Origin of the sequence: Lacisediminihabitans sp., assembly GCF_043726815.1 — a bacterium.
Taxonomy (GTDB): domain Bacteria; phylum Actinomycetota; class Actinomycetes; order Actinomycetales; family Microbacteriaceae; genus Lacisediminihabitans.
This window is the reverse complement of record NZ_JAYSJZ010000058.1, coordinates 1-112,056: the sequence shown is the minus strand read 5'-3', so window position 1 is coordinate 112,056 and position 112,056 is coordinate 1. Positions and strand designations below refer to the sequence as shown.

Sequence of the window (112,056 nt, the reverse complement as noted above, 5' to 3'; positions counted from 1 at the left end):
GGCCGCAGGCCACCGTCGAGGTGGTCGTGCAGCGAAACCTTGGGCAGCGCGGTGATGTTCGCGCCACTGGGCAGGAGGAAGTCTTGGGGGGCAGTGGTCATGCTCCAAATCTACCGGCTGCGGCCGGCCGCTAACCTTGCCGATATGGCGCTCAAGATGATCCTCGACTGCGACCCCGGCCACGACGATGCGATCGCACTCATCCTCGCCCACGGCAACCCGGCGGTGGAGCTGCTGGCGGTCACCACCGTCCACGGCAACCAGACGATCGACAAGGTGACCCGCAACGCGCTGGCGGTCGCCCGGATCGCCGGGATCACGGGCGTGCCGTTCGCTGCCGGCGCCCACCGACCGCTCGTGCGCGTGGCCGAGACCGCGCCGTCCATCCACGGCGAGAGCGGCCTGGACGGGCCCGTCCTGCCGGAGCCGACCCTCGTGCCGGACGCGAGGCACGCCGTCGACCTGATCATCGACACCATCATGGCCAACGAGCCGAACACGGTCACCCTCGTGCCGACCGGCGCCCTCACCAACATCGCCCTCGCCGTGCGCAAGGAGCCGCGGATCGTCGAGCGTGTGAAGGAGGTCGTGCTCATGGGCGGCGGCTACCACGTGGGCAACTGGAGCGCGGCGGCCGAATTCAACATCGTGATCGACCCCGAGGCCGCCCACATCGTCTTCAACGAGAAGTGGAAGCTCACGATGGTGGGGCTGGACGTGACCCACCAGGCGCTCGCCACCCCGGATGTCGTGGCCGCGATCGCGGCGGTCGGCACGGCCCCCGCGCGCTTCGTGGTGGAGCTGCTCGCCTTCTTCGGGCAGACCTACCGGCAGGCGCAGGGCTTCGAGTACCCGCCGGTGCACGACCCGTGCGCCGTGGCGCTCGTGATCGACCCGACGGTGATGACCGTCGTGCGCGTGCCGCTCGACATCGAGCTCACCGGCACGCTCACCCTCGGCATGACGGTCGCCGACTTCCGCTCGCCGGCGCCGGCCGACTGCACGACCCACGCCGCGACCGACCTGGACCACTCCAAGTTCTGGGCGCTCATCGTCGATGCGCTCGAGCGCATCGGCGACCCGGAGTAGCCGCCCGCGAGGGGTCTAGCGTCGCCGAGGACCGCGCACCGCGAGCAGCGCGAGCGAGGCGAGAGTGCCGACGCCCAGGAGCCGCCGATACGGGTTCACTCCGCGCACGATCTCGTCGATTGCCCACCACGCCAGGACCCCGACCGCGAGCTCGGCCGAGGCCGCCCGCGCCGGCCCGCGAGGCACCAGCACGCCCACCGCGGTCGTCGCCGCGAAGATCTTGATCGGCAGGTTCGGCGACTGGCCGAGGGTGATCCGCCCGGTCTCACGGTTGCGGAACCACCAGTCGAACGTCGTGCGCGCGGACATCAGGCCCCGATGCGCTCGGCGATGAGCGGACCGCCCGTGACGATGTCGTCGCCCGCGTCGCCGATCCGGTACGCGCCGTCGAGGGCCTCGATGGCCCGGGCGAACCGCTCCGGCTCGTCGGCGCTGAGGGTGAAGAGCGGCTGCCCCTCGGTCACCGCATCGCCCGGCTTCGCATGCAGGTCGATGCCCGCCGCGTGCTGCACCGGGTCCTGTTTGCGGGCGCGTCCCGCCCCCAGCCGCCAGGCCGCGATTCCGAACGGCAGCGCCAGCTGCTCGACGAGAACTCCCGAGCGCGGCGCGAGCACGACGTGGGTCTCGCGCGCGACCGGAAGCGCGGCATCCGGGTCCCCGCCCTGCGCCGTGATCATCGCCCGCCAGCTGTCCATGGCGCGGCCGTCGTCCAGGGCGGCCTCGACATCGGCATCCGGCAGCCCGGCGTGGGCGAGCATCTCTCGCGCGAGCGCCACCGTGAGGGCACGCACGTCGGACGGTCCCCCGCCGGCGAGCACCTCCACCGACTCCCGCACCTCGTTCGCATTGCCGATAGCCCGGCCGAGCGGAACGTTCATGTTGGTGAGCAGCGCGGAGGTCGCGACCCCGGCATCCAGGCCGAGCTCCACCATGGTGCGCGCGAGCTCTCGCGACTGCTCGATGTCTTTGAGGAACGCGCCGGAGCCGAACTTCACGTCGAGGACGAGCGCCGATGTGCCCTCGGCGATCTTCTTCGACATGATCGAGGACGCGATCAGCGGGATCGCCTCGACGGTGCCAGTGATGTCGCGCAGCGAATAGAGCTTGCCGTCGGCCGGGGCGAGCCCGGAGCCGGCGGCGCAGATGACGGCGCCCACCTCCTCGAGGATCTCGCGCATCCTGGCCGGACCGATGTTGGCCTGCCAGCCGGGAATCGACTCGAGCTTGTCGAGCGTGCCCCCGGTGTGTCCGAGCCCGCGGCCGGAGAGCTGGGGAACGGCCACGCCGAACGACGCGACGAGCGGCGCGAGCGGCAGGGTTATCTTGTCGCCGACACCGCCGGTGGAGTGCTTGTCCGTGGTCTTCTTCGAGAGGCCGGAGAAGTCCATGGTCTCGCCGCTGGCGATCATGGCGAGGGTGAGGTCGCGGATCTCCCGCCGCTCCATGCCGTTGAGGAAGATCGCCATGGTCATGGCCGACATCTGCTCGTCGGCGACGAAGCCGCGCGTGTACGCGTCGATGAGCCAGTTGATCTGCTCGGTGCTGAGCACGCCGCGATCCCGCTTCACGCGGATGAGGTCGACGACGTCGAATGCTTCGATGGCCACGGTCAGACTCCCGAGTTGTCGTATTCTGCGAGCTGGCGCGGCCCGAACGCATCCGGGATCACCTGGTCGATGGTGCGCACGCCCGACACCGTCTCGAGAAGCATTCCTGGTGCGGAATGTTCGTAGAGCAGTTGGCGGCAGCGTCCGCAGGGCATGAGGATGTTGCCGTGGCCGTCCACGCAGGTGAAGGCCACGAGGCGACCTCCGCCGGTCATGTGCAGGCTGGAGACGAGCGCGCACTCCGCACAGAGGGTGAGCCCGTACGAGGCGTTCTCCACGTTGGCGCCGGTGATCACCCGGCCGTCGTCCACGATCGCTGCGACCCCGACCGGAAAGTTCGAATACGGCGCGTAGGCGTGGGTCATCGCCTCATTGGCGAACGCCCGCAGGGCGTCCCAGTCGATCTCGCTCATGACTTCACGTACGGTTTGCCGGCAGCGGCCGGTCCCCGCACCTGCCCGACGAGACCCGCGACGGCCACGATCGTGACGATGTAGGGCAGCATGAGCATGAACTCGCTCGGCACGGGAGAGCCGATGATCGCCAGCACGCTCTGCAGGTTCGTCGCGAACCCGAAGAGCAGCGCCGCGAAGGTGGCCTTGATCGGATCCCAGCGGCCGAAGATCACGGCGGCGAGGGCGATGAAGCCCGCTCCGGCCGTCATCTCCTTGCTGAAGCCTCCGATCGAGCCCAGGGTGAAGTACGCCCCGCCCAGGCCGGCGATCGCTCCAGCGAGCGACACGTTCCAGAACCGCGTGCGGTTGACGTTGATGCCCACGGTGTCCGCGGCCTGCGGGTGCTCGCCCGACGAACGCAGGCGCAGCCCCCACTTCGTGTGGAACAGGCCGTACCAGACGGCGATCACGGCCACGTACATGATGTAGATGATGATCGTCTGCCGGAAGAGAACCGGCCCGATGATCGGGATGCCGCTGAGCACCGGGATCGGAAGGCGGGGAAGGATTCCGGGGTTGTTGAGGGTCTCGTTGGCCGGGCTCAGCACCGTGGAGTAGAGGAAGTTGGTGAGACCGGTCACGAGCACGTTGAGCACGACGCCCACGATCACCTGGTCGACGAGGTACTTGATGGAGAACGCCGCGAGCACCGAAGACACGAGGGCACCGGCCACCATCGCCGCGGCCAGACCGAGGAACGGCTGTTTGGTGGCCGAGGCGACGAGCGCCGACACGAAGGCGCCGGCGAGCAGCTGGCCCTCGATCGCCACGTTGACCACGCCGACCCGCTCGGAGATCACGCCGCCGAGCGCGCCGAAGATCAGCGGCACGCTCAACCCCACCGAGCCCACGAGCAGCCCGGCGACCGGCAGGGTGTGACCGGCGGACGCCCAGGAGAGGAACGCGACCATGAACATCACGGCGAAGATCACGATCAGCCAAAGGCTCACCCGTCGCGCCCGTGAGGCGAGCCAGGTGGCGTAGGCGGCGATCAGCACGAGCACGACGGCGAGAACGATGCCCGTCGCCCTGGTCGGCAGCGCGAGCACCGGAAGCTGCACGAAGTCCGTCTCGGACGACAGCCGGAAGCTGCTCGTCCCTTCCCGTCCGAACACGCCGAAGAGCACGATCGAGAGCAGCGCGAAGATGCCGAGAGCGATGGGGCTCTTCCAGCTCTTCACGACCGCGGTCGCGAGCACGATCTTCGATGCCGGACTCGAGGATGGGGTGGCGATGTTGCCGGACACCGTCGTCACTTGGTCACCACCGCCTTCTTTCCTGAGACCTTCGCCGGTGCGACCCGCGGAGTCGCCGAGGGCGACGGGAGCCTGAACACCGCCCGCACCAGCGGCGGCGCCGCGATGAACAGCACGATGAGGGATTGCACAACCAGCACGATGTCGATCGGCACGTTCTGGGAGGCCTGCATGGTGAATCCGCCCGCCTTGAACGCTCCGAACAGGATGCCGGCCACGAACACACCCCACGGTCTCGAACGGCCGAGCAGGGCGACCGTGATGGCGTCGAATCCGATTCCCGCGTCGATGCCCGACCCGAACCCGGAGGTGATCGACGCCTGCACCTGGTTGGCCCCGGCCAGACCGACGAGACCACCCGAGATGAGCATCGCGTACACGTACATGTTCTTCACGTTGATGCCGGCGGTCAGGGCCGCGTGCGGGTTCTCGCCGATGGCGCGGAACTTGAATCCGAGGCTCGACCGGGAGAGCAGGTACCAGACCCAGATCGTCGCGAGGATCACCAGGATGAAGCCGAGCGTGAGGTTGTACGAGGGCCCGAGGAGATGCGGGAACACCGCCGTCGGTTTCATCGCGGGCGACTTGGGGTTGCTCGAGCCCGGCGCCTGCAGCAGACCCGGGGTGCGGAGCATGTAGGCGATCAGGTAGAACGCCACGTAGTTGAGCATGATCGTGACGATCACCTCGTGGGCTCCGGTGCGCGCCTTGAGCAGGCCCACGATGCCGCCCCAGAGGGCGCCCCCGACGATTCCGGCGACCAGGGCCACGACGAGGTGCACGCCCCAGGGCAGGTCGAACGAGAACCCGACCCAGCCCGCGGCGGCGGCGGCGATGAGCATCTGCCCCCGGCCTCCGATGTTGAACAGGCCGACTCGGAAGGCGAGCGCGACACCGAGGCCCGCCGCGATGAGCGGGGTGGCGAAGGTGAGCGTCTCGGTGAACGGCTTGATTCCGGCGGCGAAGGTCGGGCGGCCGAAGTTGTAGATCGAGCCCTGGAAGAGGGCTGTGTATGCCCCGCTCACGGCCGTCCAGATGGCATTGATCGTGTCGAGGGGGCGGCCGAAGAAGTAGGCGGATGCCGCTCGCACTCCCGGGTCGGTGATGGCGATGAGCACCGCGCCGGCCACGAGGGCGAGCACCACGGCGAGCACCGAGATGAGGGCGTTGCCGGAGGCGATCTCTCGCAGCACTCCCGAAAAACGGGACGGCTGCTCGGCCGCGGGGGCCGGACGCTCCCCCTGGGCCTGGACCGGCGTTGGCACCTGGCCCTGGGTGGGAATCTGCGAGTCGCTCACGCGGCCACCTCCGGGGTTGAGGGCAGTTCGCCGGCCATCATGAGGCCGAGCACGCTGCGCGGGGTCGTTCCGGGGACGATGCCGACGATGCCTCCGCGGTACATGACCGCGATGCGGTCGGCGAGCGCGACCACCTCGTCGAGTTCGGTGGAGACGACCACCACGGGGGTGCCGGCATCCCTGGTGGCGATGATGCGCGTGTGTACGAATTCGATCGAACCGACGTCGAGGCCACGGGTCGGCTGCGCGGCGACGAACAGCCGCAGGCTCCTCGACAGTTCGCGAGCCAGCACCACCTTCTGCTGGTTGCCGCCGGAGAGCTTGCCGGCGTGCGTGCCGATGCCCTGCGCGCGGATATCGAATTCGACGATCGTCTTCTCGGCGAATTCGGCGAGCGCGCCCAACTGCAGGGTGCCCGCCTTCACGAATGGCTCGCCGTCCGCGCGGTCGAGCATGAGGTTCTCGGCGATGGTGAATTCTGCGATCAGGCCGTCTTCCGACCGGTCCTCCGGCACGAAGCCGACACCGGAATCCAGAATCGTGCGCACGCTCTCCTTTCGCAGCTCGTTGCCGTCGAGCATGATCGACCCGGTGACACGCGGCTGGAGGCCCATGATGGCCTCGGTGAGCTCGGTCTGTCCGTTGCCCTGCACGCCCGCGATGGCGAGGATCTCGCCGGCGTGCACCTCGAAGCTCACGTTGTTGACCACGAGCTGGCCGCGGTGGTCGATCACCGAGAGGTTGGTCACGACGAGGTCCGCGTTCCCCGGCTTGGCCGGGTCCTTGTGCACGGTGAGTTCAACGGCGCGACCCACCATGAGGGAGGCGAGTTCGGTGTTCGTCGCGGTGGGGCTGGCCTCGCCGACGACCTTGCCGAGCCGGATCACGGTGATGCGGTCGGCGACCTCGCGCACCTCGCGCAGCTTGTGGGTGATGAACACGATGGAGGTGCCCGCCTCCTTGAGCTGGCGCATGATCACCATGAGCTCGTCCGTCTCCTGCGGCGTGAGCACGGCAGTGGGCTCGTCGAACACGAGAACCTTTGCGTCCCGGGACAGCGCCTTGATGATCTCGACGCGCTGTTGCACCCCCACGGGGAGGTCGTCGACGAGGGCATCCGGATCGATGTCGAAACCGAACCGGCTCGAGATGGCGCGCACCCGCTCGCGCGCGGCGGCGATGTCCAGCCGCCCGCCAGCCTTGGTCTTCTCGTGGCCGAGCATCACGTTCTCCGCGACGGTGAACACTGGGATCAGCATGAAGTGCTGGTGGACCATGCCGATGCCGGCGGCCATCGCGTCGCCGGGGCCCGCAAAGTGCTGGACGACGTCGTCCAGCAGGATCTCGCCGCCGTCGGCCTGGTACAGGCCGTACAGCACGTTCATCAGGGTGGACTTGCCCGCCCCGTTTTCTCCGAGCAGGCAGTGGATTTCGCCGGGTTCCACCGTGAGGTCGATGTGGTCGTTTGCGACCAGGGCACCAAACGTCTTGGTGATGCCCCGCAGTTCGAGCTTCATGTTTCCCAATCTATCCGGCCCGACAGCGCGCCTCGATCTGCAGCGCGTCACCGTGTCCGGTCTCAGAAAATCGGGGGGACCAGCGACGCTGGTCCCCCCGACCGTTGGAACTGTGTGGGCTAGTTGCCGGACAGGTACGACTTGACCGTGATCTTGCCGCTGATGATGTCGGCCTTGATCGTGTCGAGCTCGCCCTTCAGCTTCGGGTCGACCTTCGACGCGAAGTCGTGGAACGGGGCGATTCCCACTCCGTCGTTCTTGAGGTTGCCCACGTAGGCCACGTTGTCGAAGGTGCCCTTGGCCTGCTTGGAGCTGGCCTTCACGACGGCCTCGGTGGCCGGCTTGATGCCCTTGAGCACCGAGGTGAGGTAGAGCTTGTCGTAGGTGGGGAAGGTGTTGAACACGTCGGCGTCAGCACCCAGCAGGGCGATGTCCTTGCCCGAGTCGGTGATGGCCGCGCCCGCGCTCTGGAAGATGGGTCCACCGACCGGGAAGATCACGTCCGCACCCTGGTCGATGAGGTTCTTCGCCGTGCTCTTGGCCGTGTCGTTCGCCGCGAATCCGCCGGTGAACGAACCCTTCTGCGAGGCGACGTCCCAGCCGACGACCTTCACGCTCTTGCTCTTCTGCTTGTTGTAGTAGTCGACGCCGTCGGCGAAGCCGTCCATGAAGATGGTGACGGTGGGGAACTGCATGCCGCCGAAGGTGCCGACGATTCCCGACTTGCTGTAGCTCGCCGAGGCGTAGCCGGCGAGGAAGGCGGCCTGGGCCGTGTCGAAGACGATGGGCTTGATGTTCGGCTCGTCGACCTTGCCGTCGAAGTTGGCGTCCGCCGCGTCGTCGATGATGGCGAACTGGATGTCGGGGTTGGCCTTCGCAGCGGCGAGCGACGCCGCGGAGAGGTTGAAGCCGACGGTGATGATGAGGTTGCAGTTGGCGGCGACGAGGCTGTCGATGTTCGGCGCGTAGTCGGTGTCGGCGTTCGACTCGACGTGCTTCTCCTTGGCGCCGATGGCCTTGGCCCCGGCCTGCAGCCCCTCGAGGCCCAGCTGGTTGAACGACTTGTCGTCGAATCCGCCCGAGTCGGAGACCATGCAGGGGAGGTATTTCGAGGCCGCGGCCGTGGTCTTCGTGGCGTCGGGTGCTGCTGCGCATCCGGCGAGCACTGCTGCGATTCCGGCCATGGCCAGACCGCTCAGCACGGCCTTTCGTGAGGTGATTCTCAAGGTGTCCTCCAAGGTGCTGCCCCGGCACGGTTGCGGGGGCCGTAGTGGTGTACAGGTTACCGAATGTTACGTGCCGCACCGGGGGGTATTTGTACCCGGTTAGCCAATGGTTACAAAGGTGCGATGGTCGCGAAATGTTGCAGAAATAATCACCGGAAACCCCGGCCAAACGGGGGGTATGGGCTAAAGCACGTCGCTGCGGCCGGAGAGCTTGAGCGCATCGACCACTGCCTTCACACGTTGTGCATTTGCACTCGTCGTGACTAGTAGCGCGTCCGGGGTGTCGACGACCACAATGTCGGTGACTCCGATGAGCGAGATGAGGCGCCCGGTCTGGCTGATCACGATGCCGGTGGACGCGTCGGCGAGCACGCGCGCGTTCTCGCCGAGGATCGCCAGATCCGACTTTCGTCCCCCGGAATGCAGTTTCGCGATAGCCGCGAAATCGCCGACGTCGTCCCAGTCGAACTCGCCCGGGATCACGGCGAGCCGCCCGGCCTTCGCCGCCGGCTCGGCCACGGTGTAGTCGATCGCGATCTTGGGCAGGCCCGGCCAGACCCGATCGACGACCGCTCCGCGCCGCGGGGTGTCCCACGCCTCGGCGAGCTCGGTGAGTCCCGCGAGCAGCTCCGGCTCGGTCTCGCCGAGTTGTTTGAGAAGCACGTCGGCGCGGGAGATGAACATGCCGCCGTTCCAGAGGTAGTCGCCGCCGTCGACGTAGCCCTGGGCGGTGGCGAGGTCGGGCTTCTCCACGAACGAGTCCACCATCACGGCGCTCGGCGCCGCCGGGATGTCGAGCCTCGGCCCGCAGTGGATGTAGCCGAAGCCGATCGCCGGCTCGGTGGGCGTGATGCCGATGGTGGCGATGTAGCCGGCATCCGCCGCCGCCACCGCCTCGACGACCGCGCGCCGGAAGCCGCGGATGTCGGCGATGACGTGGTCGGCGGCGAACGACCCGATGATCACATCCGGCTCCCGTCGCACCAGGATCGCCGCGGCGAGCCCGATCGCCGCCGAAGAGTCCTTGGGCTCGCTCTCGAGCACGACGTTGGCATCCGTCAGCTGGGGCAGTTGGCCCTCGACGGCGGCGCGGTGTGCGCGGCCGGTGACGACCATGATGCGGTCGGGGCCGGAGAGCGGGGCGAGACGGTCCCAGGTGGCGCGGAGCAGCGTGCTGCCCGAGCCGGTGAGGTCATGCAGGAACTTGGGAGCATCGGCGCGAGAGAGCGGCCAGAGCCGCGATCCGATTCCGCCGGCCGGGATCACGCTATAGAAACGCTCGAGGAAGTCCTGTTGCTCAGCCATGCGCTCAACCATAGACGCTCCCGGATATCTCGATCTCGAGATATTTAGGCAAGCCTTGGCAGACGACGGTTTCGAGCGGGAATAGACTGGAATCCGTTCGCCTCGCGAACAGTCACCCGCCCCGACGCCGGGGCGGACACCACTCGTCAAGGAGGGTTGCTCGTGCCAGAGAAGTCGGCGGGGGCCCTGGCCGCTTCCAGGCCAGAAAAGAAGTATCCACTACCCAAGATCTCGGCGCCACGCGCTCCCCGGGGAACCCTGTACCGGGGTCGAGAGGGAATGTGGTCGTGGGTGCTGCACCGCATCACCGGTGTCTCGATCTTCTTCTTCCTGCTCGTTCACATCCTCGACACGTCGCTCGTGCGGGTGAGCCCCGAGGCGTACAACGCGGTCATCAACTCGTACAAGACGCCCATCATGGGGCTCGGCGAGACCGCGCTCGTCGTCGCCATCGGATTCCACGCCCTCAACGGGTTGCGCATCATCCTGATCGACTTCTGGAGTGTGGGCGCCAAGCACCAGCGCCTCATGTTCTGGATCGTGGTCGTGGTCTGGGTGCTGCTGCTGATCGGATTCGTGCCCAGACAGTTCATGCACATCTTTGGAGGTGCGTGATCATGAGCGCGACCATCGAAACACCCCGAGCCCCCCAGCCGGTGCGCCGCCAACGCCGCTTCAACCTCGAGAAGTGGGGCTGGATCTACATGCGGGCGAGCGGCGTCGTGCTCGTGGTGCTGATCTTCGGCCACCTCTTCGTCAACCTCTTCGCGGGCGAGGGCGTCAAGGCCATCGACTTCGCCTTCGTGGGAGGCAAGCTCTCCCAGCCGTTCTGGCAGATCTGGGACACCCTGCTGCTCTGGCTCGCACTGATTCACGGCGCGAACGGCATGCGCACCATCGTGAACGACTATGCGAGCAACCGTCTCCTCCGTGTCATTTTCAAGGGCGCGCTCATCGCGTCCGCCGTCGTACTACTCGTGCTGGGAACCCTCGTGATCTACACCTTTGACCCCTGTCCCGCCGGCTCGCCAGCCGACCTCCTGCCGTCCTTCTGCCCGGCCGGCTAGGGCATCGCGCAATGGGTGAAGACGCGGAAGGCACCTCCTCGATCATCGACGGAGTGCACCACCACCAGTTCGACATCGTGATCGTGGGGGCGGGAGGCGCTGGCATGCGCGCCGCCATCGAGGCGGGTCCGCACGCGCGCACCGCGGTGATCTCCAAGCTCTACCCCACCCGGTCGCACACCGGAGCGGCGCAGGGCGGCATGGCCGCCGCGCTCGCGAATGTGGAAGAAGACAACTGGGAGTGGCACACCTACGACACCGTCAAGGGCGGCGACTACCTCGTCGACCAGGACGCGGCCGAGATCCTCGCGAAGGAGGCCATCGACGCGGTCATCGACCTCGAGAACATGGGCCTGCCCTTCAACCGCACGCCCGAGGGCAAGATCGACCAGCGCCGCTTCGGCGGCCACACGCGTGAGCACGGCAAGGCGCCCGTGCGCCGCGCCTGCTACGCGGCAGACCGCACCGGCCACATGATCCTGCAGACGCTGTTCCAGAACTGCGTGCGTCTCGGCATCAACTTCTTCAACGAGTTCTACGTGCTCGACATGGTGATGACCGAGGTAACCGACTCCTTCGGCGTCACCACGGAGCAGCCATCCGGCGTCGTCGCGTACGAGCTCGCCACCGGCGACCTGCACGTGTTCCAGGCGAAGGCCATCATCTTCGCGACCGGTGGATTCGGCAAGATCTTCAAGACCACCTCGAACGCGCACACCCTCACCGGTGACGGCGTCGGCATCATCTGGCGCAAGGGGCTGCCGCTCGAGGACATGGAGTTCTTCCAGTTCCACCCGACCGGACTTGCCGGGCTCGGCATCCTGCTCTCCGAGGCGGCACGCGGCGAGGGCGCCATCCTGCGCAACGCCACGGGCGAGCGCTTCATGGAGCGCTACACGCCGACGCTCAAGGACCTCGCCCCGCGCGACATCGTCGCCCGGTCGATGGCCACCGAGATCCGCGAGGGCAGGGGCGCCGGTCCGGACAAGGGCTACCTCTACCTCGATATCATGCACCTCGAGCCGGCGGTGATCGACGAGAAGCTGCCGGACATCACGGAATTCGCCCGCACCTACCTCGGCGTCGAGCCGTACACCGAACCCGTGCCGGTGCTGCCGACGGCGCACTACGCGATGGGCGGCATCCCGACCACCAACAACGCCGAGGTTCTGCGCAGCAACACCGAGGTTGTTCCCGGCCTCTACGCCGCGGGCGAGTGCGCCTGCGTGAGCGTGCACGGCTCCAACCGGCTCGGCACCAACTCGCTGCTCGACATCAACGTCTTCGGCAAGCGGGCGGGCAAGAACGCGGTCGAGTACGTGAAGACGGCGGACTTCGTTCCGCTGCCGGACGACCCGGCGGCCGGCGTGCGCAAGATCCTCGACATGGTGCGCAGCGGAGACGGCTCCGAGCGGATCGCGGTGATCCGCAAGGAGTTGCAGGACTCGATGGACCGCAACGCGCAGATCTTCCGCACCGACGAATCGCTCAAGGAAGTCACCGAGCTCATCGAGACGCTGCGGGCGCGTTACAAGAACATCGCCCTGCAGGACAAGGGCAAGCGGTTCAACACCGACCTGCTCGAGGCCGTGGAGCTCGGCTTCCTGCTCGACCTCGCCGAGGTGCTGGTGTACTCCGCCAGGGCTCGCAAGGAGAGCCGGGGCGGCCACATGCGGGAGGACTACCCGGAGCGCGACGACAAGAACTTCCTCGTGCACACGATGGCCTACCTCACCGGCGACCCGGAGTCCGCGGACGCCGGGGAACACATCCGCCTCGACTGGAAGCCCGTCGTGATCACGAATTACCCGCCAATGGAGAGAAAGTACTAATGAGCACAGCGGTCCTGGACAACTCCCCGAGCGTCCCCGAGGTCATCCCGACCTTCACGGCGACCCTCATCATCCGCCGGTTCGACCCCGAGGTGGATGACGAGCCGCGCTGGCAGGACTTCGACGTGGAGATGCGCGGCACCGACCGCATCCTCGACGCCCTCCACAAGATCAAGTGGGAGCAGGACGGATCGCTCACCTTCCGTCGCTCCTGCGCGCACGGCGTGTGCGGGTCGGATGCGATGCGCATCAACGGCCGCAACCGCCTCGCCTGCAAGACCCTGATCAAGGACCTCGACATCTCGAAGCCGATCTACGTCGAGGCGATCAAGGGCCTGCCGCTCGAGAAGGACCTGATCGTGAACATGGATCCCTTCTTCGAGAGCTTCAAGGCGGTGCAGCCGTTCCTCATCGCCTCGTCCAAGCCCGACAAGGAGCGCCTGCAGAGCCCGGTGGAGCGTGCCCGCTTCGACGACACCACCAAGTGCATCCTGTGCGCGGCGTGCACCTCGAGCTGCCCGGTCTTCTGGACCGACGGCCAGTACTTCGGGCCGGCCGCGATCGTGAACGCCCACCGGTTCATCTTCGACTCGCGCGACGAGGGATCAGAGGTGCGCCTCGACATCCTCAACGACCAGGAGGGCGTGTGGCGCTGCCGCACCACCTTCAACTGCACCGAGGCCTGCCCCCGCGGCATCCAGGTGACCCAGGCCATCGCCGAGGTTAAGGCGGCGGTGCTGCGCGGCAAGCCGTAGGCACCTCACTGCCTGCTGTTCCCGACTTCTGCGGCCCGTACGGCCCCTGAGCCGGCTCCTGTCTTCCCTGCGGCGTGCATAACTCCTGCAAATCGCGCCGCTCCTCGCAGCAAACCCCGGGGAATATGGGCCATTTCGTGCTGCTCCGGCAAAATTGCCGGAGTTGTGCGCGGAGTCGGTGAGCGTTCCGCGCGTGGGCCGGGCTGCGCATCGAGGCTCGGCGGCTCGGCGCGCGCGGCGCCTTTTCGTCCTCGCCCCGTGCCCGCCCGTCGTCGCCACGTGCCCGCTCGCCCTCGCCCCTGCCCGCCCGTCGTCGCCCCGTGCGCGCCCGTCCTCGCGCCGTGCCCGCCACGTGCATAACTCCTGCAATTCGTGTCGCCACGCCCCGCTGCCACCGACGAAACGGGCGCGATTTCGCCGCTGTGGAAAAACTGCCGGAGTTATGAACACGGCGGGTGAGCCCTGCCTGAGGCGCACGCACACCCCAGAGCAGAGCAGAGCAGAGCAGCGCAGAGACAGAGCGGCGAAAACACCGAGCAGCGCGCCGTGCAGCACAGCGGCCGCGCGGCGGCCGGCAAGAGCCCTGCTCAGGCGGATGCGGCGGCGCGCGCCTCCGCGGCCGTGCGGGCAGCGAGGGCCCTTGTCGCGCGCTCCCCGGCCTCCGCGAGCGTGACCGTGCGGAGCTCCGCCCGCACGTCGGCGAGCGCCGCCGGAGTCATCGAGAGGCTCGTCACGCCCAGGCCCACGAGCACCACGGCGAGCTGCGGGTCCGCCGCCGCCTCGCCGCAGACACCCACCGACTTGCCCGCGGCGGCACCGGCGTCGCCGAGGAGCTTCACCAGGCGCAGCACGGCCGGATGCCACGGGTCCTGGAACTGCGCGACGGAGCCGAGCATCCGGTCGGCGGCAAGGGTGTACTGGGTGAGGTCGTTGGTGCCGATGCTCACGAAGTCCGCGACGGCGAGCACCTGGTCGGCCAGCACCGCGAGGGACGGCACCTCGGCCATCACCCCCACGGTTGTGAGGCCCAGCTCCCGGCAAAGGGACACGAAGTACTCGGTCTCCTCGGAGTCGGACACCATCGGCGCCATCACCCACAGCTCCGCGGCGGTCTCCGCGGCGGCGAGGGCGAGCGCGGTGAGCTGGTCGCGCAGGATCGACTCGCTCGCACGCAGGGCGCGAATGCCCCGCAGGCCCAGGGCTGGGTTCTCCTCGTGGGCGTCGTTGAGGAAGCTCAGCGGCTTGTCGGCCCCGGCGTCGAGGGCGCGGACCACCACCTTCTTGCCCGGGAACTGCGCGAGAAGCAGTTCATACTGCGCGCGCTGCTCGTCGACCGACGGCGCGGTCTTCGCGTCGAGGAAGAGGAACTCGGTGCGGAACAGTCCGACCCCCTCCGCGCCGAGCGCGATCGCGGCCGCGGCATCGTCCGGAGAGCCGAGATTCGCCAGCAACGAGATGGCCGTGCCGTCGGCGAGCGCCCCCGGAGTGATCGGCGCCGCAACCACGGCGGCCCGCTCGGCGATGGTCGCCCGGGCACGCTCGAGGTCCTCCTCGGTCGGAGCCACCCGCACGAGGCCGGCCCCGGCATCCACGATCACCAGGGTGCCGTCGGCCAAGTCGAGCGCCCCGGCCACGCCCACGATTGCCGGGATCGACTTCGCCCTTGCCAAGATGGCCGTGTGACTCGTGGGGCCGCCGTCCCGAGTGACGAGTCCGAGAACCTTGCCGAGGTCGAGCAGGGCGGTGTCGGCCGGGGCGAGGTCGTGGGCGACCAGCACGAACGGCGTGTCCGAGCTGGGGACGCCGGGGGCCGGCACCCCGCGCAGGTGGGCGATGATGCGCCGGGAGACATCGGCGAGGTCGGTGGCGCGCTCCGCCATGAGGCCGCCCATGCCGGTGAGGATGTCCTGGAACGCCCCGAACGCCTCGAATACCGCGCGTTCGCCGGTCTTGCCCGCATCGATGCGGGACTGGATGTCGTCGACGAGCGAGGGATCCTGCGCCATCAGCGCGGCCGCCTCGAGCACGTCCCTGGCCGCACCGCCGGCCTTCTCGCCCCGCGATTGCAGCTCGACGGCGACCGCTGCCAGGGCTTCGGACACCGCCGAGAACTCCGCGCTGGCGTCGCCCGCGCGCGTCAGGTCGGCCGGTTCCGGCAGCGGATCCGGCATCCTCACAATCGGGCCGACCGCGACTCCCCGTCCCACGCCGATGCCGTGCAAATCCATGGGTGTCCTCCCTCGAGTCCGCTGTGTGCGCCACTCTACCGGGCCGCTGGATAGGCTGGAGCGAGTGGAGAGGGGACCCATGGTTGCGGAAGTGAAGCGCCTGTACGCGCGCATTCAGAGCCTCATTGTTCGGGTGCAGCGCCTGCGCGTGGCACGCGTGTTCGTGCACTACTCGGAGAAGAACGGCCCGATTCTCGCGGCCGGGCTGAGCCTCACCGCCCTGTACAGCGTGTTCGCCGGCCTGTACGTGGGATTCACCATCTTCGGCCTCTACATCGAGGCGGACCCGCAGTTGCGGGATGCGGTGGTGAACACCGTTTCGACGTCAGTGCCCGGACTCATCGACACCGGGGACGGCACCGGTGGGGCCATCAACATCAACGACCTCTTCACCTCCAGCACCCTCACCTGGAGCGGAGTCATCGCCCTCGTGGCCCTCCTCTTCACCACCCTCGGCTGGTTCGGCGCCGCCCGGGCCTCGGTGCGCACGGTGTTCGACCTGCCGCCGGACAAGACCTTCTTTCTGCTGCTGAAGCTCCGGGACCTGGGCCTCGTGGTCGGATTCGGCGCCGTCACCGTGCTGTCGGCGGCGATCTCGGTGTTCAGCACGAGTGCGCTCAGCTTTCTGCTCGACCTCATCGGAATCGACGGGCAGTCCGCCTTTGCGGACGCGGTGGCCCGCGTGATCGGTCTGACGGTGGTGCTCGTGATCGACACCGCGGTGCTCGCCACCCTGTTCAGGGTGCTTGCCGGCCAGCGGTTGCCCGCGCGGAGGCTGCTCAGCGGGTCGGTGCTCGGGGCGCTCGCCCTCGGCATCCTCAAGGTGCTCGGGGCCACCATCATCGGCGGCGCCGGGCGCAATCCGCTGCTCGCCTCCTTCGCCGTGATCCTCGGGCTGCTGATCTGGTTCGGCCTCGTCTGCCAGGTTCTTCTCATCTCCGCCACCTGGATCGCCGTCGACATGGCGGACCACGGCGAAGACGCCTCGACGTTCTCCAGACGGGGCGGGGTGCGGGTGCCGCCGCGCCCGCTCCGCGCCCGCCGGGCCCGGGCTGTCGGTCGCGCTCGCTAAACTTTCGGATATGCCTACCCCCCTGAGAATCGCCACGGTCAACGTCAACGGGGTGCGAGCGGCCTACCGCAAGGGCATGGGCGACTGGCTCGACGGCCGCGGCGTCGACATCCTCGCCCTGCAGGAGGTGCGCGCCGCCACCGAAGACCTCGAGGGTCTCCTCGGGCCGGAGTGGAACATCCTGCACGACGCGGCCACCGCCAAGGGTCGCGCCGGAGTGGCGCTGGCCAGCCGCGGCTCGGCCGAGATCCACCGCGTGGACCTCGGGGACGAGAAGTTCGACAGCGCCGGTCGCTGGCTCGAGGCGGACTACCGGGTCGGAGACGCCGTCGTCACCGTGGTGAGCACCTACGTGCACTCCGGCGACGCCGATACCCCGGCGAAGATGATCGAGAAGTACAAGTTCCTCGACGCGATGTCCCGCCGTCTTCCCGAGCTCTCGGCGCACACGCCGTACGCCGTCGTGGTCGGGGACCTCAATGTCGGTCACCGCGAACTGGACATCAAGAACTGGCGGGGCAACCGCAAGAGCGCCGGATTCCTGCTCAAGGAGCGGGCCTACTTCGACAAGTTCTTCGGACCGGCCGGCAAGAACGTGGCCTGCGTCGACGGCAAGACCCGTCGCGGGCTCGGCTGGGTGGATGTCGGCCGCACGTGGGCGGGCGAGGTCGACGGCCCGTACACCTGGTGGTCCCAGCGCGGGCAGGCCTTCGACACCGACACCGGCTGGCGACTGGACTATCAGATGGCCTCCCCCGCGCTCGCGGCGACCGTCACCGACTACTCGGTGGATCGGGCGTCGGCGTGGGACACCCGATGGTCGGACCACGCTCCGGTTGTCGTCGACTATCTCGTGTAGTTTTTCGCCAAGCTACTCGGGGGTCGCGGCGAACGGTTGTGCCGGCTCCGCCCATAGAGGCCCGCCACGCCCCCGCCGCCACAACCGTTCGCCGCGACTTCCGTGCTGCGACTTTGCGACTTCGTCGCTCGTCGGATCCTTCGGCCACTACGGCTTCATCGGGAGCACCTCGTTTCGCGCGTTGCTCCCTCAAACTGAAAGACTGGACCCATGAGTTCTAAGCCCCGCCTGTTCTCCGGCATGCAGCCGTCCGCCGAGTCGCTCCACATCGGCAACTACATCGGCGCGCTGCTGCAGTGGAAGGAACTCCAGAACACCCACGACGCGATCTTCAGCATCGTCGACCTGCACGCGATCACCGTCGCCCAGGACCCGGCCGCCCTGCGCGAGAACACCCGGCGCACCGCGGCGCAGTACATCGCCGCGGGAATCGACCCCGAGGTGTCCACCCTCTTCGTGCAGTCGCACGTGGCCGCGCATCCGCAGCTCGCCTGGATCCTCAACACGATCACCGGCTTCGGCGAGGCCAGCCGCATGACGCAGTTCAAGGACAAGGCCGCGAAGCAGGGGACGGATGCCGCCTCGGTCGGGCTGTTCGCCTACCCCACGCTCATGGCCGCCGACATCCTGCTCTACAACGCCGTCGCCGTGCCGGTCGGCGACGACCAGAAGCAGCACGTGGAGCTCACCCGCGACCTCGCCAACCGTTTCAACACGCGCTTCGGGCCCACCTTCGCGATGCCGGAGCCGCTCATCCTCAAGCAGACCGCGCGCATCTACGACCTACAGAACCCGACGTCCAAGATGAGCAAGTCGGCCGAGTCCCCCGTTGGAGTGGTGTGGCTGCTCGACGAGCCGTCGGTCACCGCGAAGAAGATCAAGTCCGCCGTGACGGATGCCGGTCGCGAGGTCGTCTACGACGTCGCCGAGAAGCCGGGGGTCTCGAACCTGCTGACCGTGTTCTCCGTGCTGTCCGGGCGTCCGATCGAGTCGCTCGAGTCGGAGTACGCCGGTCGCGGCTACGGCGACTTCAAGAAGGACCTCGCCGACGTGGTGGTCGAGACCTTCGCCCCGATCCGCACCCGTGCCCTCGAGCTCCTGGCCGATCCCGCCGAGCTCGACCGGGTGCTGGCCGGCAACGCCGACCGGGCGGCGGAGATCGCCGACGCCACCCTCGCGACGGTGTACGACCGCGTCGGGCTGCTGCCGAGGCGGTGACGGTGCTCACCCCGGTGATCCAATCCGAACGGCTGGTGCTCGACTCCGTGCTGCCGAGCGATGCCGCCGCGGTCTTCGAGTACTGCCAGGACGCCGACCTGCAACGCTTCGTGCCGGTGCCGGCTCCGTACCTCCTCAGCGATGCCGAGGGCTACGTCACTGACTACGCCGGTGCCGCCGCGGCGTCCGACACGGACATCCTCTGGGCGATTCGAGTGGATGGCCTCTTCGCCGGCGTGATCGAGCTGCGGCTCGAACCGGTGCACTCGGCCACCGTCGGCTTCTGGCTCGGCACGCCGTGGCGGGGGCAGGGCATCATGTCCGAGGCGCTGCAGACCGTGTCGGAGTACGGCTTCGAGCCCGACGGACTCGGACTCGAGCGTCTGCACTGGGAGTCCGTGGTGGACAACATAGGGTCGGCCATCGTGGCCTGGCGGGCCGGATTCCACTTCGAGGGCACCATGCGGGGATCCCTCGTGCATCGCGGGGAACGGCTGGACTCCTGGCAGGCGAGCCTCCTGCGCGGCGACTCGCGGATCCCGGTGGACGGCTGGCCTCTGTGACGCTTCCCCCCGTGGTGCTCTTCGACCTCGACGACACGCTCTTCGCCCACCGGCGGGCCGTCGGACTCGGGGTGACGGCGCACCGCCGGGCGATCGGCACTCCTCTCGCCGAGGCCGACGACGACGCCGAACTCGCGCGCTGGCACGACCTCGAGGAGCACCACTACGCGCGCTACCTCGCCGGAGAGCTCGACTTTCTCGAACAGCGCAGGCATCGGGCGCGCGATTTCGTCGAGCCGTACGGCCTCGATCTCGCGAGCGACCACGAGGCCGACCAGTGGTTCGACGACTACCTCGTGCAGTACCAGCTCGCCTGGACGCTGCACGACGACGCGCTTCCCTGCCTCGACGAACTCGATTCGCGGGGCGTCCGCATCGGCATCATCACCAACGGCGACCTGCGCTTCCAGCTGGCGAAGCTCGACCGGATGGGGCTCACGCTCCGGCTCGAACACGTGATCGCCTCCGGCGAGCTCGGGTACGCGAAGCCCGATCCGAGGATCTTCGAGCACGCCTGCGCGTTGTTCGGGGTCCAGCCGTCCGACGCCGCGTATGTCGGGGATCGGCTGGAGACGGATGCGATAGGCGCGGCCTCCGCCGGCCTCGCCGGGGTGTGGATCGACCGCCTGGGGGTGGCCACGGCGGAGGAGCTGGGCGCGGCAGCGGCATCCGGGGTGCGGGTCATCTCGAGTCTCGACGAATTGCACCGCTGACGGCCCTCGCCTCCGCCCTCCGGAGCGGAACCTGTGCGCGCTCGTCCCGCTGGGGCTGACCCTTCGTCGTCCTCCCCCGGTTTCATAACTCCTGCAATTTAGTGCCCGACGGGTCCACAAGGCTGGATTTCGAGGCTCACGCACGGAGTCTGCAGGAGTTATGCACGGTACGGGAGTTGGATTCTGCGTCGCGTCCGGGCTGCCGGACGCAAGCCAGGGATCCAACACTCTCCGTCGCGGGCAGCATCCCGCGCACACAACTCTTCAACGACGGACCGAAGTGGCGAAAACCGGGCATCGGCAGCCGAGCGAGCTGCCCCGAGGGTGACGAGAAACCTAGAGGAGCACCACGCGATGGTGGTTCCACGCCGCGAGCAGATTGAGCACGGCGTCGCGCACGTCAATTGGTGTGAACATTGTTCGGTGGTAGACCGGGCGCAGGCTCATGTAGCCCTGACGGGCGAGTTCCAGATCCCTGTCCCGGTCCCTGACGTGTAGCTCCCAACCATCATGAGCCAGCCGGCTGTCGGCTTCCAGGGCGAGAATCCCCTCGACAATAAGGTCTACCCGCCCCACCCGAGGAACGACCACCTGAAGTTCGCATTGCAGCCCTACGGAATGCATGATCAATCGCAGCACGCTCTCCTGACCGGCCTCGCTTCGTCCGTCGACCTGTCCGCGTAGCGTTTGACAGCGAAGCGGGGCGTTCGCGAATATCTCGGCTAAGTCGGCTTCGTCGATCAAGCGCTCATTCAGCGCATTGTCCAGCGACGCGATCGCGTGCCAGGGATGTTGACAGCGTAGGGACTGGGCGAGCGCATCGTTGAGGCCGATTGCAACCTCGCTTCCGCCCTCTGGTTCGAGAAGCGGACTCCAATGAAGTTCAACCCCATCCCGGTTCTGGTGGGTGAGAGTGGCGAATCGATTGCGCGGCGATCGCAGCCGCGAGGCATCCCGCCCGAGGTGAAGGTGCGCGAACGTGGTGTCGAACGCGAATACGCCGTAGTGGCTCAACGCCGAAACGCAGCCGAGCCGCCCGCCGATTCGGATGGCCTCCTGGATCGGCCGCGCGGTGTCCGGGAGCGCATAGCGATCTCGACGAATCCGCACCAGCCGTCTCGAGTTCACCGCCACCGTCAGATCGTGCCCGGTTGCTCCCGCGCCCATCAGCTCGTGTCGACTCGCCACCGTGAGACCAAGAAGGTCGAAAACCTGCTGCCACTCCATCTACGGCATTCTTGTCCGGACTGCGGACCGACAAGCCACCGAAATGCAATCTGTGGATGACGGCCGGGCTAATGAACGCGCTGCGCCCGTTGCGCCCGCCAGTCTCCCGTTCACAACTCCTGCAGTGCGTGTGCGCCAACGGTCACCGCGCCCGGAAACACGGGGGCAGAGAGTGCCAACGCCAAGAATTGCAGGAGTTATGACATATAGGCGTGGGAATGTCGAGAGCATGAAGTGCTCGCCCGCTAGTCATGCCCGTTGAGCACGTGGCAACGTGCCCAAGTTCACAACTCCTGCAATCGTCGCGGCGGCGATCGCGGTGCCCCGGAATCACACGGGCAGAGGGCGATCGCGCCACAAATTGCAGGAGTTATGCACGGGGCGGGAGGGGGTTGCGGGGCGGGAGCACGCGGGGCGGGAGGGGGTTGCGGGGCGGGAGCACGAGGGGCGGGGCGGGAGCACGCAGGGCGGGAGCACGAGGCGCGGCGGGGTGGAGCGGGATGGCCGAGCCGGACGGGAGCCGGGACGCCGGCGCCCGGCTCGGCGCACCGACCTAGTTGACGAGGGAGGAGTTGGGCGCGAGCTCGATGCCGTGCAGCGTCGACAGGGTGCGCCGAACGTGGGCCACCTCGGCGAGCCGCTCGTCCGCATCCCAGCCGAGCCGGGCGCCGACGACGGCCGCGAGCTCGTCCACAATCTGCGCGGTGACCGTGCCGAGGAACGCGATGTCGGTGCGTCGCAACAGCACGTCGTCGAGGTGCACTACGGACTCGTGGTCCACGAGGTAGTCGATCTCGGCCGTCGAGTACAGCGGGGTGCTGTCGAGGGTGCGGTCGTCCGAGCTCGAGATGGCCTCGATGACCTCGGCGGCACGCGTGCCGTAGCGCTCGAGCAGCTGCAGCACGCGCTCGCGCGGGAGGCCCGCGGCGTTGTCTGCGACCCAGGCGTCGCGGGCGGCATCCGTGGTCGGGAATCCCTTGCCGCCGCCGATCGCGAGCGAGGTTGTGGATGCCGAGCGTCGCTGGCCGAGGATCTCGAGCACCTCGTTGGTCAGGTGTTCGCCGAGGGCGCGGAACGTCGTCCACTTGCCGCCGACGAGACTCAGCAGCGCAGAGCCGCCGAGCGTCGACTTCTCGATGCGGTAGTCCCGCGACACGAAGCCGGGCGTCTCGTCGTCGTGGCGGGGAAGGGGACGGATGCCCGCGAAGCTGAAGACGATCTGCGAGCGGTCGACGGCGATGTCCGGGAACACGTGCGAGACGAGCTTGAAGAAGTAGTCGACGTCGTCCTCGGTGGTGAACATGGGGTCGCGGGGGTCCGCATCCGTGTCGGTGGTGCCGACGAGCACCCGGCCCTTGATCGGGTAGATGAGCACGATGCGGCCGTCCTCGTTCTCGAAGAAGAGCTCGCGGCCCTGGGTCGCCTCGAACAACTGCGGGTTGTCGAGCACGATGTGCGATCCCTTGGTGCTGCCCATGAACGTGGTCGGCTGCCCAAGGGCCTCGTTGGTGAGGTCGGTCCACGGCCCGGAGGTGTTGACCACGACGTCGGCCGTGAGAACGAATTCCTCGCCGCTCAGCCGGTCGCGCACGAGCACCCCGCCGTCGACGGCGCCCACCGCCTCCACGTAGTTGGCGCTGCGGGCGCTGTCCCCCGCCGCGTTGCCGTCGAGCACCACGTCGAGGCCGAGGCGCTCGGGGTTGACCATGGCGGCGTCGTAATAGGTGGCGGTGTACTTGAGGTTCTTGTTGAGCCCGGGCAGGGCTGCGAGGGACTTCGCCCGGCCGAGGAACTGGTGGCGGGGCACGCTGCCGCCGTCACGGGAGAAGGCGTCGTAGAGCACGAGGCCCACCTTGATCAACAGGGCGCCGCGCTCCTTGGGCGTGCCCTGCTTATGGGTGAGGAAGCGCAGCGGGGCGGAGGCGATGCCCGAGAACATGGAGAAGATCGGGATGGTGGTGCGCAGCGGCTTCACGTAGTGGGCGGCGGTCTTGAGCAGCCGGTTGCGCTCCTGCACGCCCTCGCGCACGAGCCGGAACTCGCCGTTCTCGAGGTAGCGGATGCCGCCGTGGATCATGTGGGACGAGGCGGCCGACGCGCCGGAGATGTAGTCCCCGCGCTCGATCAGGGTCACGTCCACGCCCTGCAGCGCGAGCTCCCTGAACGTGGCGACTCCGTTGATGCCTCCGCCGATCACGAGAACCTGCGACCGGGGATGCGCGGCGAGCGCGGCGACATCGCGGCGGGCCGGACGGCTGGCGTTTGGGACGTTTTCACTCATGGCTTCTTCGCTTTCTGCAGTGGGACGCTTCTGCTCTTTACCCATGGTGCAGTGGCGTGCAAGACTGTTCAAGCCAAATGAACGGATGTGCAGATGACGCAGGATGCCGGGCCTTCGCCCGCGAGGACCACCGACCGGGTGGCGGACGCCCTCCGCGCTGCCCACCTCTACTACATCCAGGACCTCACGATGGAGGCCATCGCCGGCGAGCTGCACATCTCGCGCTCCTCGGTGTCCCGCCTGATCAGTTTCGCCCGGGAATCCGGGCTTGTGGAGATCCGCATCCACTCCCCGCTCGACCAGGTGTCCCAGCTGCAGAACCAGCTGCACGATCGATTCGGCCTCACCGCCCACATCGTGCCGACGAGCGATGCGGCAACGGAGGTGGACCGGCTCGAGCGGGTGGCCCTCACGGCTGCACGGATTCTCACCGACTTCGTCGACTCCACCATGACCCTCGGGGTGGCCTGGGGCTCGACCATCGCCTCCGTCAGCCGGCACCTCACGCGCAAGCCCGTGCGTAACGTGCAGGTGGTGCAGCTCAATGGCGCGGGCAACGCGCACACCACAGGACTGGTCTACGCGAGCGAGATCATCGGCCGCTTCGGCGCGGCCTTCGGGGCGATGGTGCAGCAGTTTCCCGTGCCGGCCTTCTTCGACGACCCGGCCACCAAGGAGGCGCTCTGGCGCGAGCGCAGCACCGCTCGCGTGCTCGCCGTGCAGAAGCGGATGGACATCGCGCTGTTCGGCATCGGCTCGCCGAACGCGGACGTGCCGAGCCATGTCTACGCCGGAGGCTACCTCGATCGGGAGGACTACGACGCGCTCTCCCGCTCCGGGGTGGTGGGCGACATCGCCACTGTGTTCTTCCGCGGCGACGGGAGCTTCGACGACATCCCGCTCAACGCCCGCTCGAGCGGGCCGGGCCTGGACTCGCTCCGGGCCACGCCTCGACGCATCGGCGTGGTCTCCGGCCAGGCCAAGCTGCCGGCCATCCGCGGGGCCGTGGCCACCGGCGTGATCACCGACCTGGTGATCGACGAGGTCACCGCCGCCCAGCTCGCCGACATGGCCTGACCGGCCGCCCCGGGCCGACACATTCCGTAGCCCGCCCGGCGGGAATACTGCGCGCCCGGACAGGTTGACTAGACTCGTAACAGTAAGAACGTGCTCCGGGGTCGGTGAAAGTCCGAACCGGCGGTGATAGTCCGCGACCCGCGGTTTCTGGCCTGTGTAAGAGCAGGCGGGAGGCAGCGGTTGATTCGGTGAAACTCCGAGACCGACGGTAATGAGATCGCGAGATCTCTCAGTCCGGATGGAAGGAAGCACGCGCACGGGTTCGAGCCGTCTGTGGGCGGACCGGTGCGGGTCGATGCGTCGACCGCAAATCCCGGGGCCCGTCTCAACGCCACACCAGTGGCAGGGACAGAGGACCGGATGACCGAGGCAGCGATCGAGCAGGCCATGCGCCACGCCGTGTCGCTGTCCGCGCACGGACCGGCCTTCGGCGTGAACCCCCGGGTGGGCTGCGCGATCTACTCCGGCACCGCCGATGGTTCGCTCGGCGAGTTGATCGCCGAGGGCTGGCACCGCGGTGCCGGCACCCCGCACGCGGAGGTCGACGCGCTCTCCAAGCTCTCGGCAGAGCAGTCTCGAGGCGCGACCGCCGTGGTCACGCTCGAACCCTGCAACCATTTCGGCCACACGGGGCCCTGCAGCGAGGCCCTCATCGCGGCGGGGATCGGCCGGGTCGTCTACGCGGTCTCCGACCCCGGGCAGCACTCGGGCGGAGGCGCCGAGCGGCTGCGCCAGGCCGGCGTCACGGTGGAGGCCGGCATCCTCGTGGACGAGGTGGAGGAGGCGATGCGCGTCTGGCTCACCGCCGAGCGCCTGCGCCGTCCATTCGTCACGCTGAAGTGGGCCTCCAGCCTCGACGGCCGATCGGCCGCCGCCGACGGCACCAGCCAGTGGATCACCGGCACCGCTGCCCGCCAGCGGGTGCACGAGCAGCGCGAGCGCTCGGACGCGATCCTGGTCGGCACCGGCACGGTTCTCGCCGACGACCCCTCCCTCACCGCCCGCGGCGACGCCGGCGAGCTGATGCCCCACCAGCCGATCCCGGTCGTGGTGGGAGAGAGGGCGATTCCCGCCGACGCCAGGGTGCTCCGCCATCCGCAACCCGCGATCGTGACCGCGAGCCGCGACCTGCCCGGCATTCTCGCCGACCTCTTCGACCGCGGCATCCGCCATGCCTTCGTCGAGGGCGGCCCCACCCTCGCGAGCGCCTTCGTCGCATCCGGTCTGGTGGACGAGTACCTCGTCTACCTCGCGCCCGTGCTCCTCGGCGGGGACCGGCTCGCGACCGGCGACATCGGGGTCGCCACGATCGGCGAGGCCCGCCGTCTGCGCATCGACTCGGTAGAACGGCTCGGCGACGACCTGCTCGTTGTGGCCCGCCCCGTGACCTCGGCACATCCCCCCACCGGAAAGAAGAAGTGACCATGTTCACTGGAATCATCGAAGAGCTCGGCGAGGTCGTCGACTGGACCCGAACCGGGGATGCGGCGCGCCTCACCGTGCGCGGCCCGCTCGCGGTATCCGACGCCGGCCACGGAGACTCCATCTCGGTGAGCGGGGTCTGCCTCACCGTGGTCGACAAGGGCGACGACTGGTTCACCGCCGATGTGATGTCCGAGACGATCGCCATGAGCACCCTCGCGACGGTGGCCGCCGGTGCCCGGGTCAACCTCGAGCGGGCGGCCAGACTGGGCGACCGGCTCGGCGGCCACATCGTGCAGGGCCACATCGACGGCACCAGCGAACTGCTGGCCATCACCGAGGGCAGCGCCTGGCGGGTGCTGCGCTTCAGCCTCCACCCCGAGCTCGCCGCTCTCGTCGCGCGCAAGGGCTCGATCGCCATCGACGGCGTCTCGCTCACGGTGAGCGACGTCGGCGACGACTGGTTCGAGGTCTCGCTGATCCCGGAGACTCTCACCGCGACGACCCTCGGACTCAAGTCCGTCGGCGACTCCGTCAACATCGAAACCGACATCCTGGCCCGCCAGGTCGAGCGCATGCTCGACGTCACCACCAGCCTCACCAACCGAAGGAGCGGGTCATGAGCCTCGCCACAATCCCCCAGGCCCTCGACGCGTTGCGCGCCGGTCGGCCGGTCATCGTCGTGGACAACGAGAGCCGCGAGAACGAGGGAGACGTCGTGATCGCGGCGGAGCTCGCCAGCCAGGAGTGGATCGCCTGGATGGTGCGCGTCTCGTCCGGCTTCATCTGCGCGCCGATGACCAACGAGATCGCCGACCGCCTCGAGCTGCCGATGATGGTGGTGAACAACGAGGACCCGCGCGGCACCAACTACACGGTGTCGGTGGATGCCGCGGACCGCCTCAGCACCGGCATCAGCGCCGCCGACCGCGCCCACACCCTGCGCGTTCTCGCCAGCCTCGAGTCCACCCCGGCGAGCCTGCACCGGCCCGGCCACATCCTTCCCCTGCGCGCGGTCGACGGCGGCGTGCGTGAGCGAGACGGCCACACCGAGGCATCGGTGGACCTGCTCAAGCTCGCGGGCCTGATGCCCGTCGCGGCGATCTCCGAGATCGTGGCCGACGACGGCGAGATGATGCGCCTGCCGGGGCTCATCCAGCTCGGCGAGCGCGAGGGCGTGCTGGTCGTCACCATCGAGGCTCTCATCGCCCACCTCCAGGAGACGCACTGCGACACGAAGGTGCCCACGGCGGTGCCGATTCCCGAGACGTCGCGGGTGATCTTCGAGGTGGAGACCACCATCCCCACGGCCCAGGGCGAGTTCCGCTTTCGCGCCTACCGCGATCGCATGACCGGGGCCGACCACCTCGCGATCATCGCCGGCAACCCCACGAACGGCACGCTCATCCGGGTGCACTCCGAGTGCCTCACCGGCGAGGTGTTCGGGTCGCTCAAGTGCGAGTGCGGACCCCAGCTGGACTCGGCCCTCGAGCAGATCCAGTCGGAGGGCGGAGTGGTCATCTACATGCGCGGGCACGAGGGCCGCGGCATCGGGCTCATCAACAAGCTCAAGGCCTACCGCCTGCAGGAGGAGGGCCTCGACACCCTCGACGCCAACATCGCCCTGGGCTTCCCGGCAGACGGCCGCGACTACAGCGCGGCGGTGGCGATTCTCGAGGACCTCGGCATCTCCGAGGTGCGCGCGATCACCAACAACCCCGAGAAGCTGCGCCAGTTGCGCGAGCGCGGCATCACCGTGACCGAGCAGGTGCCGCTGGTCGTGGGAGTCGGCAGCTTCAACGAGCAATACCTCGAGGCCAAGCGCGACCGCATGGGCCACATCCTCCCCAACAACACCGAACTCGAGGGCGCGGCGCGAGCCCACAAGCGTCTTCTCGAAACCCCGAAAGGACACATCGCATGAGCGGCGACGGAGCACCAGAGATCAGCACAGACGGCACGGGACTCAAGGTCACGATCGTGGCCGGCCGGTGGCACGAGGTGATCACCGACGGCCTGCTCGCGGGAGCCAGGCGCGTGCTCGCGGCCTCCGGGGCCGAGGTGACCGAGGTGCGGGTGCCCGGCAGCTTCGAGCTGCCGGTGGTGAGCAAGGCGGCCCTCGACAACGGAGCGGATGCCGTGGTCGCCCTCGGCGTGATCATCCGGGGCGGAACACCGCACTTCGAGTACGTGTCTGACGCCGCCACGAGCGGCCTCACCCAGGTGACCGTGCTCACCGGCAAGCCGGTCGGCTTCGGTGTGCTCACCCTCGACGACGAGCAGCAGGGTCTCGACCGGGCCGGCCTCGAGGGGTCGAAGGAAGACAAGGGGGCCGAAGCCGCGGAGGCCGCCCTCGCGACGGCCGCCCTCATCCGCGACCTGAGAGGCTGATCGCTCGGTAGAGTGGCTCCGTGCTCAATCAATTCAAGCTGGCGATCGTCGTGGCCCTCGTGATCGCGATCGCCGCCGCGGTGGGCTTCGTGTACGTCGTCTTCGTGAACCCCAGCGCCATCGAGAGCATCGGGCGCGCGACCCTTGTCGGCACGATCCTTTAAGCTCGGCGACCCGCCCCGCACCGTCGTCTGGATCTCCGCGGTCCTCGCGGTGGGGCTCGCGGTGTTCTTCGCGGTGCAGCTGTTCTCGCGGCCCGTGTCCCTCGCGCCGATCGAGAAGATCGAGTTCAGCCAATATCAGGCCGTGCCGAACTTCTCCGACACCGTTCACGTCGTCTCCGACGAGAAGCGGATCGACGAGTTCCGGGCGCTCGTGCGACAGTACTCGATCGATGTGCGCAACTTCGACGACTCTCTCAACGACGACTGCACCGGTGGTTTGGCCACCAGCATCACCCTGCACTTCACGGATTCCACCTCCCACAAGCTGCAGATCTACGACTGCGGCAAGCCGGTGGCCGGCGGCACCTTCGTCTCGGATGCGACGGCACTCTTCGTCGGCTGGCGTGCCGCCGACAGCGCGCCCTGAGCACCGGCGCGGGGGTCAGGCGTTCCGCTAGAGTCCGGCGGCGGGGATCCCGCTCGTGCGCTGCCGACCTCCAGTTTCCGGCGGCGGGGAAAACGCGTCGCGGCGGGGGACACGCCTCCCTCCTCGGCGCGATTTGCCCGCCGTGACGGGCGGCATCCCCCGCCGTGACGCGAATTCTCCCGCCGGGCGCGACGGGAGGGAGGACGGATGCCGGATCCGCGGCCGATCAACCCCCGCCGCGAGGCATCAACTCCCGCCGGCACTCCCCCCGGCACCGCCGCCCTGCTCCGAGTACCGGCAGCAGTCGAGACCCTGGCCGCGGCACGCCCCCTGAACTGGAGGTTCCGCCCGGCTGCTGCGCACTGTACTCTGACGGCACTCGCTTTACCCGATGGGGCTTCGGCGGGCGGTCTTCGGGGGCTTCGGCACAACCACTCACGACTCCGTCCGCGCGCATCGCCAACAGAGCCTAGGAGCAGTTGCGTGACCGCACCGACCACCCTTCCCGCTGCCTTCACGCCCTTCGCCGAGCCGAAGCGGCTGGTCCCCGGCCGCTGGATCGCCCTCTTCGCCACGGCCTGGCTCGGCATCTGGATGGCGCAGCTCACCCCGATCCAGCTCCTGCTCCCCCAGCAGATCAGCGACCTTCTCGGCAAGACCGGCTGGACCCAGAGCGTGGTGGCCTTCGGCATCATCTCCGGAATCGCCGGGGCGTGCGCCCTCGTCACGTACCCGCTCACCGGTGCCCTCTCCGACCGAACGACCTCCCGGCTGGGGCGACGCAGGCCCTGGATCATCGCCGGCACAATCGTGTTCGCCGTCTCGCTTCTGATCCTCGGGCTGCAGTTGACCCTCGTCGGCGTCGGCGTCTTCTGGTCGCTGGCCCTCGTGGACTTCTGCATGGTGACCGCGGCGATCACCGCGACCATCTCCGACCAGGTTCCGGTCAACCAGCGCGGGTTCGTCTCCGGCTGGGTCTCCGCACCCCAGGCCATCGGCACCGTGCTCGGCCTCGCCCTCGTGCTGGCGCTGAGCCTCAGCCTGCTGGTGGGCTACGCGGTCGTGGCCGCGGTGCTGGTGCTGCTCGTGATCCCGTTCGTGCTCCTCGTGCCAGACGAGGTGCTGCCGCGGGTACTCCGCGCCCCGTTCACGGTGGCGAGCCTGGTCAAGGGCTTCTGGATCAGCCCCGTGCGGTTTCCGGACTTCGGCTGGACGCTGCTCAGCCGCATCCTGGTGAACCTCGGCAACGCGCTCGGCACCACCCTGCTGCTCTACTTCCTCATGTTCGGGCTCGGCCGCCGCGACACCGCCCAGGTCGACCTACTCGTGCTCACCCTGATCTACCTGGTGTTCTTCACGGCCTCGGCACTCGGGTTCGGAAAGCTCAGCGACCGGATCGGCCAGCGCAAGGTCTTCGTCTACATCGCCGCCTACCTCCAGGCCTTCGCCGCGATGCTGCTCGCCCTCGTGCCGGCGCTGCCGGTGGCGATGGCGGCGGCCGGCCTGCTGGGCCTCGGCTACGGATGCTTCATGGCGGTGGACCAGGCCCTCGCCACCCAGGTACTGCCGGACTCGCACACCCGCGGAAAGGACCTCGGCATCATGAACATCGCCACCGCGGTGCCGCAGGCGGTCGCCCCACTGCTCGGGGCGTTCATCGTCGCGTCGCTCGGCGGGTTCCAGGCGCTCTTCATTTCGGCGGCCATCGCGGCTACCGTGGGCGGCCTCGCGATCCTGCCGATCAGGAGCGTGCGCTAGCCGGTGCGCCGCACGGGAGTATGGTCGAGACGGCCGCCACGAGCGGCATCTCTCCCTCGCGTCGTGTCGATGCCCCGTCGCCCACCCCGCGAGACGGTGTCCGCGGCCGAGGCTCGTCACCCAGCACCAACGGAGCACTCCCCCATGTCATCACCCCTCACGAGCGCCGTCTCGTCGAGCACACCGGCCAACCCGCGCTCGCGCGTGATCCTGGCCAGCCTCATCGGCACCTCGATCGAGTTCTACGACTTCTACGTCTACGCGACGGCCGCCGTGCTCGTCTTTCCCACCCTCTTCTTTCCGAGCGAGAGCGCGATCGCCTCGCAGCTCTCCTCGTTCGCCGTGTTCGGCGCGGCGTTCGTCGCCCGCCCGATCGGCTCGATCCTGTTCGGACACTTCGGCGACCGGATCGGCCGCAAGGGCACCCTCGTCGCCTCGCTCATCACCATGGGCGTCGCCACCTTCATCATCGGGATCCTGCCCACCGCCCTCACCCCCGGCTGGGCAGTGCTCGCGCCGTTGCTGCTCGTGATCATGCGCTTCGCCCAGGGCATCGGGCTGGGCGGTGAGTGGAGCGGTGCCGCGCTGCTCGCCACCGAGAACGCCCCGGCCGGAAAGCGCGCCATCTACGGCACGTTCCCGCAGCTGGGCGCCCCCATCGGCTTCATCATCGCCAACGCGCTCTTCCTCATCCTCTCCCTCACGATCGCCCCGGCTTCCTTCCTCGCCTGGGGCTGGCGGGTGCCCTTCCTCGCGAGCGCCGTGCTGGTGATCATCGGGCTGTACGTGCGACTCAAGCTCGTCGAGACGCCCGCGTTCGCGCGGGTCGTCGAGAGCGGCGCCGTGGCGAAGCTGCCGCTCGCGCGCGTGTTCCACACCAGCTGGCGCCCGCTCGTGCTCGGCACGTTCATCATGCTCGCCACCTACGTGCTGTTCTACCTGATGACGGCGTTCACCCTCACCTTCGGAACGACGCCGTCCAACGCGAAGGATGCCGCGGCGGCGGCCAGCGCCGCCGGCAAGCCCTTCAACCCAGACGCCTTCGTTGCCGGGCTCGGCTACTCGCGCAACTCGTTCCTGGTGATGCTCATCGTCGGCTGCGTGTTCTTCGGCATCTTCACCCTCGTGGCCGGCCCGCTCGCGGAGCGGTTCGGGCGGCGCAAGACGCTGTTGGCGACGACCGTCGGCATCATCGTGTTCGGCTTCCTGTTCGTGCCGCTCTTCGGCGCCGGACCGGTCGGAGTCAACGCGCTGCTGATCATCGGCTTCACCCTCATGGGCCTCACCTTCGGGCCGATGGGCGCCGTGCTTCCCGAGCTCTTCCCCACAAACGTGCGGTACACGGGCAGCGCGATCAGCTACAACCTGGCGAGCATCCTCGGTGCTGCGCTCGCCCCGATCATCGCGGTCACGCTCTGGCAGGCCGCCGGGGGCAGCACCTGGCTCGTCGGCATCTACCTGAGCGGCTCGGCGGTCATCACCCTCGTCGCGCTGCTGATCAGCAAGGAGACGCGGGACATCGACTACGAGGCGAACGTCAGCTAGGCCCTCCGGTACCACTCGGCGAGGCGCCCGAGGCCCTCGTCGAGGCTGACGGCGGGCGCCCAGCGCAGGTCGGCGCGGGTGCGGCGCTGGTCGAACCAGTGAGCGGTCGAGAGCTGTTCGGCCAGGAACCGGGTCATCGGCGGCTCGTCCCGGCCGGGCAGCACCCGCCAGACCGCCTCGACGAGCGAGCCCACCCTTCGCGCGACGGCGGCGGGCACGTGCCAGTCGGGGGTGGCGACCCCCGCCGCGGAGCAGATCCCGGCCATCAGCTCGGCGACCGGCCGCGGCTCGCCGTTGGTGATCACATAGGCGTTGCCGTGCACCCGGTCAGCCTGCTCGAGCGCCGCCGCGATACCGGAGGCGGCGTTGTCGATGTAGGTGGAGTCGATCAGCGCGGCCCCGCTGCCGAGCACCGGCAGCCTGCCGCGCCTGGCCCGGTCGACGATGCGAGCCACCAGTTGCGTGTCGCCCGGCCCCCAGACGAGGTGCGGACGCACCGCCACGACGCTGAGGGTCGGCGAGTCCGCCCCCAGGGCGAGCAACTCGGCTAGCGCCTTGGTGCGGGCGTAGTCCCCCCTCGCGTGCCCGGGATCCGCCGGGCGGGCGTCGTCCCCCACGATGGAGGCGCCGGTGTGTGCCACCGACGGCGACGACACGTAGACGAGCCGCGGCATCCCGACACGCACCGCCTCGGCGAGGATGCGGCGGGTGCCTCCCACGTTCACCGCGTCGAATTCCGCCGGGTCCCCCGCGAGCGACACCCTGGCCGCGAGGTGCACGACGGCGTCCATCGCATCGACGGCTCGGGCGACATCGGTGTCGTCGGTCACCGAGCCGAGGATGTCCTCGGCGCCGGACACCCGCGACGGCGACCGCTGGAGGGTGCGGACTCGATGGCCGGCCGCCTGGAGCTCGGCGGCGACGGCCCGTCCGAGCAGCCCGCTCGCGCCGGTGACCAGAACCCTCATGCGAGTCCCGGTTCGCTCACGGTCGGGTCATCCTCGCCCCGGACAGGATGCCGCCCGCCCAGACCGCGAGACGGGAGCGGTCGATCTTGGAGTTGTGGCGCACATCGGTGGGAAGCCGCGGCACGACGAGAATTGCGGCGAGCGGCAGCGGAGCGGCAGCGCGCACCTCCGCCGCGAGTTCGGGCGTCGCCAGCGACACCCGCCGCGAGGGCGGAGAGGTCTCGACCACCGCGACGACCTGCTGCGTGCCGCGGGGGCCGACGCCCACGACCGCGACGCGCCCGACGCCGCCGTGAGACTCGATCGCCTGCTCGACGCCGACCGGAGTGACCACACCGGAGGCGGCGACGATCACGTGCGGCAGCCGGCCCTCCACCCAGAGGCGGCCCTGCGAGTCGAGGTGCCCGACGTCGCCGGTGCGGTGCCAGCGCTCCCCGCCGGTCGCGCCGCGGCGGGAGGCGATGTCGGTGATCCAGAGCCGGTCGTAGCCGTGCTCCACGTGCGGTGCGGACACGACGATCTCGCCGGTCACCCCGGCCTCGTCGGTGAGTTCGCCGGTGGCCGCCCCGGAGTCGTCGAGGGCGCTGATGCGCACCCGCGTGGTCGCGGTCGGCCGGCCGACGCAGACCCCGCCCGGGTCCCCGCCCTCGCCCGAGGCGGCGCGCACCTCGTCGAGGCTGATGTCGGTCATCAGGAGGCCCTCAGTCATGCCGTATGGGGTGTGCGCCGTGGCGTTCGGCATGATCGCCGCGGCCTCGGTGAGCAGCCGTTCGGAGACCGGCGCCCCGGCGGAGAGGAACGTGGTCACGGCCTCGAGCGCGGCGCGGTGCCGCGGGGTGAGGGACGCCGCGGTGGCCACGACGTTGGCGACGGCCGCCGGGGACAGGAACACGACGGAGGCCCGCACGGCGTCCGCGGCATCCGCCACGGCCGCCGCGGTGAGCGTTCGCGGCGAGGTGACCTTCATGTCGGGGGTGACCGAGCGCGCGCCCAGGGCCGGACCCAGCAGCGCGAACGGCGCGAAGCCGGCGACGAGCCCGGTGCCGACGGAGATGCCGTACTGGGCGGAGAGGGCATCGCGCACGGCCTCGAGTTGGGCGTGCGTGTAGACGACCCCCTTGGCCGGCCCGGTCGACCCTGAGGTGAACAGCACGGCGGCGGTGTCTGATGGCTCGGGGGGCGGGGGCAGCAACTCGTCGTCGCCGAGAAGGGCGAGGTCGGCGACGCAGAGGGACACGCCGAGGGCGCGGGCCACGGGCGAGCGCAGCCGCGTGGTGGAGATCCGCTGGCCGGGCCAGCCGAGGGCGCGCGCGGCGGTGAGGCCGGGCAGCGCGCCGATCACGTGGTCCGGCCACGCCCCGCGCACGGCGCGGGTGAGGCCGCGCAGGCCGAGCCCGGCGTCGGCGACCACGACGATCGCGCCGATGCGCAGACAGGCATAGAGCACGGCCGTGAGGTCGGCGCCGGGCGGCACGAGCAGCGACACCCGGTCGCCCCGCTGCACCCCGATGCGATCGAGGCCCGAGGCGATCTGCCGAACCCTGCGGGAGAGCAGGCTCCAGCTGACCACGCGCGGCGCGGCGCCGGTCGGCGGAGCCATCTCCACGAGCGCGGTCTCCTGGCTCTCGGCGAGTTCGTCGAGGGTCGCCCAGAGCCGACGGGACGGGCGGGTCGCCCGCTCCACGAACCCGTCCCGGCTCGGCGTCTCGGGCGACGTCGAGTCGGCAAGCCAGGCGAGCACGGCGGCCGGATAGTCCACGTCCTCGGCGATGAGGTGCCCGGCGCCCTCGAAGCGGTGGACGTCGGCCTGCGGCATCCGCTCGATCAGGTCGTTGAGGTAGCGGTCGCTGAAGATCGGGTCGGCCGGCCCCCAGAGCAGGAGTGCCGGCACGCCGAGGTGACGCACGCCCTCGGCGATCCTGTCCAGCTCGGGCGCGCTCTCGTGCGCCGAGTCCACGGGGATGTCGGCGACGAAGCCGCCGATTCCGCCACGGCGGGACGCTCCGCGGTACGGTGCCCGGTATCCGCGTTTCACCTCGGCGGAGAGCCGCGGGTGGGCGAGGGCGAGCGTCGTCTCGAGGAACCCGGGAGTCGTGACGGTCGCCGCGCCGAGCACCGACCGGCCGAGGGCGAGCCGCAGCGGCGCCGGGATCGGGTACTCCTCCGGCTGGTGGATCGCGGTGTTGAGCAGCATCACCCGGGAGAGGAGGGCCGGATGATCGACCGCCCAACCGAGGGAGACCACACCGCCCCAGTCGTGGCCCAGGGTGACGACCGGGCCGGCCAGGTCGAGCGCGCGCGTCAGGTCGCCGAGGTCGTTGACGCGGGTGGCGAGGGTGCGGATGCTGCCGGTGCGCTCGGAGAAGCCCATCTCGAGCTGGTCGACGGCGATCACCCGCCAAGCCTCCCCGCCGGCCTCGGCCGCCTCCGTCGCGGCGGAGACCAGGCCGCGCCAGAGGTACGACCAGGTGGGGTTGCCGTGCACGCAGAGGATGGTGCCGACGGGGGTCGCCCCGAGTTCGGCGAGGCGAGAGGCGTTGTCGAGCACGTGCCAGACTCGCGTCTGGCCGGTCGCGGTCTCCACGGCGTCCACGAGTCGGGAGAACGACGGGTCGAGGCCGGCGAGGCCGGCCGGGGGCAGGGTCGCCGGGGCCGTGGTCGTTGCCGCGCGCGGCAGCCGCCTGGTCACCAGGCGAGCTCCATCATTGCGGTGTTGAGGCCGGATCCGACCCCCATGATGAGCACGCGATTGCCCTTCTTCAGGGACGGCGCCTCCTGGGCGAGGGTGATCGGAATCGAGGCCGGCCCCACGTTTCCGAGCGTCGGGTAGGTGCGCGGAACACGGGATCCATCGATCCCCGCCGCCTTGATGATCGCGTTGATGTGCACATCGGAGACCTGGTGCATGATGTAGCGGTCCATGGAGCCCCAGCTCCAGTCCCGCTTGGCCTCCCGCCAGGCCGACACGACGAGGTCCATGCCGCCCTTGAGCAGGGCCTTCGCGTCGGTGAACATGCCGTCGACGCTCCCCACGCAGAGATCGTTGAACTGGGTGGCCGCGCGCGTGACCCCGCCGAGGATGCGGTGGCCGTTCGGGTGCGCGTCCGCCGGGCCGAGCACGGCCGCCGCCGCGCCGGAACCGAGGTGAGGCTCGCGAACTCGCTCATGAAGTCCTTGCGGCCGATCGTGCCGTTGCTCAGACGCTCGATGGTGTTGGTCTGGATCTCGTCCGCATCCTCACCGTCGATGATCACGGCGTACTTGATCTGGCCCGAATCGATGAGTTGGGCGGCCAACGTCATCCCGTTGACGAAGCCGAGGCAGGCGTTGGCGATGTCGAAGTTGATGGCCGACGAAGGCAGGCCGAGACCGTGGTGGATGCGCACCGCCACCGACGGCTCGAGGTGTTTGCGCGTCACCGAGGTGTTGATGAGCAGGCCGACCTCGCTCGGGTCGATCCCCGCCTCGGAGAGCGCCCGCTTGCCGGCCGAGACCGCGGCGTCGTCGAAGGTCTGCCCGGCGTCCCAGTTTCGGCGCTCGTACACCCCGGCCACTCGCTGGAGCAGCCCGTCGGGGAGGCGGAGGCGCTTGAGCACCGGCTGAAGCCGTCGATCGATCTCCTCCGAGGTCGTCACGCGGGAAGCCAGAGTCGTGGCGACCGAGAGCAGGGCGACGTTTCGATGTGTCGTCGTTGCGTTTCCGTCCAACGGAGCTTCCTATCAAGTTATGTTCCGGGTAACAAGGCCAACGTCTATTCTCCGCTAGAAACTTGACCCTTTCCCGCATGCCCCCGGGGGCGGCCGCTCAGTCGAGGAACAGCGCGCGCAACCGCCGGGTGGTGAAGACCAGCCCGATGGCGATCATCACGAGGTAATACAGCACGTGCCAGAGCATGGCCACGCTGAGGGCGCCGGTGGTGAGACCGCGCACGAGCTCCACTCCGTGCCAGAGCGGCAGCGCCTGGATTACCCACTGGATCGCCGTGGGGTAGACGCTCAGCGGGTAGAAGGTCGCCGAGAAGAGGAACATCGGCAGCATCACGAAGTTGATCCAGTCCATCTGCTGGAAGGTCTTCAGGTAGCTGGTGATCGCCATGCCGAGGCTCGCGAACCCGAACGCGATGAGCAGCACGGCCGGCAGGGCGAGGATCGCCGTCCAGGCGAGGTTGAGCCCGAGCACCTGCATCACGATCATGAAGCCGCCGGCGTAGAGGGCGCCGCGCAGCAGAGCGAGCAGGATCTCGCCGAGCGCGACGTCCAGCGGGCCGAGCGAGGTGGTCAGCATCCCCTCGTAGAGCTTGGCGTACTGCATCTTGAAGAAGACGTTCCAGGTGGAGTCGTAGATCGCGCCGTTCATCGCCGAGACCGCGAGCAGGGCCGGGGCGATGAACGCCGCGTACGGCACCTGCTGGCCGGTGGTCGTCGCGACGTTGCCCACGAGGGCGCCGAGCCCCAGCCCCATCGAGAGCAGGTAGAACACCGGCTCGAAGAACCCGCTGAGCACGATGAGGTAGTTGGTGCTCGTGGTGGCGAGAAGGCCGCGGCTCACCACCGAGCGCGCGTTGCCGGCGTAGAGCGCGCCGATGCCGCCGGAGCGCGGCTTGGCGAGCGGACGGGTCGGCGCGAGGGCGCGCGTGGAGGTCACTTGTTGAGCCTCCTCGTGACGACCCGCTGGGTGGTGGTCCAGCCCCAGACGCAGAGGGCGGCCGGGTAGAGCACGTGCAGCGCGGTGAGCCAGGCCGGCTCGACGGCACCGTAGCTCAGCACGCGGCCGAGTTGGGTCCCGTGCCAGAGCGGCGAGATCCAGCCGATCCACTGCAGGAAGATCGGCATCTGGCTGAGCGGGAAGAAGGTGCCGGAGAAGAGGAACATCGGCGTGATGCCGAAGCGCATGATCATGGCCATCTGGCCCTTGTCGTCCACGATCCGCGACGTGTACGCGGCGATCACGAGGCCCACGGACAGCCCGGTGAAGGTCGCCACCAGGATGGTGAGGGCACCCCACGGCGACGGCACGGCACCGAAGAGCAGCATGACCAGGAAGTAGATGACGCAGGTGGGGATGATGCGCACTAGCACCGAGATGAACACGCCGTTCACGATCTGGTTGCCCGTGATCGGCGCCGCGTTCATGCCGAAGAAGATCGGGTTCCACTTGAACCCCATCATGATCGGATAGGTGCATTCCTCTGCCGCGACCGTCACGGCCGCGGTCGCGAGAAGGGCCGGTGCGACGAACGCCAGATAGCTCACGCCGTTGAAGCCGTTCGGCCCGAGGTTCTTGTCGATGAGGCTGGCGAGGCCCACGCCCAGGGCGAAGAGGTAGACCAGCGGATTGCCCACGCTCGTCACGACCAGCGTCTTGAGGTACGAACGCATTCCCCGGATGCGGTGCTCGGCCACGTACCACGAGCCGTACCGGCGCGGCTTGACTCCGCCGGCGAGCGCGCGCCCGGCCGTCTCCGCCGCGAAGGGCTCGGTGACCGCGGTCATTCGATCAGGCTCCGTCCGGTGAGGCGGAGGAACACATCCTCGAGGCTCGAGCGGCGCACGAGACTCGTGATCGGCTCGAGCCCCATCTCGGCGATGAGCGCGAGTTCCGCGTCGCCGTCCTCGCTGTAGATCAGGATGCGGTCGGGCAGCACCTCGAGTCGCTCGCCGACCCCGGCGAGACGGCGGGCCACGTCGGCGTTGCGGTCGGAGCCGAAGCGCACCTCCACGACCTCCCGCGTCGAGTACTGCTTGATCAGGTCGGCCGGGGCCCCCTCGGCCATGATTTTGCCCTTGTCCACCACCACGAGCCGGTCGCAGAGTTGCTCGGCCTCGTCCATGTAGTGCGTGGTGAGCACCAGGGTGGTGCCCTGCTCCTTGAGCCGGAACAAGCGATCCCAGAGGATGTGCCTCGCCTGCGGGTCGAGTCCGGTCGTCGGTTCGTCGAGCAGCAGGATGCGGGGGTCGTTCATGAGCGAACGCGCGATGGTCAGGCGCCGCTTCATGCCGCCGGAGAGGTCGTCCACCTTCGCCTTGGCTCGGTCGGAGAGCTGCGCGAACTCGAGCAGCTCATCCGCCTTCCGCCCGCACTGGGCGTGGCTCATGCCGAAGTACCGGCCGTAGACGATGAGGTTGTCGCGCACCCTCAGCTCCATGTCGAGGTTGTCCTGCTGCGGCACGACGCCGAGCTGAGAACGCACCTCCGGCCCGTGCTCGTTGGGGTCGAGCCCGAGGATCGACAGGTCGCCGCTCGTGCGCGTGGACACCGCGCCCACCATGCGCATCGTCGTCGACTTGCCGGCGCCGTTGGGCCCGAGCAGCCCGAACGATTCGCCGGGCGCGACTTCGAAGGAGATGCCGTCGACGGCGGCAAATTCCTTGTACTTCTTCGTGAGCGACTTCGCTGTGATCACTGGAGGGGACATCGCTGTCCACCCTAGCCAATGCCACCGTCACCGCCACCGCCACCCGGGGCTTCACCTCCGGGGACCCCTTCCCGTTTTCGAGTTGTCAACTGAACTTGATGTCAAGTCGAATTGACAGATCGAAGATCGGTGCCCGGTCCCGCGAGTGTCAACCTGCGTTGACAATTCAAGGCGTGTCAACTACGGTTGACGGGGTGTCAGACCTCCTCCTCACCCTCGGCTCCGAAGCCGGGGACGAGAATCCGCTCAAGGCCCTTCATGCCGTGAGCGAAATGCGCATCGAACTGGATCGCCACGAAGCTACGCTCGTGCGCAGGGCCCGCAACCTCGGCATGGGCTGGCAGATGATCGCCACCTCCCTCGGCGTCTCCCGCCAGGCGGTGCACAAGAAGTACGGGCGTCGCTAGGGCGAAGTTACGCCGCTCGGAGTACCGATCCGGCCGCGCGCCACGAAAGACTAAGGAATCATGAGCTCCACGACGCAGACCCGACGATCCCCCTTCGGCCGAGGGAAGAAGGACGACGGGCCGCGCGCCCGCTTCAGCCAGTTGCTCCCCTACCTGCTCGAGCACAAGCGCATCCTCGGCGTCGTGATCGGCCTGAGCGTGCTCAGCGCCGCGGCCTCACTCGCCCAGCCGCTGCTCGTGAGCCAGGTGATCTCGGTCGTGCAGAAGGGGCAGAATCTCGGCACCCTGGTCTGGCTTCTGGTGGGCCTCGTCGTGCTCTCCGGCCTCCTCAGCGGCTTCCAGCATTACCTCCTCCAACGCACGGGCACCAGCGTCGTGCTCTCGGCTCGCCGCCAGCTCGTGCGTCGAATGCTCCGCCTGCCGATCAGCGAATTCGATACCCGCCGCACGGGCGACCTCGTCTCCCGCGTCGGCTCGGACACCACCCTCCTCTACGCCGTGATCACCCAGGGTCTCGTCGACGCCGTCGGCGGCGCGCTCGTCTTCGTGGGCGCCCTCATCGCGATGCTCATCATCGATCCGGTGTTGCTCGGGCTCACGGTGCTGGTGATCGCGGCCTCGGTGGTCACCGTCGTCAGCCTCAGCGGCCGGGTGCGCGTCGCGAGCCGCAAGCAGCAGGAGAAGGTCGGGGACCTTGCCGCCTCGGTGGAGCGCGCCATCAGCGCCGTGCGCACCGTTCGCGCCTCCAACGCCACCGAGCGGGAGATCGCGGCGATCGAGAAGGACGCCGAGGGCGCCTGGCGCATGGGCATCAGCGTCGCGAAGATCTCCGCCCTCGTCGTGCCGATCGCGGGGATCGCGCTGCAGGTGTCGTTCCTCGTCGTGCTCGGCGTCGGCGGGTTCCGGGTGGCGAGCGGCGCGATCACCATCTCGAGCCTCGTGGCGTTCATCCTGTTCCTGTTCATGATGATCATGCCGCTCGGCCAGGCCTTCGGGGCGATCAACTCCGTCAACCAGGCCCTCGGCGCGCTCGGCCGCATCCAGGAGATCATCTCCCTGCCGAGCGAGGACGAGTTCGACGCGGCGATCGAGCCGGCCGCCCCGCTGCACACGGATGCCGCGATCAGCTTCGACGGCGTGCACTTCACCTATCCGGAGGCGGCGCGGCCCGCCCGGGCCGAGGGAGCCGACGAGTCAGAGGGAGCCGACGAGTCGGACCTGCCGGCGGCCCGCAAGGATCTCACCGTGCTGCACGGCATCAGCTTCGAGGCGCCCCGCGGCAAGCGCACCGCCCTCGTCGGCCCGAGCGGCGCCGGCAAGAGCACCATCCTGGCCCTCATCGAGCGCTTCTACGACCCGGCCGCCGGAGTGGTGCGCATCGGCGGGCTCGACGTGCGCGGGCTCGACCGCGAGGCGCTGCGCGCCCAGATCGGCTACGTGGAGCAGGACGCCCCGGTGCTCGCGGGCTCGCTGCGCGACAACCTCACCCTCGGTGCTCCGAATGCGACGGACGCGGAGTGCATCCGGGTGCTGCACGACGTCAACCTCACCGAGGTGCTGGAGCGCAACGAGCTCGGCCTCGACGCCCCGGTCGGCGAGGACGGCATCATGCTCTCCGGCGGCGAACGCCAGCGCCTCGCCATTGCACGCACCCTGCTCGCCGCTCCGCCCATCCTGCTGCTCGACGAGTCCACCTCGAGCCTCGACGGGCTCAACGAGCAACTGCTGCGGGAGACCATCGACGCCGTCGCCGACAACCGCACGCTCATCGTGATCGCCCACCGGCTCTCCACCGTGGTGGACTCCGACCAGATCGTGGTGCTCGACCACGGGCGGGTCGTGGGAGTGGGCACCCACTCCGAGCTGGTCAAGTCGACTCCCCTCTACAAGGACCTGGCCAAGCACCAGCTGCTCGTCTAGCGGTCGGGGCCACCGGCTCAGTCGGCGAGAGCCCACATCGCCACGGCGCTCGCGGCGGCGACATTGAGCGAGTCGATGCCGTGCGCCATCGGGATCGTCACTATGGTGTCCGCCGCCTCGAGCGCCTCAACGGTGAGCCCGTCGCCCTCCGCGCCGAGCACGAAGGCGACCCGCTCCGGCGCGGTCGCGGCGAAGTCCCGCAGGCCGACCGCGCCGGGACCCAGCGCCAGCGCGGCGATGTGGAAACCGGATGCCGAGAGCAGTTCCCGGGTCGACGCCCAGTCCCCGACGCGCGTCCACGGCACCTGCAGCACCGTTCCCATGCTCACCCGGATCGCGCGCCGGTAGAACGGGTCCGAGCAGCGCGGCGTCACGAGCACGGCGTCGGCGCCGATCGCGCCGACCGACCGGAAGATCGCCCCGACGTTGGTGGGGTCAGCCACGTTCTCGAGGATCACGATGCGCCTGGCCGTCGCGAGCAGGGACTCCGGGGCGGGCAGCGCCGGCCGATGCATCGCGGCGATGAGACCGCGGTGCAGGAGGTAACCGGTGAGCTCCTCGAGCAACTCCGACGGACCGGAGAAGACGGGCACGTCACGGTCGCCGAGCAGATCGAGCGCCTCGTGCACCGAACCGCCGAGGGCGAGCACGGACCGCGGCCGGTGCCCCGCCGCGAGGGCGCGTTCGAGCACGAGCGCCGACTCGGCGATGTAGAGCCCGTGCTCGGTGCCGCGTGCCTTCTTGAGGGCGACGTCGGTCTGGTGCGAGTAGTCGCCGAGGCGGGAATCGGCCAGGTCGGTGATCTCGATGACGGGAATCGTGGGGCCTCCAGGGAAGGCTCCAATTCTAGGCGAGGGCCCCCGCCGCGTCGGCCTGAGCGACCTCCCGGTCGCCGTTGTGCACGACCAGCACCGGGCAGTGGGAGTATTCCGCGCACCGGGAACTCACCGAACCCAGCAACAGCCCCACGAAGCCGCCATGGCCTCGGCTGCCCACGATCAGCATCTCGGCGCCCTTGCTCGCGTCGATGAGCACCTGCGCCGTCGACCCCTCGCACACGACCGGCACGAACCAGTCGGGCGGAGTGCCCTGGAACACCTCCTGGGCCGCCTCATCCAGCACCGAGCGGGCGTCAGACTCCGGAGACCACTCCGAGGTGACGTACCCTCCGAATTCGAGCGGGTACTGCCAGACCGTGATGCCCTCGAGCCGCACGCCGAGAGCCTCGGCCATCCTCGCCCCGCGCCGGAGCGCGTCGATCGACGAGTCCGATCCATCGACCCCCACAACGATTCGAGCGGAGTCCTGAGCCTGGTGTGTCGCGTCCATGGTTCATGGTCTGCCCCCTCCCCCGTCGGCGACGGGCCGAAAGTCCCTGCCTGCGTCCCGCTCGGGTGGCAGATTCGACGATGCGGAGGCCGTCGCGCGGCCAGGTCCCGCCCCACCACTCGATCGGGTCCATTGCCGCGCCGACAGGAAGGCACCACCCATGAAGGCAGCAGTCGTCACCGGATTCACTGACGCGCTCACGATCGTCGATCGGGCCATCCCCGAACCCGGCGAGGGCGAGATCCTGGTTCGGCTCGAGGCCTGCGGGTTGTGCCACACCGACATCCACGCAGCTCACGGTGACTGGCCGGTCAAGCCCAGCCTGCCTTTCGTACCCGGTCACGAAGGGGTCGGAATCGTCGAGAAGCTCGGCGTCGGCGTCCGCAACCGCGCCATCGGCGATCGCGTGGCGATTCCGTGGCTCGGTTACGCCTGCGGAGAGTGCCGATACTGCATCGACGGCCGAGAGACGCTCTGCGAGCAGCAGCACAACAGCGGATACTCCGTGGACGGCGCATTCGCGGAGTACACCCTTGCTCACGCAAAATATGTCGTGGCGGTACCGGACGGGATCAGCCCGCTCGACGCGGCACCGCTCACCTGCGCCGGCGTCACCACCTATAAGGCCGTCAAGGTCGCAGGCATCAGCCCGACCGAACGCGTCGCCGTGTTCGGGGTCGGCGCTCTCGGCCACCTCGCCGTTCAATACGCACGCATCGTGGGAGGCTCCGTCATCGGGGTCGACATCGAGGAGGCGAAACTCGACCTCGCCACCGAACTCGGAGCGGAGTTTGTGGTGAACGCGGCGAAGGCCGACCCGGTGAAGGCCATCCAGGAGATCGGCGGCGCGGATGTCGCGATCGTTCTCGCCGCGTCTCCCGTCGTGTTCGAGCAGGCCTTCGCCTCTCTCCGTCGGGGCGGCCGCCTCGTGTGCGTCGCGCTGCCCGCCGAGCTCACCATGAGCATCCCGATCTTCGAGACGGTGCTCAAAGGCATCTCGATCATCGGCTCGATCGTCGGCACCCGCCAGGATCTCGCCGAGGTGTTCGCCCTGCACGCGGCCGGCCACACTCGCGTGATCGCGGAAGCCCGCAGGCTCGATGACGTCAATGCCGCGATGGCCGAAGTCCTCTCGAGCAAGGTGCCCGCCCGACTCGTCTTCGAGTACTGACCGGGGACCTTCGGCCCTGACGCTTCACGGCAGGCGGGGCGACGCTGGGCAGATGACTACTTCAGCGAACGGGCACAGCGACGCGGAGGTGCAGGCCGCCGTGGTGGACGAACTCCACTGGACTCCCGACGTGGAGCCGGCCGACATCGGCGTCTCGGTGCATGACGGGGTCGTCACCCTCTCCGGCGAGGTCGACCCCACCGAGCGTGCGGCCGCCACGCGGGCGGCGCTGCGCGTGCGAGGGGTGTCCACGGTCGTCGACCAGTTGGACGTCCGTGAACCGACCGCGGGGGCGATCACCGACTCGGAGGTGGCGACGGCGGTGAACAATGCGTTGCTCTACACCGCCGACGTTCCTCACGCGACGGTGCAGGCCGAGGTGCGGAACCACGTGGTGACCCTGCGCGGCACCGTCAACTGGAACTACGAACGCGACGCCGCCTACCGCGCGGTGGAGCGGATCGCGGGGGTGTACTTCGTCGACAACCGCATCGCCCTGACGCCCCGGCCGACCGCGCACGACACCGAGGAGAAGATCCGCCGCGCGCTCATCCGCAACGCCGTCGTGGATGCCGACAACATCACCGTGCAGGTGCGGGGCAGCGAGGTGACCCTGACCGGTACCGTGCGGTCGTGGGCGGAGAAGAGGCAGGCGGGGTTCACCGCGTGGGCCTCGCCGACGGTTTCGAGCGTGCACAACCAGATCTCCGTTCGACCGTTCTAGCCGCCCTCTGGTCTGAGGCCGCCCGCCCTCAGAACTCCAGCACGAGCGAGCCGGAGGCGGATCCGCTTCGCAGGTCGTCGAGCGCCTCGGCTGCCCTCCCGAACGGGTACACGGTGGTCTGGGGGCGCAACCGCAGGGCGTGGGCGAGCCGGAGGAAGGCGATTCCGTCGCCGCGGGTGTTGGCGGTCACGCTGCGCAGGTCCCGTTCGTGAAACAGCGTGCTCTCGTATTCCAATGTTGGAATATTGGAGAGGTGGATGCCGGCCACCACCACCGTTCCCCCGGCCGTCGTCGCCCTGAGCGCGAGCGGCACCAGTTCGCCGGCGGGGGCGAAAACGATGGCGGCATCGAGCAGCTGCGGCGGAACCGAGTCCGCCTCGCCGACGAACGCGACGCCCAGGCTGCTCGCGAGTTCACGATTCGCCGCGCCCCGGGTCATCGCGAACACCTCGGCACCGGCCGCCATCGCGAGCTGGGCAGTGATGTGGGCGCTCGACCCGAAGCCGTAGATGCCGAGCCTGCCGCCCGGCGGAAGCTGGGCCCTGGAGAGGGCGCGGAAGCCGATGATGCCGGCGCAGAGCAGCGGCGCGGTCGCGATCGGATCGCTGTCGCCGGGCAGTCGGTAGGCGAAGGCCGCGGGCACGGTGGCGAACTCCGCGAAGCCGCCATCCGCATCCCAGCCGGTGTAGGTCGACCGTGGGCACAGGTTCTCGCGACCCGTGCGGCACCACTCGCACGACCCGCAGGTGCCGCGAAGCCAGGCGATGCCCACGAGGTCACCGATCCGGAGGTCGAGCACGCGATCGCCGATCCCCGCCACCGTTCCCACCACCTGGTGGCCGGGGACCACTCCGGCCCGATGCAAGGGGAGCTCACCGTCCACGACGTGCAGGTCGGTGCGGCACACCCCGCACGCGTTCACCCTCACCAGCACCTCGCCCGGCGCGGGCAGTGGTGTCTCGCGCTCCACCAGTCGGATCGATCGCGTGGTCGAGTCGCTGGTCCAGACCCTCATGGTCGCCGTCCTTTCGCCGCCACCCTCGGGCGCTCTGGCCAGTCAACCCGGGGTGACCCCCGAATCGACGGCCGAAGGTCCCGCATCCGCCGCGGTCGCGTGACGAAAGGCCCTACCCGGCGCTCGGTGCGGGGCTAGCGTCGGAGTCAGGGCGACGGCCCTCTCCGATCGGCCGCCGCGAAGAGAGAGGAAGAGAAAAATGGCAATGTTCTTTGACCCGTTCCGCGAACTGGATCGCATGAGCACGATGTCTGATGGGCGACGCGGCCCACGATTCGTACCGATGGACCTCTATCGCGAGGGCGACCACTACATTCTCAACGCCGACGTGCCCGGGGTTGATCCCGGCTCGATCGACATCGATGTTGACGGTTCGGTGCTCACCATTCGCGCGGTTCGCACGCTGTCCACCGCCGAGAACGCCGAGTGGCTGACCCAGGAACGCCCGAGCGGCTCGTTCGTGCGCCAGTTGAGCCTCGGCGACGGAATCGACGCCGACAGCATCTCGGCGAGCTACCACAACGGGGTGCTGAGCGTGATGATCCCAGTGAGCCAGCGGATGAAGCCCCGCAAGGTGGAGATCACCGCCGGAGCCCCGGAGACGATCGCCGTCACGACGGGCAAGTCGACCGCCAAGAAGTAGCAGCGGCCTCCGCCCGGCCACGGCTGGCCCCGCCTTCCGAACCTCCAACCTTCCGAAATCCAGGCAATCGGCGCCGACGCGCCGCTCAACATCGCCCCGGAACGGCGTGTCGAGCAGGAATGCATGGATTTCGGAAGGGGGAACCCAAAAAGGGGAAACCCAAAAGGGGATGCGGGGAGTGCGACCGGGGTCAGGCGAAGGGGCTGGGGGTGAGCACGTACTTCGTTTCGAGGTACTCGTGGATGCCCTCGGCCCCACCCTCGCGGCCCAGTCCGGACTGCTTCACCCCGCCGAACGGGGCGCTCGCGTTCGAGACGACCCCGGTGTTGAGGCCCATCATGCCGGTCTTGAGACTCTCGATGAGGCGCTGGCCGCGTGCGAGGTCGCGGGTGAAGGCGTAGCTCACCAGTCCGTACTCGGTGTCGTTGGCCTTGGCCACGGCATCCGCCTCGTCGGTGAAGGTCGAGATGGCGAGCACCGGTCCGAAGATCTCCTCGCGCAGGATCTCGCTGCCTGCCAGGACGCCGGAGATCACGGTGGGCTCGTAGAAGGTGCCGTCGCCGTCGATCGCCGACCCGCCGGTGAGCAGGGTCGCCCCGCGCGTCACGGCGTCCCGCACGAGGTCGGAGGCCTTGGCCACGGCCGCCTCGTTGATGAGCGGGCCGATGCCCACGCCGTCCTCGGTGCCGCGTCCCACCCTCAGTTGCTTCACGCGCGCGGTGACCCGGGCGGCGAAGTCCTCGGCCACGGACTCGTGCACGATGAACCGGTTTGCCGCGGTGCAGGCCTGGCCGATGTTGCGGAACTTGGCGATCATCGCGCCGTCGACGGCCTTGTCGATGTCGGCGTCCTCGAAGACGAGGAACGGCGCGTTGCCGCCGAGCTCCATCGAGGTGCGCAGCACGTTGTCCGCCGCCTGCTTGAGCAGGCGCACACCGACGCCGGTGGATCCGGTGAAGCTGAGCTTGCGCAGGCGGGGGTCGGCGATGATCGGGGCCGACACCTCCCCCGAGGTGGACGTGGTGATCACGTTGAGAACACCCTTGGGCAGTCCGGAGTCTTCGAGCAGCCGGGCGAAGTAGAGCGTGGTGAGCGGTGTCAGCTCGGCGGGCTTGACCACGGCGGTGCAGCCGGCGGCGAGCGCCGGGGCGATCTTGCGGGTGGCCATGGCCAGGGGAAAGTTCCAGGGGGTGATGAGAAACGACGGGCCAACGGGCAGGTGCGTCACGATCGTGCGTCCGGTGCCCTCGGGGTTCACACCGTAGCGGCCGCTGATGCGCACCGCCTCCTCGCTGAACCAGCGCAGGAATTCCCCGCCGTAGGCGACCTCGCCGCGCGCCTCCGCGAGCGGCTTGCCCATTTCGATGGTCATCAGCAGGGCGAACTCGTCCGCCCGTTCCTGCAGCAGGTCGAATGCCCCGCGGAGAATCTCTCCGCGCACCCGAGGCGCCGTGGCGGCCCAGGAGTCCTGCGCGGCGGCCGCGGCGTCCATCGCCCGCGCGCCATCCGCCACCGAGGCATCGGCGATGGTCTTGATGACCGCCCCGGTGGCCGGATCATGCACCTGGATGACGCGGCCGGAGGTGGAGTCCACCCAGTCGCCGCCGATGAAAAGCTGATCGGGCACCTTTGCCAACAGCTCGGATTCTGACAGAGCACTCATGCGATCGAGTCTACTGATCGGCGCCGGTCGCCGAGTGCCCGTCAGGACGGGTGGACCTCGGCGCCGGCAGCGACGAGTTCCGCGAGTGCGGCGTCGCTCGAGGGCCCGGCGACCCCGGCCACCAGGTCGGAGAGCACGGCCACGCGTCGCCCAGTGGCGAGCGCGTCGAGCGCCGAGGCCCGCACGCAGTAGTCGGTGGCGATGCCCGCGACGTCGATGTCGTCGATGCCCAGGGTGGTGAGCACCTCGGCGACCGTACGCCCGTCGTTGGTGACGCCCTCGAAGATCGAGTAGGCGGGACGCCCCTGGCCCTTTCGCAGCTGCACGGTGAGGAGGCCGGTGTCCAGGTCCGGGTGGTACTCGGCGCCAGGGGTGCCCGCCACGCAGTGCACCGGCCAGGTGGACACGAAGTCCGGCACCTCGGTGGTGGCGAAGTGGCCGCCGTTGTCGTTGTCGGCGTCGTGCCAGTCCCGGGAGGCGATCACCTGGTCGTAGCGGCCCGGATGGTCGCGAAGGTAGCGGGTGATGCCCGCGGCGACCGCCGCCCCACCGTCGACACCGAGAGCGCCGCCCTCGGTGAAGTCGTTCTGCACGTCGATCACGAAGAGCGCCCGGCTCATCGGCACCCGCTGGTCTCTGCTGTCACGGTCGGCCCGGTCAATTGTTCGAGAGGTTGTTGCCGCAGCTGAACACGGCGGTGGTGATGGTGTCGAGGGCGGGCTGCGTGCGGCTGTTGATGTTGCCGAGGGCGTAGAACGCGAAGCTGAGGGTGGTTCCGTCGGCGGCGTGCACGACGCCGGCGAGGGCGTACTCGGTCTTGATCCAGCCGGTCTTGGCGTTCACAGCGCCGCGGGCTATCGCGTTCGCCCCGGTGAATCGGCTGGCCAGGGTGCCCGTCTTGCCCGCGATCGGCAGAGCGTCGTAGATGATCTTGAGGTTCTGCTCGCCGGCGGCAACCTTGGCCATGAGTTGCGCGACGAAGGTGGCCGGAACGGCGTTGGAGTTGCTTTCGCCGGAACCGTCGATGATCGTCAGGCCGGTGGGCTGCAGCCCGTAGCCGACCAGGGCGGCCGGGATGGCGGTCTTGAGCGAGGCCGACGAGCCGTCGCCGCCGCTCATCTTGGAGGTGACCCGCGCGATCATCTCGGCGAGCGTGTTGTCAGAGACGGGAAGCAGATAGGAGATGAGCGTCTTGAGCGGCTGGGACTTCACCTCGCCGAGGAGCTTGGTTCCGGCGGTCGCCGTGCCGGCCGTGACCGTGGGGGTCGCCGGCAGGCCGAGCGCCGAGACGAAGGCTGCACCGGCGCGGCCCACTGGGTCGTCGCTGCGCGGGCTGTCCTGGGCCTTCGGGTTGGCGCGGTCGCCATCCACCATGAGCGCGGTGATCTCGGGCTGGTACCCCTCGGTCTGCTCGCTCCGCTCCCAGGTGGGGTCCCAGTTGTCTGCCGGGTTCCACATGTTCGCGTCGAGGATCACGCTCGTGATGTCCACCCCGGCGTTCTTGGGGTCTGCCGCCCACTGCGTCTTCACCTGGTACGCCAGGTCGCTCAGTTTCGGCGCGCCCTTGTAGACGCTCTCCTCGGCCGGCCCGAGGGCGCTCAGGGTGGGGTCTCCGCCGCCGACGAGCACGATGCTTCCCGGGGCGCTGCCCTCGTAGACCTTGGTGGAGAACTGGTAGGCCGGCCCGAGCACGGAGAGCCCGGCCGCCGTGGTGAGGGTCTTCATGACGCTCGCGGTGCGCGCCGGGGTCGCCCCGGCCCGGTCGAAGAGCACCTCGCCGGTCGTGGCGTTGATCACGCTGCCCTGGAAGGTGAGCAGGTTGGGATCGGATGCCGCCTTGGCCACCGAGCAGGTGCGCAGGTGGGTGGGGTCGGCGATCGCTGCCGGGGTCGGCCTGGGCGTGGGGGTCGGAGTCGGCGTCTTGCTCGGCCCGACCACCGCGGCGGGCGTCGGGGAGCCGACGGCCGCACCGGCGAAGAGCGCCCCCGTGCCGAGGAGCACGAAGGCGAGCCCCAGGGCAGAGAAGAGCCACGCGTTCGGATGTTTGCGGATGCTCGCGAAGACGCCGCCGAGCGCCGCGCTGGCCGCGGCCTTCACCCCGGAGCGGGGCCGGCCTGTGGAATCCCCAGCGGAACCCGCGTCTGTGCCGCGCGCGCCGGGACCGACTGCCCCTGTGCCGCCCGCCCCGAGGTCGGAACCGCCGGTCGCCGGGAACATCACGGTCTCGACATCGTGAGGGGGCGGCGCGCCCGGGAACGACGGGGGAAGGTAAGGGGTCGACGCGGCCACCGGCAGAAACTTGGTGGCGTCATCGGCCTGAGATGCTGTCGGTGAGATCAGCTCCGTCGCGGGCGGCTGGTCCCCCGCGGACGTCGGGGCGTCTGGTCGGACCTCGTCGGGCCGGGCCGCCTCCACGCGGGCCGCGTCGGCGGCCTCGGCAGCCTCACGAGCGGCGCGCCGGCTCAGGTGCTGCTCGGGGGGTGGCTGTGGGTCCTGGGGGTCACTCACGCCTCCATTCTAAACGGAGGCGGTTGTGAGCCTATTCGCCCGGGTAGACCACGCCGATCTGGCGCCGGATCTCGTCGAGGGTCTCCATGATGCGCACGCTCTCCTCGGGCGGCAGGATCTCGCCGCTCGTGAGACCGGCCCCGATGAGCCGCTCGGCCTCCCAGGCCTGGAACTGCATCCCCCGCGGCTCCACCGCCGTCTCGAATCGCTCGATCACGGTGCCGGCCGAGTCGAAGACGCTGAAGGTGGTCGGCGAGTACCAGACCGTATCGATCTCGATGCGCCCCTCCGTGCCGAGGATCACTGCCCGGTTCGGCCCGGCGGTGTCGAGCGCGCAATGCAGAACGGCCTGCTGTCCGTCGGGGTAGCCGAAGATGATCGCGGTCTGGCGGTCGACTCCCGTCTGTGTCTTGGCGGCGTTCGCCAGGACGGTGGACGGGGAACCGAACAGGTCGAACGCGAACGAGACCGGGTAGATGCCGAGATCGAGCAGGGCGCCGCCCCCGAGCTCCGGGTTGTTGATGCGGTGCCGCGGGTCGGTCGGCAGGCTCTGGTTGTGGTCGGCGATGAGCGTGCGCACGTCGCCGAGCGTGCCGGCCGCGATGATCTCCCGAATCCGCACCATGTGCGGCAGGAATCTCGTCCACATCGCCTCGAGCACGACGAGGCCGGCGTCGGCACCCACTCGAACCACCTCGCGGGCCTCCGCGGCGTTGAGGGTGAACGCCTTCTCGATCAGCACATGCTTGCCGGCGCGCAGGGCGAGGAGGGCATTCTCGGCGTGGAACGGATGCGGAGTCGAGACGTAGACGACGTCCACGTTCGCGTCGGCCACGAGTGCCTCATAGCTGCCGTGGGCCACGGGAATGCCGAACTCGGCCGCGAACGCGTCGGCGGACTCCTGGCTGCGAGACCCGACGGCGGTCACGGAGAATCCGTTGTTCACGAGGTCGGCCGCCTGCAGGTGGGCGATGAATCCGGTGCCGAGGATGCCCCAGCGAATCGTGCCAGCCATGTCTTCCTTCCGCCCGGGCGATCGCGCCCGCACCACAAGGAATCTAGCAGCCACCCCAGCGGGCAGCGGCCCGGGAGAAGCTGTACGGCTCGTTGGGGATTCCGCCGTGGGTCATCGCGAAGTAGATGCAGACGCCGCCCGTGCCGCCGGCGTAGCTCGGCTTGTAGAGGGAGAGCCGATGCGGCGCCGAGTCCCACCACTTCTGGGCCACCGTCGCGCCGCTGTTCCCCGTTCCGCCGGCGAGGTTACCGTCGCAGCCGACGCTCGGCACGCCGTCGCTGCGCACCGAGCCGAGGTGGCCCCAGGCGCTCATCGGGTTGGTGCTCGGGTCTTCCGCCATCCAGAACAGTCGCTGTTCCATGCAGCCGTCGTAGCGGAAGTTGCCGGCCGGAATGGACGGCAGGCAGTTGGCCGCGCGGATGGCGTTGTAGGCCGCGGAGAAGGACTGGATGTCGCCGGAGGTCGTGCCGGCGACGCCTCCGCCGGAGGTGCGGCCGGGCGCGCTTCCGCCGCCGCCCGCACTGCCGGGGCAGCCGGAGCCGGTCGCCGCCGCCGCGGCGCGACGCTCCGCGGTGCCAGAGGCCGCGGACGCGGTCGCGCGATGCCCGCTCGCGGTCCTCGACGCCGGCGGTGCCGGCGGGGCGACGACGACGACGGGCACGGGCACGGGCTTCTGGCCGAGGTGCTCGGTGTCCGTCTTGAGGTAGGCGGCGGTGTTGGCGGCGCGGCTCACGATGGTGTCGATGCCGGGCACCGAGATCTGGACGGTGGCCGTGGCCGCACGGGCGACGGGCGACGCGAAGACGGGCACGCCCGTCTCGGCGGCGTTGGCGGACGAGGCCGCGCCGAGCGCCGGTCCGCCTCCGCCGACGAACGGCAGCACGAGTGTGAGCACGGCCGTCACGAGTGTCGTGAGTAGTGCAAAGCGCTTCATTCCAGATTCCCCCGAACCCCGTGAGGTGCGTACCCCTCAGCAGCACCTCCTCCAACGCTAGGCCCGCCCCCGCCCGGTCACAACCAATTCCGGGCCTCCGGCCAGCCGAACACCCTCGAAGTGGGGGCGTGTCGTTGCCCGGCGAAACCCTCAGTCCGGGGGCAGAACACGCGTTGTGTCCCCCTTAAGGCGGACACGATTTGGGCCGAGAGACCTAGAACCCGAAGCGTTCCCGGGCGAGCCGGTGGGCCTCGAAGGCCGCCCCCTCGAGCGGGGCGTGAGTGCTCACGATCACCTCGGGCGGGTCGAGCGCCAGGCCCGGGATGCGGCCCGCGAGACCGTCGACGAGGCCCGCACTGGCGGTGAGCGGCCCCCCGAGCACGACCGCGCGTGGGTTGAGCAGGATCGTCGCGTTGACGATCGCGGTCGCCAATTCGTCGATGGCGCGCTCGCCCGCCTCGCTCGGCGGTGTGCGGGAGAGAAGCTCGACCGCGGCCTCGACGTCGATGCCGTAGGCGTCCGGCGCGCCCAGTCCGAGCTGGGCGAGGGTCTGGGTGAGGTCTCGGCCCGTCGGGGATCGAAGGTAGCCGATCTCGCCGGCGAGGCCGCGGGAGCCCCGCACGAGCGCTCCGGAGGCGAAGACCCCCGCGCCGATTCCCGCCCCGAGATAGACGTAGACGAAGTCCTCACAGGCGGTCATCGAGCCCAGGTGCCGTTCGGCGATCGTCGCCCAGTTCACGTCGTTGTCGACGACGGCCGTGCCCGCCGGGGCGAGATCGAGTTCGCGCAGGGGGGCGAACTGGCCGGCCGGGAACGGCGAGTTGGGAAGCCGCACGGTGTCGCCCGTCGAGCTGTCGACCGGCACGGCGACGGAGACCGCCGCGGAGATCAGGGGGCTGCCGACGGCGTCCGCGCTCTCATGGATGAGGCGATTGGCGAGCGCGACGACGACATCGGTCGTGGCCCCGGTAGGCAGGGCCTCCGCCACATCGACGAGCGTGCGGCCCGCGAGATCCCTGGCCCGCAGCGAGACGCCGGTCGGCTGCAGCGCGATGGCGAGGGAGTGGCCGTGGCTCCCGTTTATGCGGTAGAGCGTGGCCACTCCGCCGCGACGCCCGCCGCGCACCCCGGCGTCGACGATGAGCCCGGTCTTCTCGAGGCGCGCCGCCGCGTCGGAGATGGCGGGTTTGGAGATTCCGGTCGCGGCGGCGATCTCCGCCCGGGACAGTGGGTCGACCGAGTCGGCGAGCGCGCGCAAGAAGCGCTGGTCAGTGAGGGCGGCGAGCAGGTTGAGGCGGGGCGCGCCGTTATCGTCGTCCGCGTCGTCGTCAGTCATGACCACCCATTTCAGTTCGCAGGCTTTACCAAATGCTATCCGGAGGCGTAGCATCGTCTCAACGCTTCAGTAAGATACCATTACTGAATAACCAGGGAGACATCATGAATGCAATGGAGCAGACGAGCTGGGCCACCCCGCCGGAGGACATTTCGGCGGCGATCGTGGCGGTCAAGAAGAAGCTGCGTGCCCAGATCGGCGATGTGGACGCGCTCTTCGCCCGAATCGAGGCCGCCCTCAAGGCCGAGGTCGCCGACATCGTGGCGACGAGGGAACGCGGCGAAGACGTCTGGCCGGTGATCCAGTTCTCGGACATCGCCGCCGGCACCGTGTCGAAGCAGCAACTCGACCTCATCCACCGCCGCGGCTGCGCCGTCGTTCGGGGGCAGGTGCCGGTGGAGACCGCGACCGCCTGGGACGCTTCGCTCGTCGAGTACGTCGACAGCAACGACTTCGAGAAGAAGTACCGCGGACCGGCCGACGACTTCTTCGGAACGCTCGCCGCATCCACGCCGGAGATCTACCCGATCTACTGGTCGGCCGCGCAGATGGAGGCGCGCCAGCACGCCAACACGGCGACCGTGCAGAGCTTCCTCAACGCGCAGTGGAAGAACGAGTCGCAGGGCACGGTCTGGTTCGACCCCGACCAGGACTCGATGTACCCGGACCGCATCCGCCGGCGCCCGCCGGGGGTCACCTCCAAGGGCCTCGGCGCGCACACCGACTCCGGGTCGGTCGAACGCTGGCTCACGCCCGCGTACCAGGAGGTCTTCTCCTCCCTGTTCCACGGCGACTTCGACAGCTACGACCCGTGGGATGCCGCGCACCGCACCGAGGTGGACGAGTACCCGTCCTCCACCATGTGCAGCGTGTTCCGCAGCTTCCAGGGCTGGCTCGCCCTCTCCGAGATGCAGCACGACCAGGGGGTGCTGCACGTGGTGCCCGCGCCGTCGGCCATGGCCTACCTGCTGATCCGGCCCCTGCTCGACGACGTCCCGGAGGACTCGCTCTGCGGGGCGGCCCAGGGCAAGGCCCTCGGTGTGAACGAGCAGTGGCATCCGCTGCTCATGAAGGCGGTCTCGGGAATCCCCGACGTGCAGCCCGGCGACTCGGTCTGGTGGCACTCGGACCTCATCCACAGCGTCGCACCGGTGACCGACCAGCAGGGCTGGGGCAACGTGATCTACATCCCCGCCGCCCCCATGTGCGAGAAGAACGCGCGCTACGCGGCCAATGTGGCCGAGCGGTTCCGCCTCGGCGAGAGCCCGACCGACTTCCCCCAGGAGGACTACGAGGTGAAGTGGCCCAACCGCTTCGCCGAGGCCCAGCTGAACGAGATCGGCGCTCGAGCGCTCGGCCTCAAGGGTGCCGTCCGCTGAATCCGGGAGCACACCCTCACGGGACGACGAGCACGGAAGTGCCGACGGCGATCTTCGCCATGGCGATGTCGCCGGCGGTGTCGAGACGGATGCACGCGTGACTGACCGCCCCGTCGTGCACCGCCGACCAGTGGATGCCGACGAGTCCCTGGTCGGGCCCGAATGGGTGGTCGGCCACCGCCGAATGTGCCGCGGTGAGGAAGATCGAGTGGCCGACCACCTGCTTCGGGTCGCTGTACCGCGCCTCGAGATAGCTCACTCCGACCGGCGTGGCCGTCGCCGCCTTTCCGATCCCGATCGGGTAGCTGGCGATCACCCCGCCGTCCGCCGTATTGACGATGGACAGGGTTCGCGCGCCGAGACGCACGAGCACGTGCTGCAGCGCCGGGGCGCCCACCACCAGCTGGTCGGTGCGCACCCAGGCCATGGTCTGGGCGGCGGCGACCCCGGTGCTCGACGCGCTCGGCAATTCACGCCTGCTGGGCGTGAGTATCTGGGTCCATTCGCCGTCGTGAACCACCACGGGAGCGACCACCGTACGTGAGCCCAGGAAGTTCAGGAAGGGCAGGGAGGCCACGGGCGGGCCGGTCCGATCGGCACCGTAGAGAGGCGTGAGGTCGGCCTTGAGGGTGAAGGTCTCGGTGCGAATGGGGAGGGCGGCGGCCGGGGCGGCATCGAGAAGGCCGGGGATCACCGCGTCGTAGTTCGCATCGGGCAGGGCGGCAAGTGCCGCGGCGTCGGGCGGCGTGTAGGCCGGGCCCGTCGCGGCAGGAGCGGTCGCCCGCATCGACGGCTGAGCGGCAGGCGGCGTCGCCGGGGCCGAAGGCCTCGCGAGCACGGCGACCCCTATCACCACCGCCACCACACCCGCGGTCGCTGCGGCGATCAGAATCCAGCGACGCGAACCACGACTGACAGACACCGACGCGCGCTCTGCGCCCCGCGAACGGCGGCCGCTAGCCCGAGACGACGGGAAGTCGCGGTGAGCTCGATGCCGCAAGAATCGTGTTCCGGATCGAGACCGTGCAGGTCACAGTGGCGCCGCCGTCCGTGCCCGAGCCGTTGCACTGGTCGACGGTCACGGGGAGCGCCGAGGTGATGGTGGACGGGCCGACGTTGCACTGCACGCGGATCACGCCTCCGCCCCCGGTACCGGAGCCGTTGCACTGGGTGATCGTGGCGTTGGTGGTGTTCGCCGGGAACGGGTCGCAGATCATGGTCGATCCGCCACCGCCTCCGGTGCCCGATCCGACGCACTGTTTCACCGTGGCGCCCGTGGGGGTGACCGTGCCGGTGATGTTGTTGAGGATCGTCACGCTGCAAATCACGTTGGTTCCTCCCCCGTTGCCGGAGCCATCGCACTGGGTCACGGACGTCGTGAGGGTCGGAAAGTTCTGGGTGAGCGTGATGCAGGTGGTCACGGGCGGGGCGCCGGCTGCACCGTGGCAGTCGTTGGTGGTCACGGAGGAACTGACCGCGCCCGTGGCGAGGTTGAGATTATTCGTGATGGTGACATCACAGACCACGGCCTGGCCACCGACATTGTCTGTGCCGTTGCACTGGTTGACCGCGGGAGAGGTGGGAGCGGCATAGCTCGCGAGCGGATGAACGCCGATCAGTGCGGAGACCGCGACGAGAAGCCCGAGAACAAAACCGGACCGCCGCAAATGAGACGTCGTGTTGCTTTTCATATTTATCGCTCCGTATGTTAACTGCACGGTAGCACGGACGTTGTCACGCGGTAGTATGACCGGCTCCGTCAATCTGCGTTCGGTGACTCAGCTGCGGCTGTACACCTCCCCCACGAGCTCCGCGAACAGCTCGTCCTCGTCGCGTTCGAGGCCCCGACGCCTGAACCACTCGCAGACGTTGTGGCAGTCGCGCTGCAACAGCGCCATCCCGCCGGGGTTGCTCACCACGTCCACCAGTTGCGGCAGGTCGATCGCCACGACGCGACCGCGATGCACGAGCAGGTTGTACGGCGAGAGGTCGCCGTGCGCGCTTCCCGCCTCCGCGAACACCCGCATGATCTCCACCACCTGGGCGTAGTAGCCGTCGAGCTCGGCGACCGGGCAGCGCACCTGGGCGAGCCGCGGGGCGGCGATCCGGCCCTCGCCGATGAACTCCATGAGCACCTCGGTGCCGTTCACCTGCACGGGGTAGGGCACCGCCGCACCGCGAGAGTGCATGGTGCTGAGGGCCTCGAACTCGGCATAGGCCCAGCGGGCCGCCGACACGGAGCGCCCGTAGGCGGATCCCCTGGCCACCGCGCGGGAATCGCGAGTGTTGCGCATCCGTCGACCCTCCCGGTATTGGGCCGAGCGGTGGAAGTCGCTGGTCTCGGGAGCGCGGTAGCGCTTCGCGGCGAGGATGGTCGACCGCGCCGGGTCGTCGGGCACGGCGCGTTCGATCAGGAAGACATCCGCCTCCTTGCCGGTCTTGACGATGCCGAGTTCGGTGTCGATGGCGGCCGCCGAGGTGACGACCCAGTCGGGACAGGGACGCGGGCCGCGCTCGCTGGGGGTGATCGCCGGCCAGGTGGACCAGCGCTGGTTCTCGCCTGGCTCGACTGTGGAAAATTCCAGGGAGGAATATGCGAGGAGGGAAGAGCTGAGGGCGACGAGATCGTCGTCGGAAACTGACACGGTGGGTTCTCCAGAGGCTGGAGGCCGCCGGGCGTTAGAGAGTGGCGGCCTCGATGAGTGAGGTGGCGTGGGGGCGCAGCACAAAGACGGTCATCATGGCGTCATCCCCTCTCATCGGCCGCTCGCGGAGCGGTGCCGTGTGGCTTCAGTGTAGCGAGGCCGGGCTTGCTTTCGCGCTCGTGGGCGGGGTGGCCGCCGCGGCCATCCCGGCGAGCGATCGCCGAGCCCTTATTCGGCGTCTGGACCGTCGCCGTCGACGGGCCGGCCTGTCCAGGCTCGCTCGACCGCAGCGTTGACGTCATCGGAGAAGCCACCGTTCCGAAGCGCCGCTCCCGCCTGGGGCGCCGCAACCAACCTTGCGAGGCGATTGACCTCGCTCTTGCTCAGGCCGAGCACCTCGGCGGTCTGCCGCTGGGACAGGCCGCTCAGGGTGCAGCGACGCACCGCCTGGGCCAGCACCAGCTGCATTGTCAGTTCGGCCGTCTCAACCGACCTCTTCGCCCTCGCGACCGCCGCCGCGCACTGCTGGCCGGTGACCGGAAAGTCCGGATACGGCGTGGCCGAGAACTCTTGTCCCATGGTTGGGACAGTACCACCCCGCGCGTCGGCACGGCTCTCGCGCGCGAGCGGGTTGTCGTCCGCCTCACCGCGGCCTATCGTCAGGGGCAACACCACCCACACGACGAGTGAGGAAACCATGAGCGACAACACCTACCGAGTGATCGAAGTCGTCGGAACGTCCCCGGATGGCATCGATGCGGCCATCCGCAACGGCATTGCCCGGGCGTCCGAGACGGTCCGTCATCTCGACTGGTTCGAGGTCATCGGCACCCGAGGCCACATCGAGGACGGCAAGATCGCCCACGTGCAGGTCACGATGAAGGTCGGGTTCAAGCTCGAGTGAGGGCCCCCGCGATCGGGCCGGTCAGACCGCGGCGGGCAGCAGGTCGGCGAGGAGCGCCTGCACCCGCGCCTTGATGTCGTCGCGGATCGGCCGGACCTCCTCGATGGGCTTGCCCTTGGGGTCGGTGAGCTCCCAGTCCTCGTAGCGCTTGCCGGGGAAGATCGGGCACACATCGCCGCACCCCATGGTGATCACCACGTCCGAGTCCTTGACCTGGTCGGTCGTCATCAGCTGCGGCACCGCCTGGGAGATGTCGATGCCCTCCTCGGCCATCGCCTGGATCGCCATCGGATTGATCTGGTCGCCGGGCTCCGACCCACCGGAGCGCACCTCGACGGCCCCGCCCGAGAGCGCGCGCAGGTAGCCGGCGGCCATCTGCGAGCGACCCGCGTTGTGGATGCACACGAACAGAACGGTGGGCTTGTCTGACATGGGTTTCCCTACTCTCGACTACTGCTCAAAGCATAGACCGCTATCTATGGGTTCGCGGCCCGATTCGACCAAAATTCAGGCGGCGTTCACCTGGAGAGACTCGAGAAGAGCCCGCACCCGGGCCTCGATGTCATCGCGAATCTCCCGCACCCGGCCAATCGGCAGGCCAACCGGGTCTGCGATCTCCCAGTCGAGGTATCGCCTCCCCGGGTAGACGGGGCAGGCGTCCCCGCAGCCCATGGTGATGACGACATCCGCCGCACGCACCACCTCGTCAGTCAGCGGTTTCGGAAACTCGCCGCCGATCGAGACGCCGATCTCGTCCAGGGCGGTGATCACCACCGACCGAACGGCGCTGGCGGGCGCCGATCCCGCGGAGCGGACCCGCACTCTGTCGCCGGCCAGGTGGCGCAGGATCCCGGCGGCCATCTGGGACCGGCCGGCATTCTGCACACAGACGAACAGCACCTCGGGCACACGATCCGGGGCGGCGGACTCGCTTCTCGCCAGGGCCGCCAGCCGGTCGGCGGCGAACCGCGAGGTGAGCGAGGGGAGGTAGCGCGTGATCCGCGCGCCCTCGGCCAGGAGGTCGTAGCTCTCCCGCACGTACCGTTCGACGGTCTCCGGGCCGAACACGCCGGAGAACCGCCTCGAGAGATCGGCCGCTATGCGCTCGAGCACACCGTCGGCCATGGCCGTGGCGCGCTGCCCCGTGAGCATCTCCGCCACGCGATCCGCCTGGTCCGGTTGCATCGAGAACCACGCGAGTCGGCCCTCGGGGGTTCGCTCCAGGAGACCCGCGTCGACGAGCGCCTTGAGGTGATGACTCACCGTGGGTTGGCTCAGCCGCAGCTCGGCGGCCAGTTCGCCCACCGAACGCCGCCCGGTCGGGCTGTCCATGATGAGCCCGAGGATGCGCGCCCTCGTCGGATCCGCGAGGAGCCTCAACACCGCGGACGGCGCGGACTCGGTATCCATAGATTGCAGTCTATGGGTCGGCGCGTCACCTACCGATTCGCTCGCCCCAGGAACTCGAGCATCAACGCCGCCACCTCGCTCGCATGGGTCTCCAGAAGGAGGTGCCCACCGTCCAGCAGGTGCACTTCCGCCTCCGGCAGGTCGGTGCGGAACGCCTCCGCGCCGGCCGGCACGAAGATCGGGTCGCCAGCGCCCCACACGACGAGGGCCGGCACCTGGCTCATCCGGAACCACTCGTGCACGGCCGGATACAGCTCAACGTTGGTGTGATAGTCGCGGAACAGGGTGAGTGCCACGTCGACATTCCCCTCCCGTTGCAGATTCGCGAAGTCTGACTGCCACGTGTCCGGGCTCACGAGCGACACGTCAAATGCACCGATGACGTACTGGTCACGGATGCTGTCGGCCGTCAGCCCCGCGCGCAGCGGCGCCTCGTTCTCGGGTGTCGGATGCGCGGTGTGCTCCCACAGTTCCGGCCAGAAGATCTCGCCGAAGCCGTCCGTGTAGGCGTTGCCGTTCTGGCTGATGACGGAGGTGATACGCGTCGGGTCGGCCAACGCCAGCCGCCAGCCCACCGGTGCGCCGTAGTCCTGCACGTAGATCGAGTATGTGCCGAGCTCGAGGAGGTCGGCGAGCGCGCCGACAACCCGAGTGATCGAGTCGAAGGTGTACGAGAATTCGTCGACGAGCGGGGAATCGGAATTGCCGAAGCCGAGGTAGTCGGGAGCCACCACGTGATAGCTCTCCGCGAGCAGGGGGATCAGGTTGCGGAACATGTGTGAGCTCGCCGGCGCCCCGTGGAGAAGCAGGATGTGCGGAGCCGCTGGGTCCCCCGCCTCCCGGTAGAACACCCGCCGTCCCTCGATTTCGACAAAGCGGTGATGGACCTGCACGGTGGTCACCTCAGGCCTGCGATGCCGGGTTGCGAGAGCGGGTGCGACCCCACGCGAACCAGATGACCGGACCGAGGAACGGCACCACGATCACGATGACGGTCCAGGCGCCCAGTTCGAAGGAGGGGATGCCGGGCCGACGAAGGATGCTCGCCAGAGCCGTCGCCCAGAGTGCGACCCACGCCGCGAAGACGACGAAGAGGATTGCGGTGTGCACGATGTTCGCGCTGTCCATTGGTTGCCCTGTCTATTGTTGGGTGGTGAGCGACGAGGCTTCTCGCCGGGCCCACTCGGAAAACGAGGTCGCCGGGCGGCCCAGCACCCGCTCGACGCCGTCGCTGAGGTAGGCGTCTTCGCCGCGGCGAATCCCCCCGAGCATCGCCATGCGCCACGCGATGTAGCCCTCGGGAGTGTTGGCCTCGCGAAGACGCTCCTCGTGCCGAGTGGGGTGCTCGTCCACGAAGGTGAAACCACGGCCCGCGTGCCGGCCCAGCAGGGAGACGGCCTCGTCGAATCCGACCGCACTCGGACCGGAGATGTCGATGGTGTCGCCGGCATAGCCCGGGTCGACCAGCACGGCGGCTGCCACCTCGGCGAGGTCTTCGATATCGATGAAGGGCTCGGCGCCATCCGCGACGGGGGCGAGCACCTCGCCGTTCACGGGCACGAACATCGCCTCGGTGAAGTTCTGGGCGAAGTGGGTCGGTCGAAGGATGGTCCAGTCGAGCGGACCGGCGCGCAGGGCCTCCTCGGCGAGCGCGACGGCTCCGCCCGGGAGGAATTCGACCCCTCGCGCCGAGAGGAACACCGCGCGCTGAACGCCCGCGGCCTTGGCCTCGACGAGGAGCTCGGTCAGGAGACCCGACCAGTCGGTCGCACTGCCGGGGCCGACCAGGAAGACGCCATCGATTCCGGCGAGCGCCGGTCGGTAGGTGGCGGCGTCACGCCAATCGAAGCGCACGTCGCCGCCGGTCCTGCTGGCGATTCGAACGGTGTTGCCGGCGGTGCGCAGGATCTGGGCCAGACGGCCACCGACCTTGCCGGTGCCGCCGATGATGAGATAGCTGTTCATGGTTCTCTTTCGACTTTCGAGTGGTGGGATGTGGGCGGGCGATCAGGAGATGACGAGGCGGTCGATCGTGGTTCCGCCGGCGTTGAGCGTGAGGCGGTACCGCAGCTCGACGATTCCGCCGGGGAAGTTGCCCTCGAGGCGGTTGATCGCCGTGGCCACCCGCCCGTCACGCTCCGCACCGATCAGAGTGCTCGTGTACTCGAACTCGGTGGCGGCGCGCTGGAGAAAGTCCAGTACCTCGGAACGCCCCGCGTAGTGGGTGCCGCCATCGGTGACGGTCGCGGCGGGGGCGAAGAGGGAGGCGGCCGCGCCGGGGTCTGCCCCCTGTGATCGTTCGAGATAGGCGGAGACGACCCCCGGTAGCGCGGCAATGTCGATGTCGGTCATGGTGTCCCGTCTTGAGGTCGGTCAGTTCGATGGAGCGAGGGTCGGGGCTGGATTCTGTGCCGCGGTCGCGATCGCGGCATGGGTCTGTCGGGAGCCGGCGAAGTAGAGCCGAATCGACTTGATGCCGATCGTTGCGATCAACACCGTGATGCCGGCCAGGATGGCGATCGCCAGCCCCTGCCAGCCGAACGGCCGCAGGATCACAAGCCATTCGATCGCGTATCCGCTGACCGCCGCGAAGGGAAAGGTGAACGACCAGAAGCCGAGCGAGAAGCGCAGCGCGCGATAGCGGGGAATCAGGAAGACCTGCATCAGCACCATGACCACGGTCAGGCCCGCGAGAGCGTATTCGACGGGTCCGACCTGCGCCCCGCCGATCGCAAACCAGGCCGTGCCGGCGACGGCCGGCGGGGCCACGATGATGGCGAGCGTGGGAGTCAGCGGAGCGGGCAGCGCCGGCCGAGTCGCGAGCCGAACCATCAGGGCGGCGAAGATCGCGACCCAGAAGAGGATTCCCACGGCGAACGCGCCGATGGCGAGGGCGGTGAGCCCCACCTCGGCGGCCGTCGTCGCCGCGACGAGCCCGGCGGCCACCGTGGGCAGGAAGTATCCCCCGTGCATCGAGTCCGCCTGGAGCGACCCGCTCGTCCAGAAGGTGAGCAACCACCCCGCGAACAGGGCCGCCGCGACTATCGATGCCACGACCAGAACGACGCCAGCCACCGGGATCAGGCGGTACAGGGTGGCCCCCAGCAACATCCCGACGATCGGCACGAGAGCGGCGATCGGACCCTGCGCCGGGTGTCTCAGCTGGCCGGCCAAGGAGTCGGCGCTCCGGGCCCCGCGCACCGAGTGCGCCACTATCAGCCACACCCACGAGATCGCCGCCAGCACCCAGAGGGCATCGGCGATCGCGGCCGGCCAGCCGAGATCGCTGCTCGCCCCGGTCCACACCGCCGCCAGTCCGGAGAGACCGAACGGAATCGCCAGCGTGTTCAGCGGGATGCGGGTGGGTGTCGCGAGTGAGGTCATGGCCCTATCCTAACGCTTTCTTTCTCAATAATCCATTAGTAGGATTTCGCGACTCTCACGGGGCGGGGATGACGACGGGCAGGTCGCTCTGGATGTCCAGCCGAGAGATCGACCAGACGCCGTGGCCCTTGACGAACGTCGCCGCGTAGTAGCCCGACTCGTAGGCGGTGATGGTGCCCGGGGCCCCCGCCGTGCCGGCCGGCCATCCCCCCGCGGGCTCCGCGGCTCCCTGGATGGCGTAGGTGGTGAACTGCATGCTGAGATGGCCGCCGGACTCCGACGCTGTGGAGATCGGGGCCGTGATCACGTGATGTTCGGCGCCCAGCGCGGGAAGGGGCGCCTGGGCGTGAGCCACCGCGTTGGCGATCGCCGGGCGTCCCACGATCGGGGTCGTCACCGCCGAGTACCCGCCGGAGCCATCGGGCGCGAGGATATTCACGGAACCGTGCTCGGTGAACAGCGCCGCGAGGGTGGCCCCGTCACGATGGTCCGTTGCGTGGACGTACTCGGAGAGCACCTCCTGCATCTCGACCGAGGCTGCGGCATCGACCCGCGTCGAGGGGGATCGGGCCGGCACCGTCGCCGCGGCGGCGGCGCCCGCCGCGCCGATCACGAGCACGCCGGCGAATGCAACGCTGCGCCAGGCTGTGCCTGGAATGGTGATGAATGGGTTCTGCACAGTGGTTCTCCTTGCTGGTCGGTGAGGTGCGCCGGGGCGTCAGGCCAACGGCGATCGGGCGGGCGGCTACACGAAGTAGGCGTCCATCATCGGGATGTCGCTGATGTAGGTGTCGATTCGGGATGCCCTGCCGGCCTCCAGGGTCACGGCCGAGACGAGATACTCGTCGAGGATCAGGCCGTTGTGGCTGCCGGTGTTGTGCAGGGTCATTGCCACGCCGTCCGGGCTGACCATCCCGTTCTGGATCTCGATCTGCACCTCGTACCCGGCGAGCTTCTGCAGTCGGCCGAAGATTCCGTCCACCCCGACGGTCTCGCCAGAGACCGCGTTGCTCCCGGGCAGCGCCCACACCACGTCCTCGGTGACGAGTTCCGTCAGTCGCTCCCGGTCCAGGGTCGACAGGGCGGCGCGCAGGTCGTTCACGAATTCGGCACGACTTTCGTAGGTAATCAAGGGGTTCTCCGATGCATTGTTGAGAGTGTTTTGAGACGGATTGTTGGCTTGGAGGCACCATCGCCCTCGGCACGAGTCTGCGCGCCGGGTCCGGTCAGGTCCATGCAGTTTTCTTTCGCCACCACCACAATCAGATTGATGGTGGGCTCACCGCGACGGTGCGTTCGGGCGGAGTGTGCAGTTCAGCCGGCGTAGAGGGATCGTGCCGCAGCGATGAAGTCCTCGACCTCGGGCCGCGGACGGGCGGCAGCGACGGTGGCGAGGGCGACCGTGTATGGCGGGGCGTCGGTCACGGGCCGGTAGACGATGTCCGCGCGCTGGTAGTATCGCGCCGCGGTCTCGGGCAGCAGCGCGATCCCGTGCCCGAGCGCCACCGCCTCCAGCTTCTCCTCCATCGTGCGAACCCCCGGGAAGGCGGCGTCGCGACCGGTGCCGTGAACGGGCGCGGCGTCGTACCGCAGCATGGGCTCGTCGGCCAGGTCGCCCAGAGTCACCGAGGTCATGGCCGCGAGCGGATGGTCAACGGGGAGGGCGATCATCTCCGCGTCGTCGAACAGGTCCACCACCCGCAGACCCGTCCCCTCCACGGGGGTTCTGATCCACGCGACGTCGACCCGGCCGCCGAGCAGGGCGGCTCCCTGCTCGTCCCACTCGATGCGATGGGCGACGACCACGACATCCGGATGGCGCCGGGTGAATCTCTGCACCACCGGGGTGATGATGATCCCCGGGCGGAATCCAATCGACAGGGTGGCCACACTGCCGCCCTCCGCCCGCACCCGACGACGGGCCGCGAGGCTCGCCGTCAACAGGGACGACCCCTCGAGCACGAGGGCGTGACCGGCCTCGGTCAACGAGACCGCGTGCGTTCCCCGAACGAACAGCCGAACGCCCAGGTCGCGCTCCAGGGCCTTCACCGCGCGGCTGAGGGCGGGTTGGGCGACACGCAACTCCTCGGAGGCGCGGCGAAAGTTGAGGTGCGCGGCCACGGCCAGGAAGTACCGCACCTTGCGCAGGTCCAGTTCAGTTCCCTGGTCGAGATACAACGCGGGCGCGGTCATGCCGGAACCGCATCACGGTGGTCGTTTTCGGTCTTGGACACGCACCGGCTCTGTCGCGGATGCTGGAGCAGGCCACCCACACGAGTGGCCGTGCAGCAGTTCACACCTTGGAGAACCCCGTGCCAACAGTACTTTTCGCCATCACCGCGTCGCCGATCTGGACGATGAAGGACGGCTCGACGATTCCGGCGGGCTTCTGGGCCGAAGAGGTCGTCGACCCGTACGACATCCTCACGGCCGCGGGAATCACGGTGAGATTCGCCACTCCGCACGGGGCGCCCGCCCCGCTCCAGTCCTACAGCCTCGACGAATCGATGACCGGTTCCGCCGAGAGGTCTGCCGAGCTTCGGGCGGCCCTCGCCGTGCTGGCCACCGACCTGGCGCACCCGATCGCCCTGGCCGAGGTGGACGTCGACACCATCGACGCCATCTACATCCCGGGAGGAACCGGACCGATGGAGGATCTCTTCCGCGACGCCGATCTCGGACGCCTGCTGGGCCGGCTTCAGGCCCGCAACGCCTTCATCGCCGCAGCCTGCCACGGCACCATCGCCCTGCTGTCGGCTCGCACCGCCTCCGACGCGTGGACCTTCGCGGGCTACGAGCTGACGGGATACACCAACGAGGAGGAAGCCCTGGGTGGGCCAGGAGACGCGGCCCCGTTCACGCTCGAAAACCGGCTTCGAGCCGAGGGAGCCGGGTACGTGTCCGGAGTCCCGTGGACCCCGTTCGTCGTCACCGATCGCAATCTCATCAGCGGGCAGAACCCCGCCTCCGCCGCCGAGGTCGCCCGGCAGCTCGTCGCGTCCCTCGCCTGACCGAGGCCGTGGGGTGGCGGTGCTCACACCGCCACCCGCGCGGCGCACGGAACGACCGGCGGCAGTCCGCATCACGCGGAGATGTAGCTGCCGACGGCGCCCGGCACGGTACCCGCCGACGAGGAGACGTAAGAGCCGTTTCCGTCGGAGCCGACGACCGACACTCCCGTGAAGCTGCCGGATCCGAGAACCGGGACACCGGAGCTGACGTAGTGGCCAATGACACCACGGGAGACCGAGGGCGCCAGGCCGTCGCCGCGAGTCAGGAATTGAGAGGTGCGCGATGGGGCGTGTTGGGACATTGCGTGCGGCTTTCGTCGAGGGGATGGTCATCCCATTCTCTCCTGCCTAATGGTTAAAGTAAAGTTAAACCATTAGTTGCCCGCGGTGCCGCGTCGAGCGGGACGCCCTAGGCGGAGACCGCCGCCCGCGCGTGGCGCGCGACCCGCTCCCGGTTGCCACAACCCTCCGGGGTGCACCACTGGCGCTTCGCGTTCAGCGCGACGAAGAACATGCTGCAGGTGGGTGAGGCGCAGCGCCTCAGCCGATCCGCGCTGCTCCCGGTCAACACCGAGATGGCCGATCGCGCGGCGACCGCCAGCGAGAGCGCGCCGGGGGTCTCCGCCACCCACCGCACGCGGGAGATGGTGGTGGTCCCGGTCGTCGACAGCTCCGGTTGGGCGACCGCGGCGGCCGCCAGCTCGTTCACCAGGCGAAGCGCCTCCTCGTCGAAGGGCGCGCCGTCCACCTTCGCGTCGAACAGCGTGCGGATCGCCGCCCGCAGCCGCTGGGCGCTCACCAGGTCCGGTGCGCCCGAGCCCTCGGGCAGTTGATGCTGTTCGATCCCCCAGAAGGCCTCGTTGCGCCGAGCGTCTCCAATCAGGTCCAGCGGAGGATCGAATGACATCTTGACGGTGTCGGCGAGGTCGACGGCGAGCGGCTCTCCGGCCACGACCAGTCCGGCCTCACGGGCGGCTTCCTTGGAAACGAGTGACGGCGTGCGCATGCCGACAGTATACTCCGCAATAACGGATAACCCGGCAATTGTGCATTAGTTCGTCGACGTCGCGCCGCCAATTCCTAGGCGACGTCACCGCCGAACAGCCCGTCCGGGTCGAACCGGCGCCGCAGGTCGTTCACCCGGGCGGCCGTCGCGTCGTCGAAGGACTTCTGCGGTGCGCCGAGCCTCTCGACAAAGCTCGGCACCGTGTAGTCGGAGGTCCATGGGGCGAGTACCGAGCGGAGGCGGTCGAGTTCCGCCGCCACCTGTTCTTCGGCGTTCGGCCCGGCGATGATCCCGACGGCGAAGAAACCGTACTCGCCACTGACCGAATTCACCGCGCCGCCGGTGGGATCGGCGACGGCGAGAGCCCCGCCCAGTTGGCGCAGTTCGACGACGGCGAGGCTTGCCGCCGACGGCTCTGCCACGGCTTCGGTCAGGGCATTGACGGCGCCCGCCCCGAGCTCAGTCAGCGAGACATGGTCACCGAAGAACGGAACAGGAACGGGGGGATCGGCGTGGGTGGTCGACACGTCGAGCGCGCCGCCGCGGTGCCAGGTGTCCAGGAGGGGGGTCACCCTCGCACGGATCGGGTCGAGCAGTCCGTTGATCACGTCCGTCGCGCTGAGGTCGCCGGCTTCGAGCACGGCACCGTCGATGCAGACCACCGGCCCATCGGTGAGTTCGGCGGGAAGGCCGGGCTGCGGGGGGATGCGCATCACCCGGAACGCGGTGGACGCGCGGTCGCTGGCGGTGCGGCACCAGGCATCCCAGGCCTCCAGGACGGTGGCCATCGCGGACGCCGGCCAGAACGTCGAGCCGGTCACGACGGAGGGGACATCGACGAGACCGACGGTCACCGACGTCACGACCCCGAATCCGCCGCCTCCCCCGCGCAGCGCCCAGAAGAGGTCGCTGCCGCTCTCGGCGTCGACCGTGACCAGGGAGGAATTGGCCAGCACGAGGGTGATCGAGCGAACCGAGTTCGACGCGACTCCATGCCTGCGGCCGTAGAAGCTGATGCCGCCCTGGAGCAGGTAGCCGATGGCGCCGACGGTGGCACTCGACCCGTGAAGCGGGGCGAGACCGAACGGCGCGGATGCCGCGACGACGTCGCCCCAGGTCGCGCCGGCGGGAATCACCGCGGTCTTCTCCGCGGGGTTCACAAAGACTGGGGAGTCCATCTCCGTTCGGATGAGCAGGGCATCACCCATCGGACGGACCGAATTGAACCCGTGCCCGGTCGACTGAACCCGCACCTTCACCGCGCGCTCCCGGGCGAGAGTGACGAGATCCTGCACCTGGCTGCTGGTGGTGGCCACCGCCGCGGCGATCGGCGCGATCGTGGAGCGCAGGTTGTAACTCGCGGTTGCCGCCGCGTAGCCGGCATCGCCGGGGACAGAGAGAGTCGGTGGCGTCGTGACGGGGGAGGTCATGAGTGATCCTTTTCGTACTGTCGGTAATCTAATGTATTTCTTAAGCCTAAAGCATTAGGACGCCGCGACCCTGCGCTTCGGGTGATTCAACCACGGCGGGTCCGCGGGATGCTGATGAACAGGATCACGCCCGCCGCAGACACCGCGGCGGCCACGGCGAAGACCGTGCCGAACGCCCCCATCGTGGGAACGGACACCCCAGACGTCGTGGTGGCGTTCGCCGCCAGGGTGAGACCGACGAACGCGGAAGCGAGGCTGGATCCGAAGGTGCGCATCACGGAATTCAACCCGTTCGCCGCCGCGGTCTCCGACGCCGAAACCGCCCGCATGATCTGGGTGGGCATGGCGGCGTAGGCGAAACCGATACCGAGCCCTGCCACGATGGTGAGGCTCACCACCTGCCAGAGCTCGCCGTGCAGAAACGCCGCGGCGAGGAAGCCGGCCACGAGGATCAGCCCGCCGATCGAGAGGCTTGTGCGCGGACCCCGCGCCGCGGACACGCGCGCGGCAAGGGGTGCAATGAAGAACATCACCAGGCCGAGGGGCATCAGGCAGAGGCTCGACAGGAGAAGGCCCTGACCGAGTCCCACGCCGGAGCCGACCGGCGCCTCGAGGATCACGGGCAGTCCGGCCGACACCGTGAAGAAGGCGAAGCCGATCGTGATCGACCCGAGATTCGTGAACAGGACCGGACGCTGTGCCGCGAGTCGAAGGTCAACGAGCGGGAGCGGGGTGCGCAGCTCGAGGGCTCCCCAGACCAGCAGCACAGCGACCCCTCCCGCCAGCAGGGCCACCGTGGCGGCGCTCCCCCATCCCCAGGTGGAACCCTTGGAGAGGGCGAGCAGGATGCCGACCACGCCGATCGCGAAGCCCACCGCTCCGAGAAAGTCGAAGCTGCCGCCGGCGCGAGGTCCCGCCACCGGGATGAAGACCCACACCAGCACCATGGCGATCAACGCGAGAGCCGCCGAGAACCAGAAGAGCACGTGAAAGTCGAAATTCTCCGCGATCCAGGCCGCCGCCGGCAATCCGATCGCCCCGCCGACCCCGAGGGTGGCGCTGACCAGCGCCACGGCTCGGCCGAGCGCCCGAGAGTGGATGACGTCCCGCAGGATGCTGATGCCCAGGGCCACGACCCCCAGTCCGATGCCCTGAAGCGCTCGACCGACGATCATGGGAGCGAGGCTGTCGGAGAACGCGCAGACCACGGACCCGGCCAGCGTCAGCAGCAGGAGGATGAGGACAATCCTGCGTTTGCCGAACATGTCACCCAGCCGACCCGTGATGGGGGCGGTCACCGCGGCGGCCAGAAGCGTGGCGGTGAGTACCCAGGCGGCGTCCCCGCCGCCGGCGTGAAGCAGCACGGGCAGTCGAGGGATGATGGGCGTCACGACGGTCTGCATGAAGGCCGCGATGAGCCCGGACGCGGCCAGGGCGAAGGTGATGGCACGGTCGTTGTGCCGGCGCCGCGGCGCAGCGGGAACGCCGTCGGAGTCGGTGACTGAAGCGGGAGTGTCGGTCGTCGGGATCATGGCGTGCTCCTCTTGGCGGCGACGGCGGTCACCTCACGTGCGCGGAATGGCACGGGCCCCGGAGACTCCGGGGCCCGTGGTGTGGCATGAGCCGGGCTAGGCGTGCGCGAAATCGGTGGTGTGGGCGATGAGCTTCGAGGCGTCGTAGTCGCCCTGGAGGTCATCGATCTTCACCCCGATCCGGCCCATGGCGTCGGAGCCCAGGATGATGCGGTGGACCGTCGGGTTGTTCGTGAGCTGCTCGTAGATCACGCGCGCGGCACGCCGGGGATCGCCAGGGAACATGATGTCGCTCAGCGACTTGACGTTCTGCATGGCCCGGAAGAAGTTGCCGGACGTGGCGTCGTAGTCCGGCAGAAGTTCGCCGGAGAAGTGCGTGCGCCCGTCGATCCCGGTGAGAAACGAGCCAGGCTCGATGAGGATCGCCTTGAGCCCCGAGGGCTCGATCTCCTGCCAGAGCGACTCGGTGAGGCCCTCCAGCGCGAACTTGCTGGCGGAGTAGAACGCGTTTCCCGGCAGGCTCGCGATGCCGTCCATGGACGACATGTTGACGATCATCCCCGACCTGCGCGCCCGCATCGCCGGCAACGCCAGGCGCAGAAGAGCGACGGCCGCGAAGAAGTTGACCTCGAAGACCTTGCGGTAGTCCTCCTCCCGCTGCTCCTCGATCGCGCCGAGGTAGTCGATTCCTGCGTTGTTGACCAGGTAGTCGATCTTTCCGAACCGCGAGTGGGCCTGGTCGATCAGTTTCTTTCGCTGACCCGGGTCGGCGACGTCCACCGCCACGACGAGGGACTTCGTCGGGTAGCGGGATGCCAGCTCGTGCATCGCGGCCTCGGTGCGCGCGGCCAGCACGACCTCGTCGCCCCGGGAGAGCACGTGCTCGGCCAGGTCGTAGCCCAGCCCGCTGGAGGCGCCGGTGATCAGCCATGTCGATGTGGTGTTCATGATGGTTCTCTTCTCTTGTCGGTGGGTCGTGGATGCGCGCTAGGCGCTGGCGGGAAAGTCGGCGGAGGCGCTCACGCTCGCCCACTTCTCGGTCTCCGCGGCACGGGCATCCGCCGCCGACCGGATCAGGCTCACCGCTCCGGCGCCGAGCACGAGGCGCAGGGGCAGGTCGTGGCCGTTGACCGTCTCGACGATCACCTTCGCCGCCCGCTCCGGATCTCCCGGCTGATTGCTCGCGTTCGCGGCGCGGTAGGCGTTGAGGGCGCCCACGGTCTCCTCGTAGTCCGCTCCGACGGCGTGGAGCTGCATGGATGAGCCCTGCCAGTCGGTTCTGAACGCCCCGGGCTCGACGATCATCACCCTGACTCCGAAGGGTCGCACCTCATTGGCCAGCACCTCGGAGAAGCCCTCGACGGCGAACTTCGCCGTCTGGTACGCCCCCATTCCCGGAGTGCCGCCGACCCGCCCACCCACCGAGGAGAACTGCACGATGGTGCCGGAGCGCTGCGCGCGCGTCACGGGCAGAGCGGCCCTGGTCACGTTGACCGTGCCGAACAGGTTCGCCTCGACCTGGCCGCGGAAGTCTTCGTCCGTCATCTCCTCGATCGGCGCGCTGTTCGCATAGCCGGCGTTGTTCACGACCACGTCGAGGGATCCGAACTCCTCCACGGCGAACCTCACGGCCGCCTTCGCCGAGGCGTCATCGGTCACGTCCAGGGCGAACGTCCGCACGCTCTCGCCGTGGGCCTCCACCAGGTGCGCGAGTTGTTCGGGGCGGCGCGCGGTCGCGACGAGCCGATCGCAGCTGGCGAGCACCGCCCTGCTCAGCTCCGCACCGAACCCTCGCGAACTGCCCGTAATGAGCCATGTCTTCGTCATCGGATGCTTCCAATCGGTAGGTGGTGCGAAACAACTAAACGGTTATTCGGTTGTTGATAACGACCTAACACCCTTCCCGATGTCCTTGTCAACTAAAAAGTTAGTTGTAGGATCGGGAACATGATCCGAGACGCCGAGCGCACGAAGAAACTGCTGCTGAAAGCCGCCACCGACGAATTCGCCGCCTATGGGATCGCCGGCGCCCGAATAGATCGCATTGCGGCCAGCGCCGGCGTGAACAAGGCGATGATCTACAGCTACTTCGAGAGTAAGGACAACCTGTTCGATACCGTCTTCAACGCCATGACGAGTGCGTCGCTCGAGCAGGTTCACTTCGACGTCACCGATCTGCCGGACTACGCCGGTCGCCTGTTCGACTCGTTCGAAGACAACCCGGACACGGTGCGGCTCACCACCTGGTACCAGTTGGAGAGGCCGCATGGGGTTCCCCTGCACGCCGTGGTGGCATCCAACGCCTCCAAGCTCCATGAGTTGCGCGGCGCGATTGCCGCCGGCAGTCTTCCCGACCGCTTCGAACCGGTGGAGATCCTCGCCCTCGTTCGCGCGGTGGTGCTCTCGTGGTCGACCACGGTTCCCGAACTGGGTCCCGCGGTGCCGAAGGACAGGGCTCGGCGGCGTGCTGTCATCGTCGACGCGGTGCGCAGGCTCGTCGCCTTCGACTGACGGACAGGCTCGACGAATGCCGACTACGCGTACTGAGCCTCGTCAGACCCGAAGGACCAATTCGCTCGATGTAATGCTGATCGATGGCGAGGTTGCTGGGTTCATGCTCCGAGAGGATCACGAATCGGTCACCCAACGGCACCGACGCCGTCGCGATTTGGTCGAGGGAGGGGTTCCCCGACCGAGCCTGCGCCGAAACCTGCGGAAACTCCATTTACTTCTTCTTGGCACGAGGCTAATTTCTATTTATGTTGGATATTCGAAAGCTCAACATGCTTGCCGAACTCGACCGGCTGGGCACCATCGCGGCGGTGTCCCGATCGCTTCACCTGACCGCCCCGGGAATCTCGATGCAGCTGGCCGCGCTCGAGCGTGAAATCGGGGTGCAACTCACCGAGAGGCAGGGGCGCCGAATCGTCCTTACGCCCGCCGGGCGCCTGCTCGCCCACCACGGAAGCAGCATCGTCGACATGTTGACCGTCGCGGAGATGGAGGTGGCATCGATCCGAGACGGGGCGGTCGGAACCTACCGGGTCGCCGCCTTCCCCACCGCTGCCGCCGCGATTCTGCCGGCAGCGTGGGAATCGATCAGCGCCGCGGGCGACCGGGGGCTACAGCTTCGCCTGCTCGAGATGGAGCCGAGCGTCTCGATGCCGGCACTCGCCGCGGGAGAGATCGAACTCGCGGTCGTTCACCACTACTCGAACATGCCGCCCCTCACTGGCGCCGGCCTCACCATCACCCCCATCGCCACCGAGACCGTGCGCCTGGCCGTGCCCGAGCGTGAGTGGTCCGGCTCGACCCTTCGCGCCGACCTCAGCGACTTCGCCGTGCACGACTGGATCGTGCCCAACCGGGAGTGGACCTGCTACGACATGGTGCATCGGGCGACCGACCTCGCCGGATTCGAGCCCCGCACCGTGGCGGAGGCCACCGACTTCCGGGTTCAACTCGCCCTCGTGGCCGCGGGCGTGGGGGTCGCGCTGATCCCCCAGCTCGGCGCCCTGGACGTCCCGCCGGGGGTGGTGCTGCTGGAGCTCGAGGAGCCGGTCTTCCGACACATCGTCCTCGCGTCTCGTCGGGCAGCGGCATCCGACCCCGGGCTCAAACGCATCGCGGCGGCGATCACGGCATCCGCGATGGTGGGCCTTCCCGCCGGAGTGATCCCCGAGAAATAGTGCTCCTCGGTCACGGTGCCGCCGGTCGGGAGTACAGCAAGTAGTCGCCTTCCTCCCCCGTGAAGCGATACCCGGCCGCTTCGTAGAGCCCTTGGGCAGGATTGTCGCGGTGCACTCCGAGTCGCAGTTCCGTCGCGCCGTCCCTGGCGGCATCCGCGTGGAATTGCCGCAGCAGTCGGGCGCCGAGACCCCGTCGGCGATGATCGGCCGAGACGTTCATCGTGACGAGGTCGCGACGGGGCCCTCCCGCAGCCACATCTCGTACCCCACCACCGTGCCGTCGTGCTCGAACATCACCGTGCGGTCGAGGTTGTCGATCCAGAGCTGCAGGTTCCTGTCGATGGCGAGTGTCCAGCCCGCCTCGCTTGCCGGCTCCATCTCCCGCAGGTACGCGCGCTCAGCCCTGAGGATGGCCGGAAGATCGCGGACGCCGGCCGCCCGGGGCTCGACAGGGATCGGCACGGTGTGGTGAGACAGGTTGTCCATGAGTGATCCCAGGGTTGTGAGCAGCGGCCGCAGGCACGAGGCCACAAGCACCCTAACCCCGGCCGGCGGCGTCAGGGCCCGACCCGGGAGGTCACGCGCGGGTTATCGAGAGGTAGCCCTGGGTCGTCGCCGGTGAGATCGGAAACGCTCCGCTCCAGAGGTCTTCGATGAAGCGACTCGCGCTCTGGTAGCAGAACGACGACGAGGTGTGGCCGAAAATGCGGGCGGCATCCAGCCACAGGGGCAATTCCGCGCGAAAGTACGAGGTCGCGATGTCGACGCGTTCGCGCATCGGCCTGTCGCCGGACCAACTGTCTGCTGCTCGGATAATCGGTGGTCGGCCGGGTGATCGCCAGGGAGAAGTCCGCGCACGAGTTGAACGTCTCCGTGTCAAGCGCCAGCGAGTCGAGGTAGCGGGGGATCGCACACAGGTCGGACCAGTTCGCGACCCCCGAGCCCGGTCGCCCTCCTCGATGATCGCGCCATCGTCGCGCCGGAACGTGCGCGCGTAGGAGTTCGCGGGAGGGAGCAGCTCGGGAAGAAACGCGATCGTGTCGCCGGCCGCCGCCGTATGGAGGAACGCCTCGAAGCTTCGAGTCCACATCTCGCGGAAGTGCCCGATCGCGAGGTTGTCCGAGTCGTCCGTGACATCCACCTGGATGCATCCGGGAGACCCGATGCGACCGTGCAGGAATCGAACCCGCTCGAAGACCGGGTGAAGCGCATCCAGCTTGGCTTCGAGGTCGCCGTAGACGAGCTCCACGCCGGTGTACCAGTGCGAGAAGTCGCCGTTGAGGAGCAGGCCCGGATGACGAGCGACCAGCTGGAGGGTTCGCCACGGATCCTGGGTGACCGTGGCTCGATGCGTCTCGACGAAGAGCGGAAAGCCGAGGCGCTCTGACACCGACACGATGTCGGCGATCAGCGCATCCGCCTCCGCGTCGCCCTCGAACCCGGTGCCCACGTGAAGCGTGGCGCACCCATAGACCCGGGCGATCCCGTCCGACGCGATGCGGTGGGCGTCGCCGAGACGGTCCACCCGCCCCATCCCGACGCTGCGCAGTCCGGCCCCGGCCGCAAGCACGTCGTCGGCATCCTGCACCAGCACGAAGCCCGCCGCGCGGATCGCGGCGTAACGCTCCTCGGCGCCGAGCGCGGCAAGCTCGGTCGGCGGCAGATCGCGGAGGGTGCCGAGGTTGAGCCCCAGCTCGAGGGCCGGGGGCCCGGCATTGCTCACACCGGGCGACCATTGGGTCGGGTGGCGACGCTGCCCGCGCTGCAATACGAGCCGGGGCTGTGCACGCCGTGCGCGACGCGAAGCTCGTGCTCGTGGTCATCCCCCAGCACCGGCGCCAGGTCGTCGGCCACGGTCCACTCGAACCCCGCGGCCTCGGGGTTCTGACGTCGCCACTCGTGCAGCCCCAGCGACACGAGGCGCAGTCGCTGGTCGATGAACTCACGATCCCAGGGCCCTTCGGCGATGATCTGCTGGGCGGAGCGGAACTCGTAGTAGATGGTTCGTCGAAGCTTGTTCGCCAGGGTCGCCTCCGAGCCATGCACGAGCATGACGTCGTGAACGAGAACGTCTCCCGGGTTCAGCTCGGTCTGCACGACGCCCGGGGCGTCCCAGCCGAATTCCTCCTGCAACTGGCAGACGTCCACGATCTGCCGGTGCGATCCCGGCGCCACTCGAAGCGAGCCCGCGCCCGTGCGGCTCTCGTCCAGGTAGACGTCCACGTTGAAGATCCGGTGAGTGCGCGGGTGCACCGCGTCCTGGTGCCAGTCGATCGGCGCGCCGTCGCCCGTGTTCTTGAACACGAGCGATTCGTAGGTCGGCACGAAGTCGGGTCCGGCGAGTCTCTCGGCGATGCCCAGCATTTCGGGGCTCCCCAGCAGCTGGAGAGAGGCGGCCTCCTTCTTGTTGTGGAGGTAATTGATGCGGAAGAGCACCCGGCCCGATGGCCTGGTGGCGAAGTTGTAGTCCCCGTCGCCGGCCGACTCGTCGGGCAGCGCGTGGCCGTCGGCGATCCATCGCACCGAGGCGTGCTGGAGTTTGCGCAAGAGTTCACCGCCGATGCGATTGCGCAGGATGACGTATCCGTGCTCGTCGAAGTGCGCGATCTCCTCTGCCGAGAGGTGGTAGCCGCGTGGGGTGACCTCGCGCTCCGCGGCGGTGTCGGCGGCCGTGTTCGGTGTCTGGTTCATGAAGAAGTCCTCCTGGTTACCTCGACACTAGGATTAACCTTCTCGTTATAGTTCCGCGTTTTCCCCGCTAGATTCCAGAAAGTCACCATGTTCCCCGAGCCTCGCCAGTGCGGCAATTCCTTCGGGTTCGGCGCCTGGCGCGGCACATCCACGGTCATGGCGGCACCCCACGCGCACAACGACATCGAAATCAACTTCTCCGAGTCGCCGCTCACCTACGACTCGGGGGGCCTCACCTCCACGCCGCCCGCCGGGGTGCCCTTCGCGTTCTGGGGCGCGAAGCCGCACCAGCTCGTCGACATCGATCCGCACCGGCCGCTCGCGTTCGTCACGATTCCGCTGGCCAGGTTCATGGGCTGGGGAATTCCGCTCACGGCCAAGAACCGCCTCTTGCAGGGCGACATCCTGATGGGGTCGCACCTGTCCGTCGACGGCCTGGACGGGCTCTGGGTTCGGTGGGCCGACGAACTCCACCTCGGCGTCGACCAACAGGTTCGGGCATCCGCGTTGGAGATAGAGGCCCTCCTCATGCGGATGGCGCTCGGGGAATGGGCGGCCCCGACCCGGCACTCTGACCGCTCCTCCCTCACCCTGAAGCGGGCGGCCGACATGGCGACCTTCATCTCGGCGAACGCGCATTCCGACCTGAGAACGAGCGAGGTCGCCAGAACTGTGCACCTGCATCCGAATCGCGCCGCGGCCATCTTTCGCGACGTCTTCGGCGTGAGCATCTCCGGCTATGTCGGTCAGTTTCGGGTGGCCGAGGCCCAGCGGCTGCTGCTGACGACCGAGCTCAGCTCAGCGGCGGTCGGCTTCGAAGCCGGATTCCAGTCGGTCAGCTCGTACCACGAGACGTTTTCCGCGGTGTGCGGAATGTCTCCCACGCGGTGGCGGCAGCGCCACCTCGCCGCGTCCTGAGCGCTCGGCACCTCGGGGGGCCCGCCCGCACGTCTCAGTCGCCGCCGTGCCGGGGTGCCGAGGCGGCCCGATCGAGCACCTCGAGAATGTGCTGGTATTCGTGCCCGGTGGCCCGGGTCATGCCTATTTCGCAGGTGCGGTTGCAGGAGACGTAGGCATCGAAGTCGCCCGCCGCGACCTCCTCTGCCTCCCGAGCGGTCGCGCTGGCGGTGAGTTCCGGATGCAGCATGCCCCGGTCGCCCGCGAAGGCGCAGCATCCCCAGTCGTCGGGCACCGTCACCTCGCTCGCGACGGCGGCCGCGAGGGCGGAGAGGTTCGGGTTGGAGCCGGCCCGGGTGCTGGAGCAGGTGGGATGCACGACCACGCTGTTCAGGGTCGGCGTCACGGTGATCTTCGGCAGAATCTGGTCCGCCGCGAAGTCCACCGCGTCGACGAGGCGCATCGAGTGGAATTCGGGATGCTTCTCGATCGCCTTCTCGAGGGCGAGAACGAGCCCCTCGGAGCAGGAGGAGTTGTCGCAGACAATCGGCAGCGCGCCCCCGCCTGACGCCTCCCAGAGGGCGCCGACCGTTCGGTCGACCATGTCCGAGTAGCCGTCGAGCATGCCCTTGGACTTCCACGGCGTGCCGCAGCAGAGGCTGCCGATGCCCTGGGGGCGAATGAGTCCGATGCCCGCCTTGGCGGCCAGGGACTCGAAGGCGAGGGCGATTCCTTCGCCGCCCTCGGCGGGGCCGAACATCGTTCCCACGCAGGCCTGGAAGTACACAACCTGGCCGAGCGCCGGAGTTGTGCGGCCCGCACGCCGCCCGCCACCCTTCGGCAGGTCCCTGCCCCACAGCGGGAGGGTGTCCTTGCCCAACACGACGCGAGCCACGGTGTTCGGAACCGTGATGAGCGGGGCGGGCAGTGCCGCAGCGACGCTGAGCGCGGTCGACGCGACGGCGGTCACGGGTCCCCACGCCCTGCCGGCGGCGCTCCAGATCGCGCTCTCGACGGCCCCCACGGTCTCGGACCGAAGCCTGCGCACCAGGTCACCCGTGTTGATGCGCACCGGGCAGGCCGTCTGGCACATCCCGTCGACGGCGCAGGTGTCGACCACCTCGTACTCCTGCTCGCGCCGCAGTTCCTTCGCCAGGCCGGTGTCCCCGCGCCGCTCGGCCTCCGCGATCGCGCGACGGACGACGATGCGTTGCCGGGGAGTTGTGGTGAGGTCCTTGCTCGGGCAGACCGGTTCGCAGTAGCCGCACTCGACGCAGCGGTCGACCTCCTCCTCGACCGAAGGCGTCGACTTCAGGTGACGCAGGTGCAGGTCGGGGTCGGTGGTGAGGATCGTGTCCGGGTTGAGGATGCCCGCCGGATCGAACGCCCGCTTGATCTCGAGCATGATGCCGTACAGCACCGGCCCGTACTGGCGTTCCACGAACGGGGCCATGATGCGCCCGGTGCCGTGTTCGGCCTTGAGGGTGCCCCCGGCCCCCAGCACCAGCTCGACCATCTCCTCGGTGAATGCGCGATACCGGGCGACGTTCGACTCGAGCTGGAAGTCCTCATTGATGAGGAAGTGGACATTTCCATCCTTGGCATGGCCGAAGATCACCGCGTCGCCGTATCCGTGAACCTGAAACAGTCGGTCGAGGCCGGCGCAGGTCTCGGACAGCCGCGCCACCGGCACCGCGATGTCCTCGAGTAGCGCGGTCGTCCCCGACGGGCGCGCGCCGGCGATGGTCGCGTACAGGCCCTTGCGGATGTGCCAGAGCGAGGCCCCGAGCTTTGCATCCGAGGTGAGCTCCGGCCGCGCCGCGAGAGGCAAGCGATCGAAGAGCTCGACGGCGCCGCGGCTGAGCGCCTCCAGGGCCTCGGGGGTCGCGGACTGGTACTCGACCAGCAGTGCGCAGTGACCGAGGATCGCAAACGGGGGAAGCGCCTCGCGGGACTCCGGGTCGCCGAGCGCGGCTCGCAGGGACGCCGCATCCATGAGTTCCACGGTCGCCGGGTCAGTGGCGATGATGTCGACGAGGGCGTCAGTCGCGTCGCGCAGGGAGTCGAAGACGAGAAGCGCAGTCGCGGCGTGTCCGTGCAGCGGCACGGTGTTGAAGGTTGCCTCGGCGACGAATCCGAGCGTGCCCTCGCTGCCGACCATGAGATGGGCGAGGATCTGCACCGGCTCTTCGTGGTCGAGCAGGGAGTTGAGTCCGTAGCCCATGGTGTTCTTGATCCCGTACTGGCGCACGATCTCCTCGGTGAGGAATGGATCGGCCGTGACCTGCGCGCGCAGGTCGGCCAACGCGCGCCACAGGAGGGGCTCCGCCCGGCGCAGGGTCTCGTCCGCGTCGCCCGCCGCCGTGTCGACGATGGTGCCACTCGGCAGCACGATGATCGCCGCTCGCAGGGTCTGGTAGGTGTTCTGGCTGATCCCGCAGGCCATGCCGCTCGAGTTGTTGGCGACGACACCGCCGATCGTGCAGGCGATCTCGCTCGCCGGATCAGGCCCGAGTTTGCGTCCGTGACGGAGCAGGCGCGCGTTGACCTGGCGCACGGTCGCGCCGGGGCCGACCCGCGCGATCGCGCCGTCGTCGGTGACGGAGATGGAGCGGAAGTGCGTGCGGGTGTCGACGAGGATGTTGCCGGTGGATGCCTGCCCGGAGAGGCTGGTGCCGCCCGATCGGAAGGTGAGTGGTTCGCCTCCGGCGGTCGCGTAGGCGAAGAGCGCCGCCACCTCTTCCGTGTTTTTGGGGGTGACCACGGCCCGCGGGGTGAGGAGGTAGTGCGAGGCGTCGACCGCGGCGATGACCCGGTCGAACGCGCTCGTCGACACCGCGCCCTCCCGGGGCAGTGCCGACCCTATCGCCTCGCCGAGCGCGCGCTCGGATCGGGCCAGGTCCGCTCGGGACGCGGGCTCAATGAGACTCACGGCTCACCTTGTCTCCGCTGGCGCCCACGAGAAAGTCGAGGTCGGCACCGGTGTCGGCCTGCATGACATGGTCGACGTAGAGTTTCGCCCAGCCCCGCGCGGGAGTGGCATAGGCGGCCTCGCTCGCGGCGCTCTGGCTGCGCGACGCGAGTTCCTCGTCGCTCACGTTCATCGAGAGACTGCGGTTCGCGAGGTCGACGGTGATGACGTCCCCCGTTCGCACGAACGCCAGCGGTCCCCCGGCGGCGGCCTCCGGTGCGACGTGCAGGATCACGGTGCCGTAGGCGGTGCCGCTCATGCGGGCGTCGCTGATGCGCACCATGTCGCGCACCCCGGCCTCGAGCAGCTTGCGGGGAAGGGGCATGTTGCCGACCTCGGGCATCCCCGGATAGCCGCGGGGACCGCAGCCGCGGAGCACGAGAACGGAGTCGGCCGTGACATCGAGGTCCGGATCATCGATTCGCGCACGCATGTCTTCGATGCTGTCGAAGACGAGCGCCGGGCCGACATGCTGGAGGAGGGCCGGGGTGGCCGCGGCGGGCTTGACGATCGCGCCGCGCGGGGCGAGGTTGCCGCGAAGCACCGCGATGCCGGCGTCCTCCATGAGCGGGGCGTCACGAGGGAGGATGACCGTGGCGTCGTACACCGGCTGATCGACGAGGTAGTCGACGAGCGGCCGGCCCGTGACCGTGATGGGTTCCGGGTGCAGCAGGTCTTTGACCTGGGAGAGCAGTGCGAGCACCCCGCCCGCACGATAGAGATCGTCCATGAGGAACGCGCCGCTCGGCTGCAGGTTGGCCATCACCGGCACCCCGGCGCCCGCCGCATCGAAGTCGTCGAGGGTGAGGTCGATGCCGAGCCTGCCGGCGATGGCGAGCAGGTGCACGACCGAGTTGGTCGATCCACCGACGGCGGCGACGGCGACTATCGCGTTGAGAAACGAGTCCCGCGTCATGATGTCGCTCGGCCGGCGACCGTGGGCGACCATGTCCACGATGAGCCGCCCGGTGTCGTGCGACAGTGAGAGCAGGCGCGCGTCGGGGGCGGGAGTTCCCGCGAATCCGGGGATGGTCATCCCGAGGGCCTCGGCGACGACGGCCATCGTCGATGCCGTTCCCATGGTGTTGCAGTGCCCCTTGCTGCGGATGGTCGCCTGCTCCGACTCCATGAACTGACCGTTGGTGATGGTGCCGGCCCGCACCTCCTCGCTGAGCCGCCAGACGTCGGTGCCGCAACCGAGTGCCTCCCCGCGGAAGTGTCCGGTGAGCATCGGACCGCCGGGGACGACGACGGCCGGGAGGTTGACCGACGCCGCGGCCATCAGCAACGCCGGGATGGTCTTGTCGCAGCCGCCGAGCAGCACCAGCCCGTCGATGGGGTTGGCCCGGAACATCTCCTCCATGGCCATCGCCGCCATGTTGCGCCAGAGCATCGCGGTGGGCTTCACCTGGGTCTCCCCCAGGGAGACCACCGGGAGGTTGTACGGCACGCCGCCCGCGGCCCAGATGCCCTGCTTCACCGACTCGGCCACCTCGTTGAGGTGCATGTTGCATGGCGTGAGGTCAGATGCCGTGTTGGCGATGGCGATCTGAGGCTTGGTACTGTCCAGAGCATCGTCGGGGAGGCCCCGTCGCATCCAGGCCCGGTGGATATAGGCGTTTCGATCGGCACCCTCGTACCACTCGGCGCTGCGGAGAGTGTTCACCGTTGACCCCTCGTTTTCCATCAGCCTGAACGATAAGCTAACATTTTGAATTATGCCACACGCGGCCGTTTCACCGACGCGGAGGCGCCCTGTCCGAGTATCCCGCTGCCACCGGTCGCCCCGTGGGCCGGAGGCGTTCCCGGGCCGCCACTTCATCACCGTCTTGGTATTTCGCTGAGAAAGAGGAGCACATGAGACTGGTTCGAGTAGGCCCGGCCGGTTCGGAGACCGCGGGAGCGCTGGTCGACGGCGATACCTTCGTCGATCTCTCCGACGTGGTCGGCGACTACAACGAGGCGTTCTTCGGGTCGGGGAGCATCGGCACCCTGGCCGGCATCGTCGCCGAGCGGGTTGCCAGCGGCGCGACCGAGCCCCTCGCGGGCCGTCGCTTCGGCGCCCCCATCGCCCGCCCCCACCAGATCCTGTGCATCGGCCTGAACTACAGCGACCACGCCGCCGAGACCGGCCAGGCCGTGCCCACCGAACCGATCCTGTTCACGAAGTCGCCCAACACGCTGATCGGCCCGGACGATGACGTTCTGATCCCGCGCGGCGCGGAGAAGACCGACTGGGAGGTCGAACTCGGCATCGTCATCGGCTCCCACTCGTCGTACCTCGCCGACGAGGCGGCGGCCGAAGCGGCGATCGCCGGCTACGTGCTGGTGAACGACGTGAGCGAGCGCGCCTGGCAGATGGAACGCAACGGGCAGTGGTCGAAGGGCAAGTCCGCCCCCACGTTCAACCCCGCCGGCCCGTATCTCGTCACGCCCGACGACATCGGGAACGCGCTCGAACTCGACATGTGGCTCGACATCGACGGCATCCGACGCCAGACCGGCTCCACGTCGAGGATGATCTTCAGCCCGGCGTTTATCGTCCACTATCTCAGCCAGTTCCTCGCCCTCGAACCCGGGGACCTGATCAACACCGGAACACCCCCCGGGGTGGGAATGGGCCACTCCCCCCAGATCTTCCTCCACGGCGGCGAGACCATGACTCTCGGCATCAGCCGGCTCGGCACCCAGACCCAGCACGTGATCGGCAACCCGGCCGCGGTGAGCTGATGCGCGCGCTCGTCGTCACCGCACCCCGAACGGCGGAGGTGCAGGAGGTGCCGGACCCGATCGCGGCTGCGGGCGAGCTGCTCGTCGACGTCGAGCGCGTGGGCATCTGTGGCACGGACGTCGAGCTCTACAGCGGCGAGATGGCCTACATCGACCAGGGGAGAACCCACTTTCCACTCCGACTCGGCCACGAGTGGACCGGCCGAGTGGTCGCCGCGGGCTCCGATCACGACGAGAGCTGGGTGGGGTCCCGTGTCACCGGCGACACCATGCTGGGCTGCGGACGGTGCGGGTACTGCCAGCGAGGCCACCATCACGTCTGCCCGACGCGATTCGAAGTCGGAATCCTCGACGGCTGGGCGGGAGCCCTCGCCGAGAAGATGCTCGTTCCCACCCGTTTCGCCTACTCGATTCCCGAGAGTGTGAGCGTCACCGCGGCCGCCCTCGTCGAACCCGCGGGCAACTCGCTCCGGGCGGTGCGGGCCGCCGCAATCGAACCTGGCCACCAAGTCCTCGTCCTCGGATCGGGCACCATCGGACTTCTGGCCGCCCAGTTCGCGCTCGCGGAAGGCGCCGACGTTCACGTTGCCGGCGTGCGCGAAGGATCCCTTGAACTTGCCCGGTCTCTCGGGGTGCGCCACACCGGCACCATCGACGACCTGCGGGGCGACCGCAACCGATTCGACGCGGTGATCGAAGCGACGAGCAACGACGGCGGCCCAGCGCTGGCCGTGGCGCTCACCAAACCGGCGGGTCGCGTCGTCTTCATCGGCCTCTCGTCCACCCCGAGCCTGGTCGACACGCGCGAGATCGCCTTGAAGGACATCACGGCGGTGGGCATCCTGTCGGGCTCACCCGGTCTGTCCGGCGCGATCGAGAGCTTCGCGACGGGAGCCGTGGTGCCAGACTCGCTAGTCAGCGAGGTCATTTCGCTCGAAGACGTGCCCAGCAGACTCGAGGGCCACCGTGGCGAGAGCGCGGGACCCGGCCCCAAGGTGCACGTGGACCCCTGGCTCACGGCTGGAGAATGGGATCCTCATGGTTGATCAGCCCGGAAGCACCGAGCGGCCGGACGCCGACGAACGCGTTGTCGGCGCGGATCGGGTCATCGCGGTGCTCACCGAACTCGCGGAGCACCCGAAGGGCGTCACCCTGGAGGAGCTCTCCGGCATCCTCCTCACCAAGAAGCCGACCCTTCACCGGGCGCTGGCCACCCTGCGCAGGGCCGGCCTGGCGGATCTCGTCGGCCGGGGCGTCTACGTGTTGGGCGATGAGTTCATTCGCCTCGCCCTGCGCAACGTCGAGGGCCGGCCGGACAATGTGCGCATCCAGCCACTGCTCGATGAGCTGGCGCGCAGGTACGGCGAGACTGCCCACTACGCGGTCCTGGCCGGCACCGACATCGTCTACCGCGCCAAGGCGGACCCTCCCGCCGGGGCCGTGAAACTCACCTCGGTGGTCGGTGGCCGCAACCCCGCCCATCGCACCGCCGTCGGCAAGGCCCTGCTGAGCACCAGCGTTCTCAGCCTGTCGGATGTCGAGCAACGTTTCGGGCCGTTCCCCCTGGAACAAAAGACTCCGAACACCCTCACTACCGCCCAGGACCTCTTTCGCGAGTTGACGGCCACCCGCGAGCGCGGGTTCGGCATCGACGACCAGGAGAACGAGGTCGGGGTCAACTGCGTCGCGATACCGATCTTCACCGAAGGGTCCACCGTCCCGGTGGGCGCCGTGAGCCTCAGCGCGGTAACGTTCCGGTGCCCCCTGGACCGGCTTCTGGAGGCCGTTCCCGACATCCGCGCAGACATCGCGCGTCACCTGGGGACGCAGGCACTCGGGTAGGTGGCGTCGCACCCCTGACGCCTTGACCACCAGCTGCTGACCAGCCCAGAGGGATTCATCGTTCGACGACTGAAGAAGGAGAATGACGTGGCCGCTCGGCTCGAAGGGAAGACCGCACTCGTGACTGGGGCGGCGACGGGCATCGGGCGTGGCGTCGCACAGCGATTCGCTGCGGATGGCGCGCGCGTCGTGTTCTCCGACCGCGACGGCGCGGGCGCCGCGAACGCCGCCCAGTCAACGACCGGCGAAACGCGTGCCGTCGAAATGGACATCTCCGATGAGGTCAGCGTCGAAGCCGCCTTCGCCGAGCTCGCCGCCGCCGGGTGGTCGCCCGACGTGGTCGTCGCGAACGCCGGAATCCAGCTGTTCGGTCACGATGCCCCGGTGGCCGACCTCGATCTCGAGGTGTGGCGCCGCACGATCGACGTCAACCTCACCGGCACGTTCCTCACGGTCAAGCACGCGGTGCGCGCGATGCTCCACGGCTCGGGCGGCTCGATCATCCTCACGGGGAGCCCGACCGGCCTCACCGGCGAGGGCGCGAACTTCACGGCCTACAGCGCGTCGAAGGCCGGCATCCACGGCCTCGCCCGCACGGTGGCGGCCGCGTACGCGGCTCACAACATCCGCGTGAACACCGTCGTTCCCGCGTACACCGAGACCACCCTCGTGACGAGCATCTCTGCGGATCCCTCTGCGCGCGCGGCGATCATCGGGCGGATCCCTCTCGGGCGGGCGGGCGCGCCCTCCGACATCGAAGGCATCATGGCCTTCCTCGCGAGTGAAGACGGTGCATTCGCGACAGGTTCACTGTTCGCTGTGGACGGCGGAATGACCGCCTTGTGAGCCGGATATTCCCACCGCCCGGACGGATCGGAGACGGGAATATCGATGAGATGTGAGCAGGATGTGGGCACCTCCATTTTCACCTCGGCGCGAAAATGTGTGACGTCTCAAGACATCGGTAACACTCCTGTCACAGAACGGTGACTGTCACAGACACGGCCGTGGCGGGCAGGGTCGGCCGATGCCGACGTGCTTGGTCTCGCATGGGGGCAGAAGTGCTCGATCGCGAGGATCGGCCAGGGAATCGCCGCGTGATGTGATCCCTCAGGCCCGCTCGAAGACCGCCGCGAGTCCCTGCCCGCCGCCAATGCACATGGTTTCGAGGGCGTAGCGGCCGTCCATCCGCTGCAGCTGGTGGGCGAGGCCGGCGAGGATCCGCACGCCGGTGGCGCCGATCGGATGCCCGAGCGAGATTCCGCCGCCGTTCGGGTTGGTGCGCTCCCAGTCGGTCTCGCTGAAGTTCCACTCGCGGGTGACCGCGATCACCTGGGCGGCGAACGCCTCGTTGAGCTCGATGAGGTCGAGGTCCTTCAGACCGATTCCGGCGCGTTCGAGGGCGAGTTTCGCCGAGGGCACCGGGCCGAGTCCCATCCGGGTCGGGTCGACGCCGGCGCGCGCCCAGGACACGAGGCGCACGAGCGGGGTGAGGCCGAGCTCGGCGGCGCGCTCGGGGGTGGTGACGATGCACGCGGCGGCGGCATCGTTCTGGCCGCTCGAGTTGCCGGCGGTGACGGTGGCGTGCGGATCGCCCTTCGTCACCGGCTTCAGCTGGGCGAGCACCTCCACCGACGTGTCGGCGCGCGGGTGTTCGTCGGTCGTGACGACGACGTCACCCTTCCGGCCCGGCACGGTCACGGGAACGATTTCCGCGTCGAACAGCCCGGCGGTCTGCGCGGCGACGGCCCGGTGGTGCGACCGAGCGGCGAGTTCGTCCTGCTCCTGGCGGCCGATTCCGTAGTCGCGGCGGAGGTTCTCCGCCGTCTCGACCATCCCGCCGGGGGTCGGGTAGAACCTGCCGCCGGCGGTCGAGCGACCGCGGGTGAGCGCATCGTGCAACATGAGGCCGGCGCCCGAGATGCCGCGGCGACCCTCCACCGTGTATAGCGGCGCGTTCGACATCGACTCCACGCCGCCGGCGATCACGAGGTCGCTCGCGCCGGTCTGCACCTGCAGCGCCGCGTCGATCACCGCCTGCAGGCCCGATCCGCACCGCCGGTCCACCTGGTAGCCACCCACGGTGACCGGAAGCCGGGCATCGAGCGCCGCGACCCGGGCGATCGGCGGCGCCTCGGACGTGGGGTAGCCCTGGCCGAAGATCACGTCGTCCACGAGCGCGCCGTCGAGTCCGGTCCTGGCCACCAGCTGTTCGATCACCAGGGTTGCGAGAGACAGGGCGGACACCGTGGCGAACTGGCCGCCGAACCGGCCGACCGGGGTGCGCAGCGGCTCGCAGATCACGACCTGGCGCAGCTCGGTCATGCCGTCACCAGCGCGATCGTCAGCGGGGCGCCGGTGGCGGCCACGACATCCTCGACCGTGACTCCGGGGCCGAGCTCCACCAGCACCAGCCCGTCGGCGGTGATGTCGATCACGGCGAGGTCGGTGATGATCCGGTCGACGCAGCGCACCCCGGTGAGCGGAAGGCTGCAGTGCTCGACGATCTTGTGGCTGCCGTCCTTGGCCACGTGCTCCATGAGCACGATCACCCGGTCCGCGCCGTTCACCAGGTCCATGGCCCCGCCCATGCCCTTGATCAGCCTGCCGGGCACCGCCCAGTTCGCGATGTCCCCGCCGACCGAGACCTGCATCGCGCCGAGCACCGCCGTCGCGATCCGACCGCCCCGGATCATTCCGAAGCTCGCCGCGGAGTCGAAGTACGACGCACCCGGCAACACCGTGACGGTCTCCTTGCCCGCGTTGATGAGCTTCGGATCCTCTTCGCCCTCCCACGGGTACGGACCGACGCCGAGGATGCCGTTCTCGGAATGCAACACCACCGTCACGTGCTCCGGAATGTGGTTCGGAATCAACGTCGGCAACCCGATGCCGAGATTCACATAGGTGCCATCGTGCAGCTCGAGCGCGGCACGCGCCGCCATCTCATCCCTCGTCAAGGCCATCAGTTCGCTCGCTTCCGCACGGTCGTCTTCTCGATCGGCAACTCCGTCGACTCCTCGCGGCTGAGCACGACGACACGGTCGATGTAGATGCCGGGCAGGTGGATCTCGTCCGGGTCCAGCTCGCCCGGCTCCACGATCTCGTCCACCTCGGCGATGGAGATGCGGCCGGACATCGCCGCGAGCGGGTTGAAGTTGCGGGTGGACTTCTCGAACACGAGGTTGCCGTGCCTGTCGCCCCTCGCCGCCCGTACAAACCCGTAGTCGGCACGGATCGCCTGCTCGAAGACGTAATCCCGATCCTCGCCGAGCGAGGATAGCATCCGCGTCTCCTTCGCCGGGGACTGCACGGCGACGCTGCCGTCTGCGGCATACCGCCAGGGCAGTCCACCCTCGGAGACCATCGTGCCGACCCCGGTGGCGGTGAAGAAGCCGGGGATGCCCACCCCTCCCGCGCGCAGCCGCTCGGCGAGGGTGCCCTGCGGGGTGAGCTCCACCTCGACCTCTCCTCCGAGATACTGCCGGGCGAACTCCTTGTTCTCGCCGATGTACGAGGCGATCACCCGGTCGATGCGTCCGGCGGCGAGCAGCTCGCCGAGCCCCCAGCCGTCGACGCCGCAGTTGTTAGACACCACCTCGAGTCCCGAGGTGCCGCGGGCGAGGAGCGCCCGGATCAGCACGATCGGCACTCCGACGAGGCCGAAGCCGCCGACCGCGATCGTGGATCCGTTCGGGATGTCCGCCACGGCATCCGCGGCAGAGAGGGCAGTCTTGTCCATTCAGTCTTCTCCGGAGTCGAGGTCGGCGAAGACCGACCGGGCGATGGCGAAGGCGCCGTTTGCCGCGGGCAGGCCCGCGTAGAGCGCCGTGTGCATGATGACCTTGGCGATCTCCGCCCTGGTCAGTCCGTTGCCGAGGGCGGCCCGAACGTGCATCGCGATCTCGTTCTCGTGCCCGCCGGTGACGAGGCTCGCGAGGGTGGCGATGCTGCGCTCACGTCGACCGAGCCCCGGTCGGCTCCACACGTCGCCCCAGGCGTACCGGGTGAGGAACTCCTGGAAGTCCGCCGTCTCGGGCGTGATCTTGGCGTTCGCCGCGTCCACGTGCGCGTCGCCGAGCACCTCCCGACGCACTCGCATCCCCCGTTCGTAGGCACCGCCGGCAGTCTCGCCGAGCAGGTCGGCAAGAACCTCGGCCACGGGCACCGGCTGCTCGAGCACGGCGAGGTGGGACGCCGGGGCGATTGTCACGGAGCGGGCTCCCGGGATGCGCGCGGCGAGGTTCTGCAGCTCGGCTGCCGTGGTCACCGGGTCGCTCTCGCCGCCGACCGCCACCGTCGGAATGCGGATGCCGCCGACCTCGGCCGTGCGGTCGAACCCGGCGAGCGCCTCGCAGCAGAGGGCGTACGACTGGTCGTCGACCTCCGAGAGTTCGACGAGCGTGCGGGACGCCTCCGCCGGGGACCGTTCCACGAATCCCGGCGCGAACCAGCGGCCGGGAGTCGCCCCGACGAGCGATGGCGTGCCCTGGTGGCGCACCTGCCTGGCCCGATCGGCCCAGCCCTCCGCCGTGCCGATCTTCGAGTCCGAGTTGAGGATCGCCAGCCCGAGGAGCCGGTGCGGATGCCGCAGGGCGAGTTCGATCCCGATGGCCCCGCCGAAGGAGACTCCGGCGTAGACGAAGCGCCCACCGCCGGTCTCGTCGACGAGCCGGACCACCGCATCCGCGAGTTCCGCGAAGTCGAACGGCGCGGTAGCCGCCGGGCTGGCTCCGTGCCCAGGGAGGTCGTAACGCAGCACTCGGACGGCGCGCCCGGCGGGGGTGGCGCGCAGCGCGGCGAGCGCCGGGCCCCAGAGCCCCGTCGTCGTGCCGAGCGAGGGGCCGAGCACCAGCAGCGTGCTCGCCGTGCTCTCGGCGCCAGCGGGGTCGATCGAACAGCGCAGGGTCGGCACGGTCATGAGTCGTCTCGCTTTCTCAGGCGGTCAGCGTGTCTGGCGAGCGCGGCATCCACCACGGTCGCCGAGGCGGCCAGCGTGGTGGCGGTCGAGAGTTCGATCGGCACCGCCTCCGCGAAGGGCGTCTGGCCGTCGATGGCCGAGGCCACGATCGCGGTCGCCTCGGCCCGCCCGCGGTCGCGGGTGAGCCGCGAGAGAACCTCTTCGGAGTAGATCAGCCCGGCCGTGAGATCGAGGTTGGCGCGCATCCTGTCGGCATCCACGACGAGACCGTCGGCGAGGGCGGCGGATGCCTCGGACGCCTCGACGGCGAGCGCGAGAAGCTGCCGAATGGCCTGCCATTCGGAGTGCCACTGCCCGGCGGCCCGTTCGTCGGCCGAGGCCATCGCCGAGAACAGGGTCGAGAGCAGCCCGGGCGATCGCCCGGCGGCCGCGACGATGAGCACCGCCGTGGCCGGATTGCGTTTCTGCGGCATCGCCGACGATGAGCCCGCTCCGCCCTCGGCGACCTCGGCGACCTCGGCGACCTCGGTACGGGCGAGCACGAGCACGTCGGCGGCGATGCGACCGAGGGCCCCGACGGTGATCGCCAGGGCCGCGGCCAGCCCGGTGACCGGGGAGCGTTCGGCCTGCCAGCTGCGACCGGGGTCGGCGAGACCGAGCCGAGCGGCGAACCCGGCCCGCAGCGCGGCAGGGGCGTCCGGCGAGCCGGTCAGATCCACGAATGACGAACCGATGCCGACGGAGCCGGCGAGTTGCACGGGGGTCTCGATGCGCCCGAGAGCCGCGATCGCCGACTCTACGCCGTCGAGCCAGCCGGCGACCTTCGCCCCGAACGTGATGGGGGCGGCGTGCTGGGTGAGGGTGCGCCCCGGCATGAGGCTTTCGCGGTGCTCCTCGGCCAGTCCGGCGAGGCGGGCGCCCAGACTGTCGAGACGATCGGCCACGGCCACGATCGCCCGGGAGGCCACGAGCATCAACGCGGAGTCGAGGATGTCCTGGCTGGTCGCACCCCGGTGGATCCAGTCACCCGCGCCGGGGCGCCGCCGGTCGGTGTAGTCGCGAAGGGCGGCGACGAGCGGGATCACGGGATTGCCGCCGGCGCGGGCTCCCCGGCGGAGGGCATCACGGTCGACCCGGGCGCCCGCGAGCGAGGAGGCGATCTCCTCCAGCCAGGCCGGTGCGAGGCCGGCGTCCGCCCAGGCGCCGGCGAGGGCGGCCTCGACGTCGATCAGAGCGGCGAGCACGGCGTCGTCACCGGTCAGCGCCGACGAGCCGCTGCCGAACGCGAGCGGCTCGAGGAGGCCCCAGTCCGAGGCGCCGTCGCCCGGGGCGTCAGGCACGGCGGGAGAGCGGATAGTCGATGAACACTGTCTCATTCTCGCCCTGCAGGCGGATGTCGAACCGATACTGCGCGGCTCCGTCCTGCTCGGCGACCAGGGTGGCCACCCGGGCCGCGTCCACTCCGGCCAGGAACGGGTCGGCCGCGTTCGCCGCCGGCTCGTCGGAGAAGTAGGCCCGCGTGAACAGGTGGTGCAGAAGCCCCCGCGCGAAGACCGTCACGAGAATGTATGGCGCAGACCCGGCGCGGGCCGGTCCCGGCTTCACCGTGGTGAAGGAGAAGTGGCCGGAGCCGTCCACCGCGGCACGCCCGAAGCCGGTGAAGGTGTAGCCGTCCCGCTGCAGGCTGCCGCGCTCCGCGACGACGGCGCCCGCGGCATCCGGCTGCCAGATCTCGATGAGCGCATCCGGCACCGGTTCGGAATTGCCGTCGAACACCGTGCCGTGGAGACGGATAGTCTCCGGCGCGTGGGCCGGCAGCAACTCGGGCCCGCCCTCGTAGGGCAGGGCGTAGCCGTAGAACGGGCCGACCGTCTGCGACGGGGTCTGGCGCGCCGGCATCGGGTGGGTCGAATCAGGCGTGGTCATCGTGTTCGCCCTCCATCCAGGTCGCCTTCGAACCGGTCAGCACGATGTCCCAGCGGTAGCCGATCGCCCACTCCGGCTCGGTCACCTCGTGGTCGTAGTGCGCGATCAGCCTCTCCCGGGCGCTCGCATCGGTGATCGACTGCAGGATCGGGTCGAGCGGGAAGAGCGGGTCGCCCGGGAAGTACATCTGGGTGACGAGCCGCTGCGTGAATTCGGATCCGAACAGCGAGAAGTGGATGTGAGCCGGCCGCCACGCGTTGCGGTGGTTCTTCCAGGGGTAGGCACCCGGCTTGATCGAGGTGAAGCGGTAGCTGCCGTCGTCTCCGGTGATCAGCCTGCCGGTGCCGGTGAAGTTGGGGTCGAGGGGCGCAGGATGCTGGTCGCGCTTGTGCACGTAGCGTCCGGCCGAGTTGGCCTGCCACACCTCCACCAGCTGGTTGCGCACCGGGCGGCCCTCCCCGTCGAGCACCCGTCCGGTGACGATGATGCGCTCGCCGAGCGGTTCGCCGGAGTGCTGGATGGTGAGGTCGCTCTCCTGGGGCGCCACATCGGTGTGGCCGTAGACGGGTGACACGAGTTCGATCACCTCGGGGTCGGCACGCACGAGATCGTGCAGCGGATGCCGCAGCGTCGCGCTCCGATAGGCCGTGAATCCGCGGTCCGGGTGGTCGGCGCCGGGGGTGGCGGCAGCCTGAAGCCGGGCGATCTCGACGGAGATCTCGGCCTGGCTCGCCAGTTCTTCTCTGGGCGCTTCGGTCATGGTCACAGCCCTTCGATCGGGAGTCCGGTGTACTGCTCGGCGAGCCCGCGCCTGGCGTGCTCCGATCCGGTGACGTAGTCGAGTTGCCCGAGCTGGCTCATGTGGCGGAAGGCCCGGTCGGCGTCGCTCGCACCCGGGCCGCTGGTGTGCAGCATGTCGGTCATCCATTGCGAGAAGTACTGCGTCTTCCACTGTCGGCGCAGGGCCCGGTCGCTGTACTGCGTGAGCGGCGCGCGGTCGCCGGCGAAGAAGGCGGTGAGGGCGGCCCCGAGCATCGCGACGTCGGAGATGGCGGCGTTGAGGCCCTTGGCTCCGGTCGGCGGCACGATGTGGCCGGCGTCGCCGACGAGGTACAGGCTGCCGTGCTCGAGGGTGGAGGCGACGAAGCTGCGCATCGGCGTGATCGACTTTTCCGTCACCTCGCCCTCGTGCAGCGTCCACCCGTCCACTCCGAGGCGGGTGTGCAGCCCGTCCCAGATGCGGGCGTCGCTCCAGTCGTCGATGGACTCGCCGGGGTCCACCTGCAGGTAGAGCCGGGAGACCGACGGGGACCGCATGGAGTGCATCGCGAAGCCGTCCTCGTGCAGCGCGTAGATCAATTCGTCGGTCGAGGGGGCGACGTTGGCCAGGATGCCGAGCCAGGCGAAGGGGAATTCCCGCTCGTACGACGTGATGGCCCCGGCCGGGATGAGCGTGCGGCAGACGCCGTGGAACCCGTCTGCCCCGACGATGAAGTCGGCGTCGACGGTGAAGGCGACCCCGTCGTTGACGAAGTCGACCGAGGGATGCGGGGTGTCGATGCCGCGCGGAAGCACGGCGCTCGACTCGAAGTAGACGGCGGAGCCGAGGGCGTCGTGCGCGAGCATGAGGTCGTTGACGACCTGCTGTTGGCCGTAGACGGTCACGGTGCGGTCGATGAGGGCCTTGAAGTCGATGCGGTGCCGAGTGCCGGCGTACTGCAGGTAGATGCCGTCGTGCACGAGGCCCGCCTCACGCAGCCGGGAGTCCAGTCCGAGCGAGGCGAGAACATCCACCGAGGACTGCTCGAGCACCCCGGCACGCACGCGGGACAGGATGTACTCGCGCGAGCGCTGCTCGACGATGACGAAGTCGATGCCCGATTTCTCGAGCAGATGTCCGAGGAGGAGACCCGCGGGACCGGCGCCGATGATGGCGACCGTGGTTCGAATGTTCACTGCGGACCTTCGCGACGGTGGGAATGGTTGGTCCACTGTCCCGAAACGGCGAACCCGCCGCCACGGTGATTCCATTGAGTGGAAGAACGGACGTCAGGCCCGCCAGCCGAGCGCCCGGGAGATCCCTCGAGCCGCGACGCTCACGGCGAGCGGAAACTGCGGATCCGCACTGCGGTCGGCGTGCGCCACGATGGAGACGGCCGCCACCACCTCGCCGGTGTGATCCCGGATCGGCGCCGCGGCGGAGAAGGAGTCCTCCGTCATCTCGTTCACGGAGACGGCGAGGTCCCTGGCGCGGATGTCGGCGAGCCGCGGTCGCAGCTCGCGGTCTGTGGTCATCGTGTTCGGCAGATACCGGCGCGGACCGGCCTGCACCACCTGCTCGAGCACGTCTGCGGGGGCGAAGGCGAGCAGCACCAGCCCGACGCCGGTGGCATGCAGGGGAAGACGGCTGCCCACCTCCGAGATCACCGGCACGGCGCCCCGCCCCGAAAACCGCTCCAGGTACAGCGCGCCCAGCCCATCCCGCACCGCGAGGTGCACGTTCTCCCTCGTGAGCTCGTAGAGATCCTCGAGGTACGGCCGGGCGACGGTGCGCAGCCGGCGGGCCGTCGGCGCCCGCATGCCGAGCTTCCACAACCGCATCCCCACGCGGTAGCGGCCCTCGTCGGTGCGCACGATTCCGCCCCACTCCACCCACTCGGTGACGAGCCGGTGGGTGGTGGACAACGGCAACCCGCTCCGGCGGGCGATCTCGCCGAGCGTCAGGTCGTCGCTGCCCGGCCCGCCGAATGCGTCGGCAATCGCGAAGACGCGTTCGGCGACCGAGCGCGTGTCGTCGGACGAGCGGTTGCCTGCCATGGCGCAATGGTAGCGGTGCCATCCCACGGTCAATCGCTGATGACCGTTCCCCCGTCCACGATGATGTTCTGGCCCGAGACGAACGAGCCGGCCGGTGACGCCAGCCAGAGGGCGGTCCCGGCGATGTGGAACGGCTCACCGAAACGACGCAGCGGGGTCTTCGCCAGGCGCGCGTCGGCCAGCTCGGAATCCGACGTGATCGCGCGCGCGAAGTCGGTGTCGATGACCCCGGGGGCGATGGAATTGACCCGGATGTTCCGATCGCCCCACTGCACGGCGAGGTTGCGGGCAAGCTGGGCATTCGCCGCCTTCGTGATGCCGTACTGACCGAGAATCCGGTTGCCCCGAACGCCCGCGATGCTCGACATGATGAGGAAGGTCCCCCCTCCACCCCTCGCCATCACGGGCAGGGTGAGGTTGGCCATCGCGATGACGCTGCGGACGTGAACGTCGAACATCGCCTCGAGCTGGTCCTCGGTGCCGCCAGCATGCGGACCGGTGTCGAGCGCGACCCCGGCATTGCAGAACACGACGTCGAGACGGCCGTGGGCCAGGACGACGGAGTCGACCAGGTCCTCCAGCGCGCGATTGTCGGTCACATCGAGCGTCCGGCCCTCGATGGCCCATCCGCGTTCGTGGGCGATTCGTGCGGCGGCGCGCCCTGGATGCTCGTGCTCGAGTCCGGTGAGAACCGTCGTAGCGCCGGCCGAGGCGAAGGCCTCGGCCGTGGCGAGTCCGATGCCGCTGGTCGCTCCCGTCACCACGGCGACCATTCCCTCGAGGGAGAAGAGCTCGGTGACCTCTGATGCCGTCATCCCGTGTCCTCGGTTCGCGCCCGGACTACGCGACGAGAGTGATTCGGGAGGCCTTCGCCGAGGCGAGTGACCCGCCGACGAAGATCTCGAAGTCTCCCGGTTCCACGACGAGCTCGGGTGACGCGCCATCGCCCCAGAACCCGAGATCCTCGGGGCCGAGCACGAACTCGACGGTCGCCGATTGGCCGGGCTCCAGGGTGACCCGTCGAAAGCCTCTCAGCCTTCGCACCGGCTGGGCGATGCTCGCCACCAGGTCATGGATGTACAACTGCACGACCTCGTCACCGAGCACCGCGCCCGTATTCGTCACCGACACCGAGGCACGGACTCCGCGGGTCGAAAGGGTTTCACGATCAAGCGTACGGGGCAGAACCTCCGGGGCCGACATCTCGAAGCTCGTGTAGCTGAGGCCGTGCCCGAACTCGAACTGGGGCCCGAGCTCCAGATCGAGGTACTTGGAGGTGAAGTAGTCGTCGGTGTTGCCGGGACCGACAAGTGCCACATCGATCTCGGAATGCTCCAGCGTTCCCCGGATGCTGGCGGCCCGGCCCGTGCTCTCGTGGTTGTAGTAGATCGGAATCTGGCCGACCGAACGCGGGATGCTCATGGCGAGCTTCCCGCCCGGGCTCACGGCACCCAGCAGCAGGTCGACTATCGCCTCCGGTGCCTCGGTGCCGAGATGCCAGGTCAGCAGCACCGCGCCACTCTTCTCGATCCACTCGCTCATCACGAGCGGACGGCCGGTGACGAGTACCACGGCGAACGGAACGCCGGTGCCCGCTATGGCCAGGATGAGCGCGGCCTGGTCTCCGGTCAGTGTGATGTCGCTGCGCGAGCTCGCCTCACCCGACAGCGAGGATGGTTCGCCCACCGCCACGACGACGAAGTCGTGTTCCAGCGCCGCCCGGGCCGCGTCGACCTGCATCCGCCGATCGGTGTCGAAGAACCCGGCACCGGTCAGGGTCGTGACGCGGGTCGCGGGCAGGGCCTCGCGAAGGCAGTCGGCAATCGACCGGGCGGGAGCGGCGAAGGACTGCGTCCAGGCTCCCAGATGGTCGGTGCTCTCCGCGTACGGCCCGACGATCAGGAGCGAGGGCACCGTCGACGGAATCGGCAGGGCGCCGTCATTCTTGAGCAGCACAGCGCACCGCCCGGCCGCCCGCCGCGCGACTCTGCGGGTGTCATTGTCGGGCTCGCGCACCTCGAGGCCCGGTTGCACGAACGGATAATCGAAGAGGCCCCGCGCGTGTTTCAGGCGGAGCACCCGGCGAACGGCGTCATCGATCCGGCTCGCCGGCACGTCGTCCGCCGAGACCACCGCGTGCCCGGATCGGTCGATGACGTGCCCGCCCATTTCGACATCGAGTCCCGCCCGCAGCGACTGGGCGATCGCTGCGCTCTCGTCTTCGGCGACGCCGTGCTTCACCAGCTCGACCACGCCCTCGGCGTCCCCGACGACGATTCCCTCGTGCCCCCACTCGCGCTTCAGCACGTCGGTCAGCAAGCGCTCGTGCGAGTGCATGGGGCGACCGCCGACCGTGTTGAAGGATGCCATGACGCTCGCCACGTTCGCCTTCACGGCGTCGCGGAACGGCACAAGGTAGGTGTTCCGCAACCGGTTCTCCGACACGTCCACCGTGTTGTAGTCGCGGCCGCCCTCGGCGAGTCCGTACGCCACGAAGTGTTTCGCGCAGGCCAGCAAGGAGGTCGAGGTGCCTCCCTCGACCCCTTGATAGCCCGCGATCTTCGCCGCCCCGAATCTCCCGGCAAGGAACGGGTCCTCGCCGAACCCCTCGACGACGCGACCCCAGCGAGGGTCGGTCGAGACGTCGACCATCGGGGAGAACGTCCAGTTCACACCCCCGCTCGTGGCCTCGATCGCGGAGACCCTCGCGTCGCTCGCCGCCACCTCCGGGTCAAAGCTGCTCGCCTGCGCGAGGGGAGTCGGGAAGATCGTGTACTGGCCGTGAATTACGTCGAGTCCGACGAGCAGCGGAATGCCGTGAGGCGTCTCCTCCCGGGCGATCCGCTGGAGTTCGTTGGTCTTCTCCGCGTTGCCCGGCCAGAAGACGGCTCCGATTCCCGATCGCACCAGTTCGGCCGCGTCGTCGAAGTTCGGGCGATACGCGATCTGTAGCTGGGCGAGCTTGTCGTCCCAGCTCATTTCGCCAAGCACGATCTCGATCTCTCGTTCGCTCTCGGGCGTCGGCCGCGCGATCAGACCGCTCACGCCGGACTCCGCAGAGATACTGTCTCCTGCCATGACCATCCCCTACCGGGTCTTCCCGCACCGACCAGCGAACCCCGGCTTCTGCCGTGACCCGGTCAGCTCTTGAGCCCGCCGCTGAATCCCTGGATGAAGCGCTTCTGCATGATGAGATACAGCACCGTGATCGGGATCAGGGCCACGATCAGCACCGCGAAGATGTTGTTCCAGTTGGTCACGAGCCCCGTGACGTAGCTGTAGACCACGACGGGGAGCGTTGCGGCGCTCGAACCGTTGAGGAAGATCAGCGGAGTGAAGAAATCATTCCACACGATGATCCCGGTCAGGATCGCGATGGTGCCGGTCGCCGGGGCGAGGAGGGGAAAGACCACCTGAACGTAGGCGCGCAGGGGGGACGCCCCATCGAGGGTGGCCGCCTCCTCGTACTCGGTCGGGAGCGCCCGCACGAAACCGCCGTAGAGGAAGACGGCGAGAGGCATGAGCATCGCCGTGTAGATCACCGCCATTCCTACCGGGCTGCCCAGCAGACCGATCGACCGCGCCCCGATGTACAGAGGCACGAGCCCCAACTGCGTCGGAACCACGATTCCCACGAGCACGAGGTAGTAGACGGTCGTGCTCACCCGGGTCAGCCGCCGGGCCAGCACGTAGGCGCAGGCCCCGCCGAAGACGATGAGGCCGATGACCGAGCCGGCGGTGATCACCGCGCTGTTGAACAGGCCGAGCAGGAGAGTGCTCGATCCTCCGCTCTGGAAGATCTCGACGAAGCTGTTCAGCGTCGGCCTCGTCGCGGGTTCGAAGGCCGGGGTTCCGATGGCGTCCGCCGCGGTCTTGAGCGAGGTGTTCACCAGCAGGTAGAACGGCAGCAGCATGAACAGGGCCGCCGCCCACATCACGATCTCCCGCACAAGGGTCCACTTCGTGTAGCGAAACATCGACTACTTCCTTGCATTCCGGTCGCGCGTGACGAACAGCTGGAGTGCTGCCGCCGCGACGACGATGATGGTGAAGACGAGAGACAGGGCGGCGCCGTAGCCGAAGTGCCCGTTGGCGAACGTCTCGCGGTAGATCACGGTGGAGAGCGTGTCCGTGGCGCCGTATGGGCCGCCGCGGGTCATGCCCTGCACCTGGTCGAACACTCGAAGGCCGGTGGTCAGCGCGAGTGTTGTCGAGATCGCGACGGCCGGCTGGATGAGCGGGAGCGTGATGTGGCGGAAGCGACCGAACGGGCCGGCTCCGTCGATGGCGGCGGCCTCCTCGATCTCGATCGGCACGGTGGCGAGTCCAGCGAGATAGATGATCATCGCCATGCCGATGTTCTGCCAGACCATGACCGCGAGGATGGTGAAGATCGCCCAGGTGGGATCCGCGAGCCAGGCCTTCTGCCAGCTCCCCAGACCCACCGCGCCGAGAGCGATGTTGAATGGGCCGTTCACCTGGAAGATGAAGCGGAAGATGTAGGACACCGCGAGCGGGCTGAGCACAACCGGCAGGAAGAGGAGCGTCCGCAGGATGTACCGGCTTCGGATGCCACGATTGAGGGCGAGCGCGAACGCCAGTCCAACCACGTTGGTGATGACGAGGAAGGAGATTGCGAGGAAGAGCGTGTTGCCGATCGACCCGAAGACTTTGGGATCCCCGACGATCTTGGCGAAATTGTCGAACCCGATCCAATTGAAGGATCCGATGCCCTTGAAGTCGGTGAAGGCGTACGCGCCGCCGATGCTCGTGGCCACGTAGTGCACGCCCAGCACCGCCAGCAGCCCCGGCATCGCCCACCACCACGAACCGTGGCGAACGAGCTTGGGGCGGCGACGGGGGCCGGACGGGTGTCCGGCCTCCGCCACCCGGGTGCCGCGAGAATCAATCGAGGGGGTGGTGAGTTGCGTCATTGCTCTGGTCGATTCCTCTGGCTGGAGACTTCAATATCGGCTGTGACCGTGGGCTACCAGGCCGCGTCCATTGCCGTCAGGACATCCTTCACCTTTGCCTGGCCGGTGAACAGTCCCTGCACGCCGGTGCCCAGCGCGTTGTAGACCTCGGCGGAGTCCCAGGCCGAGTTGGGAAGGGCGTAGGTGCGGCCCTTCGTCAGGAGCTCGGCCACACCGCCGTACTGGGGAGGCAGGGCTCCGAAGTCGGCACCCACCACGGGAAGGTTGCCCGAAACCTTGGGGAACACTCCCGAACCGTCCTTGCTCGAGGCGAAGTTGAGGAACTTCTTGGCCGCCGTGGCGGCCGGCGACTTGGCGTTGATCGCGAGAGCGTAGTTGACGCTCGCCGAGACGACATTGTCGGAGGCCTTGACGCCCGGGAAGGGGTTCACCACGAAGTTGGCCTTGGGGTTGGCGCCGCCGAGACCGAACGCAGCGCCGGAGGGAATCACTCCGGCGTAGGAGACCTCACCCACGAGGTTGTTGGTGATGGTGTCGAACGTTCCGGCCTCCGGAGACGCCTGGAAGCATCCCGCGGTCTTCAACTCAGTGAAGCGGTCGAGCGTGGTGTTCCAGCCCTTGTCCTTGGCGAAGGTCACCTTCTTCTTCTGCCGGTCGACGTTCCAGTTCGGATTGGGGCCGTAGACGAGATCGCCGGACATCACCATGGAGAAGAAGCCGGTGTTCGGCACCATCGATCCCGCGATCACGAAGAAGGAGTGCCCATGGTCCTTGGCGACGGCGCAGTCCTTGAGCAGCTCGGAGTACGTGGTGGGGTAGGCGGAGATGCCGTCCTTCTGCATGAGAGCAAGGTTGGCGACGATGGCCGCGACGGTGAAGTCCAGCCCCTGTGCATAGAGCTTGCCTCCGGACTTGAACATTGCCTCGTTGCCGGCCGGGACGGTCGTCTTCGCGTTGGTGTCATCGAGGGGCAACAGGTAGCCGGCCTCGGCGAGACTGAGCACGCTGAAGTTCTGGCCACGTCCGGGGGCGACTTCGAAGACGTCCGCGGCGTTGCCGGCCTGGAGCTTCGTGCTCAGCCCCTGACCGTAGGTGTCACCACCCGCCTCTTCCAGCGTGATCTTGTAGCTGGGGTTGGCCTTCATGAACGCGTCGGCAAGAGCCTTGTATGGCGACCCGCCGGACTCTGCCACCGGCGCATAGAGGGTGAACGCCTTGACCTCGGCCTTGGGGGCGGCGGTGGAGGCGCATCCGGAGAGCACGAGCGCGCTCACGGCGAGGAGGGAAAGAGCAGCGGGCGCAAGAGCGCGTCGCGCGCTCCGAGTTGGCTGTGACATCGAGCGGACCTTTCTTGACGGCATTGTCAAACTCTGCTTATCGCGGAGCAAGTCGCCAACGAGAGGTTGGCAAGATCGAGCCTACCGACTTGCGCACGTCTGAGACATAAGCATTAGCTTTTTGGACATTTGCGGTGTCGATGGGCTCGAAAGGGCGAAATTGACGCAGTCGATCACCCGCATCGAGATCGCCGTCACCAACACCTGGGCGAACCGGTTCACCGCCAACGCGGCGCTCCCGGAGTCTGCGATCACCCCGATCACGATGCCGGTCTACGCCGCGGACGCCCCCGCGAGGCCCTGGGGGCTGCGGGGCGCGGTGGTCCTGCTTCGGCACGAGGTGACGGAGGCCGACTCGGGCTACTAGAACATCGGGTGGTCGTTGGCGACCTCGTCCGGCATGCGCTGCAATACGTCCCAGTGTTCAACGACCTTGCCCCCGTTGAGGCGGTAGATATCCGCGACCGCGGCCACCGGATTGCCCGGAAAGGTCGCCCTAACATGGACGAGCGCAAAGTCACCGTCGATGAGGATCCGCTGGATCTCGAACGCGGCACCAGGAGTGGAGAACTTCGGCGTCAGCATCGCGACCGCGGCGTCGCGGCCATCCGGAATCGTCGGGTTGTGCTGGATGTAGTCCTCGGCCACGAAGCTCGTGAACGCGGTTTCGACGTCGCGCTCCGTGTAGAAGAGGCGCGCAAACTCGGTGACGATCGTGCGGTTGTCGCTCACCGTGACTACCCGAGCTCCGCCGCGAGACGGCGAGCGCCACGCACCGCGAGGGCGACACTCATCAGGGTCGGGTTCATCGAGGTGGCAGTGGGAATCAGAGCGTTTCCTCCCACGATCAGATTCTCGTGCCCCCAGACCCTCGAGTACGGGTCGGCGACCGAGGTGCCGTCGTCGATCTCGCCCATGCGCATGGTTCCCTGATAGTGAAGGCTCGACCCGTTCGGCATGAGCCGCGGGGGCGCCACGAAGGTGCCGAGCGATTCGCCGGCGCGCGTCAGCAGCTCGGTCGCGCGGGCGACGTCGTCGTTCTCGGCATCGGTGAGCTCGTAGCAGATGCTCATGTTCGGGAAGCCGCGGTAATCGAGCTCGTCGTCGTCGAAGGTGACGCCGTCCTCGAAGCGAGGGCGCTTGCGCAGTCCGTAGCCCATATTGACGTACCCCCAGCGGTTGCCCGCCTGCGGATGGGCGGGGTCCAGCTGAAACGGCGGCAGTTCCGCATACATGACCTGGAGGGAGAACGGGTGGTCGGGTTCGGAGTACGGAATGCGGTTCACTGCGGCGACGGGGTCGGCGGGGTTGGTGGAACGCCGCGCGAGTTCGCTCGTGAGGTCGTCCTCGGTCGCGAAACGACCCATCTTGTCCGCGTCCAGCGCGACGGTCGAGATCACGACCGGGTGCTCGGTGAGGTAGTGCCCGAGCGCCCGCGGGCGGATGCCGGATGCCCAGAGCAGCTGCGGGGACCGGAACGCGTCGGCGGCGACGACCACCGCATCCGCGGCGAACTCGTACGTCTCATGGGAACGCAGGTCCTCGACCACGAGCCCGGTGGCCCGACCGCCCTGGAGTTCGACCCGACGCACGAGGGAGAGGTCGCGCAGTTCGAATCTCGAGGCGAGGGGGGAGTCGGGGTCGATCAGGGAGCCGAGCACCATGTCGGTGCCCGTCCAGCGCATCGACCCGTCCGGCTGGGGGTCGCCGGCGACCGGAAGGGTGCTGGGGCGACTGTCTGCCGGAAGCTCGGAGAACTCCTCGGCGAGCAGGGCGCGGATGCCGCCGCCGATCGGAGAATCCGCGAATGCCGCGTTCTGGGCGTGCAGGAGGGACTCAGCGACGGCGATGAGGCCGTCCCACTCGGAGTCGGGGATGAACGACACCTTCTCGCTGCCCGAGGGGCGCGGGATCGCACAGGTCCAGTGCGCGCCCTGGCCACCGACGTTGGTGGCGGTCGCTGCCGCCGGAAACGTCGGGGCATGCGCGGATCCGTCGCCGCCGAAGTCGAAGAGGTGCGTTCCCTGCCGCGCCGTGAACATGCCTTCGACGACGGTTCCGGCGGGGATGCCCAGCGACTCCCGCAACGCGCCGGCCTGCGGGCCCTGCGACAGCTCCCGCGCCCGGGCCTTGGCTGCCGGGTCGACGATGTTCCGCACGCTCTCGCCCGGGATCTCGGTCAGCTGGGGGCCGGCCTCGAACATCACGACTCGGGCGGCGGGGTTGGACTCGAGAATCACTCGAGCGTAGGCGGCACCGATCGGGCCGCTGCCGACAATGGCGACGGTGGGGGTGGTAGACATGGTCTCTCCTTCGAGTGTCACGCGGACTGTGGTTGGGATTCGGGCTGGCTGTCGGATTCCGACTCGGCCGTCTCGTCGGACAGCCGACCGGCGGGGAGCAGAACGGCCGCGATGATCCCCAGGGCGTAGACCAGCGCGAGACCGGCGAACACCGGCCTGAGGACGTCGCCGTACACCCCCGCGATGTGGGCCTGAAGGGATTCACTGAGACCTCGGGCGACCGCTGGGGTGAGGGTGGAGTCATCCAGACCGGCGGGAAGCCCCGCGAGGACGCCGGCGCCGATGACCGCGCCGATGACCGCCGTGCCGACGGTGGCGCCGACCTGCCGAACAAGGGCGGCGGTCGCGGTGACCGACCCGGTCTCGCTGCGGCGCACGGCGCTCTGCACCACGGCGATCACCAGGCTCATGAACGAACCGGTGCCGACGCCGACCAGGGCCATGACGGCCATCGGCACCCACAGCGGGAGCCCGGCGGGGAGCAGGGCCATGATGGCCAGTCCCGCGGTGGCGACGGAGGTGCCGAAGATCGCGAAGACGCGATAGTGGCCGCTGCGGCTGGACAGCCAGCCCGTGACGAGGCTGCTCACGAGCATCCCGAACACCGTGGCGATGGGCACGAGTCCCGACACCGTGGCGGTCGTGCGATAGGCCATCTGGATGAAGGTGGGCATGTACGAGACGACCGAGAACAGCCCTATGCCGATGATCGCGGAGAGCGCGATCCCGGCCGCCACCGTGCGATCTCGGAAGTAACGCAGCGGCACGAACGGGTCATCCACCCTCAGCTCGATGACGAAGAAGGCCACGAGAGATGCGGCGGACAGGGCCAACAGTGCCACCGAGACGCCCGTGAGGCCGGGCTGGGTCACGCCCGAGACGGCCAGTACGAGGGACACGATCGCCGTGGTGAAGGTGACGCCACCGGCCACATCGAAGCGCCCGCGGACATTCCCGTCGATGTGGGGGATCGCCACGACGGCGAAGCCGAGAGCCACGACGCCGAAGGGCACGTTGATCCAGAAGACCCACTGCCAGCCGAAGTGGTCGGTGATGATCCCGCCCAGGACCGGCCCCACGAGGATCGCCACGGGAAAGGCCGCGCCGATGATGCTCAGCAGACGCGGACGCTCCCGCGGCGACGTCACGGTCGCGACGATCGTCTGGGACATCAGCTGGATGCCCGCCGAGCTGAGTCCCTGCGCCACCCGGGCGATGACCAGCTGTGTCATGTCCTGAGCGAGACCGCACGCGACCGAGGCGAGCACGAACAGCGCGAGGGACCCGAGGAAGACCCGGCGCGCGCCGAGCGAGTCCGCGAGCTTGCCCAGCAGCGGCAGAAACACGGTTGCCGCCAGAGTGTAGGCCACGATCACCCAGCTCATCTGCCCGAGGGCGCCCAACTCCCCCGCGATGGTGGCGAGGGAGGTGGAGACGATCGTGTGGTCGAGGGCACCGAGAAACGAGACGGTGAGAAGAGACGCCAGAAGGAGCCGGAGGCGCAGAGGGGAGAGTGTCATCGGAGGTCTGCCCGTACGAACGGGCCGTCGACGAGACCGGTTGTGCCCCACACGCGAACTCGTGGTGGGAACGGGCCCCCGGGGGCCCCAACGTCTCCGCCATTCTATACCGTCTTTTGCCTATTTTCAACATAAGCACTCGCCATATCCACTTATCAGTGGCGCGCTCGCGACCTGCTTCGCGCGGGAGCCACGGGCGGAGCGGCGACGGCGGCGCCGACGGTGCCGGTCAGGGTGCCGATGCCGTCGATGGTCATGCGAACCTCGTCCCCCTCGCGCAGCGGAGGCGGAGTGAGGCCGCCGTTGCGCCCCCACAGTTCGGCGAGGCATCCCCCGTTGCCGACAGTGCCGGAGCCGAGGACGTCTCCCGCGACGACTCTGGAGTTGCGCGAGGCGTAGGCGATGAGCTCCGGAAACGGCCAGCCCATGTTGGAGACGAGGTCCTCGCCGATCGGCACGTCGTTGACGAACACCTCTGCGCGCAGCGCGAGGAATCCGTCGGCATCGAGGCGCGGGGCGAGTTCGTCGGCGGTGACGATCCAGGGACCGAGCGACGTGCCGAAGTCCTTGCCCTTCGCCGGCCCCAGACGCACCTTCATTTCTCGGGCCTGGAGGTCGCGCGCCGACCAGTCGTTCATTATCGTGTAGCCGAAGATGCGGTCCGCCGACTCCTCCCGGGTGAGGTTTCTGCCGTCGGCATCCGGGGCGCCGCCCAGCACGACGGCGAGCTCGAGTTCGAAGTCGAGGCGGTCGCACACCGGGGGCGCCACTGGCTCGTCCGGGCCCAGCACGGTGTGCGGGTTCGTGAAGTAGAACGTCGGCGCCTCGTACCATTCAGGCACAACGCCGCCCGCGCCATCGATGGAGGCGGTCACGCCCTCGACGTGCTCCTCGAAGGCCACGAAGTCCCGGATCGACGCGGGCCAGAGCGGAGCCAGCAGCCGCACAGCGGCCAGGGCTGATCCGCCGGAGACGGCACGCGCGCGCAGGGCGTGAGCCGCGGCGAGCCCCGACTCGAGAACCTCGGCGACGGTCGCTCCGTCGGGGAACGGCACCACGCGATCGTCGATCACGAAACCCTCCCCGACGCGGCCCGCGGGGTCGAGCCAGCGGCCGATCCTCATGCCGTCACGCGGCTCGCGAGGATCGAGTCGGCGTTCTCACCGAGGATGCCACGCAGGACATCCTCGCCGAACCCGGCCTCGCGCACCTCGGCCACGGGATCGTCCAGCCCCATGTCGAAGGGGAAGTCGCTGCCGAGCATCACCTGCGAGGCACCCGCCACTTCGACGAGTGCGCGAAGAGTGCGCACGTCGTGCACCACCGTGTCGAACCAGATGCGCGACAGATAAGAGGAGGGAGCGTGTTCGCAGCCGTGCGCCTCCGGCCTCACCCGCCACGCGCGATCGGACCGGCCGATCACCGTCGGCAGGTAGCCGCCACCGTGGGCCGCGACGATCTTCAGGCCGGGATACCGGTCGAGAACGCCGGCGAAGATGAGGTGCGACAAGGCAACCGCGTTCTCCGTCGGCTGGCCCACGGTGTTCGAGAGGTAGAACCGGTCGAGACGTTCATCGAGACTGCACCCGAAGGGATGCAGGAACACGACGCAGCCCAGTTCCTCGGCGCGTGCCCAGAACGGCTCCAACCGCTCGTCGGAGAGCTCGACATCTCCGGCGAAGGACGAGATCTCGACTCCGACGAGTCCGCGACCGAGCACCGCGTCGTCGAGACACTCCACGATGCGAGTCGGATGCTGCAGCGGCACGAGCCCCAACCCGATCAGTCGATCCGGTGCGCTCGCCACGTGTTCGGCGATGAGACGGTTCGCCTCGATCGCCGTCCACACCGCGAGGCCCTCTGGCACACCGGGATAGAAGTGGTTGGGTGAGGCGCTCACCCACTGGCGGTCGACGCCCTGGGCGTCCATGGCGGCAAGCCGCGCCGCGGGATCCATCAGCTTGGGGATCCGCTCGCCGATCATCCGTCCGGAGGCCGCAATCGAGGCCGCCCCGTTGCGCCTCAGCTCGAGTGCCGCCGCCTCCTGCACGAGGTCGGGGGCGCGGCGCTCGACCTCTGCCTGGAGTGCAGGCATCAACAGGTGCGCGTGAACGTCGGTGATCATGCGGGTTCCGCCATCTTCTTCGCGATTCCGAAGATGAGACCGCCCGCGTCTGCGTCGCGATCCCCGTCGAGTTGCCATTGGCCCAGCTGCACGGAGGCCGAAACGACGGCCCCGGCGCGAGGCAGCCGGCGTGCGTGGAAGGCGTCCCAGACCCCCTGGTCGAGGGTGTCGGCCGCCACGAGCAGCTCGGTCAGCACGAGCGCATCCTCCAGCGCCTGCGCGGCGCCCTGGGCGATCGTGGGAGGGCAGCTGTGCGCGGCATCCCCGATGATGACGACCCGACCGCGGTTCCACGGCGCCTCGACGAGATGCTGGGTGAACCACGTGTAGTTGGCAGGGGCGCCCGCCTCGAGGTCGGCGCGCACCGAGTTCCACGGTCCGTCGTAGGCGCGCGACTCGTCGATCATGATCCGGGTCGCCTCCCCCTCGCTGACCCCGGACCGGTCCTGCGCCTTCTCCACGAGGAAGGCGTACATGCTGTTGTCGCCCGTCGGGGTGTAGCCCGCGATGTACATCCGACCGCCGTAGTAGAGCTCGCTGCGCGGCACGTCGGCCGGCCGGGAGACGAAGGCCCGCCAGATCCCCATCCCGGTGGGCTGGGGCCTGGTCTCGATTCCGATGAGCTCGCGCACCGCGGAGTTGACTCCGTCGGCCCCGACGAGCAGGTCGAACACGCCGACTGGCTCATCATTGACGAGAACCTCAACGCCTTGCTCCGTCTGCCGCAACCCCGTGACCCGGGCGTCGAAGCGAACCCGCGCGCCAGCCGCGACGGCATGGTCGAAGAGGATGCGCGCGAGATCGGCGCGCGGCATCCCCATCGCCGCCGGGTAATCGGGTCCACCCGACTTGACGTCGGGAAGTTCGGCCACGACGGCCGCCCCGGGCCCGGGGGCACGGAGAGTCAGGCCCTCGAAGGGGAACCCCGCCGCGCGGATGTCGTCCCAGGCGCCCAGGGCGTCGAAGACACGGAGGGCGTTGCCCTGCAGGGATATGCCCGATCCGACGGTGCCGAGTTCGGGCTTGGCCTCGAATACCTCCACCTGCACGCCGGCCTTGGCGAGCTGGATTGCCGCGGCGAGGGCTGCGACGCCGCTTCCGGCAATGGCGACTCTCTGTACTGCAGTCATCTGAGAACCTCTCTGTTCTGTTGGTGTACGGCTTAGAAGATCGCGACCGGGTTCACCGGCGACCCGACCGCTCCCGTGATGGGCAGCGGAGGGGCCGACAGCAGGAACTCGTAACGACCCGTCGATGCGCAGTGCGCGCCGAGTTCCTCCAGATCCCACATCTCCCCCACCGTGAGACCGATATTAGGGATGACGACCTGATTCAGGGGCTGGAAGGCGGGCACGTCGAACTCATTCGGCCGAACCTCGAAGCCCCAGGTGTCGGTCGCGATGGCGGCGATCTCGGTGCCGTGCAGCCATCCGGCGGTCGCGAGGGACAGCCCGGGTGCCGGGCCACCCGCGTACTCCCCCCACCCCAGGCGACACACCCGCGCGAGCTGGCCGGTGCGCACGAGCACGATGTCGCCGCGACCCACTGCACTCGACTCGCCCTGGGCACGCGCGCAGGCGTCCAGGTCTGCGGCAGTGATGGCATAGCCGTCGGGCAGCTCGGCGGAGTCCGGGGCCAGGTGACGGCCGAGGTCCAGCAACACTCCCCGGGAGACGATGACGGATGCCGCGTGCTCGATGCCCGTGACGAGGTCGCCGTCGCTCGTGACGACGTCCCCCGCCCGTCGGCCGTTCCACGCCATTCCGTGATCGAAGATGTGACCGAGCCCGTCCCACTGGGTCGAGCACTGAAGCGGCATGGCGATGATGTCGTCCGCACCACCGATTCCGTGCGGGAATCCCTGCGACCCCCGCTCGGCGTCCGTTCCGGTGTCCAGCATTGTGTGGACGGGATTGGTGCGCCGGCGCCAACCATTCTGCGGCCCGTTCATGTCGAAGGACTGGGAGAGCGAGATCACCCGCCCGGTGGTGGCGAGTCGGGCCGCGGCGGCGCGCTTGGTCTCGTCGATGAAGTTCAGAGTGCCGAGAACATCGTCTGCGCCCCACCGCCCCCAGTTGCGGTACGCCTCCGCCCGAAGCGCGATCTCCGCCTCGGGGTTTGAGCGGTCGAGCGCCGTCGGGTCCTCTCCGGGAGTGGTCATCGCGCCGACTCCGCCACGCAACGAACGACCTGGGTGCCCAGGCCTTCGATGCTGCCGGTCATCACATCTCCGTCGCGCAGGAATCGCTTCCAGTGCTGTCCGTTGCCCGCTGGACTCCCGGTCAGCAGCAGGTCGCCGGGAAGCAGGGGCATCGTCTGGGACGCACCAGACACGAGGGCGGGAATGTCGAACAGCAGGTCGTTGGACGAGGCGTCCTGCATGGTCTCACCGTTGAGCTCGAGGTGCAGCCTGACGTCGCTCGGATCGATGAAGGATGCCGGCACGAGAAACGGACCGGTGGGAAGGAAGCCCGGTGCATTCTTGGCGCGATACCAGTCGGTGCCGATCTCCTTCATGTCCTTACGGAAGACCAGGTCACGCGTCGTCACGTCGTTGACGATCGTGTACCCGGCCACATGTTCCATCGCCTCGTCACGCGACACCCGGAATGTCTCACGACCGATTACCACGGCCAGCTCGAGTTCCCAGTCATGCACGTCGCTGTAGCCGGGCAGGGCCAGGGGCACGTCGTCACCCACGACGCAGGCGGGGAGGCCGATGAAGAAGTACGGTTCTCCATTTGCCTTGCGGCGATCCATGAGCTCGGCGGCAAACGCGCGGGCCTCCTCGGGGGTGCGCGTCTGATCCTGGGTGAGCCCGGCCGCCACCAGTTCGATGACGTGCGCGCGGTAGTTCGCCCCGGTCTGCAGCACCTGGCGCGGGGTGACCGGCGCGGTGAGGGTCACGCTCTCGAGCGGGAGCCAGCCATCGTCACGCTGCGCCAGCGCGGCCACTCGCTCCCAACCCGGCGTCCCGAGAGCGAGCAACGCATTGAGACCCTGCACCCCCAGGTCTTCGGGGGTGACCGGACGGATGCGATCGCCGCGCACGACGCCGAGCACGACCTCCTCGCCGTTCCGGTATCGGGCCAGCGCGTACGGAGCGTTGATTGTGTGGTTCACCATGAGATTCGGTCCTCGCTTCGTTGCGATCGTGGTCGATAGGGGGCCGGGACGCCACGTTCCCGGCCCAGTGGGTCAGCCCTGTCCGTGCTTGGCGTACGGGTTGAACAGCGCGTCCTTGATCTCGTCTGGCACGCCCTCCTCGGTCGCCGACGGTCCATCGGCCGCGGGGAAGGACTCCGTCATCGACATCGGCATCGCACTGTTGCGGTAGAAGTTGTTCGACCCGAGACTCGGCTTCCAGGTGTTCGGCTCCCAATCCGGCACGTAGTTGCGGTAGCCGCCCGTGTTGAGCTCGATGCGCAGCGTCGACGGCTCACGGTAGTAGAGGAAGTTCTGTTCGCCGATGCCGTGGATCGACGGGCCGTACTCGATCGGGATGCCGTTCTCCATGAGCACGTCGGCCGCGATGAGCAGCTCCTCGCGGGTGTCGACCCAGAACGCGTAGTGGTTGATGCGGCCCGCGCGCGTCGAGCCGTCGAGGACGACACCGAGGTCGTGGGACTTCTCATTGGTGGTGAGCACCGAGAAGACGGAGATCGGAGCCTCGTCGAGGATCGTCTTGGCCATGATCCTGAAGCCCAGCACCCGGTTGTACCAGGCCGCGAAATCGTCGACACTGCTCGTGGCGATGGTCACGTGGTCGAGCTGACGGGGAGCCCCCGCCACCTTGCTGCGCTTTTCGGGACGGTCCGGGTAGATGGATGCCTCGGCCGGAAGCGCCTGGTGGCGCACGACATCCCAGTGCAGAGTCATGCTGTGGCCCCAGGGGCCGACGAAGCGGTATGCGCGACCGATCGAGGGACCGTCGAACCACTCGCCGTCGACACCCTCGGCTTCGAGCAGGCGGGCGGCCTCTTCGAGCGCCTCGGGGCTCGAGGTTCGCCAGGCCATGGTGGCGAGCGACGGCTCGGTGCCGGGGATCACCACGAGGCTGTACGCGTAGTAGTCGCCCCAGCAGCGCAGGTACACGGCGCCGTCGATGCGGTCGACGACGCTGAGCCCCACCTGCGTGACGTAGAAATCGACTGAGGCCTCCACGTCGGGCGAGGTGACCGCCACATACGACAGATGGGAGAGGAGTTTGATCATCATCGATCCTTTCGTTGAAGCGTGGGGAGGATTCCCC

General features: G+C 68.7%; 110 protein-coding genes and 1 pseudogene (1 of these 111 only partly in view). 35 read left to right on the top strand and 76 right to left on the bottom strand.

Going from position 1 to position 112,056, the window contains the following annotated elements; translation table 11 throughout:
* Positions 1-101, bottom strand: the beginning of a protein-coding gene (locus ACHZD8_RS08065) for an adenosine deaminase (RefSeq protein WP_394769701.1). It extends 1,018 nt beyond the left edge of the window; the window shows 101 of its 1,119 coding nt (coding positions 1-101); its start codon is at positions 99-101; its stop codon lies beyond the left edge, outside the window.
* Positions 102-144: 43 nt separating this feature from the next.
* Here ACHZD8_RS08065 and ACHZD8_RS08060 point away from each other — a divergent pair, with 43 nt between their 5' ends.
* Positions 145-1,089, top strand: coding sequence for a nucleoside hydrolase (locus ACHZD8_RS08060; protein ID WP_394769700.1), 945 nt, complete (start codon positions 145-147; stop codon positions 1,087-1,089).
* A gap of 15 nt (positions 1,090-1,104) precedes the next feature.
* On the opposite strand, the gene ACHZD8_RS08055 is transcribed toward ACHZD8_RS08060, so the two are convergent.
* The 8 genes from ACHZD8_RS08055 to ACHZD8_RS08020 form a co-directional block, all read right to left on the bottom strand.
* Positions 1,105-1,398 (bottom strand): hypothetical protein, encoded by a 294-nt coding sequence (locus ACHZD8_RS08055; RefSeq protein ID WP_394769699.1) that lies wholly within the window; start codon positions 1,396-1,398, stop codon positions 1,105-1,107.
* Positions 1,398-2,696, bottom strand: a complete 1,299-nt coding sequence (locus ACHZD8_RS08050) for a thymidine phosphorylase (protein ID WP_394769698.1) — start codon at positions 2,694-2,696, stop codon at positions 1,398-1,400. The genes ACHZD8_RS08055 and ACHZD8_RS08050 overlap by 1 nt, the downstream gene beginning before the upstream one ends.
* 2 nt (positions 2,697-2,698) lie before the next feature.
* On the bottom strand, positions 2,699-3,109 hold the full coding sequence (locus tag ACHZD8_RS08045) for a cytidine deaminase (RefSeq protein ID WP_394769696.1): 411 nt from the start codon (positions 3,107-3,109) through the stop codon (positions 2,699-2,701).
* On the bottom strand, positions 3,106-4,398 hold the full coding sequence (locus ACHZD8_RS08040; RefSeq protein ID WP_394769720.1) for an ABC transporter permease: 1,293 nt from the start codon (positions 4,396-4,398) through the stop codon (positions 3,106-3,108). The genes ACHZD8_RS08045 and ACHZD8_RS08040 overlap by 4 nt, the downstream gene beginning before the upstream one ends.
* Positions 4,399-4,403: 5 nt before the next feature.
* Positions 4,404-5,705 carry an ABC transporter permease gene (locus tag ACHZD8_RS08035; protein ID WP_394769694.1) on the bottom strand — a complete coding sequence of 434 codons (1,302 nt, stop codon included), beginning with the start codon at positions 5,703-5,705 and terminating at the stop codon, positions 4,404-4,406.
* On the bottom strand, positions 5,702-7,222 hold the full coding sequence (locus ACHZD8_RS08030; RefSeq protein WP_394769693.1) for an ABC transporter ATP-binding protein: 1,521 nt from the start codon (positions 7,220-7,222) through the stop codon (positions 5,702-5,704). The genes ACHZD8_RS08035 and ACHZD8_RS08030 overlap by 4 nt, the downstream gene beginning before the upstream one ends.
* A 119-nt stretch (positions 7,223-7,341) precedes the next feature.
* Positions 7,342-8,448: a BMP family protein gene (locus tag ACHZD8_RS08025; RefSeq protein ID WP_394769692.1), complete on the bottom strand. Its 1,107-nt coding sequence runs from the start codon at positions 8,446-8,448 to the stop codon at positions 7,342-7,344.
* Between the two features lie 183 nt (positions 8,449-8,631).
* Positions 8,632-9,753, bottom strand: coding sequence for a mannose-1-phosphate guanylyltransferase (locus ACHZD8_RS08020; RefSeq protein WP_394769691.1), 1,122 nt, complete (start codon positions 9,751-9,753; stop codon positions 8,632-8,634).
* A gap of 186 nt (positions 9,754-9,939) precedes the next feature.
* On the opposite strand from ACHZD8_RS08020, the gene sdhC reads away from it, so the two are divergent.
* Genes sdhC through ACHZD8_RS08000 form a run of 4 tightly spaced genes read left to right on the top strand, consistent with a single transcriptional unit; the run spans position 9,940 to position 13,407 of the window.
* A complete protein-coding gene (gene sdhC, locus ACHZD8_RS08015; RefSeq protein WP_394769719.1) occupies positions 9,940-10,368 on the top strand; it encodes a succinate dehydrogenase, cytochrome b556 subunit in 429 nt (142 codons plus the stop codon).
* Between the two features lie 2 nt (positions 10,369-10,370).
* Complete coding sequence (gene sdhD / locus ACHZD8_RS08010) at positions 10,371-10,820, top strand: succinate dehydrogenase, hydrophobic membrane anchor protein (protein ID WP_331899523.1); 450 nt, start codon at positions 10,371-10,373, stop codon at positions 10,818-10,820.
* A gap of 11 nt (positions 10,821-10,831) precedes the next feature.
* Positions 10,832-12,652 (top strand): succinate dehydrogenase flavoprotein subunit, encoded by a 1,821-nt coding sequence (sdhA, locus tag ACHZD8_RS08005; RefSeq protein WP_394769690.1) that lies wholly within the window; start codon positions 10,832-10,834, stop codon positions 12,650-12,652.
* Positions 12,652-13,407: a succinate dehydrogenase iron-sulfur subunit gene (locus tag ACHZD8_RS08000; protein WP_147785002.1), complete on the top strand. Its 756-nt coding sequence runs from the start codon at positions 12,652-12,654 to the stop codon at positions 13,405-13,407. Before sdhA ends, ACHZD8_RS08000 begins: the two co-directional genes overlap by 1 nt.
* Positions 13,408-13,994: 587 nt before the next feature.
* Here the strand turns inward: ACHZD8_RS08000 and ptsP are convergent.
* Positions 13,995-15,635, bottom strand: coding sequence for a phosphoenolpyruvate--protein phosphotransferase (gene ptsP / locus ACHZD8_RS07995; protein WP_394769688.1), 1,641 nt, complete (start codon positions 15,633-15,635; stop codon positions 13,995-13,997).
* 79 nt (positions 15,636-15,714) lie between these two features.
* On the opposite strand from ptsP, the gene ACHZD8_RS07990 reads away from it, so the two are divergent.
* The 5 genes from ACHZD8_RS07990 (at position 15,715) to ACHZD8_RS07970 (ending at position 20,060) form a co-directional block, all read left to right on the top strand.
* Positions 15,715-16,707 (top strand): YihY/virulence factor BrkB family protein, encoded by a 993-nt coding sequence (locus ACHZD8_RS07990; RefSeq protein WP_394769686.1) that lies wholly within the window; start codon positions 15,715-15,717, stop codon positions 16,705-16,707.
* A gap of 10 nt (positions 16,708-16,717) precedes the next feature.
* A complete protein-coding gene (locus ACHZD8_RS07985) occupies positions 16,718-17,566 on the top strand; it encodes an exodeoxyribonuclease III (RefSeq protein WP_394769685.1) in 849 nt (282 codons plus the stop codon).
* Positions 17,567-17,776: 210 nt separating this feature from the next.
* Positions 17,777-18,784, top strand: coding sequence for a tryptophan--tRNA ligase (gene trpS / locus ACHZD8_RS07980; RefSeq protein ID WP_394769684.1), 1,008 nt, complete (start codon positions 17,777-17,779; stop codon positions 18,782-18,784).
* Positions 18,781-19,347, top strand: coding sequence for a GNAT family N-acetyltransferase (locus ACHZD8_RS07975; protein WP_394769683.1), 567 nt, complete (start codon positions 18,781-18,783; stop codon positions 19,345-19,347). Before trpS ends, ACHZD8_RS07975 begins: the two co-directional genes overlap by 4 nt.
* Entirely contained in the window at positions 19,344-20,060 is a 717-nt protein-coding gene (locus ACHZD8_RS07970) for an HAD family hydrolase (RefSeq protein ID WP_394769682.1), read from the top strand. Before ACHZD8_RS07975 ends, ACHZD8_RS07970 begins: the two co-directional genes overlap by 4 nt.
* 336 nt (positions 20,061-20,396) lie before the next feature.
* Here ACHZD8_RS07970 and ACHZD8_RS07965 read toward each other — a convergent pair whose 3' ends face one another.
* On the bottom strand, positions 20,397-21,287 hold the full coding sequence (locus tag ACHZD8_RS07965; protein ID WP_394769680.1) for a hypothetical protein: 891 nt from the start codon (positions 21,285-21,287) through the stop codon (positions 20,397-20,399).
* 553 nt (positions 21,288-21,840) lie between these two features.
* The gene (locus tag ACHZD8_RS07960; protein WP_394769679.1) at positions 21,841-23,568 is read right to left on the bottom strand and encodes an FAD-dependent oxidoreductase; all 1,728 of its coding nucleotides are present in this window, start codon (positions 23,566-23,568) and stop codon (positions 21,841-21,843) included.
* A 93-nt stretch (positions 23,569-23,661) separates the two neighbouring features.
* On the opposite strand from ACHZD8_RS07960, the gene ACHZD8_RS07955 reads away from it, so the two are divergent.
* The 9 genes from ACHZD8_RS07955 to ACHZD8_RS07915 all read left to right on the top strand — a co-directional run bounded on the left by ACHZD8_RS07955 (position 23,662) and on the right by ACHZD8_RS07915 (position 32,352).
* Entirely contained in the window at positions 23,662-24,645 is a 984-nt protein-coding gene (locus ACHZD8_RS07955) for a sugar-binding transcriptional regulator (RefSeq protein ID WP_394769678.1), read from the top strand.
* Positions 24,646-25,005: 360 nt separating this feature from the next.
* Positions 25,006-26,067, top strand: coding sequence for a bifunctional diaminohydroxyphosphoribosylaminopyrimidine deaminase/5-amino-6-(5-phosphoribosylamino)uracil reductase RibD (gene ribD / locus ACHZD8_RS07950; RefSeq protein ID WP_394769677.1), 1,062 nt, complete (start codon positions 25,006-25,008; stop codon positions 26,065-26,067).
* A gap of 2 nt (positions 26,068-26,069) precedes the next feature.
* A complete protein-coding gene (locus ACHZD8_RS07945) occupies positions 26,070-26,690 on the top strand; it encodes a riboflavin synthase (protein WP_394769676.1) in 621 nt (206 codons plus the stop codon).
* Entirely contained in the window at positions 26,687-27,991 is a 1,305-nt protein-coding gene (ribA, locus tag ACHZD8_RS07940; protein WP_394769674.1) for a GTP cyclohydrolase II, read from the top strand. The genes ACHZD8_RS07945 and ribA overlap by 4 nt, the downstream gene beginning before the upstream one ends.
* On the top strand, positions 27,988-28,458 hold the full coding sequence (gene ribH, locus ACHZD8_RS07935; protein ID WP_147785014.1) for a 6,7-dimethyl-8-ribityllumazine synthase: 471 nt from the start codon (positions 27,988-27,990) through the stop codon (positions 28,456-28,458). The genes ribA and ribH overlap by 4 nt, the downstream gene beginning before the upstream one ends.
* A 20-nt stretch (positions 28,459-28,478) precedes the next feature.
* Complete coding sequence (locus ACHZD8_RS07930) at positions 28,479-28,622, top strand: hypothetical protein (protein WP_394769673.1); 144 nt, start codon at positions 28,479-28,481, stop codon at positions 28,620-28,622.
* Positions 28,603-29,049: a hypothetical protein gene (locus ACHZD8_RS07925; protein WP_394769671.1), complete on the top strand. Its 447-nt coding sequence runs from the start codon at positions 28,603-28,605 to the stop codon at positions 29,047-29,049. Before ACHZD8_RS07930 ends, ACHZD8_RS07925 begins: the two co-directional genes overlap by 20 nt.
* Positions 29,050-29,532: 483 nt before the next feature.
* Positions 29,533-30,807, top strand: a complete 1,275-nt coding sequence (locus ACHZD8_RS07920) for an MFS transporter (RefSeq protein ID WP_394769670.1) — start codon at positions 29,533-29,535, stop codon at positions 30,805-30,807.
* 144 nt (positions 30,808-30,951) lie between these two features.
* Entirely contained in the window at positions 30,952-32,352 is a 1,401-nt protein-coding gene (locus ACHZD8_RS07915; RefSeq protein WP_394769669.1) for an MFS transporter, read from the top strand.
* Here the strand turns inward: ACHZD8_RS07915 and ACHZD8_RS07910 are convergent.
* The 6 genes and pseudogenes from ACHZD8_RS07910 to ACHZD8_RS07885 form a co-directional block, all read right to left on the bottom strand.
* Positions 32,349-33,320 carry an NAD-dependent epimerase/dehydratase family protein gene (locus ACHZD8_RS07910; protein WP_394769668.1) on the bottom strand — a complete coding sequence of 324 codons (972 nt, stop codon included), beginning with the start codon at positions 33,318-33,320 and terminating at the stop codon, positions 32,349-32,351. The genes ACHZD8_RS07915 and ACHZD8_RS07910 overlap by 4 nt on opposite strands.
* 16 nt (positions 33,321-33,336) lie before the next feature.
* Positions 33,337-36,009: an alpha/beta fold hydrolase gene (locus tag ACHZD8_RS07905; protein ID WP_394769667.1), complete on the bottom strand. Its 2,673-nt coding sequence runs from the start codon at positions 36,007-36,009 to the stop codon at positions 33,337-33,339.
* A pseudogene (locus ACHZD8_RS07900) lies at positions 36,006-37,027 on the bottom strand (3-oxoacyl-ACP synthase III). Before ACHZD8_RS07900 ends, ACHZD8_RS07905 begins: the two are co-directional and overlap by 4 nt.
* A gap of 97 nt (positions 37,028-37,124) precedes the next feature.
* Positions 37,125-37,964 (bottom strand): ABC transporter permease, encoded by an 840-nt coding sequence (locus ACHZD8_RS07895; protein ID WP_394769665.1) that lies wholly within the window; start codon positions 37,962-37,964, stop codon positions 37,125-37,127.
* Positions 37,961-38,812, bottom strand: a complete 852-nt coding sequence (locus tag ACHZD8_RS07890; protein ID WP_394769664.1) for an ABC transporter permease — start codon at positions 38,810-38,812, stop codon at positions 37,961-37,963. Before ACHZD8_RS07890 ends, ACHZD8_RS07895 begins: the two co-directional genes overlap by 4 nt.
* On the bottom strand, positions 38,809-39,735 hold the full coding sequence (locus ACHZD8_RS07885) for an ABC transporter ATP-binding protein (protein WP_394769662.1): 927 nt from the start codon (positions 39,733-39,735) through the stop codon (positions 38,809-38,811). Before ACHZD8_RS07885 ends, ACHZD8_RS07890 begins: the two co-directional genes overlap by 4 nt.
* A 173-nt stretch (positions 39,736-39,908) precedes the next feature.
* Here ACHZD8_RS07885 and ACHZD8_RS07880 point away from each other — a divergent pair, with 173 nt between their 5' ends.
* Together ACHZD8_RS07880 and ACHZD8_RS07875 are read left to right on the top strand one after the other, a co-directional pair.
* Positions 39,909-40,142, top strand: a complete 234-nt coding sequence (locus ACHZD8_RS07880) for a hypothetical protein (RefSeq protein WP_394769661.1) — start codon at positions 39,909-39,911, stop codon at positions 40,140-40,142.
* A gap of 60 nt (positions 40,143-40,202) precedes the next feature.
* The gene (locus tag ACHZD8_RS07875; RefSeq protein ID WP_394769660.1) at positions 40,203-42,062 is read left to right on the top strand and encodes an ABC transporter ATP-binding protein; all 1,860 of its coding nucleotides are present in this window, start codon (positions 40,203-40,205) and stop codon (positions 42,060-42,062) included.
* A 17-nt stretch (positions 42,063-42,079) separates the two neighbouring features.
* Here the strand turns inward: ACHZD8_RS07875 and ACHZD8_RS07870 are convergent, their stop codons facing one another.
* Together ACHZD8_RS07870 and ACHZD8_RS07865 are read right to left on the bottom strand one after the other, a co-directional pair.
* Positions 42,080-42,880, bottom strand: coding sequence for a TrmH family RNA methyltransferase (locus tag ACHZD8_RS07870; RefSeq protein ID WP_394769718.1), 801 nt, complete (start codon positions 42,878-42,880; stop codon positions 42,080-42,082).
* Between the two features lie 28 nt (positions 42,881-42,908).
* Entirely contained in the window at positions 42,909-43,391 is a 483-nt protein-coding gene (locus ACHZD8_RS07865; protein ID WP_394769659.1) for a universal stress protein, read from the bottom strand.
* A gap of 160 nt (positions 43,392-43,551) precedes the next feature.
* Here ACHZD8_RS07865 and adhP point away from each other — a divergent pair, with 160 nt between their 5' ends.
* Positions 43,552-44,562, top strand: a complete 1,011-nt coding sequence (gene adhP / locus ACHZD8_RS07860; protein ID WP_394769657.1) for an alcohol dehydrogenase AdhP — start codon at positions 43,552-43,554, stop codon at positions 44,560-44,562.
* 52 nt (positions 44,563-44,614) lie between these two features.
* Positions 44,615-45,286, top strand: coding sequence for a BON domain-containing protein (locus tag ACHZD8_RS07855; protein ID WP_394769656.1), 672 nt, complete (start codon positions 44,615-44,617; stop codon positions 45,284-45,286).
* A gap of 28 nt (positions 45,287-45,314) precedes the next feature.
* On the opposite strand, the gene ACHZD8_RS07850 is transcribed toward ACHZD8_RS07855, so the two are convergent.
* A complete protein-coding gene (locus tag ACHZD8_RS07850) occupies positions 45,315-46,301 on the bottom strand; it encodes a zinc-dependent alcohol dehydrogenase family protein (RefSeq protein ID WP_394769655.1) in 987 nt (328 codons plus the stop codon).
* A gap of 199 nt (positions 46,302-46,500) precedes the next feature.
* On the opposite strand from ACHZD8_RS07850, the gene ACHZD8_RS07845 reads away from it, so the two are divergent.
* A complete protein-coding gene (locus ACHZD8_RS07845; RefSeq protein ID WP_394769654.1) occupies positions 46,501-46,944 on the top strand; it encodes an Hsp20/alpha crystallin family protein in 444 nt (147 codons plus the stop codon).
* 190 nt (positions 46,945-47,134) lie between these two features.
* Here ACHZD8_RS07845 and ACHZD8_RS07840 read toward each other — a convergent pair whose 3' ends face one another.
* The 6 genes from ACHZD8_RS07840 to ACHZD8_RS07815 form a co-directional block, all read right to left on the bottom strand.
* Positions 47,135-48,607, bottom strand: coding sequence for an NAD-dependent succinate-semialdehyde dehydrogenase (locus ACHZD8_RS07840; protein WP_394769653.1), 1,473 nt, complete (start codon positions 48,605-48,607; stop codon positions 47,135-47,137).
* 41 nt (positions 48,608-48,648) lie between these two features.
* On the bottom strand, positions 48,649-49,227 hold the full coding sequence (locus ACHZD8_RS07835) for an isochorismatase family protein (protein WP_394769652.1): 579 nt from the start codon (positions 49,225-49,227) through the stop codon (positions 48,649-48,651).
* Positions 49,228-49,264: 37 nt separating this feature from the next.
* The gene (locus tag ACHZD8_RS07830) at positions 49,265-51,115 is read right to left on the bottom strand and encodes a D-alanyl-D-alanine carboxypeptidase/D-alanyl-D-alanine-endopeptidase (protein ID WP_394769651.1); all 1,851 of its coding nucleotides are present in this window, start codon (positions 51,113-51,115) and stop codon (positions 49,265-49,267) included.
* Positions 51,116-51,146: 31 nt separating this feature from the next.
* Positions 51,147-52,130 (bottom strand): Gfo/Idh/MocA family protein, encoded by a 984-nt coding sequence (locus ACHZD8_RS07825; RefSeq protein ID WP_394769650.1) that lies wholly within the window; start codon positions 52,128-52,130, stop codon positions 51,147-51,149.
* Between the two features lie 43 nt (positions 52,131-52,173).
* Complete coding sequence (locus ACHZD8_RS07820) at positions 52,174-53,064, bottom strand: hypothetical protein (RefSeq protein WP_394769649.1); 891 nt, start codon at positions 53,062-53,064, stop codon at positions 52,174-52,176.
* A 214-nt stretch (positions 53,065-53,278) separates the two neighbouring features.
* Positions 53,279-54,400 (bottom strand): ROK family transcriptional regulator, encoded by a 1,122-nt coding sequence (locus ACHZD8_RS07815; protein ID WP_394769648.1) that lies wholly within the window; start codon positions 54,398-54,400, stop codon positions 53,279-53,281.
* Between the two features lie 104 nt (positions 54,401-54,504).
* Here ACHZD8_RS07815 and ACHZD8_RS07810 point away from each other — a divergent pair, with 104 nt between their 5' ends.
* Positions 54,505-55,779, top strand: coding sequence for a DUF1479 domain-containing protein (locus tag ACHZD8_RS07810; RefSeq protein ID WP_394769647.1), 1,275 nt, complete (start codon positions 54,505-54,507; stop codon positions 55,777-55,779).
* Positions 55,780-55,795: 16 nt separating this feature from the next.
* On the opposite strand, the gene ACHZD8_RS07805 is transcribed toward ACHZD8_RS07810, so the two are convergent.
* From ACHZD8_RS07805 to ACHZD8_RS07790, 4 genes are all read right to left on the bottom strand, one after another.
* Positions 55,796-56,701, bottom strand: a complete 906-nt coding sequence (locus tag ACHZD8_RS07805; protein ID WP_394769646.1) for a L,D-transpeptidase — start codon at positions 56,699-56,701, stop codon at positions 55,796-55,798.
* Positions 56,702-56,735: 34 nt separating this feature from the next.
* Positions 56,736-57,470, bottom strand: coding sequence for a hypothetical protein (locus ACHZD8_RS07800; protein ID WP_394769645.1), 735 nt, complete (start codon positions 57,468-57,470; stop codon positions 56,736-56,738).
* An 87-nt stretch (positions 57,471-57,557) separates the two neighbouring features.
* On the bottom strand, positions 57,558-58,424 hold the full coding sequence (locus ACHZD8_RS07795) for a serine protein kinase RIO (RefSeq protein WP_394769644.1): 867 nt from the start codon (positions 58,422-58,424) through the stop codon (positions 57,558-57,560).
* 228 nt (positions 58,425-58,652) lie between these two features.
* Positions 58,653-59,003 (bottom strand): hypothetical protein, encoded by a 351-nt coding sequence (locus ACHZD8_RS07790; RefSeq protein WP_394769643.1) that lies wholly within the window; start codon positions 59,001-59,003, stop codon positions 58,653-58,655.
* A gap of 118 nt (positions 59,004-59,121) precedes the next feature.
* On the opposite strand from ACHZD8_RS07790, the gene ACHZD8_RS07785 reads away from it, so the two are divergent.
* Positions 59,122-59,328, top strand: coding sequence for a dodecin (locus tag ACHZD8_RS07785; protein ID WP_147785031.1), 207 nt, complete (start codon positions 59,122-59,124; stop codon positions 59,326-59,328).
* Positions 59,329-59,349: 21 nt separating this feature from the next.
* On the opposite strand, the gene ACHZD8_RS07780 is transcribed toward ACHZD8_RS07785, so the two are convergent.
* The 10 genes from ACHZD8_RS07780 to ACHZD8_RS07735 form a co-directional block, all read right to left on the bottom strand.
* Positions 59,350-59,760 carry an arsenate reductase ArsC gene (locus ACHZD8_RS07780; protein WP_394769641.1) on the bottom strand — a complete coding sequence of 137 codons (411 nt, stop codon included), beginning with the start codon at positions 59,758-59,760 and terminating at the stop codon, positions 59,350-59,352.
* A 75-nt stretch (positions 59,761-59,835) separates the two neighbouring features.
* A complete protein-coding gene (locus tag ACHZD8_RS07775) occupies positions 59,836-60,738 on the bottom strand; it encodes a metalloregulator ArsR/SmtB family transcription factor (RefSeq protein ID WP_394769640.1) in 903 nt (300 codons plus the stop codon).
* A 29-nt stretch (positions 60,739-60,767) separates the two neighbouring features.
* The gene (locus ACHZD8_RS07770; protein ID WP_394769639.1) at positions 60,768-61,631 is read right to left on the bottom strand and encodes an alpha/beta fold hydrolase; all 864 of its coding nucleotides are present in this window, start codon (positions 61,629-61,631) and stop codon (positions 60,768-60,770) included.
* Positions 61,632-61,641: 10 nt separating this feature from the next.
* Positions 61,642-61,866 (bottom strand): PLDc N-terminal domain-containing protein, encoded by a 225-nt coding sequence (locus ACHZD8_RS07765; RefSeq protein ID WP_394769638.1) that lies wholly within the window; start codon positions 61,864-61,866, stop codon positions 61,642-61,644.
* Between the two features lie 12 nt (positions 61,867-61,878).
* Complete coding sequence (locus ACHZD8_RS07760) at positions 61,879-62,703, bottom strand: NAD(P)H-binding protein (protein ID WP_394769637.1); 825 nt, start codon at positions 62,701-62,703, stop codon at positions 61,879-61,881.
* A 42-nt stretch (positions 62,704-62,745) separates the two neighbouring features.
* Positions 62,746-63,090, bottom strand: coding sequence for a hypothetical protein (locus ACHZD8_RS07755; protein ID WP_394769636.1), 345 nt, complete (start codon positions 63,088-63,090; stop codon positions 62,746-62,748).
* A 21-nt stretch (positions 63,091-63,111) separates the two neighbouring features.
* A complete protein-coding gene (locus ACHZD8_RS07750; protein ID WP_394769635.1) occupies positions 63,112-64,122 on the bottom strand; it encodes a transporter in 1,011 nt (336 codons plus the stop codon).
* A gap of 55 nt (positions 64,123-64,177) precedes the next feature.
* Positions 64,178-64,801 carry a nuclear transport factor 2 family protein gene (locus tag ACHZD8_RS07745; protein ID WP_394769634.1) on the bottom strand — a complete coding sequence of 208 codons (624 nt, stop codon included), beginning with the start codon at positions 64,799-64,801 and terminating at the stop codon, positions 64,178-64,180.
* Positions 64,802-64,867: 66 nt separating this feature from the next.
* Complete coding sequence (locus ACHZD8_RS07740) at positions 64,868-65,254, bottom strand: nuclear transport factor 2 family protein (protein ID WP_394769633.1); 387 nt, start codon at positions 65,252-65,254, stop codon at positions 64,868-64,870.
* Positions 65,255-65,436: 182 nt separating this feature from the next.
* Complete coding sequence (locus tag ACHZD8_RS07735) at positions 65,437-66,315, bottom strand: LysR family transcriptional regulator (protein WP_394769632.1); 879 nt, start codon at positions 66,313-66,315, stop codon at positions 65,437-65,439.
* A gap of 119 nt (positions 66,316-66,434) precedes the next feature.
* On the opposite strand from ACHZD8_RS07735, the gene ACHZD8_RS07730 reads away from it, so the two are divergent.
* Positions 66,435-67,133 (top strand): type 1 glutamine amidotransferase domain-containing protein, encoded by a 699-nt coding sequence (locus ACHZD8_RS07730; RefSeq protein ID WP_394769631.1) that lies wholly within the window; start codon positions 66,435-66,437, stop codon positions 67,131-67,133.
* A gap of 71 nt (positions 67,134-67,204) precedes the next feature.
* Here ACHZD8_RS07730 and ACHZD8_RS07725 read toward each other — a convergent pair whose 3' ends face one another.
* From ACHZD8_RS07725 to ACHZD8_RS07700, 6 genes are all read right to left on the bottom strand, one after another.
* Positions 67,205-67,435 (bottom strand): hypothetical protein, encoded by a 231-nt coding sequence (locus ACHZD8_RS07725; RefSeq protein WP_394769630.1) that lies wholly within the window; start codon positions 67,433-67,435, stop codon positions 67,205-67,207.
* Between the two features lie 107 nt (positions 67,436-67,542).
* On the bottom strand, positions 67,543-68,139 hold the full coding sequence (locus tag ACHZD8_RS07720) for a CGNR zinc finger domain-containing protein (protein WP_394769629.1): 597 nt from the start codon (positions 68,137-68,139) through the stop codon (positions 67,543-67,545).
* A 74-nt stretch (positions 68,140-68,213) separates the two neighbouring features.
* On the bottom strand, positions 68,214-69,569 hold the full coding sequence (locus ACHZD8_RS07715; RefSeq protein WP_394769628.1) for an FAD-binding oxidoreductase: 1,356 nt from the start codon (positions 69,567-69,569) through the stop codon (positions 68,214-68,216).
* 86 nt (positions 69,570-69,655) lie between these two features.
* The gene (locus ACHZD8_RS07710; protein ID WP_394769627.1) at positions 69,656-71,101 is read right to left on the bottom strand and encodes an MFS transporter; all 1,446 of its coding nucleotides are present in this window, start codon (positions 71,099-71,101) and stop codon (positions 69,656-69,658) included.
* 96 nt (positions 71,102-71,197) lie between these two features.
* Positions 71,198-72,049, bottom strand: a complete 852-nt coding sequence (locus ACHZD8_RS07705) for an SDR family NAD(P)-dependent oxidoreductase (protein WP_394769626.1) — start codon at positions 72,047-72,049, stop codon at positions 71,198-71,200.
* Between the two features lie 39 nt (positions 72,050-72,088).
* Positions 72,089-72,928 carry an SDR family NAD(P)-dependent oxidoreductase gene (locus ACHZD8_RS07700; RefSeq protein WP_394769625.1) on the bottom strand — a complete coding sequence of 280 codons (840 nt, stop codon included), beginning with the start codon at positions 72,926-72,928 and terminating at the stop codon, positions 72,089-72,091.
* Positions 72,929-73,048: 120 nt separating this feature from the next.
* Between ACHZD8_RS07700 and ACHZD8_RS07695 the strand changes: the two genes are divergently transcribed.
* Positions 73,049-73,612: a TetR family transcriptional regulator gene (locus ACHZD8_RS07695; RefSeq protein WP_394769624.1), complete on the top strand. Its 564-nt coding sequence runs from the start codon at positions 73,049-73,051 to the stop codon at positions 73,610-73,612.
* Between the two features lie 248 nt (positions 73,613-73,860).
* Entirely contained in the window at positions 73,861-74,790 is a 930-nt protein-coding gene (locus ACHZD8_RS07690) for a LysR family transcriptional regulator (protein WP_394769623.1), read from the top strand.
* 10 nt (positions 74,791-74,800) lie between these two features.
* Here the strand turns inward: ACHZD8_RS07690 and ACHZD8_RS07685 are convergent, their stop codons facing one another.
* The 4 genes from ACHZD8_RS07685 to ACHZD8_RS07670 form a co-directional block, all read right to left on the bottom strand.
* Positions 74,801-75,010, bottom strand: coding sequence for a GNAT family N-acetyltransferase (locus ACHZD8_RS07685; RefSeq protein ID WP_394769622.1), 210 nt, complete (start codon positions 75,008-75,010; stop codon positions 74,801-74,803).
* Positions 75,007-75,276, bottom strand: a complete 270-nt coding sequence (locus ACHZD8_RS07680) for a hypothetical protein (RefSeq protein ID WP_394769620.1) — start codon at positions 75,274-75,276, stop codon at positions 75,007-75,009. Before ACHZD8_RS07680 ends, ACHZD8_RS07685 begins: the two co-directional genes overlap by 4 nt.
* 91 nt (positions 75,277-75,367) lie before the next feature.
* Positions 75,368-76,513, bottom strand: coding sequence for a tRNA-dependent cyclodipeptide synthase (locus tag ACHZD8_RS07675; RefSeq protein ID WP_394769619.1), 1,146 nt, complete (start codon positions 76,511-76,513; stop codon positions 75,368-75,370).
* A complete protein-coding gene (locus tag ACHZD8_RS07670) occupies positions 76,510-77,481 on the bottom strand; it encodes a phytanoyl-CoA dioxygenase family protein (protein ID WP_394769618.1) in 972 nt (323 codons plus the stop codon). The genes ACHZD8_RS07675 and ACHZD8_RS07670 overlap by 4 nt, the downstream gene beginning before the upstream one ends.
* A gap of 87 nt (positions 77,482-77,568) precedes the next feature.
* Between ACHZD8_RS07670 and ACHZD8_RS07665 the strand changes: the two genes are divergently transcribed.
* Complete coding sequence (locus tag ACHZD8_RS07665; RefSeq protein ID WP_394769616.1) at positions 77,569-78,399, top strand: helix-turn-helix domain-containing protein; 831 nt, start codon at positions 77,569-77,571, stop codon at positions 78,397-78,399.
* Between the two features lie 34 nt (positions 78,400-78,433).
* Here the strand turns inward: ACHZD8_RS07665 and ACHZD8_RS07660 are convergent, their stop codons facing one another.
* Positions 78,434-81,310, bottom strand: coding sequence for an FAD-binding and (Fe-S)-binding domain-containing protein (locus ACHZD8_RS07660; RefSeq protein ID WP_394769615.1), 2,877 nt, complete (start codon positions 81,308-81,310; stop codon positions 78,434-78,436).
* Positions 81,297-83,015 (bottom strand): IlvD/Edd family dehydratase, encoded by a 1,719-nt coding sequence (locus ACHZD8_RS07655; RefSeq protein WP_394769614.1) that lies wholly within the window; start codon positions 83,013-83,015, stop codon positions 81,297-81,299. The genes ACHZD8_RS07660 and ACHZD8_RS07655 overlap by 14 nt, the downstream gene beginning before the upstream one ends.
* A 191-nt stretch (positions 83,016-83,206) precedes the next feature.
* Between ACHZD8_RS07655 and ACHZD8_RS07650 the strand changes: the two genes are divergently transcribed.
* The 4 genes from ACHZD8_RS07650 to ACHZD8_RS07635 all read left to right on the top strand — a co-directional run bounded on the left by ACHZD8_RS07650 (position 83,207) and on the right by ACHZD8_RS07635 (position 86,767).
* Positions 83,207-84,079 carry a fumarylacetoacetate hydrolase family protein gene (locus tag ACHZD8_RS07650; protein WP_394769613.1) on the top strand — a complete coding sequence of 291 codons (873 nt, stop codon included), beginning with the start codon at positions 83,207-83,209 and terminating at the stop codon, positions 84,077-84,079.
* Positions 84,079-85,125, top strand: coding sequence for a zinc-binding dehydrogenase (locus ACHZD8_RS07645; protein ID WP_394769612.1), 1,047 nt, complete (start codon positions 84,079-84,081; stop codon positions 85,123-85,125). Before ACHZD8_RS07650 ends, ACHZD8_RS07645 begins: the two co-directional genes overlap by 1 nt.
* On the top strand, positions 85,118-85,921 hold the full coding sequence (locus ACHZD8_RS07640) for an IclR family transcriptional regulator (protein ID WP_394769611.1): 804 nt from the start codon (positions 85,118-85,120) through the stop codon (positions 85,919-85,921). The genes ACHZD8_RS07645 and ACHZD8_RS07640 overlap by 8 nt, the downstream gene beginning before the upstream one ends.
* Before the next feature lie 87 nt (positions 85,922-86,008).
* Positions 86,009-86,767 (top strand): SDR family NAD(P)-dependent oxidoreductase, encoded by a 759-nt coding sequence (locus ACHZD8_RS07635; RefSeq protein ID WP_394769610.1) that lies wholly within the window; start codon positions 86,009-86,011, stop codon positions 86,765-86,767.
* Positions 86,768-87,031: 264 nt separating this feature from the next.
* On the opposite strand, the gene ACHZD8_RS07630 is transcribed toward ACHZD8_RS07635, so the two are convergent.
* The 14 genes from ACHZD8_RS07630 to ACHZD8_RS07565 all read right to left on the bottom strand — a co-directional run bounded on the left by ACHZD8_RS07630 (position 87,032) and on the right by ACHZD8_RS07565 (position 101,856).
* On the bottom strand, positions 87,032-88,246 hold the full coding sequence (locus ACHZD8_RS07630; protein WP_394769609.1) for an acetyl-CoA C-acetyltransferase: 1,215 nt from the start codon (positions 88,244-88,246) through the stop codon (positions 87,032-87,034).
* Positions 88,243-88,887 (bottom strand): 3-oxoacid CoA-transferase subunit B, encoded by a 645-nt coding sequence (locus ACHZD8_RS07625; RefSeq protein ID WP_394769608.1) that lies wholly within the window; start codon positions 88,885-88,887, stop codon positions 88,243-88,245. Before ACHZD8_RS07625 ends, ACHZD8_RS07630 begins: the two co-directional genes overlap by 4 nt.
* A complete protein-coding gene (locus ACHZD8_RS07620) occupies positions 88,887-89,663 on the bottom strand; it encodes a CoA transferase subunit A (RefSeq protein ID WP_394769607.1) in 777 nt (258 codons plus the stop codon). Before ACHZD8_RS07620 ends, ACHZD8_RS07625 begins: the two co-directional genes overlap by 1 nt.
* Positions 89,664-90,842, bottom strand: a complete 1,179-nt coding sequence (locus tag ACHZD8_RS07615) for an alpha/beta fold hydrolase (protein ID WP_394769606.1) — start codon at positions 90,840-90,842, stop codon at positions 89,664-89,666.
* Positions 90,839-92,182, bottom strand: coding sequence for a lyase family protein (locus tag ACHZD8_RS07610; protein WP_394769605.1), 1,344 nt, complete (start codon positions 92,180-92,182; stop codon positions 90,839-90,841). The genes ACHZD8_RS07615 and ACHZD8_RS07610 overlap by 4 nt, the downstream gene beginning before the upstream one ends.
* Positions 92,175-92,768, bottom strand: coding sequence for a protocatechuate 3,4-dioxygenase subunit alpha (pcaG, locus tag ACHZD8_RS07605; RefSeq protein WP_394769603.1), 594 nt, complete (start codon positions 92,766-92,768; stop codon positions 92,175-92,177). The genes ACHZD8_RS07610 and pcaG overlap by 8 nt, the downstream gene beginning before the upstream one ends.
* Entirely contained in the window at positions 92,755-93,528 is a 774-nt protein-coding gene (pcaH, locus tag ACHZD8_RS07600; RefSeq protein ID WP_394769602.1) for a protocatechuate 3,4-dioxygenase subunit beta, read from the bottom strand. The genes pcaG and pcaH overlap by 14 nt, the downstream gene beginning before the upstream one ends.
* A 2-nt stretch (positions 93,529-93,530) precedes the next feature.
* Positions 93,531-94,724: a 4-hydroxybenzoate 3-monooxygenase gene (locus ACHZD8_RS07595; protein WP_394769601.1), complete on the bottom strand. Its 1,194-nt coding sequence runs from the start codon at positions 94,722-94,724 to the stop codon at positions 93,531-93,533.
* A 93-nt stretch (positions 94,725-94,817) separates the two neighbouring features.
* Complete coding sequence (locus tag ACHZD8_RS07590) at positions 94,818-95,585, bottom strand: IclR family transcriptional regulator (RefSeq protein ID WP_394769600.1); 768 nt, start codon at positions 95,583-95,585, stop codon at positions 94,818-94,820.
* Positions 95,586-95,614: 29 nt separating this feature from the next.
* Positions 95,615-96,400, bottom strand: coding sequence for an SDR family NAD(P)-dependent oxidoreductase (locus tag ACHZD8_RS07585; RefSeq protein WP_394769599.1), 786 nt, complete (start codon positions 96,398-96,400; stop codon positions 95,615-95,617).
* Positions 96,401-96,425: 25 nt separating this feature from the next.
* Positions 96,426-98,663, bottom strand: coding sequence for a glycoside hydrolase family 3 N-terminal domain-containing protein (locus tag ACHZD8_RS07580; RefSeq protein WP_394769598.1), 2,238 nt, complete (start codon positions 98,661-98,663; stop codon positions 96,426-96,428).
* Positions 98,664-98,725: 62 nt separating this feature from the next.
* Positions 98,726-99,562, bottom strand: coding sequence for a carbohydrate ABC transporter permease (locus ACHZD8_RS07575; RefSeq protein WP_394769597.1), 837 nt, complete (start codon positions 99,560-99,562; stop codon positions 98,726-98,728).
* A 3-nt stretch (positions 99,563-99,565) separates the two neighbouring features.
* The gene (locus ACHZD8_RS07570; protein ID WP_394769596.1) at positions 99,566-100,519 is read right to left on the bottom strand and encodes a carbohydrate ABC transporter permease; all 954 of its coding nucleotides are present in this window, start codon (positions 100,517-100,519) and stop codon (positions 99,566-99,568) included.
* A gap of 53 nt (positions 100,520-100,572) precedes the next feature.
* Complete coding sequence (locus ACHZD8_RS07565) at positions 100,573-101,856, bottom strand: ABC transporter substrate-binding protein (RefSeq protein WP_394769594.1); 1,284 nt, start codon at positions 101,854-101,856, stop codon at positions 100,573-100,575.
* Between the two features lie 160 nt (positions 101,857-102,016).
* Here ACHZD8_RS07565 and ACHZD8_RS07560 point away from each other — a divergent pair, with 160 nt between their 5' ends.
* Positions 102,017-102,223: a hypothetical protein gene (locus ACHZD8_RS07560; RefSeq protein WP_394769592.1), complete on the top strand. Its 207-nt coding sequence runs from the start codon at positions 102,017-102,019 to the stop codon at positions 102,221-102,223.
* Here ACHZD8_RS07560 and ACHZD8_RS07555 read toward each other — a convergent pair.
* From ACHZD8_RS07555 to ACHZD8_RS07515, 9 genes are all read right to left on the bottom strand, one after another.
* Entirely contained in the window at positions 102,220-102,588 is a 369-nt protein-coding gene (locus tag ACHZD8_RS07555) for a nuclear transport factor 2 family protein (RefSeq protein ID WP_394769591.1), read from the bottom strand. The two genes, ACHZD8_RS07560 and ACHZD8_RS07555, sit on opposite strands and share 4 nt — an antisense overlap.
* 5 nt (positions 102,589-102,593) lie before the next feature.
* Positions 102,594-104,159 (bottom strand): GMC oxidoreductase, encoded by a 1,566-nt coding sequence (locus ACHZD8_RS07550; protein ID WP_394769590.1) that lies wholly within the window; start codon positions 104,157-104,159, stop codon positions 102,594-102,596.
* A gap of 17 nt (positions 104,160-104,176) precedes the next feature.
* Positions 104,177-105,679, bottom strand: a complete 1,503-nt coding sequence (locus ACHZD8_RS07545; protein WP_394769589.1) for an MFS transporter — start codon at positions 105,677-105,679, stop codon at positions 104,177-104,179.
* 155 nt (positions 105,680-105,834) lie between these two features.
* A complete protein-coding gene (locus tag ACHZD8_RS07540) occupies positions 105,835-106,803 on the bottom strand; it encodes a fumarylacetoacetate hydrolase family protein (protein WP_394769588.1) in 969 nt (322 codons plus the stop codon).
* Positions 106,800-107,804: an amidohydrolase family protein gene (locus ACHZD8_RS07535; RefSeq protein WP_394769587.1), complete on the bottom strand. Its 1,005-nt coding sequence runs from the start codon at positions 107,802-107,804 to the stop codon at positions 106,800-106,802. The genes ACHZD8_RS07540 and ACHZD8_RS07535 overlap by 4 nt, the downstream gene beginning before the upstream one ends.
* Complete coding sequence (locus ACHZD8_RS07530; protein ID WP_394769586.1) at positions 107,801-108,934, bottom strand: FAD-dependent monooxygenase; 1,134 nt, start codon at positions 108,932-108,934, stop codon at positions 107,801-107,803. The genes ACHZD8_RS07535 and ACHZD8_RS07530 overlap by 4 nt, the downstream gene beginning before the upstream one ends.
* Positions 108,935-108,966: 32 nt before the next feature.
* Positions 108,967-109,965: a cyclase family protein gene (locus tag ACHZD8_RS07525; RefSeq protein WP_394769585.1), complete on the bottom strand. Its 999-nt coding sequence runs from the start codon at positions 109,963-109,965 to the stop codon at positions 108,967-108,969.
* Entirely contained in the window at positions 109,962-110,930 is a 969-nt protein-coding gene (locus tag ACHZD8_RS07520; protein ID WP_394769584.1) for a fumarylacetoacetate hydrolase family protein, read from the bottom strand. The genes ACHZD8_RS07525 and ACHZD8_RS07520 overlap by 4 nt, the downstream gene beginning before the upstream one ends.
* A gap of 72 nt (positions 110,931-111,002) precedes the next feature.
* Positions 111,003-112,019, bottom strand: coding sequence for a VOC family protein (locus tag ACHZD8_RS07515; protein ID WP_394769717.1), 1,017 nt, complete (start codon positions 112,017-112,019; stop codon positions 111,003-111,005).
* Positions 112,020-112,056 lie beyond the last annotated feature (37 nt).

Excerpts from the sequence above, each read along its gene's own strand:
- ACHZD8_RS08060 (WP_394769700.1), top strand. The coding sequence starts at position 145 with ATGGCGCTCAAGATGATCCTCGACTGCGACCCCGGCCACGACGATGCG.
- ACHZD8_RS08055 (WP_394769699.1), bottom strand. The coding sequence starts at position 1,398 with ATGTCCGCGCGCACGACGTTCGACTGGTGGTTCCGCAACCGTGAGACC.
- ACHZD8_RS08045 (WP_394769696.1), bottom strand. The coding sequence starts at position 3,109 with ATGAGCGAGATCGACTGGGACGCCCTGCGGGCGTTCGCCAATGAGGCG.
- ACHZD8_RS08030 (WP_394769693.1), bottom strand. The coding sequence starts at position 7,222 with ATGAAGCTCGAACTGCGGGGCATCACCAAGACGTTTGGTGCCCTGGTC.
- ACHZD8_RS08020 (WP_394769691.1), bottom strand. The coding sequence starts at position 9,753 with ATGGCTGAGCAACAGGACTTCCTCGAGCGTTTCTATAGCGTGATCCCG.
- sdhD (WP_331899523.1), top strand. The coding sequence starts at position 10,371 with ATGAGCGCGACCATCGAAACACCCCGAGCCCCCCAGCCGGTGCGCCGC.
- sdhA (WP_394769690.1), top strand. The coding sequence starts at position 10,832 with ATGGGTGAAGACGCGGAAGGCACCTCCTCGATCATCGACGGAGTGCAC.
- ACHZD8_RS08000 (WP_147785002.1), top strand. The coding sequence starts at position 12,652 with ATGAGCACAGCGGTCCTGGACAACTCCCCGAGCGTCCCCGAGGTCATC.
- ptsP (WP_394769688.1), bottom strand. The coding sequence starts at position 15,635 with ATGGATTTGCACGGCATCGGCGTGGGACGGGGAGTCGCGGTCGGCCCG.
- ACHZD8_RS07990 (WP_394769686.1), top strand. The coding sequence starts at position 15,715 with ATGGTTGCGGAAGTGAAGCGCCTGTACGCGCGCATTCAGAGCCTCATT.
- ACHZD8_RS07985 (WP_394769685.1), top strand. The coding sequence starts at position 16,718 with ATGCCTACCCCCCTGAGAATCGCCACGGTCAACGTCAACGGGGTGCGA.
- trpS (WP_394769684.1), top strand. The coding sequence starts at position 17,777 with ATGAGTTCTAAGCCCCGCCTGTTCTCCGGCATGCAGCCGTCCGCCGAG.
- ACHZD8_RS07965 (WP_394769680.1), bottom strand. The coding sequence starts at position 21,287 with ATGGAGTGGCAGCAGGTTTTCGACCTTCTTGGTCTCACGGTGGCGAGT.
- ACHZD8_RS07960 (WP_394769679.1), bottom strand. The coding sequence starts at position 23,568 with ATGAGTGAAAACGTCCCAAACGCCAGCCGTCCGGCCCGCCGCGATGTC.
- ACHZD8_RS07955 (WP_394769678.1), top strand. The coding sequence starts at position 23,662 with ATGACGCAGGATGCCGGGCCTTCGCCCGCGAGGACCACCGACCGGGTG.
- ribD (WP_394769677.1), top strand. The coding sequence starts at position 25,006 with ATGACCGAGGCAGCGATCGAGCAGGCCATGCGCCACGCCGTGTCGCTG.
- ACHZD8_RS07945 (WP_394769676.1), top strand. The coding sequence starts at position 26,070 with ATGTTCACTGGAATCATCGAAGAGCTCGGCGAGGTCGTCGACTGGACC.
- ribA (WP_394769674.1), top strand. The coding sequence starts at position 26,687 with ATGAGCCTCGCCACAATCCCCCAGGCCCTCGACGCGTTGCGCGCCGGT.
- ribH (WP_147785014.1), top strand. The coding sequence starts at position 27,988 with ATGAGCGGCGACGGAGCACCAGAGATCAGCACAGACGGCACGGGACTC.
- ACHZD8_RS07915 (WP_394769669.1), top strand. The coding sequence starts at position 30,952 with ATGTCATCACCCCTCACGAGCGCCGTCTCGTCGAGCACACCGGCCAAC.
- ACHZD8_RS07910 (WP_394769668.1), bottom strand. The coding sequence starts at position 33,320 with ATGAGGGTTCTGGTCACCGGCGCGAGCGGGCTGCTCGGACGGGCCGTC.
- ACHZD8_RS07890 (WP_394769664.1), bottom strand. The coding sequence starts at position 38,812 with ATGACCGCGGTCACCGAGCCCTTCGCGGCGGAGACGGCCGGGCGCGCG.
- ACHZD8_RS07885 (WP_394769662.1), bottom strand. The coding sequence starts at position 39,735 with ATGTCCCCTCCAGTGATCACAGCGAAGTCGCTCACGAAGAAGTACAAG.
- ACHZD8_RS07875 (WP_394769660.1), top strand. The coding sequence starts at position 40,203 with ATGAGCTCCACGACGCAGACCCGACGATCCCCCTTCGGCCGAGGGAAG.
- ACHZD8_RS07865 (WP_394769659.1), bottom strand. The coding sequence starts at position 43,391 with ATGGACGCGACACACCAGGCTCAGGACTCCGCTCGAATCGTTGTGGGG.
- adhP (WP_394769657.1), top strand. The coding sequence starts at position 43,552 with ATGAAGGCAGCAGTCGTCACCGGATTCACTGACGCGCTCACGATCGTC.
- ACHZD8_RS07855 (WP_394769656.1), top strand. The coding sequence starts at position 44,615 with ATGACTACTTCAGCGAACGGGCACAGCGACGCGGAGGTGCAGGCCGCC.
- ACHZD8_RS07850 (WP_394769655.1), bottom strand. The coding sequence starts at position 46,301 with ATGAGGGTCTGGACCAGCGACTCGACCACGCGATCGATCCGACTGGTG.
- ACHZD8_RS07845 (WP_394769654.1), top strand. The coding sequence starts at position 46,501 with ATGGCAATGTTCTTTGACCCGTTCCGCGAACTGGATCGCATGAGCACG.
- ACHZD8_RS07840 (WP_394769653.1), bottom strand. The coding sequence starts at position 48,607 with ATGAGTGCTCTGTCAGAATCCGAGCTGTTGGCAAAGGTGCCCGATCAG.
- ACHZD8_RS07835 (WP_394769652.1), bottom strand. The coding sequence starts at position 49,227 with ATGAGCCGGGCGCTCTTCGTGATCGACGTGCAGAACGACTTCACCGAG.
- ACHZD8_RS07825 (WP_394769650.1), bottom strand. The coding sequence starts at position 52,130 with ATGGCTGGCACGATTCGCTGGGGCATCCTCGGCACCGGATTCATCGCC.
- ACHZD8_RS07820 (WP_394769649.1), bottom strand. The coding sequence starts at position 53,064 with ATGAAGCGCTTTGCACTACTCACGACACTCGTGACGGCCGTGCTCACA.
- ACHZD8_RS07815 (WP_394769648.1), bottom strand. The coding sequence starts at position 54,400 with ATGACTGACGACGACGCGGACGACGATAACGGCGCGCCCCGCCTCAAC.
- ACHZD8_RS07810 (WP_394769647.1), top strand. The coding sequence starts at position 54,505 with ATGAATGCAATGGAGCAGACGAGCTGGGCCACCCCGCCGGAGGACATT.
- ACHZD8_RS07800 (WP_394769645.1), bottom strand. The coding sequence starts at position 57,470 with ATGAAAAGCAACACGACGTCTCATTTGCGGCGGTCCGGTTTTGTTCTC.
- ACHZD8_RS07790 (WP_394769643.1), bottom strand. The coding sequence starts at position 59,003 with ATGGGACAAGAGTTCTCGGCCACGCCGTATCCGGACTTTCCGGTCACC.
- ACHZD8_RS07785 (WP_147785031.1), top strand. The coding sequence starts at position 59,122 with ATGAGCGACAACACCTACCGAGTGATCGAAGTCGTCGGAACGTCCCCG.
- ACHZD8_RS07780 (WP_394769641.1), bottom strand. The coding sequence starts at position 59,760 with ATGTCAGACAAGCCCACCGTTCTGTTCGTGTGCATCCACAACGCGGGT.
- ACHZD8_RS07775 (WP_394769640.1), bottom strand. The coding sequence starts at position 60,738 with ATGGATACCGAGTCCGCGCCGTCCGCGGTGTTGAGGCTCCTCGCGGAT.
- ACHZD8_RS07765 (WP_394769638.1), bottom strand. The coding sequence starts at position 61,866 with ATGGACAGCGCGAACATCGTGCACACCGCAATCCTCTTCGTCGTCTTC.
- ACHZD8_RS07760 (WP_394769637.1), bottom strand. The coding sequence starts at position 62,703 with ATGAACAGCTATCTCATCATCGGCGGCACCGGCAAGGTCGGTGGCCGT.
- ACHZD8_RS07755 (WP_394769636.1), bottom strand. The coding sequence starts at position 63,090 with ATGACCGACATCGACATTGCCGCGCTACCGGGGGTCGTCTCCGCCTAT.
- ACHZD8_RS07750 (WP_394769635.1), bottom strand. The coding sequence starts at position 64,122 with ATGACCTCACTCGCGACACCCACCCGCATCCCGCTGAACACGCTGGCG.
- ACHZD8_RS07735 (WP_394769632.1), bottom strand. The coding sequence starts at position 66,315 with ATGACCGCGCCCGCGTTGTATCTCGACCAGGGAACTGAACTGGACCTG.
- ACHZD8_RS07725 (WP_394769630.1), bottom strand. The coding sequence starts at position 67,435 with ATGTCCCAACACGCCCCATCGCGCACCTCTCAATTCCTGACTCGCGGC.
- ACHZD8_RS07720 (WP_394769629.1), bottom strand. The coding sequence starts at position 68,139 with ATGCGCACGCCGTCACTCGTTTCCAAGGAAGCCGCCCGTGAGGCCGGA.
- ACHZD8_RS07715 (WP_394769628.1), bottom strand. The coding sequence starts at position 69,569 with ATGACCTCCCCCGTCACGACGCCACCGACTCTCTCTGTCCCCGGCGAT.
- ACHZD8_RS07710 (WP_394769627.1), bottom strand. The coding sequence starts at position 71,101 with ATGATCCCGACGACCGACACTCCCGCTTCAGTCACCGACTCCGACGGC.
- ACHZD8_RS07705 (WP_394769626.1), bottom strand. The coding sequence starts at position 72,049 with ATGAACACCACATCGACATGGCTGATCACCGGCGCCTCCAGCGGGCTG.
- ACHZD8_RS07700 (WP_394769625.1), bottom strand. The coding sequence starts at position 72,928 with ATGACGAAGACATGGCTCATTACGGGCAGTTCGCGAGGGTTCGGTGCG.
- ACHZD8_RS07695 (WP_394769624.1), top strand. The coding sequence starts at position 73,049 with ATGATCCGAGACGCCGAGCGCACGAAGAAACTGCTGCTGAAAGCCGCC.
- ACHZD8_RS07690 (WP_394769623.1), top strand. The coding sequence starts at position 73,861 with ATGTTGGATATTCGAAAGCTCAACATGCTTGCCGAACTCGACCGGCTG.
- ACHZD8_RS07685 (WP_394769622.1), bottom strand. The coding sequence starts at position 75,010 with ATGAACGTCTCGGCCGATCATCGCCGACGGGGTCTCGGCGCCCGACTG.
- ACHZD8_RS07680 (WP_394769620.1), bottom strand. The coding sequence starts at position 75,276 with ATGGACAACCTGTCTCACCACACCGTGCCGATCCCTGTCGAGCCCCGG.
- ACHZD8_RS07670 (WP_394769618.1), bottom strand. The coding sequence starts at position 77,481 with ATGAACCAGACACCGAACACGGCCGCCGACACCGCCGCGGAGCGCGAG.
- ACHZD8_RS07665 (WP_394769616.1), top strand. The coding sequence starts at position 77,569 with ATGTTCCCCGAGCCTCGCCAGTGCGGCAATTCCTTCGGGTTCGGCGCC.
- ACHZD8_RS07650 (WP_394769613.1), top strand. The coding sequence starts at position 83,207 with ATGAGACTGGTTCGAGTAGGCCCGGCCGGTTCGGAGACCGCGGGAGCG.
- ACHZD8_RS07645 (WP_394769612.1), top strand. The coding sequence starts at position 84,079 with ATGCGCGCGCTCGTCGTCACCGCACCCCGAACGGCGGAGGTGCAGGAG.
- ACHZD8_RS07640 (WP_394769611.1), top strand. The coding sequence starts at position 85,118 with ATGGTTGATCAGCCCGGAAGCACCGAGCGGCCGGACGCCGACGAACGC.
- ACHZD8_RS07630 (WP_394769609.1), bottom strand. The coding sequence starts at position 88,246 with ATGACCGAGCTGCGCCAGGTCGTGATCTGCGAGCCGCTGCGCACCCCG.
- ACHZD8_RS07625 (WP_394769608.1), bottom strand. The coding sequence starts at position 88,887 with ATGGCCTTGACGAGGGATGAGATGGCGGCGCGTGCCGCGCTCGAGCTG.
- ACHZD8_RS07620 (WP_394769607.1), bottom strand. The coding sequence starts at position 89,663 with ATGGACAAGACTGCCCTCTCTGCCGCGGATGCCGTGGCGGACATCCCG.
- ACHZD8_RS07615 (WP_394769606.1), bottom strand. The coding sequence starts at position 90,842 with ATGACCGTGCCGACCCTGCGCTGTTCGATCGACCCCGCTGGCGCCGAG.
- pcaG (WP_394769603.1), bottom strand. The coding sequence starts at position 92,768 with ATGACCACGCCTGATTCGACCCACCCGATGCCGGCGCGCCAGACCCCG.
- pcaH (WP_394769602.1), bottom strand. The coding sequence starts at position 93,528 with ATGACCGAAGCGCCCAGAGAAGAACTGGCGAGCCAGGCCGAGATCTCC.
- ACHZD8_RS07590 (WP_394769600.1), bottom strand. The coding sequence starts at position 95,585 with ATGGCAGGCAACCGCTCGTCCGACGACACGCGCTCGGTCGCCGAACGC.
- ACHZD8_RS07585 (WP_394769599.1), bottom strand. The coding sequence starts at position 96,400 with ATGACGGCATCAGAGGTCACCGAGCTCTTCTCCCTCGAGGGAATGGTC.
- ACHZD8_RS07580 (WP_394769598.1), bottom strand. The coding sequence starts at position 98,663 with ATGGCAGGAGACAGTATCTCTGCGGAGTCCGGCGTGAGCGGTCTGATC.
- ACHZD8_RS07575 (WP_394769597.1), bottom strand. The coding sequence starts at position 99,562 with ATGTTTCGCTACACGAAGTGGACCCTTGTGCGGGAGATCGTGATGTGG.
- ACHZD8_RS07570 (WP_394769596.1), bottom strand. The coding sequence starts at position 100,519 with ATGACGCAACTCACCACCCCCTCGATTGATTCTCGCGGCACCCGGGTG.
- ACHZD8_RS07565 (WP_394769594.1), bottom strand. The coding sequence starts at position 101,856 with ATGTCACAGCCAACTCGGAGCGCGCGACGCGCTCTTGCGCCCGCTGCT.
- ACHZD8_RS07550 (WP_394769590.1), bottom strand. The coding sequence starts at position 104,159 with ATGTCTACCACCCCCACCGTCGCCATTGTCGGCAGCGGCCCGATCGGT.
- ACHZD8_RS07545 (WP_394769589.1), bottom strand. The coding sequence starts at position 105,679 with ATGACACTCTCCCCTCTGCGCCTCCGGCTCCTTCTGGCGTCTCTTCTC.
- ACHZD8_RS07540 (WP_394769588.1), bottom strand. The coding sequence starts at position 106,803 with ATGAGGATCGGCCGCTGGCTCGACCCCGCGGGCCGCGTCGGGGAGGGT.
- ACHZD8_RS07535 (WP_394769587.1), bottom strand. The coding sequence starts at position 107,804 with ATGATCACCGACGTTCACGCGCACCTGTTGATGCCTGCACTCCAGGCA.
- ACHZD8_RS07530 (WP_394769586.1), bottom strand. The coding sequence starts at position 108,934 with ATGACTGCAGTACAGAGAGTCGCCATTGCCGGAAGCGGCGTCGCAGCC.
- ACHZD8_RS07525 (WP_394769585.1), bottom strand. The coding sequence starts at position 109,965 with ATGACCACTCCCGGAGAGGACCCGACGGCGCTCGACCGCTCAAACCCC.
- ACHZD8_RS07520 (WP_394769584.1), bottom strand. The coding sequence starts at position 110,930 with ATGGTGAACCACACAATCAACGCTCCGTACGCGCTGGCCCGATACCGG.
- ACHZD8_RS07515 (WP_394769717.1), bottom strand. The coding sequence starts at position 112,019 with ATGATCAAACTCCTCTCCCATCTGTCGTATGTGGCGGTCACCTCGCCC.